This window comes from Enterobacter mori, assembly GCF_025244905.1.
Taxonomy (GTDB): Bacteria; Pseudomonadota; Gammaproteobacteria; order Enterobacterales; family Enterobacteriaceae; genus Enterobacter; species Enterobacter mori_A.
Genome location: NZ_CP104285.1, coordinates 631,633 through 746,975 on the forward strand (window position 1 = coordinate 631,633; position 115,343 = coordinate 746,975).

The window sequence follows — 115,343 nt, forward strand, 5'->3', positions numbered from 1 at the left end:
ACCGTAATTTATGTCATCATTTGACTACATCAAGACCGCAATCCGCCAGAAGGGCTGCACGCTGCAGCAGGTGGCGGACGCCAGCGGCATGACCAAAGGCTACCTGAGCCAGTTGCTGAACGCCAAAATCAAAAGCCCCAGCGCGCAGAAGCTCGAAGCGCTGCACCGCTTTCTGGGGCTGGAATTCCCGCGTATGCAGAAGAACATCGGGGTGGTGTTCGGCAAGTTTTACCCGCTGCATACCGGGCATATCTATCTGATCCAGCGTGCCTGTAGCCAGGTGGATGAGCTGCACATCATCATGGGCTATGACGAAACCCGCGACCGTCAGCTGTTTGAAGACAGCGCCATGTCGCAGCAGCCCACGGTGTCAGACCGTCTGCGCTGGCTGCTTCAGACCTTTAAGTATCAGAAGAACATTCGTATTCATGCCTTTAACGAAGAGGGCATGGAGCCGTATCCGCACGGCTGGGACGTGTGGAGCAACGGTGTAAAAACCTTTATGGAAGACAAGGGGATTGCGCCGAACTGGATCTACACCTCTGAAGAGTCCGATGCGCCTCAGTTCCGCGAGCATCTGGGCATCGAGACGGTGCTGATCGATCCGAAACGCACCTTTATGAACATCAGCGGGGCGCAGATCCGCGAAAACCCGTTCCGCTACTGGGATTACATTCCGACCGAAGTGAAGCCGTTCTTTGTGCGTACGGTGGCGATTCTGGGCGGCGAGTCGAGCGGCAAATCAACGCTGGTGAACAAGCTGGCGAACATCTTCAACACGACCAGCGCGTGGGAATACGGTCGCGATTATGTCTTCTCGCACCTTGGCGGCGACGAGATGGCTCTGCAGTATTCCGACTACGATAAAATCGCGCTCGGACATGCCCAGTACATTGATTTTGCGGTGAAATACGCCAACAAAGTGGCGTTTATCGATACCGATTTTGTCACCACGCAGGCGTTCTGTAAAAAATACGAAGGGCGCGAGCACCCGTTCGTGCAGGCGCTGATTGACGAATACCGCTTTGACCTGGTGATCCTGCTGGAAAACAACACCCCGTGGGTAGCCGACGGCATGCGCAGTCTCGGCAGCTCCGTGGACAGGCGGGAGTTCCAGTCCATGCTGGTGGAGATGCTCAACGAAAATAACGTTGAGTTTGTGCATGTGGAAGAGTCGGACTACGACTCCCGTTTCCTGCGCTGCGTCGAACTGGTGAAGGAGATGATGGGGGAGCAGGGGTAAAAGACTTCCCCCTCACCCTGCCCTCTCCCCATAGGGGAGAGGGTAAAGACAGCGCCGTGCGATCCCCTCGCCCCTATGGGGAGAGGGCTAGGGTGAGGGGAATCAGACCACTCAGAACTCAACTACCACTTTCCCCCGCATATGCCCCTCCAGCACTTTACGGTGCGCCTCGGTAATGCTCTCCACGCTCAGCCCGTGCAGCGTTTCACTCAGCGAACTTTCCACCACGCCGTTATCCACTAGCTTCGCCACCTCATCTAAGATCTCCCCCTGACGCGCCATATCCGCGGTCTGGTACATGCTGCGGGTATACATAAATTCCCAGTGCAGCGCGGCGGATTTGGATTTCAGCTTGTCCTGGTTCAGCGGACGTTCATTCTCGACGATAGAGCAGATATGCCCCTGTGGCGCAATCAGTTCGCTGACTGCTTCCCAGTGCCCGTCGGTGTCGTTGAGGATGAAAATGTAATCCACAAAGGTCAGCCCCTGTTTCGCCAGTTCACCTTTCAGGTCGCGGTAATTTACGACAACGTCAGCCCCGCGATCGCGACACCACTGGGCGGAATCTTCTCGCGAAGCAGTTGCGATGATTTTCACCTTGCTGTTGTGTTTCGCAAAGGGGATCGCCAGCGATCCCACGCCGCCCGCGCCGCCAATGATCAGCAGCGTTTTGTCCGCGCCGGCATCCCGAATGTTCAGCCGCTCGAATAATCCTTCCCAGGCAGTAAGGGCGGTCAGTGGCAACGCAGCAGCCGCGGCCCAGCCGAGGCTGGCAGGTTTGTGCCCGACAATGCGCGCATCGATCAGCTGATGTGTGGTGTTGCTGCCCGAACGGGTGATGTCGCCCGCGTACCACACCTCGTCACCCGGTTTAAATCCGGTGACGCCAGCCCCCACGGCTTTGACGATCCCGCTGGCATCCCACCCGAGAATGCGCGGCTCGTTCAGTCCGTTCTTAGCAATGCCCGCGTGGACTTTGGTATCGACCGGGTTAATGGAGACGGCCTTCACCTCCACCAGGAGATCGTGCTCGCCGGGCTGCGGCATCGGTGGGGTGATTTCAACGAAGTTGGAGGGATTTTCTGGGTTAACGGCAATGGCTTTAACTGACATAGTGTGCTCCTCAATGGCGTTCGTTTTGTTGAGGCTAGTCTATTAAGTGGCCATCTGCGTGATAAGATGGACAATTAAGAACTCAGCGTTCGTACAGGGTGAACAATCATGTTTAAACAGCTGCAGGATATGGCGCTGTTCGCGCTGGTGGCAGAGATGGGCAGCTTTACCGCGGCAGCGCAGAAGGCGGAACTGCCGAAATCCAGCGTGAGCCAGCGGATTAGTCAGCTGGAGCAGCAGGTGGGGATCCGCCTGCTTAACCGCACCACGCGCAGGATCAGCCTCACGTTTGCGGGCGAGCACTATCTGGTGCACTGTCGCGAAATGCTGGCGGCCAGCGAGCGGGCAGAGTATGCCATTCAGCGGCTGCGCGAAAACCCGAGCGGGCGGCTGCGGATCACCTGTCCGGCGGGGATTGGGGCGACGCTGCTGGCGCACATGAATGCCGAGTTCCAGCTTCGCTATCCTGACGTTTCGCTGGATGTGTCGATCTCTGATGACGTGGTGGATCTTGTCGAGTCCGGCTTTGACGTGGCGCTGCGTACCGGCAAGCCGCAGGACTCCTCCCTGATTGGCCGAATGATCGGGCACTGCCCGCGTTATATGCTGGCTTCGCCGGACTATCTGGCGCGTCGGGAGCCGTTGATTCATCCCCGTCAGCTGGTGGATCACCGCTGCATTACGCACCGGGCGTGGTCAGAGTGGCTGCTGCGAAGTGAGAGCGAGGATCACCGCTACCTGCCGGATAACGCACATATGACCGATAATCTGGTATACGCCCGCGAATGTGCGATTGCCGGTGCGGGGATCACGCTGTTACCCGCATTTCTGCTGGAAGATAAGATCGAAAAGGGTGCGCTGGTTCAGGTACTGCCGGAGTGGAATGTTGAAGGTAACGATCTGTGGCTGGCGTATCCAAGCCGCAAGCTGAATTCACCCGCGCTGATGAGCTATATCGAGTTTGCGATGCAGTTTGACGAGGTGAAACGGTACTACGTAGGCAAATAAAAAAGCCGGGTGGCGCTCACGCTTACCCGGCCTACAAACTGCGCAGTACCGTAGGCCGGGTAAGGCGAAGCCGCCACCCGGCACTCAGGTACTTATTTCGCAATACGCTTGTACTTAATACGCTTCGGCTCCAGCGCGTCGGCGCCCAGCGTGCGTTTCTTGTACTCTTCGTATTCGGTGAAGTTACCTTCGAAGAACTCGACTTTACCTTCGTCCTGGTAGTCCAGGATGTGGGTCGCGATACGGTCCAGGAACCAGCGGTCGTGCGAGATAACCATCGCGCAGCCCGGGAACTCCAGCAGGGCGTTTTCCAGCGCGCGCAGGGTTTCGATATCCAGGTCGTTGGTTGGTTCATCGAGCAGCAGTACGTTACCGCCAACCTGCAGCAGCTTCGCGAGGTGCAGACGACCGCGCTCACCGCCGGACAGTTCGCCCACGCGTTTACCCTGGTCGGTGCCTTTGAAGTTGAAGCGGCCAACATAGGCGCGGCTTGGCATCTCGGTGTTGCCGATACGCATGATATCCAGACCGCCGGAGACTTCTTCCCACACGGTTTTGCTGTTGTCCATTGCGTCACGGAACTGGTCAACGGAGGCCAGCTTCACGGTTTCACCCAGGGTGATAGAGCCGCTGTCAGGCTGTTCCTGACCGGACATCATGCGGAACAGGGTGGATTTACCCGCGCCGTTCGGACCGATGATCCCGACGATAGCGCCTTTCGGTACGGAGAAACTCAGGTCGTCAATCAGCAGGCGGTCGCCGTAAGACTTACGCAGGTTGCTGACTTCAACCACTTTATCCCCCAGACGTGCTCCAGGTGGAATAAACAGTTCGTTGGTTTCGTTACGTTTCTGGTATTCGGTGTTGTTCAGCTCTTCGAAGCGTGCCAGACGGGCTTTGCCCTTAGACTGACGGCCCTTCGCGCCCTGACGCACCCATTCCAGCTCTTTCTCGATAGACTTGCGACGCGCCGCTTCCTGAGAAGCTTCCTGCGCCAGACGCTGATCTTTCTGCTCCAGCCAGGAGGAGTAGTTGCCTTCCCATGGAATGCCTTCGCCGCGGTCCAGCTCCAGGATCCAGCCAGCGACGTTGTCGAGGAAGTAACGGTCGTGGGTAATCGCCACAACAGTGCCTTCGAAGTCGTGCAGGAAGCGCTCCAGCCACGCCACGGATTCCGCATCCAGGTGGTTGGTCGGTTCGTCGAGCAGCAGCATGTCTGGTTTTTCCAGCAGCAGGCGGCACAGCGCGACGCGGCGACGTTCACCCCCGGAGAGCTTTTCAACTTTAGCATCCCAGTCCGGCAGACGCAGGGCATCAGCCGCGCGCTCCAGCTGCACGTTCAGGTTGTGACCGTCGTGCGCCTGGATAATCTCTTCATACTTGCCCTGCTGAGCGGCCAGCTTGTCGAAGTCCGCATCCGGCTCGGCGTATTTGGCATACACTTCATCCAGACCTTTCAGCGCGTTAACCACTTCGGACACCGCTTCTTCAACGGATTCGCGAACGGTGTGTTCCGGGTTCAGCTGAGGTTCCTGCGGCAGGTAACCAATCTTGATGCCAGGCTGCGGACGGGCTTCACCTTCGATGTCTGTATCGATGCCCGCCATGATGCGCAGCAGGGTGGACTTACCGGCACCGTTGAGACCCAGAACACCGATTTTTGCGCCCGGGAAGAAGCTCAGCGAGATATTTTTAAGAATATGACGTTTCGGCGGGACAACTTTGCCGACACGATGCATGGTATAAACGAATTGAGCCACGTTGGACTTCGCCTCTTTTATCGTAATGAGAAGGAATTTCAGCCTCGAAGTGTAGCCTTTTTCATGCCCTAATCCCAGTCAGGAACGTCGGGAGTGTTAAAACGCGCAGGAAAGGTAAAAAAGTGTCCATAACGTGGCGCGTTGCAGGATGCCTGGTTAGCATAAGTGAATGCAACATTGACGTGGCAAGACGCTGCAACTAACGAAAAACAATGAGGAAGAGCGTGTGGAAAAAGCCAAACGGGTGGTCTGGCGTCTGCTGGCTGCCAGCGTATGCGTAATGGCGGTAAGCCAGGCGGTGCATGCCGATTCACTGGATGAACAACGTAACCGCTACGCCCAGATTAAACAGGCGTGGGACAACAAGCAGATGGATACCGTGCAGGCGCTGATGCCGACGCTAAAGGATTATCCGCTGTATCCGTATCTGGAGTACCGCCAGATAACCGACGATCTCATGAACCAGCCTACCGTCACCGTGAATAACTTCATTCAGGCGAACCCGACCCTGCCGCCTGCCCGAAATCTCCAGTCTCGTTTTGTGAATGAGCTGGCGCGTCGTGAAGACTGGCGCGGACTGCTGGCGTTTAGCCCGGAAAAACCGGGCACGACGGAAGCGCAGTGTAATTACTACTACGCCAAATGGGCCACAGGACAGCAGGAAGAGGCCTGGGTCGGTGCCAAAGATCTCTGGCTAACGGGCAAAAGCCAGCCCAACGCCTGTGATTCGCTGTTCGGCGCATGGCGTGCTTCAGGCAAGCAGGATCCGCTGTCCTACCTTGAGCGCATCCGTCTGGCGATGAAAGCCGGTAACACGCGTCTGGTCACTGCGCTGGCGGGGCAAATGCCGTCTGACTATCAAACCATTTCGTCTGCCGTCATTGGGCTGGCAAACAATCCGAACAGCGTGCTGACCTTTGCCCGCGGTACGGGTGCGACCGATTTCACGCGACAAATGGCGGCGGTCGCCTTTACCAGCGTGGCGCGTGACGATGTGGAAAATGCGCGACTGATGATCCCGCAGCTGGTGCAGGCGCAGCAGCTTAATGAAGAACAAACGCAGGAATTGCGCGACATCGTGGCGTGGCGACTGATGGGCACCGATGTGACCGACGAACAGGCGCGCTGGCGTGACGACGCGATCATGCGTTCAAACTCCACCTCGCTTGTCGAGCGCCGCGTGCGCATGGCGCTGGGCACGGGCGATCGTCGTGGACTGAATACCTGGCTTGCGCGTCTGCCGATGGATGCCAAAGAAAAAGATGAATGGCGCTACTGGCAGGCCGACCTGCTGCTGGAGCGTGGTCGTGACGATGAGGCCAAAGCGATCCTCCACGCGCTGATGCAACAGCGCGGATTCTACCCGATGGCGGCGGCGCAGCGGTTGGGTGAGGAGTACACGCTCAAGATCGACAAAGCGCCCGCGAACGCAAACCCCGCTTTGACGCAGGGGCCAGAAATGGCGCGCGTTCGCGAGCTGATGTACTGGAATATGGACAACACCGCACGCAGCGAGTGGGCTAATTTGGTCACCAGCCGCACCACCGACGAGAAAGCCCAGCTTGCCCGCTACGCGTTTGATAATCGCTGGTGGGATCTGAGCGTGCAGGCGACGATCGCCGGTAAACTGTGGGATCATCTCAAAGAGCGTTTCCCGCTGGCGTACAAGGATCTGTTCGATCGCTACACCAGCGGCAAAGATATCCCGCAGAGCTATGCGATGGCGATTGCCCGTCAGGAGAGTGCCTGGAACCCGAAAGTGCGATCCCCGGTGGGGGCCAGCGGCCTGATGCAGATCATGCCGGGCACGGCGACGCACACGGTGAAGATGTTTAATATCCCTGGGTACAGCAGCCCGTCGCAGCTTCTCGATCCGGATACCAATATCAACATCGGTACCAGCTATTTGCAGTACGTCTACCAACAGTTCGGCAATAACCGCATCTTCTCGTCGGCGGCGTATAACGCGGGACCGGGTCGCGTGCGTACCTGGCTCGGCAACAGCGCCGGACGCATCGATGCCGTGGCGTTTGTCGAGAGCATCCCGTTCTCGGAAACGCGCGGATACGTGAAGAACGTGCTGGCCTATGACGCCTACTATCGCTACTTCATGGGGCAGAAGGACACCCTGATGAGCGATGCCGAGTGGCAGAGACGTTACTGATCGGCGTGGGTTGTGTTATGCTGTACTCGCTAATGAGTACAAGAGGCAGCATAACATGACCCAGCATTCCCCGTATTCCTCGGCAATGGCCGAACAACGTCATCAGGAGTGGCTTCGTTTTGTGGAGCTGCTTCGCCAGTCTTACGAGCAGGATTTGCACTTACCCCTCATGCAGCTGATGCTCACGCCGGACGAGCGTGAGGCGCTGGGCACGCGCGTGCGCATCATTGAAGAGTTACTGCGCGGCGAGATGAGCCAGCGCGAGCTGAAAAATGAGCTCGGCGCGGGCATCGCAACGATCACCCGCGGATCGAACAGTCTGAAATCGGCCCCGGTTGAGCTGCGCCAGTGGCTGGAAGCGGTGTTGTTGAAAAACGCCTAACGATAGATCGCGTTATGGAACGGGCTTAACGCCAGGATCACCGCCTGGTGATACACGCCTGAACGCGTCAGCGCGCCGGCGGTAAAGACGCCAATCGCCCCTTCTTTACGGCCAATCTCATCAATGCCGGTGTACTGCGACATCACCGGCCCGAGCGCTTCACCCGCACGCACTTTTTCCAGAATGATAGCCGGGAGCGGCAGGGTGGCCGAACGCGCCTCGCCGCGCTGTTCACGGCTTTCAATCACCACCCAGCTAAAGGTGGCGCCTTCGTCGATACCGGCTTCAATCGCTACCCAAAAGTCAGCATTCGGTGCGGCAGCCTTAGCGTTCGCCACGCGATTTCGTGCGCCAGCGCGCGTTTCCTCGCTGCCAAACGGCTGTTCAGGCACGCCACTCTCGACGCCGATGGCCTCAATATGGCAGGATCCTGCGCCGAAGATCTCGTCAAATGCCCTTAGAATTGCCTGAATTTTGGCAGGATTAGTGGTAGCAGAGACAACATGGTGCATAATTAAGCTCGATTCAAAAAAAACTCATCGCAGTATAACGGAAAAAAAGCATGTTACAGGTATACCTTGTTCGCCACGGTGAAACGCAGTGGAACGCCGAGCGACGTATTCAAGGGCAGTCGGACAGTCCTCTCACCGAAAAGGGTGTGCAGCAAGCGTGGCAGGTGGCGGAACGCGCCAGAACGCTGGGCATTACGCACGTTATCACCAGCGATCTCGGTCGCACACAGCAGACGGCGCGCATCATCGCAGATGCCTGCGGCTGTGACGTCATGCTGGAGCCGCGCCTGCGCGAGCTGGATATGGGCGTGCTGGAAAAACGCCATATTGATACGCTGACGGAAACGGAAGAGGGCTGGCGTCGCACGCTGGTGAACGGTACCGAAGATGGCCGTATTCCAGAAGGGGAATCCATGCAGGAGCTGAGCGTGCGTATGCATGCCGCGCTGGCGGAATGCCTGAAGCTTCCTGCGGGAAGCCGTCCGCTGCTGGTGAGTCACGGGATTGCGTTGGGTTGCCTGGTGAGCACCATTCTGGGCTTACCGGCTTACGCCGAGCGCCGTTTGCGTCTGCGCAACTGCTCCATTTCCCGGATTGATTATCAGGAAAGCGCATGGCTGGCGTCGGGCTGGGTAGTGGAGATGGCAGGGGACATTTCGCATCTCGATGCCCCTGCGCTTGACGAACTGCAGCGTTAACGGCGGATAGGAATCAAGAATTCCATACGCAGATTGATTGGGCCTTCTTCCGGTTTGGCATCCTGCGCCGGGTAGTAGCGCTCAATGTCCTGACCTTTACGGCGATTAAGATTCAGCATTGGCATGCAGGTCCCGTAAACGGTCAGGATAAACTCCTGAACTCCCGTTCCCAGCCCTTCATACGAGAACATCACGTACTCGCCGCCTTCCAGCACGACCGGTTTAGAACCCTGAATATAACCATTCGCCATCTCTGGCGTCAGCGCGGTGGTGTAGAACACCTCCTGCTCGTCGTCTTTTTCCTGGCTTGGGTGCGTTTCGTTGAGGCCATACAGGATTGGCGGGATCGCCGGTGCGTGGCTCAGGAAGTCGCGCCAGAACTGAACGCGCATCTGGTGACGGAACTCAGAAATCTGCTCCAGAGAACAGGAGTAGCTCTGGGTTGTGCCGATCAGATGGGTTTCCGGCAGCGCGACAATTTCATATTTCGGCATCGCGAACTCGCCCAGACGCAGCGGCGGACGCATGCCAAACGAGCTCCAGTCAGGCGAGCGACGATAAAGCGCTGGCGTCAACGAGAACTGTTTTTTAAAGGCGCGGGTGAACGTTTGCTGCGAATCAAAACGATACTGCAGGGCAATATCCAGAATCGGCCGCGCGGTCAGGCGCAATGCCACAGCAGATTTAGATAAACGACGTGCGCGAATATAGGCACCGATAGCATGACCGGTGACATCCTTGAACATCCTTTGCAGATGCCACTTGGAATAGCCTGCTTTAGCCGCCACATTATCCAGTGACAAAGGCTGGTCGAGATGACCTTCCAGCCAGGTGAGCAGGTCGCGAATAATTCCAGCCTGATCCATATACTATCCTCATCCTTAAAACAGCAGGTGCCTGATAACAGGTTAGCGGATAATAGCATTTTTTGATGTTTTAGCATTCAGTGTTTTTTTTGCGCATTAATGCCTTTTATGGCTCGTTTTGGGCGAATATATTCTAATCCTGTGATCTTGCTACATTTTTGTCTAACGTGTTGAATAATCGCTCAGTGCAATTTTAAAGAATGGTAACAATATGAAATACAAGACTTTGATCTTCACCGCGTTGCTGCTGATGGTCGGCCGCGCCGCGCAGGCGGAACAGATTGGTTCCGTCGATACCGTGTTCAAAATGTTTGGCCCGGACCACAAAATCGTGGTGGAGGCGTTTGACGATCCGGACGTGAACAACGTCACCTGCTATGTCAGCCGTGCGAAAACGGGCGGTATCAAAGGCGGGCTGGGGCTGGCGGAAGATACTTCCGATGCGGCGATCTCTTGCCAGCAGGTGGGGCCGGTTGAGTTGAGCGATAAAATTAAAAACGGCAAAGCGCAGGGCGATGTGGTGTTCCAGAAACGGACCTCGCTGGTGTTTAAAAAGCTGCAGGTAGTGCGTTTCTATGATGCCAAGCGCAACACCCTGGCTTACCTGGCCTATTCCGACAAAGTGGTGGAAGGCTCGCCGAAAAACGCGATCAGTGCGGTGCCGATTATGCCGTGGCATTAATTCAGGGATAAACCATGCAACAACCTGTGGTCTGGCTGGTTGAAGACGAAACCAGTATCGCCGATACGCTGATCTACATGCTTCAGCAGGAAGGCTTCGCGGTAAAGGCGTTTGAGCGCGGTTTACCGGTGCTGGAGGCGGCGCGGCGGCAGGCTCCGGCGCTCGCCATTCTGGACGTCGGGCTGCCGGACATCAGCGGCTTCGAGCTGTGCCGCCAGCTGCTGGCCCAGCATCCGTCACTGCCGGTGCTGTTTCTGACGGCACGCAGTGATGAAGTGGATAAGCTCCTCGGTCTGGAAATGGGCGCTGACGACTATGTCGCTAAGCCGTTCTCTCCGCGAGAAGTCTGCGCCCGAGTAAGGACGATTTTACGTCGAATGCAAAAATCCGCCGCGCCAGCAGAGACGGTGCGTATCGGGCAGTTTGAACTGAATGAGGCTGCCGCGCGTATAAGCTGGTGCGGTGAAGCATTGCCCCTGACCCGCTATGAATTCTTGCTGCTCAAAACCTTATTACAGGCGCCCGGGCGAGTCTTTTCTCGTCAGCAGCTCATGGACAAGGTATGGGGTGAAGATGGCGACAGTTTCGATCGTACCGTGGACACCCACATCAAAACCCTGCGCGCCAAGCTGCGGGCGGTGAATGAGGAACTGTCACCCATCAGCACCCATCGCGGCATGGGATACAGTCTGGGCCTTTACTGATGCGCATTGGGATGCGGTTATTGCTGGGGTACTTCCTGATCGTGGCCATCGCCGCGTGGTTTGTGCTGTCGATCTTTGTTCAGGAAGTAAAGCCCGGCGTGCGCAGGGCAACCGAGGGCACGTTAATCGATACTGCGACCTTACTCGCCGAAGTCGGGCGTGAGGATCTTCTTTCGGGCCATGCGCAGCAGGGCAAACTGGCGCAGGCCTTTTCTCAGCTTCATCAGCGCCCTTTCCGCGCCAATATCGGCGGGATCCATAAAGTCCGTAACGAGTATCACGTCTACATGACCGATGCGCAGGGCCGCGTCGTGTTTGATTCCGCCGGTCTGGCCGTGGGGCAAGATTACTCGCGCTGGAACGATGTCTGGCTGACGCTTCGCGGTGAATACGGCGCGCGCAGTACCCAGAGCCATCCCGACGATCCAGAGAGCACGGTGATGTATGTTGCCGCGCCGGTTGTGGAGCAGGGTAAGATTATCGGCGTGCTGTCGGTCGGGAAACCTAACAGCGCGATGGCACCGGTTATCCATCGCAGCGAGCGAAGGATCCTGTGGGCAGGCGGAGCGCTGCTCGGCATTGCCCTGCTGATCGGTGTTCTCGTCGCCTGGTGGATCAATCGTTCTATCAGTACGTTATCGCGCTATGCCGACTCGGTGACCACGGATACGCCTCTCCCGCTACCTAATCCAGGCAGCAGCGAACTGCACAAGCTGGCACAGGCGCTGGAGAATATGCGCATTCGCCTGGAAGGGAAAAACTACATTGAACACTATGTCCATGCGCTGACCCACGAGCTGAAAAGCCCCATCGCCGCCATACGCGGCGCGGCGGAAATTCTCGCCGAGCAGCCGCCGCCGCAGGTGGCCGCGCGGTTTATCGATAATATTCTGGTGCAAAACGCGCGCATGCAGTCGCTGGTCGAAAAGCTGCTTACGCAGGCGCGGCTGGAAAATCGGGTCGAGATCGTGCCGGTCAGTGTCGATGTCGACACGCTATTTACCCGCCTGGCCGACGCGCGTTCGGCGGTTCTGACGGCGAAAAATATCACGCTGACGAGCCAAAGCACCTCTCTGTGCGTTGCGGGCGATCCCGAACTGCTCGAACAGGCCCTGGGGAATTTGCTGGATAACGCCATCGACTTCACGCCGCCCGGCGGGGAGATTGCGCTGGCCGCGTATGAAGCGCAAACGCAGATCCTGCTCACGGTGACCGATAGCGGAAGCGGTATCCCGGATTATGCGCTGGAGCGTATTTTTGAGCGCTTTTACTCCCTTCCGCGTAGCAACGGTTTGAAGAGCAGCGGACTTGGGCTGGCCTTTGTTCAGGAGGTTGCCCGTTTGCACCAGGGGGGCATTACGTTGCGGAATCGTGATGAAGGGGGCGCAACCGCCACGCTGGCACTTCACCGTCACTTCACATAGCTTCAAACTGACCCCGCATAGCCTCGTTACGCTCTCCTCATCACAAAGGAGACGTAATGATGAAATCCCCCCTGTTCTGGAAAGTGAGCACCCTGCTGGGGTGCATTCTGCTGCTGTTAGTTCCGTTGTTTATGGTCAGTAATCTCATTTCGGAACGCGAGAGCTACCGTAATGACGTTGAAAACACGCTTCGTCAAAGCACCAGCGGACCGCAAAAGCTGGTCGGCCCGCTGATTGCCATTCCGATGACGGAGATCTTTTACAAGATAGAGGACGAGAAGAAGGTCGAATACAAGAAAAGGTATATGCATTTCATTCTGCCGGAATCTCTGGTTGTGGAAGGGAACCAGCGCGTGGAGTCCCGAAATATTGGCATCTACGACGGGCAAATCTGGAACACTGACCTGAAGATAAAAGCGCAGTTTAATACCGAAGAGCTTAAGCAGTTGAAAGGGGAAACGATCGCGACAGGGCAGCCGTTTATCGTGACGGGCGTTGGAGACGCACGGGGTATTGGCACGGTCAGTATCTCTAAAATCAATGGTGAGGCGCTAAGCGTGGAACCCGGTTCAGGTGTCTACGGGGCGCTTGCTGGGATCCACATCCCGCTGACCGACAAAGCGCTGGAAGCCAAAACGTTTGCACTTGAGATGTCACTCAATCTGGCGGGAACCGGCAGTTTTGCGGTGGTACCGGTAGGGCGTAATAGCGAAATGACGCTCAACAGCAACTGGCCGCATCCGGGCTTTATGGGCAACTATCTGCCGGTTAAGCACAAAATTGGCGAGTCTGGTTTCCAGGCGAACTGGAAGAGCAGCTGGTTTGCGAACAACCTTGAGAGCTGGTTCAGCGGGAGTGAATCGCCGTCGTGGGAGTCGATCCCCGCCTTTAGCGTCACGATAGCCACGCCCGCCGATCAGTATCAGTTGACTGACCGGGCGATCAAGTACGCTATTTTGCTGATTGCGCTGACGTTTATGGCCTTCTTTGTCTTCGAAACCTTAACCGGGCTGCGCCTTCACCCGATGCAGTATCTGCTGGTGGGGCTGTCGCTGGTCCTGTTCTACCTGGTGTTGCTGGCGTTGTCTGAACACGTCGGGTTTACGCCTGCCTGGGTTGTTGCAAGCCTGGTGGGCGCAGCGATGAACGGAATGTACCTGCAGGCCGTGCTGAAAAGCTGGAAACGCAGCGGGCTGTTTGTGCTGGCACTACTCGGGTTGGACGTGGTGATGTGGTTCCTGCTGCGCTCGGAGGATAGTGCGCTGCTATTGGGGTCAGCGGTTCTCGCGCTGGCGCTGTTCGCCGTCATGTACCTGACCCGTCATTTCGACTGGTACTCGCTCTCTCAGCCGAAGCTACCTGAGCCACCCGCTGAGCCGGACAACGCCAGGATGCGGATCTGGAAATAAAAAAAACGGCGCAAATGCGCCGTTTTTTAATGCGTTAACTGCGGGATTACTCCTGCAGATCACCACAGAAACGGTACCCTTCGCCGTGGATCGTGGCGATGATTTCCGGCGTATCTGGCGTAGATTCGAAATGCTTACGAATACGACGGATGGTCACGTCTACGGTACGGTCATGCGGCTTCAGCTCGCGACCGGTCATTTTCTTCAGCAGTTCTGCACGGGACTGAATTTTGCCCGGGTTTTCGCAGAAGTGCAGCATCGCGCGGAATTCACTGCGCGGCAGTTTATACTGCTCGCCGTTCGGGCTAATCAGCGAACGGCTATTGATATCAAGTTCCCAGCCGTTGAATTTGTAGCTGTCTACGCTACGACGCTCTTCGCTGACCGTTCCCAGGTTCATGGTGCGGGACAGCAGGTTGCGTGCACGAATGGTTAACTCGCGAGGATTGAACGGCTTGGTGATGTAGTCATCCGCACCGATTTCCAGGCCAAGAATTTTATCAACTTCGTTATCACGGCCCGTCAGGAACATTAACGCGACGTTCGCCTGCTCGCGCAGTTCGCGCGCCAGAAGAAGGCCGTTTTTGCCTGGCAGGTTAATGTCCATAATGACCAGGTTGATATCATTTTCAGAAAGGATCTGATGCATCTCTGCGCCATCGGTCGCTTCAAAGACATCGTAGCCTTCTGCTTCGAAAATGCTCTTTAACGTGTTGCGTGTTACCAACTCGTCTTCAACGATAAGAATGTGCGGGGTCTGCATGTTTGCTACCTAAATTGCCAACTAAATCGAAACAGGAAGTACAAAAGTCCCTGACCTGCCTGATGCATGTCGCAAATTAACATGATCGGCTTAACGTGACTAAAGTACGTAATTGCGTTCTTGATGCACTTTCCATCAACGTCAACAACATCATTAGCTTGGTCTTGGGTACTTTCCCTTTGGACCCGACAGTGTCAAAAACGGCTGTCATCCTAACCATTTTAACAGCAACATAACAGGCTAAGTGACACCGGACACCCAATAAAACTACGCTTCGTTGACATATATCAAGTTCAATTGTAGCACGTTAACAGTTTGATGAAATCATCGTATCTGAATGCTAGCCTTTGTCACAAATTTTCAATAAACCAACTAGTTGCGGACATTGATTGATAAACAATACGAATCCAATTAAGAATAGGCATTCACACAGTCATTATCATTATAAAACATATGGATAATACCTGTCTGTTAACATTCTAACTGATTGTTCATCCACAAAATAGTTTAGCGTTTTTAATTTGTTATGAAACGCTATTTCGGTGATTTGTGTTGCAATTTTGTAAATTCGTGCTGCGTAATATGTTGAGGCGCATCACATTTTTACCCGCTAACTGCTTAAAAAGAGAGCATAAATGCATCTGTCGATTGTGCTGGTAGCTCCAGCAAGACCCGAAAACATAGGCGCTGCCGCGCGTGCCATGAAGACCATGGGTTTTACCGATTTACGTATCGTGGACAGCACGGCCCACCTGGAGCCTGCGGCACGTTGGGTGGCACATGGTTCAGGCGATATTCTCGATAATATAACCACTTACGCGACGCTTGCTGATGCGCTGCACGACATTTCATTTACCGTTGCAACCACCGCGCGCAGCCGGGCGAAGTTCCATTATTACGCCACACCCGCGGAGCTGGTGCCCATGTTGAGTGAGAAAAGCCAGTGGCTGGAGAAAGCCGCGCTGGTGTTTGGGCGTGAAGATTCCGGGCTGACCAATGAAGAGCTGGAACTGGCGGATGTGCTGACAGGCGCGCCGATGATTGCCGATTATCCTTCTCTCAATTTAGGCCAGGCGGTGATGGTCTATTGCTATCAATTAGCATCCTTAATACAAATTCCGCAGCCGCCTGTTACAGGTACCGATGAAAATCAGCTGGCTGCACTTCGCGCGCGCGTGGAAAACCTGCTCATGCAGCTGGGTGTGGCTGACGATCAAAAAATGGTCGACTGGCTACAGCAGCGTTTGGGCCGTCTTGAGCAACGCGACACGGCAATGCTGCACCGTTTGCTGCACGATATTGAAAAAAAATTGGCCGAGTAAAGTGCTGTCATGCATTTTTATTATGGTGTAATCATCTGATGCTAAGGGTTGCTTTTGGGGTATTCGGATGAAAATAAATCCGACGGCAGCGGGACGTGAGAGTCATCCGAATTGTGATCAAATTAAAAATTCGTTGACTTAAGATGCCCGATCCTTTAACCCTAAAAGAATACAGCACAGACAGATAATAATGACAGAGTACACAACATCCATGAAACGCATCAGCATCAACACCATTACCACAACCATCATCATTACCACAGGTAACGATGCGGGCTGACGCGTACAGGAAAAACAAAAAAAAGCCCGCACCTGAACAGTGCGGGCTTTTTTTTCGGCTAAAGGAAACGAGGTAGAACCATGCGAGTGTTGAAGTTCGGCGGTACATCAGTGGCAAATGCAGAACGTTTTCTGCGTGTTGCCGATATCCTGGAAAGCAACGCCAGGCAGGGGCAGGTTGCGACCGTGCTCTCTGCCCCGGCAAAAATCACAAACCATCTGGTGGCGATGATTGAAAAAACCATCGGTGGCCAGGATGCACTCCCGAACATCAGCGACGCCGAGCGCATCTTCGCTGACCTGCTGCAAGGGCTGGCAGAGGCGCTGCCTGGCTTCCCGCACGCTCAGCTGAAGTCCTTCGTTGAGCAGGAATTCGCGCAAATCAAACACGTCCTGCACGGCATCAGCCTCCTCGGTCAGTGCCCGGACAGCATCAACGCGGCGCTGATCTGCCGGGGCGAAAAACTCTCAATCGCCATCATGGCGGGCGTGCTGGAAGCGCGCGGCCATAACGTGACCGTGATCGACCCGGTAGAAAAACTGCTGGCGGTGGGCCACTACCTCGAATCCACCGTTGATATTGCCGAATCAACCCGCCGTATCGCCGCGAGCAAAATCCCGTCTGACCACATGATCCTGATGGCAGGCTTCACCGCCGGTAACGAGAAGGGCGAGCTGGTGGTGCTGGGCCGTAACGGCTCCGACTACTCCGCCGCCGTGCTGGCCGCCTGTTTACGCGCAGACTGTTGTGAGATCTGGACCGATGTTGATGGCGTTTATACCTGCGACCCGCGCCAGGTTCCGGACGCCAGGCTGCTCAAGTCGATGTCGTACCAGGAAGCGATGGAGCTTTCCTACTTCGGCGCTAAAGTGCTTCACCCGCGTACCATCTCCCCGATTGCCCAGTTCCAGATCCCTTGCCTGATTAAAAACACCGGTAACCCGCAGGCGCCGGGTACGTTGATTGGGGCGAGTACTGATGAAGACGGTCTGCCGGTGAAAGGCATCTCCAACCTCAACAATATGGCGATGTTCAGCGTCTCCGGCCCGGGGATGAAAGGGATGGTCGGCATGGCGGCGCGCGTTTTTGCAGCCATGTCCCGCAACGGTATCTCGGTGGTGCTGATCACCCAGTCCTCTTCTGAATACAGCATCAGCTTCTGCGTGCCGCAGGCTGACTGCCTGCGCGCCCGTCGCGCGCTGGAGGAGGAGTTTTATCTGGAGCTGAAAGAAGAGCTCCTGGAGCCGCTCTCCATTCAGGAGCGTCTGGCGATCATCTCTGTGGTCGGCGACGGTATGCGCACGCTGCGCGGTATCTCCGCCAAGTTCTTTGCCGCGCTGGCGCGCGCCAATATCAATATCGTGGCGATTGCCCAGGGCTCGTCAGAGCGTTCAATTTCTGTTGTCGTGGACAACGATGACGCTACCACCGGCGTACGCGTGGTTCACCAGATGCTGTTCAACACCGATCAGGTCATCGAGCTGTTCCTGATTGGCGTGGGGGGCGTGGGCGGCGCGCTGCTGGAGCAGGTGAAGCGTCAGCAGGAGTGGCTGAAGAAGAAACATATCGATCTGCGCGTCTGCGGGATTGCCAACTCCAGAGCGTTGCTGACCAACGTGCATGGCCTTAACCTGGAAAACTGGCAGGCCGAGATGAACGAGGCGAAAGATCCGTTCAACCTGGGCCGCCTGATCCGTCTGGTGAAAGAGTACCATCTGCTTAACCCGGTGATTGTCGACTGTACCTCGAACCAGGCGGTTGCCGATCAGTACGCCGACTTCCTGCGCGAAGGTTTCCACGTGGTAACGCCGAACAAAAAGGCCAACACCTCGTCGATGGATTACTATCACCAGCTGCGTCTGGCGGCGAGCAAGTCGCGCCGCAAGTTCCTGTACGACACCAACGTGGGCGCGGGGCTGCCGGTTATCGAGAACCTGCAAAACCTGCTGAACGCGGGCGATGAACTGCAGCGTTTCTCCGGTATTCTCTCCGGCTCGCTGTCGTTTATCTTCGGCAAGCTGGATGAAGGGATGAGCCTGTCGGAAGCCACCCGCGCCGCGCGTGAACTGGGCTATACCGAGCCGGATCCGCGTGACGACCTTTCCGGCATGGACGTGGCGCGCAAGCTGCTGATCCTCGCGCGTGAAACGGGCCGCGAGCTCGAGCTTTCGGATATCGTGATTGAACCTGTGCTACCAGCAGAGTTTGATGACGGCGGTGACGTCAGCGCCTTTATGGCGAATTTGCCGCAGCTTGACGATGCTTTTGCTGCCCGTGTGGCGAAAGCCCGTGATGAAGGTAAGGTATTGCGCTATGTTGGCAACATTGAAGAAGATGGCGTGTGCCGGGTGAAGATTGCCGAAGTGGATGGCAACGACCCGCTGTACAAAGTCAAAAACGGCGAAAACGCCCTCGCGTTTTACAGCCACTATTATCAGCCATTGCCGCTGGTGCTTCGCGGCTATGGCGCAGGGAACGATGTTACAGCGGCGGGTGTGTTTGCCGATCTGCTGCGTACCCTGTCATGGAAGTTAGGAGTTTAACATGGTCAAAGTTTATGCCCCGGCTTCCAGCGCCAATATGAGCGTCGGATTTGACGTGCTGGGCGCGGCGGTCACGCCGGTGGATGGTTCGCTGCTGGGCGATACGGTAACGGTGGAGGCGGCAGACAGCTTCAGCCTGAATAACGTGGGCCGCTTCGCCTGCAAGCTGCCGTCCGAGCCGCGCGAAAATATCGTTTATCAGTGCTGGGAACGCTTCTGTCAGGAGATCGGCAAAAACGTGCCGGTCGCCATGACGCTGGAAAAAAGCATGCCGATCGGCTCGGGCCTGGGCTCCAGCGCCTGCTCCGTGGTCGCCGCGCTGGTGGCGATGAACGAGCACTGCGGCAAGCCGCTGAACAACAGCCGTCTGCTGGGGCTGATGGGCGAGCTGGAAGGGCGCATCTCCGGCAGCATTCATTATGACAACGTGGCGCCGTGCTTCCTGGGGGGCATGCAGCTGATGATCGAAGAAAATGGCATCATCAGCCAGCAGGTGCCAGGGTTTGATGAGTGGCAGTGGGTGCTGGCCTATCCGGGCATTAAGGTCTCTACCGCGGAAGCGCGTGCGATCCTGCCCGCGCAGTATCGTCGTCAGGACTGTATCGCCCACGGGCGTCATCTGGCGGGCTTCATTCACGCCTGCTATACCCGACAGCCGCAGCTGGCGGCGAAGCTGATGAAAGACGTCATTGCCGAGCCGTACCGCACGAAGCTGCTGCCCGGTTTTAACGAGGCGCGACAGGCCTCGATGGATATCGGCGCGCAGGCGTGCGGCATCTCCGGCTCCGGCCCGACGCTGTTCGCCCTGTGCGACAAGCCAGACACCGCGCAGCGCGTGGCGGACTGGCTCTCTAAACACTACCTGCAAAATCAGGAAGGCTTTGTTCATATTTGCCGTCTGGACACGGCTGGCGCACGAGTACTGGGATAATCAATGAAACTCTATAACCTTAAAGATCATAACGAGCAGGTCAGCTTCGCGCAGGCGGTAACTCAGGGACTGGGCAAAAATCAGGGGCTATTTTTCCCCCATGACCTGCCGGAATTTCAGCTGACCGACATTGACGAGCTGCTGAAGCAGGACTTTGTCACCCGCAGCACCAAAATTCTCTCGGCGTTTATTGGCGACGAAATCCCGCAGGAGCTGCTGGAAGAGCGCGTGCGTGCGGCGTTTGCTTTCCCGGCGCCGGTGAAGCAGGTTGAGCCTGACGTTGGCTGCCTGGAACTGTTCCACGGCCCGACGCTGGCGTTCAAAGACTTCGGCGGTCGCTTTATGGCGCAGATGCTGACCCACATCAGCGGCGATAAGCCGGTGACCATCCTGACCGCGACCTCCGGCGACACCGGCGCGGCGGTGGCTCACGCGTTCTACGGCCTGAAAAACGTCCGCGTAGTGATCCTCTACCCGAAAGGCAAAATCAGCCCGCTGCAGGAAAAACTGTTCTGTACGCTCGGCGGCAACATTGAAACCGTGGCGATCGACGGCGATTTCGATGCCTGTCAGGCGCTGGTCAAGCAGGCCTTCGACGACGAAGAGCTGAAGGTGGCCCTGGGTCTGAACTCTGCCAACTCCATCAACATCAGCCGTCTGCTGGCGCAGATCTGCTACTACTTCGAGGCGGTGGCGCAGCTGCCGCAGGAAGCGCGCAACCAGCTGGTGATCTCCGTGCCGAGCGGTAACTTCGGTGACCTGACGGCGGGCCTGCTGGCGAAATCCCTGGGTCTGCCGGTGAAACGCTTTATCGCCGCCACCAACGCCAACGACACCGTGCCGCGCTTCCTGAAAGACGGGAAGTGGGCGCCGAACGCCACGCAGGCAACGCTCTCTAATGCGATGGATGTGTCACAGCCGAACAACTGGCCGCGCGTGGAAGAGCTGTTCCGCCGTAAGATCTGGCGTCTGGGTGACCTGGGCTACGCCGCGGTGACGGATGAAACCACCAAAGCGACCATGCGCGAGCTGAAAGCGGTGGGGTACACCTCTGAACCGCACGCGGCGATTGCTTACCGCGCGCTGCGCGACCAGCTTAACCCGGGTGAATACGGCCTGTTCCTGGGCACCGCGCATCCGGCGAAGTTCAAAGAGAGCGTGGAAGCGATTCTGGGCGAAACGCTGCCGCTGCCAAAAGAGCTGGCCGAGCGTGCCGATCTGCCGCTGCTCTCCCACGAGCTGCCGGCGGACTTTGCCGCGCTGCGTAAGCTGATGATGACCCGAGCATAATTTTTGTCGGGTGCGGCTACGCCTTACCCGACCTACACCGGCTCAGAACGTAGGCCGGGCAAGCGCAGCGCCACCCGGCAACAGCAGCACCGAGCCGTAGGCCGGGTAAGGCGAAGCCGCCACCCGGCTTTTTTGTGAAGAAATTAAGGAGAAATAACGCAGGAAAAAAGTAGAAATTCCCAATAAATGCGGTCACTTAGCGTTTAGGATTGCAGAGAATAACATCCCCCGTTCCCCTCGCGTAATCTCCTTACATCGGCCCACGTTGGGCAAGACGAATAAGGAGTCACCTATGTCTAAACTGAAACCTGCACTCATCGCGCTTTCACTGATGCTGGTCGCTCCCATGGCGGTACAGGCTTCCGAAATTACCCTCGTCCCTGCGGTAAAACTGCAGATTGGCGACCGGGATAACAATGGGCACTACTGGGACGGTGGCCGCTGGCGCGACCACGACTGGTGGAAGGCGCACTATGACTGGCGCGATAACCACTGGCGTCCGCATGATGAAAAGCGTAAACATGACAACCGCCATGATGACCATCACCACGATGACCACCGTGACGATCGCGGCCCGGACTGGAAACACCATTAATGCAAAACCCCGCCAACTGGCGGGGTTTGTTTTTACTGCTCGTGGCGCTTAAACACCAGTTCGCCTTTCCCTGACGCTTCTTCGTCAAAGAAATAACCTTCGCTGTTAAATCCGGTCAGCTGCTCCGGATTTGTCAGGCGGTTCTGGATGATGTAGCGGCTCATCAACCCGCGCGCTTTCTTGGCGTAGAAGCTGATCACTTTGAACTTACCGTTCTTCTCGTCGAGGAACACCGGTTTGATAATCTCCGCATCCAGATTTTTCGGTTTCACCGATTTGTAGTACTCATCGGATGCCAGGTTAATCACTACGTTATCGCCCTGAGCGCGCAGCGCCGCGTTCAGTTTGTCGGTAATGATATCGCCCCAGAAATGGTACAGATCTTTGCCTTTGGCATTCTCCAGGCGGATACCCATCTCCAGACGATAGGGCTGCATCAGGTCCAGCGGGCGCAGAACGCCGTACAGGCCTGACAGCATACGCAGATGCTGCTGGGCAAAATCGAAATCGGATTCGCTAAAATCTTCCGCCTGCAGGCCGGTATAGACATCGCCTTTAAAGGCCAGAATCGCCTGGCGTGCATTAGCCGGGGTGAAATCCGGGTGCCACTCGTGAAAGCGGGTGGCGTTCAGGTCTGCCAGCTTGTCGCTGATGCTCATCAGCGAGGCGATTTGGGGCGCAGAGAGCTTACGCGCTTCGCGGATCAGCTGTTGCGAGTAGTCCAGCAGTTCAGGCTGGGTATAGCGCTCGGTGGCGAGCGGGCTCTGGTAATCGAGCGTTTTTGCAGGTGAAATCAGAATCAGCATATCCAGTCCTTGCAGGAAATTTAGAGCGACTTTAGCAAAAAATCGCTCTGAATTGATCGATAGCTGTTATTGCCGCGGCAAATCATCCCAGGAGCCGGGGGCAAGCTGCGCTTCTATTTCGGGATAGCGGGTGGGATCAAACACGGGTTTAAGGCCCAGCTTGCGCTGACGCAGATAGTCCTGAGCAATGAGCGTCACCACCGGAGAAAGCAGCAAAATTGCCGTCAGGTTGGTGATCGCCATCAGCGCCATAATCACGTCCGCCAGTTGCCAGACCACCGGCATGCTGAGCAGGGCACCCGTCATTATCATGGCGATGACACCCGCGCGAAGCACGTTGCGCGAATGCCGCGAATCAAGCTTCAGGAAGATCAGGTTGTTCTCCGCGTAGAGATAGTTCACCGTGATCGAACTAAACGCAAAAAGACCCACGATCAATGAGACGAAACCGGCTCCCCAGCCACCCACAAGATTGACCAGCGCCTGCTGAACAAGCTGTATCCCGACGGTACCAGAGGGATGGGGAAGGGGCCCCGACAGCAGAATGATCATTGCGCTGGCGGAGCAGATAATAATGGTGTCCGTGAACACACCAATCATCTGCACAATGCCCTGCGCTGCAGGATGGGGAGGCCAGGACGCCGCCGCTGCGGCTGCGTTGGGCGTTGAACCCATACCGGCTTCGTTCGAGAACATGCCCCGCTGAAATCCTGCCGTGAGTGCCTGACTGACGGTATAACCCAGCGCGCCTGAGGCCGCTTCGCGCCAGCCGAACGCGCTTTCAAAGATAGCGGCGATGACGTCCGGCAACTGATCGATGTGCAGTACGGTAACGAACAGACTGGCGGCGACCCACAGGAGGGCCATAACCGGAACCAACCATTGCATCAGGCGGGCCACGCCTTTGAGACCGGCATATATCGTCAGCAGGGTGAGAAGCGCTAAAACGGCACCGGTTACCCATTCCGGGCAGGCAAAGGCATATCGCATGGCATGCGCCACGGAGTTTGCCTGGACGGTGTTAAAAATCAGGCCATAGGCGATGAGTAAGAAGAGCGAAAACAGGACGCCCATCCAGCGCATCCCCAGTCCACGGGCCATATACCAGGCCGGACCGCCGCGAAACTGATCGTTTTTGTCTTTCTCTTTATAGAGTTGAGCGAGCGAGCATTCAGCGAACGAGGTCGCCATGCCGATAATCGCCGTGACCCACATCCAGAATACGGCACCGGGACCACCCGCACTGATGGCCAGCGCAACGCCAGCCAGATTACCGCTGCCGACCCGCGCGGCGAGACTGGTGCAGAGTGCCTGAAATGAGGTTAATCCACCCGGCTGTGGGGTGATGCTATTTTTCAGACTTCTGCCAAACTTGCGAATATAACGAAACTGGATAAAACCACTGCGCAGCGTGAACCAAATACCTGCTCCCAGGAGCAGATATATCATTATCGAACCCCAGAGGATTTCGTTAATAAAGAACAGAAAATCAGGCATTAACGTCCCTCTTGTTGATGCCAAAGTGAATATGTAAGCGCTACCACTGATTGGACATGCTGTTGATTAGCAGCCTGTTAATATTCTCAGTTTATCATACTCTGCCTAAGCGCACTGTCTGCGGTTGCGCTGCCTCTCACTCGTGTTATCATCAGGGCAGACCGGTTACATCCCCCTAACAAGTAAACCTGTCATTTTTCCGCTGCAGGCATGCTGTCGGTAGCGTGAATTATCCAGGGCACGTTAAAAGAGAAACACTATCATGACGGATAAATTGACCTCCCTTCGTCAGTTCACCACTGTCGTAGCTGACACCGGAGATATCGCGGCAATGAAGCTGTACCAGCCGCAGGATGCCACAACCAACCCTTCTCTGATCCTTAACGCCGCACAGATCCCTGAGTATCGCAAACTGATTGACGACGCTGTGACCTGGGCGAAAGCACAGAGCAACGACCGCGCGCAGCAGGTTGTGGACGCTACCGACAAGCTGGCAGTGAACATCGGTCTGGAAATCCTGAAACTGGTTCCTGGCCGTATCTCTACCGAAGTGGATGCACGTCTCTCCTACGACACCGAAGCCTCTATCGCGAAAGCGAAACGTCTGATCAAACTGTACAACGATGCTGGCATCAGCAACGACCGTATCCTGATCAAACTGGCTTCCACCTGGCAGGGCATCCGCGCTGCAGAGCAGCTGGAAAAAGACGGTATCAACTGTAACCTGACCCTGCTGTTCTCCTTCGCGCAGGCGCGTGCATGTGCAGAAGCAGGCGTATACCTGATTTCTCCGTTCGTGGGCCGTATTCTGGACTGGTACAAAGCCAACACCGATAAGAAAGAGTACGCACCGGCTGAAGATCCAGGCGTGGTTTCTGTTACTGAAATCTACGAATACTACAAACAGCACGGCTATGAGACCGTGGTTATGGGCGCGAGCTTCCGTAACGTCGGTGAAATTATCGAGCTGGCTGGCTGTGACCGCCTGACCATCGCCCCTGCGCTGCTGAAAGAGCTGGCAGAGAGCGAAGGCGTGCTTGAGCGTAAACTGTCCTACACCGGTGAAGTGAAAGCACGCCCAGAGCGCATCACTGAATCCGAGTTCCTGTGGCAGCACAACCAGGATCCAATGGCAGTAGACAAACTGGCGGACGGTATCCGTAAGTTTGCTGTTGACCAGGGCAAACTGGAAAAAATGATCGGCGATCTGCTGTAATCATTCCGCGTGACCGGGCTCCCGGTCACGCGACTTCTTTCGTACCCTGTCTGAATCCCTTCTCTGCGTGTATCATTCCCTTTAATCAGTACTTTTTGAATGGAATGGATATGAATACCTTACGCATCGGCCTCGTGTCGATTTCTGACCGCGCCTCCAGCGGTGTTTATCAGGATAAAGGCATCCCCGCTCTGGAAGAGTGGCTTGGCAGCGCGCTGACTACCCCCTTTGATATTCAGACCCGCCTGATCCCCGACGAACAGCCGATCATTGAGCAGACGCTTTGCGAGCTGGTGGACGAGATGAGCTGCCACCTTGTTCTGACGACGGGCGGAACCGGCCCCGCGCGCCGCGACGTGACGCCGGACGCGACGCTGGCGGTTGCCGATCGCGAAATGCCGGGCTTCGGTGAACAGATGCGACAGATCAGTCTACACTTTGTTCCGACGGCCATTCTTTCCCGTCAGGTAGGGGTGATCCGCAAGCAGGCGTTGATCCTTAACCTGCCAGGCCAGCCGAAGTCGATCAAAGAGACGCTGGAAGGGCTGAAAGCAGAAGATGGCAGCGTCATCGTGCACGGTATCTTTGCAAGTGTACCGTATTGTATACAACTGCTTGACGGTCCGTATGTGGAAACCGATGAGAAAGTGGTAGCAGCTTTTCGTCCTAAAAGCGCTCGCCGCGAAACAATCTCCTGAAAATAACGAGAATGTGACATTAGCGTCAACCGCAGTAGCGTGTAAACGGATTTACGATATAGTAATTTTTTCTTTACGATAACTGTAAAAATAAATCCACAACGCACGCATAATGGTTCGCTATGTCACATAACACCCGACCTCTGAATCGACAGGACTACAAAACCCTCACGCTCGCGGCCTTAGGTGGCGCGCTGGAGTTTTACGACTTTATCATCTTCGTCTTCTTCGCCGCCGTGGTGGGGGAGCTCTTCTTCCCGGCGGATATCCCGGAATGGCTGCGTCAGGTGCAAACCTTCGGCATTTTTGCCGCCGGGTATCTGGCGCGTCCGCTGGGGGGCATTGTAATGGCGCACTTTGGCGATCTGGTCGGGCGTAAGAAGATGTTCACCCTCAGTATCCTGCTGATGGCCGTGCCGACGCTGGCTATTGGTCTGCTGCCCACCTATGCCTCGATGGGGATCCTTGCGCCGTTGCTGCTGTTGCTGATGCGTATTCTCCAGGGGGCGGCCATCGGTGGTGAAGTTCCAGGTGCATGGGTATTTGTGTCTGAGCATGTGCCTGCCCGCCGCATTGGGATCGCCTGTGGAACCTTAACCGCGGGGCTCACCGTCGGGATCTTACTGGGGTCGGTAGTGGCGACGATTGTGAATACCAGCATGACGCAGCAGGCCGTGCACGACTGGGGCTGGCGTATTCCGTTCCTGCTGGGCGGGGCGTTTGGCCTGGTGGCGATGTACCTTCGCCGCTGGCTGCAGGAGACGCCGATATTCCTGGAAATGCAGCAGCGCAAAGCGCTGGCGGATGAGCTGCCGGTGAAGGCGGTTGTGGTACGCCATAAAAAAGCGGTGGTGGTGTCGATGCTGCTCACCTGGCTGCTCTCGGCGGGCATTGTAGTGGTGATATTGATGTCCCCGGTGTGGCTGCAAAAGCAGTACGGTTTCGCCCCTGCCGTGACGCTACAGGCGAACAGTATCGCGACAATTATGCTCTGCTTTGGCTGTCTGGCCGCCGGGCTGGCGGCAGATCGTTTCGGTGCCAGCGTGACCTTTATCGTCGGAAGCCTGCTGCTGGCCGCATCAAGCTGGGCGTTTTATCATCTGGCGGGCAGCCATCCTGAACAACTGTTCCTGCTGTACGGCGTGGTAGGGCTGTGTGTGGGCGTCGTGGGTGCAGTGCCTTACGTGATGGTGCGAGCCTTCCCGCCGGAAGTACGTTTCAGCGGTATCTCTTTCTCTTACAACGTGTCGTATGCCATTTTCGGTGGCCTGACCCCGATTGCGGTGACGGTGTTGATGGGCGTTTCGCCCATGGCTCCGGCCTGGTATGTGCTGGCGCTCTCGCTGATGGGGCTGGGATTAGGAATTTGGCTGAGGCAGACGCGGGAATGTCGTGCCCGCGAGGCGGGCACGACAGAGGGATCAGTGTTTTTCACCAATCGGTAGAATGGTGCGGCCGAACTGCTCGTTTAGCACTTCGCCCATTGCCAGGTAGATAGCGCTTGCGCCGCACACCAGGCCAATCCAGCCCGCAACGTGTACGATGCCTTCGTTATCCACCAGGTGGCCGATGGCCAGCAGGGCGAACAGCACGGTCAGGCTCAGGAAGACGAACTGCAGTGCGCGGTTACCTTTCAGGGTGCCGAAGAACATGAACAGGGTAAACACGCCCCACAGACCCAGGTAAACGCCCAGGAAATGCGCGTTTGCCGCGTCTGCCAGGCCCATTTTAGGCAGCAGCAGAATGGCAACCAGCGTCAGCCAGAAAGAGCCGTAGGAGGTAAAGGCGGTTAAGCCGAAGGTGTTGCCTTTCTTATATTCCAGCAGGCCCGCGAAGATTTGCGCGATACCGCCGTAAAAAATGCCCATCGCCAGAATAATGCCATCCATCGGGAACATCCCGATGTTATGCAGGTTCAGCAGGATAGTGGTCATGCCAAAACCCATCAGGCCCAGCGGAGCCGGATTAGCCAACTTAGTGTTGCCCATAAGTCCTCAAAAAAATCATCATTTATATGGTGAAATGGTTAAACCCGCGTCAATACTCCCTGACGGGGCGCGGCATAATAAGGGGCGCAATCGATGCCGTCTATGATCTCATCAGGGGGAAATTAAAATTTTTTTTATACGTCCCCCTTGATGGATGCGGTTGCGACCCCATCTTGTAAGCAACCGCAGTGTGTGGACCTGAAAAAAATCAAATCTGGGCAGTTGAAAAAGCACGTTCTGCCCTTATTACAGGTACACAACCACATGTTGACTGAATTTTTAGTGGAGACGTTTAGATGGGTAAAATTATTGGTATCGACCTGGGTACTACCAACTCTTGTGTAGCGATTATGGATGGCACTACTGCACGTGTGCTGGAGAACGCCGAGGGCGATCGCACCACGCCTTCTATCATTGCTTATACCCAGGATGGTGAAACTCTGGTTGGTCAGCCGGCTAAACGTCAGGCAGTGACAAACCCGCAAAACACCCTGTTTGCGATCAAACGCCTGATTGGCCGCCGCTTCCAGGACGAAGAAGTTCAGCGTGACGTTTCTATCATGCCTTACAAAATCATCGCGGCAGATAACGGCGATGCATGGCTTGATGTGAAAGGCACCAAAACGGCACCACCGCAGATCTCTGCTGAAGTGCTGAAGAAAATGAAGAAAACCGCTGAAGATTACCTGGGTGAGCCGGTAACTGAAGCTGTTATCACCGTACCTGCATACTTCAACGATGCTCAGCGTCAGGCAACCAAAGATGCTGGCCGTATCGCAGGTCTGGAAGTAAAACGTATCATCAACGAACCAACCGCGGCTGCACTGGCTTACGGTCTGGATAAAGAAGTTGGCAACCGTACTATCGCGGTTTACGACCTGGGTGGTGGTACTTTCGATATCTCTATTATCGAAATCGACGAAGTTGACGGCGAAAAAACCTTCGAAGTTCTGGCAACCAACGGTGATACCCACCTGGGTGGTGAAGACTTCGATACCCGTCTGATCAACTACCTCGTTGACGAGTTCAAGAAAGATCAGGGCATTGACCTGCGTAACGATCCGTTGGCCATGCAGCGCCTGAAAGAAGCCGCTGAGAAAGCGAAGATCGAGCTGTCTTCCGCTCAGCAGACCGACGTGAACCTGCCGTACATCACTGCAGACGCGACCGGTCCTAAACACATGAACATCAAAGTGACCCGTGCGAAACTGGAAAGCCTGGTAGAAGACCTGGTGAACCGTTCTATCGAGCCGCTGAAAGTTGCACTGCAGGACGCTGGCCTGTCCGTATCCGATATCCAGGACGTTATCCTGGTGGGTGGTCAGACCCGTATGCCAATGGTTCAGAAGAAAGTCGCTGAATTCTTTGGTAAAGAGCCACGTAAAGACGTTAACCCGGACGAAGCGGTAGCAATCGGTGCTGCGGTTCAGGGTGGCGTACTGACCGGTGAAGTGAAAGACGTACTGCTGCTGGACGTTACCCCGCTGTCTCTGGGTATCGAAACCATGGGCGGTGTGATGACTGCGCTCATCAACAAAAACACCACCATCCCGACGAAACACAGCCAGGTGTTCTCTACCGCTGAAGACAACCAGTCTGCGGTAACCATCCATGTGATTCAGGGTGAGCGTAAGCGTGCGGCGGATAACAAATCTCTGGGTCAGTTCAACCTGGACGGTATCAACCCGGCACCGCGCGGCATGCCGCAGATCGAAGTCACCTTCGACATCGATGCTGACGGTATCCTGCACGTGTCTGCGAAAGACAAAAACAGCGGTAAAGAGCAGAAGATCACCATCAAGGCATCTTCTGGCCTGAACGAAGCGGAAATCGAAAAAATGGTTCGTGATGCTGAAGCTAACGCGGAATCCGACCGTAAATTCGAAGAGCTGGTTCAGACCCGCAACCAGGGTGACCATCTCCTGCACAGCACCCGTAAGCAGGTTGAAGAAGCTGGCGATAAACTGCCAGCGGAAGACAAGACTGCTATCGAAGCTGCACTGACTGCGCTGGAATCCTCACTGAAAGGTGAAGATAAAGCGGATATCGAAGCGAAGATGCAGGAGCTGGCGCAGGCTTCCCAGAAGCTGGTGGAAATCGCTCAGCAGCAGCACGCTCAACAGCAGGCGGGCGCTGATGCATCTGCGAACAACGCGAAAGACGACGACGTTGTCGACGCTGAGTTCGAAGAAGTGAAAGACAAAAAATAATCGCCCTTTGAACGGGTAATTACTGGCACGGGCGAAGAGGTTTCCTCTCCGCCCGTGCACGCATGTTAGGGGCAGATAAAAAAGATGGCTAAGCAAGACTATTACGAGATTTTAGGCGTTTCCAAAACAGCGGAAGAGCGTGAAATCAAAAAGGCGTATAAGCGCCTGGCCATGAAATTCCACCCGGACCGTAACCAGGGTGATAAAGAGGCTGAAGCCAAATTTAAAGAGATCAAAGAAGCCTACGAAGTTCTGACCGATGCACAAAAACGTGCGGCCTATGACCAGTATGGTCACGCAGCCTTTGAGCAGGGCGGCATGGGTGGCGGTGGATTCGGTGGCGGCGGCTTTGGCGGTGGCGCTGATTTCAGCGATATCTTTGGCGATGTATTCGGCGACATCTTCGGCGGTGGGCGTGGTCGTCAGCGTGCAGCGCGCGGTGCAGACCTGCGCTATAACATGGACCTGACGCTGGAAGAGGCCGTTCGCGGTGTCACCAAAGAGATCCGCATCCCGACGCTGGAAGAGTGTGACGTTTGCCATGGCAGCGGCGCGAAAGCGGGTACGCAGCCACAGACCTGTCCAACCTGTCACGGTTCCGGTCAGGTGCAGATGCGCCAGGGCTTCTTCGCGGTGCAGCAGGCCTGTCCGCATTGTCACGGTCGCGGTACGCTGATTAAAGATCCGTGCACCAAATGCCACGGCCACGGTCGCGTTGAGAAAACGAAAACCCTGTCCGTTAAAATCCCGGCTGGCGTTGATACGGGCGACCGCATCCGTCTGGCAGGTGAAGGCGAAGCGGGCGAGCATGGCGCGCCAGCAGGCGATCTGTACGTTCAGGTTCAGGTGAAGCAGCACGCGATTTTTGAGCGTGAAGGCAACAACCTGTACTGCGAAGTGCCTATCAACTTCGCGATGGCGGCGCTGGGCGGTGAAATCGAAGTGCCAACGCTGGATGGTCGCGTGAACCTGAAAGTGCCAGGCGAAACCCAGACCGGTAAGCTGTTCCGCATGCGCGGGAAAGGCGTTAAATCCGTTCGCGGTGGTGCGCAGGGTGACCTGCTGTGCCGCGTCGTTGTGGAAACGCCGGTTGGCCTGAACGACAAGCAGAAACAGCTGTTGAAAGAGCTGCAGGAAAGCTTTGGCGGCCCGACGGGTGAGAAAAACAGCCCGCGCTCCAAAAGCTTCTTCGATGGCGTCAAAAAATTCTTCGATGATTTAACGCGCTAATCCGTTAGCTGTTAAGTGTCCTTAAAAAGCCCGGAAGCGATTCCGGGCTTTTTCTATTTGGAGATATAGTTCGGTAAAACTGAATCTATACTCAACATTAATCTGTTTTTGCCGAGTTGTTTGGCTTGGTATTATGGTTTTATCGAGGTATTGTTGTAAAAGAGAGAACTTAAATGAAATTACTACACCGTTTCTTTAGCAGTGAAGCGTCCGGTGGCGTGATCCTGATTATTGCTGCTGCTGCCGCGATGGTGTTGGCGAACTTAGGATTAACGCGCGATCTCTACCATGCATTTCTGGAAACGCCCGTTGAGCTGAAGGTCGGGGCGCTGGAAATCAACAAGAACATGCTGCTGTGGATCAACGATGCGCTGATGGCGGTGTTTTTCCTGCTCGTCGGGCTTGAGGTCAAGCGTGAACTGGTATCGGGCTCGCTTGCCAGCCGCCAGCGTGCCGCATTCCCGGTGATTGCCGCGCTCGGTGGGATGGTCGTTCCGGCGCTGCTCTTCCTGGCCTTCACCTGGCAGGATCCGATGGCGCGCCACGGCTGGGCTATTCCGGCCGCGACGGATATCGCCTTTGCGCTCGGGGTATTAGCCCTGCTGGGTAGCCGCGTGCCGGTGGCGCTAAAAATCTTCCTGATGGCGCTGGCGATCATCGATGACCTTGGCGCCATCGTCATTATCGCGCTGTTCTATACCAGCGATCTGTCAATCCTGTCGCTGAGCGTGGCCGCTGGGGCGATTGCGGTGCTGGCGCTACTGAACATCTTCAATGTTCGCCGCATTGGCATTTATATCCTGGTAGGAATGGTGCTCTGGACGGCGGTGTTGAAATCGGGTGTGCATGCCACGCTGGCGGGCGTTATTGTAGGCTTCCTTGTGCCGCTTAAGCCGCAGGATGGCAAATCTCCTGCAAAACAGCTGGAGCATGTGCTGCATCCGTGGGTGGCCTTTATGATCCTGCCGCTGTTTGCGTTTGCCAACGCGGGCGTTTCCCTCAGCGGCGTGACGCTGGACGGGCTGACGTCCGTGCTGCCGCTGGGCATCATTGCTGGCCTGTTTATCGGTAAGCCATTGGGGATCAGCCTCTTTTGCTGGCTGGCGATTAAACTGAAGCTGGCGTCTTTGCCTTATGGCACCACGTTTAAGCAGATTATGGCCGTGGGGGTGCTCTGCGGAATCGGGTTTACCATGTCGATCTTTATCTCGACGCTGGCATTTGGCGCGCATGCGCCTGAGCTTATCGTCTGGGCGAAACTCGGCATTCTCATCGGGTCATTACTGGCCGCCGTAATGGGTTATACCTTGTTGAAGGTGAAATTGTCCGGACAGGCCGTTCAGGCATAACGGAATACCGGGAGGAGGCGATCCTTCTCCCGAAACACACTCAAGGAGCGAAGACGCGATGTCTCATTTGAATTACAACCATCTTTACTACTTCTGGCACGTCTATAGACAGGGCTCGGTGGTGGGTGCTGCAGAGGCGCTCTACCTGACGCCGCAAACCATCACCGGGCAAATCAAGGCGCTGGAAGAACGTCTGCAGGGCAAGCTGTTCAAGCGCAAAGGGCGCGGCATTGAACCCAGCGAACTGGGCGAGCTGGTGTTTCGCTATGCGGACAAGATGTTCACCCTGAGTCAGGAGATGCTGGACATCGTTAACTACCGCAAAGAGTCGAATCTGCTCTTTGACGTGGGCGTGGCGGATGCGCTGTCGAAACGGCTGGTGAGCGGCGTGCTTGATGCGGCGGTAGTCGAAGACGAGCAAATCCACCTGCGCTGCTTTGAATCCACTCACGAGATGCTGCTGGAACAGCTGAGCCAGCATAAGCTGGACATGATTATCTCGGACTGCCCGATCGACTCCACCCAGCAGGAAGGGCTGTTCTCAGTAAAAATTGGCGAATGCGGCGTCAGCTTCTGGTGCATTAATCCGCCACCGGAGAAACCGTTCCCCGCGTGCCTGGAAGAGCGTCGCCTGCTGGTGCCGGGAAGGCGTTCCATGCTCGGACGCAAGCTGTTGAACTGGTTTAACTCGCAGGGGCTGAACGTGGAGATACTCGGTGAGTTCGACGATGCGGCGCTAATGAAAGCCTTTGGCGAAGCGCATAACGCGATCTTCGTTGCGCCAACGCTGTACGCGCACGATCTCTACTCAGACGACAAGATTACGGAGATTGGCAGGGTAGATAACGTGATGGAGGAGTACCACGCGATATTCGCCGAAAGAATGATTCAGCACCCGGCGGTGCAGCGTATCTGCAACCGTGATTACTCGGCACTGTTTACGCCACCGGCAATCTGAAGGCATAAAAAAACCCGCGTTAAGCGGGTTCTTTAAACAAGCAACAACAAGTAGCGATTAAGCCAGTTTGTTGATCTGCGCGGTCAGGTTTGCTTTATGACGCGCTGCTTTGTTTTTGTGGATCAGACCTTTAGCAGCCTGACGATCCACGATTGGTTGCATTTCGTTAAATGCGTTCTGCGCTGCAGCTTTGTCGCCAGCTTCGATTGCTGCGTATACTTTCTTGATGAAAGTACGCATCATAGAGCGACGGCTTGCGTTGTGCTTACGAGCCTTTTCAGACTGAACGGCACGTTTCTTAGCTGATTTGATATTAGCCAAGTCCAACTCCCAAATATGTTCTATGTGGACAATTCAAAGGCCGAGGAATATGCCCTCTTTGCCTTCTTTTGTCAATGGATTTGTGCAAATAAGCGCCGTTAATTAGCGACGCTACGTTACGTAGTGATGGCGCAGGATTCTACCAGCTTGTCTTCCGTGAATACAGCCTTTCGGCATAAAAATCGCAGTTCCCGGACAGATTTTTTCGCTGTGAAAGGTCAGCCTGATGAAATCATTACGGCTTTCTGTTTTGCGTGAACAATCGCCGGTTAACCTTAACCGCTGTACAAGGTATACTTTGGCGATTTTCACTGTTTTGAGCCAGACATGAAGCTGATACGCGGCATACATAATCTCAGCAAAGCCCCGCATGGGTGCGTGCTGACCATTGGTAATTTCGACGGCGTGCATCGTGGTCATCAGGCGCTGTTGCAGGGATTGCGTAAAGAAGGGGAGGCCCGGGGCCTGCCCGTTGTGGTGATGATTTTTGAGCCGCAGCCGCTTGAGCTGTTTGCGGGCGAAAAGTCTCCCGCCCGCCTGACTCGCCTGCGCGAGAAATTGCGCTATCTGGCAGAGTCCGGCGTGGACTACGTATTGTGCGTGCGTTTCGATCGCCGCTTTGCCGCGCTGACAGCACAAACGTTTGTCAGCGACCTGCTGGTGAAGCGTCTTGGTGTGCAGTTTCTTGCTGTGGGTGATGATTTCCGCTTTGGCGCTGGTCGTCAGGGCGATTTCTTGCTATTACAGAAGGCTGGTCTGGAGTACGGTTTTGACGTCACCAGCGCGATGACCTTCTGTGAAGGCGGCGTGCGCGTCAGCAGCACGGCGGTACGCCAGGCACTGGCCAATGATGAACTGGATACCGCAGAAAACTTGCTGGGTCATCCGTTCACCATCTCTGGTCGCGTGGTGCATGGCGATGCGCTGGGCCGCACGATAGGTTTCCCGACGGCGAATATACCGCTGCGTCGTCAGGTTTCCCCGGTTAAAGGGGTCTATGCGGTGGAAGTGGCAGGTCTGGGCGATAAGCCGTTTTACGGCGTCGCCAACATTGGCACCCGTCCTACCGTTGCCGGTGTGCGTCAACAGTTAGAAGTGCACCTGCTGGACGTTGTAATGGACCTTTATGGTCGCCATATAGATGTAATACTGCGTAAAAAGATACGCAACGAGCAGCGATTTGGTTCGCTGGATGAACTCAAAGCGCAAATTGCGCGAGATGAATTGACGGCCCGCGAGTTTTTTGGGCTTTAGAACCGGCTTAACTGCCTACGTGATAAATACGGAACCGAGAATCTGATGAGTGACTATAAATCAACCCTGAATTTGCCGGAAACAGGGTTCCCGATGCGCGGCGATCTCGCCAAGCGTGAACCGGGAATGCTGGCGCGTTGGACCGATGATGACCTGTACGGCATCATTCGTGCAGCCAAAAAAGGCAAAAAAACCTTCATTCTGCATGATGGCCCTCCATATGCGAATGGCAGCATTCATATTGGTCACTCGGTTAACAAGATTCTGAAAGACATTATCGTGAAGTCCAAAGGACTCGCGGGATATGACTCGCCTTACGTTCCGGGCTGGGACTGCCACGGTCTGCCCATCGAGCTGAAAGTGGAGCAAGAGTTTGGCAAGCCGGGTGAGAAGTTCACCGCCGCCGAGTTCCGTGCGAAGTGCCGCGAATACGCCGCTACGCAGGTTGACGGTCAGCGCGCTGACTTCATCCGTCTGGGCGTGCTGGGCGACTGGTCGCACCCGTACCTGACCATGGACTTCAAAACCGAAGCCAACATTATCCGTGCGCTGGGTAAAATCATCGGTAACGGACACCTGCACAAAGGCGCGAAGCCGGTGCACTGGTGCGTGGACTGCCGCTCTGCGCTGGCAGAAGCGGAAGTGGAGTATTACGACAAAACGTCTCCCTCTATCGACGTGGCGTTCCATGCCGTCGATCAGGATGCGGTGAAGGCTAAATTTGGCGTCTCTGCCGTTAACGGCCCGATCTCTCTGGTGATCTGGACCACCACCCCGTGGACCCTTCCTGCGAACCGCGCGATCTCCCTGTCCGGTGAGTTCGAATACGCGCTGGTGCAGATTGACGGTCAGGCGGTTATCCTGGCGAAAGATCTGGTTGAAAGCGTGCTTAAACGCGCGCACATCGCTGACTACACCGTGCTGGGCACCGTGAAAGGCGACGCGCTGGAACTGATGCGCTTCAAGCACCCGTTCCTGGACTTCGACGTTCCGGCGATCCTGGGCGACCACGTGACGCTGGAAGCGGGTACCGGTGCGGTACATACCGCCGGTGGCCACGGTCCTGACGACTACAACATCAGCCTGAAATACGGTCTGGAAATCGCTAACCCGGTTGGCCCGGACGGCTCTTACCTGCCGGGCACCTACCCGGCGCTGGACGGTATCAACGTCTTCAAAGCGAACGACATTATCGTCGACATGCTGCGCACCAGCGGCGCGCTGCTGCACGTTGAAAAAATGCAGCACAGCTATCCGTGCTGCTGGCGCCACAAGTCGCCGATCATCTTCCGTGCGACCCCGCAGTGGTTCGTCAGCATGGATCAGAAAGGCCTGCGCGAGCAGTCTCTGAAAGAGATCAAAGGCGTGCAGTGGATCCCGGACTGGGGCCAGGCGCGTATCGAATCCATGGTGGCTAACCGTCCTGACTGGTGTATCTCCCGTCAGCGTACCTGGGGCGTGCCGATGTCTCTGTTCGTGCATAAAGAGACGCAGGAGCTGCACCCGAACACGCTGGAACTGATGGAAGAAGTGGCGAAGCGCGTCGAAGTTGACGGCATTCAGGCGTGGTGGGATCTCGACTCCCGCGACATCCTGGGCGCTGACGCAGACAACTACGAAAAAGTGCCGGATACCCTGGACGTGTGGTTCGACTCCGGGTCTACCCACTCCTCCGTGGTTGATGTGCGTCCTGAGTTTGCCGGTCACGCTGCCGATATGTATCTGGAAGGTTCTGACCAACACCGCGGCTGGTTCATGTCATCTCTGATGATCTCTACCGCCATGAAGGGTAAAGCACCTTACCGTCAGGTACTGACTCACGGCTTCACCGTGGATGGCCAGGGCCGTAAGATGTCCAAATCTATCGGTAACACCGTTTCTCCACAGGATGTGATGAACAAGCTGGGCGCAGATATTCTGCGTCTGTGGGTGGCGTCGACCGACTACACCGGCGAAATGGCGGTGTCTGACGAGATCCTGAAACGCGCTGCCGACAGCTATCGTCGTATCCGTAACACCGCGCGCTTCCTGCTGGCGAACCTGAACGGGTTCGATCCGGCAAAAGACATGGTGAAACCGGAAGAGATGGTCGTGCTGGACCGCTGGGCGGTAGGCTGTGCGAAAGCGGCGCAGGACGATATCCTGAAAGCCTATGAGTCTTACGACTTCCACGAAGTGGTGCAGCGCCTGATGCGCTTCTGCTCCATTGAGATGGGCTCGTTCTACCTCGACATCATCAAAGACCGCCAGTACACCGCGAAAGCGGAAAGCCGGGCGCGTCGTAGCTGCCAGACCGCGCTGTTCCACATCGCAGAAGCGCTGGTGCGCTGGATGGCACCGATCATGTCCTTCACCGCAGATGAAATCTGGGGCTACCTGCCGGGCGACCGTGAGAAGTATGTCTTCACGGGCGAGTGGTACGAAGGTCTGTTCGACCTCTCCAGCACCGAAGCAATGAACGATGCCTTCTGGGACGAGCTGCTGAAAGTGCGCGGCGAAGTGAACAAGGTTATCGAGCAGGCGCGTGCTGACAAGAAAGTCGGCGGCTCTCTGGAAGCGGCAGTCACGCTGTACGCGGAACCTGAGCTGGCGGCTAAACTGACCGCGCTGGGCGATGAATTACGATTTGTCCTGTTGACCTCCGGTGCGAAAGTTGCGGATTATGCCGAGGCTTCTGCTGATGCTCAGCAGAGCGAACTGCTCAAAGGACTGAAGGTCGCGCTGAGCAAAGCCGACGGTGAGAAATGCCCGCGCTGCTGGCATTACACTACCGATGTCGGCCAGGTGGCGGAACACGCAGACATCTGCGGACGCTGTGTAAGCAACGTCGCCGGTGACGGCGAAAAACGTAAGTTTGCCTGATGAGTAAAACTCTCTGTTCAACAGGACTGCGCTGGCTGTGGCTGGTGGTAGTGGTGCTGATTATCGATCTGGGCAGCAAGTTCCTGATCCTCCAGAATTTCGCTCTGGGGGATACGGTCCCGCTGTTCCCGTCGCTTAACCTGCACTATGCCCGCAACTACGGCGCGGCGTTCAGTTTCCTTGCCGACAGCGGTGGCTGGCAGCGCTGGTTCTTCGCGGGTATCGCTATCGGTATCTGCGTCGTGCTGGCGGTGCTGATGTACCGCTCGAAGGCCACGCAAAAGCTGAATAATATCGCCTACGCGCTGATCATTGGCGGCGCGCTGGGCAACCTGTTTGACCGCCTGTGGCACGGCTTTGTGGTCGATATGATCGATTTCTATGTCGGCGACTGGCACTTCGCGACCTTTAACCTCGCCGATAGCGCAATATGCGTTGGTGCGGCGTTAATCGTGCTGGAAGGCTTCTTGCCTAAACCGGCCGCGAAAGAACAGGCGTAAGCATCAATGCCGGGTGGCGCTACGCTTACCCGGCCTACAGAACTTGTGGCCTCCCGTAGGCCCGGTAAGCGTAGCGCCACCGGGCAACAGGTGACCCAAAACAAGCGAGCAATTTGCATGTCTAAATCCGTACAGAGCAACAGCGCGGTTCTCGTTCATTTCACGCTGAAGCTGGATGACGGCTCCACGGCCGAATCCACCCGCAACAATGGCAAACCGGCACTGTTTCGTCTGGGCGATACCTCACTTTCTGAAGGTCTTGAGCAACAGCTTCTGGGTCTGAAAGAGGGCGAGAAAAAGGCCTTTTCGCTGGAGCCGGATGCGGCATTTGGCGTGCCCAGCCCGGACCTGATCCAGTATTTCTCGCGCCGTGAGTTCATGGACGCGGGTGAACCGGAAATCGGGGCGATTATGCTCTTTACTGCTATGGACGGCAGCGAAATGCCTGGCGTGATCCGCGAAATCAACGGCGATTCTATCACCGTCGATTTCAACCATCCGCTTGCCGGGCGTACCGTTCATTTTGATGTCGAAGTGCTGGAGATCGATCCGGCACTGGAGGAGTAAAATGCAGATCCTGTTGGCTAACCCGCGCGGCTTCTGCGCCGGTGTAGACCGCGCTATCAGCATTGTTGAAAACGCGCTGGAGATTTACGGCGCGCCAATTTATGTGCGTCACGAAGTGGTGCATAACCGCTACGTGGTCGACAGCCTGCGCGAGCGCGGCGCAATCTTTATTGAGCAGATCAGCGAAGTGCCGGATGGTGCGATCCTGATCTTCTCCGCGCACGGCGTCTCACAGGCGGTACGCAACGAGGCGAAAAGCCGCGATCTGACCGTATTCGATGCCACCTGTCCGCTGGTGACAAAAGTGCATATGGAAGTGGCGCGCGCCAGCCGTCGCGGTGAAGAGTCGATTCTGATTGGCCATGCGGGTCACCCGGAAGTCGAAGGCACCATGGGCCAGTACAGCAACCCGGAAGGGGGGATGTATCTGGTCGAGTCGCCGGAAGATGTCTTTACGCTGAACGTGAAAAACGAAGCGCGGCTGTCGTTTATGACCCAGACCACGCTCTCCGTAGACGATACCTCTGACGTGATTGACGCCCTGCGTCAGCGCTTCCCGAAAATCGTCGGGCCGCGTAAGGATGATATCTGCTACGCCACTACTAACCGTCAGGAAGCGGTGCGTGCGCTGGCTGAACAGGCGGACGTGGTGCTGGTGGTTGGCTCCAAAAACTCCTCTAACTCCAACCGTCTGGCTGAACTGGCGCAGCGGATGGGGAAAGCGGCGTTCCTGATTGACGACGCGACGGATATTCAGGAAGCGTGGGTGAAAAATGCGGCCTGCGTTGGCGTTACCGCAGGCGCTTCCGCGCCGGATATTCTGGTGCAAAACGTCATTGCCCGCCTGCAAGAGCTGGGCGGCGGCGACGCGGTTCCGCTGGAAGGCCGCGAAGAGAATATTGTCTTTGAGGTCCCGAAAGAGCTGCGCATCGACGCTCGTGAAGTTGAGTAAGATTCAAAAAATGCCAGTCACGTAATGACTGGCATTTTTTCATTCAGGTAGTTGATCATTGCCCGCATTCTGGCTGGCATATGTTTGTTGCGCGTCCACAACAGCCAGAGCTCGCCCGTATAGCTGCTGATAAATTCCCACTCCGGCAGAACCTGCACAATCTCCCCCTTTTCCAGCGCCTCGCGCGCCGTAAACAGCGGTAAACTTCCTATGCCAACATGACGTTTTACCGCATCCAGCCGCACGCCCGTGTGGTTAGCCGCGTAGCGGCCGTGCGTCTGTACCATTTCCGTTTTACCCTCCCGCGTAAATTTCCAGCGTGAGTCGGCCGGCGTCTCACCGAGCGAAATACAGCTGTGCGCCCGAAGGTCCTGTGGATGCTGTGGCGTGCCCGCGCGACGAAGGTATTCTGGCGTGGCGCAAATGACGTGGGTTACCGGCATCAGCCTTTTTCCGTACAGGCCCGGAGAGGGGGTGTTGGTGATCCGTAATGCCAGATCGACTCCGTCGTCGATCAGATCCATGTAACGATCTTCCAGACGCAGGCAGACGTCAATTTGCGGGTAGCGCTCCAGGAACGCCGGCATCAGCGGATGGATCACAAACCGCCCCACGGCTTTCGGCACGCTCACCGTAAGCTTCCCCTGCGCCACGGTTTGCAGGCTGCTACCGGAATCCATGGCCTGCTGCGCTGCTTCCAGCATATCCAGCGCATGCTCATAAACCGATTTTCCGGTTTCGGTCAGTGCCAGCTTGCGCGTGGTGCGGTGCAATAACTTCGTTCCCATCTCCTGCTCAAGGCGTGAAACACAGCGACTGATCGCTGAAGGCGTTGCTCCCGTAATACGGGCTGCAGTTGAAAAATTACCGTGTTCAACGATGGTCACGAAGGTGGCGAGATCGGGAAGCAGTGCAGGTTTCATTTGTGCATACCAGGCAAGAGTGCATTGTTTGAAAGGCGGATTATCGATACTTAAGTGATGAATATACTGTCAGGACACAGAGGAGGACAACCATGACAGAGCGACTTTATTACACAAGTGAAGCGACAGAAGGACGTGCGAAGGTAATTTGCTGCACGGAAGAGGCTGATGGCCGCTACGCCGTTGAACTGGATCGGACACTTTTCCATCCGCAGGGTGGCGGACAGCCCGCGGATCGGGGCTGGATCGCGGGCATTGCGGTGGAGGGCGTAAGCCTGCGCGGGGAACAGGTTATACACATGCTGGCCCGACCGCTCGCGCCCGGCGAGGTGGAAATGCAGGTCGATCAACCAGCGCGTATACGCCATTCCCGCTGGCACAGCGCTGGCCATTTGATAGGTTATGCCGGTGAACGATTTGGTTGGGAGCCGGTTAAGGCTCATCACTGGCCTGGCGAAGGGCGCATTACCTTTACTGCAGGTGAGCTGCTGGCATCAATTCCCGATGCCAGCGCGATGATGGTCATTATTAACGGCTGGAAAACCGACAATCTGCTTCGCCATACTGAAATTGAAGCGGGCAGACGCAAGGTCCGCTTTGGCGATCTCCCGGCCTACTCGTGCGGTGGAACGCATGTTAAACAGCTGGCGGAAATAGGGGGGATGCAGATCCTCGGGCTGAAAATGAAAAAAGGACAGCTGGTGATCGCCTATGCTCTCGACGAGCTGGATCAGCGTGAGTGTGATTAACCCGACAGTGTGGGCATTATGACAGGAGGTTAATCGTTTAATCTGATAGGCTTTTCATGTTGTTCTCCTCGGGCCGGAGATAAACATGAATTCTGACATTATCCTGCCACCTCAGGTGGCGTGGGCCAGCGGAATATTCGCTAACGGTCCGCTTATCACTAAGACGACTCGCCTCGCCGATCTGCCGGGCGTTTTCATTGCTAAAGACGCCTGGCGTGGCTGCGAACCGCAGCAGCGCGTCTATGACGTTGAAATGCTCGACTCCCCGTCAAACGATGGGGCGCTGTACGTCGGCGTAACCCATCTCTGTGCCGGCAGAATCGGGGAAGAGTTCTTTATGACGCGGGGTCACTTTCACCAGCGGCGCGAACAGGGCGAGGTCTATTTTGGCCTGCGCGGATGCGGCTTGCTGCTGCTCCAGACGGCGTCCGGCGTGGCGCGCCTTGAGCGCGTTATGCCCGGTTCCGTGCACATCATTCCCTCCTTCACCGCACACCGTCTGATAAACACGGGCGAAGAGACGCTTTCTGCGCTGGCGGTCTGGCCCAGCGTGGCGGGACATGACTATGCGGCATTGGCCGAGGGTTTTGCGCTTCGCGTATTTGCATCTGAAAAACACCCGCAGGGATGGGAGGTCCTCAATGGTTAGCTTTGGGCTTGATATGACCATTACCCATGAGCCGCTCGGTTTTAGCTACGGAGATGACGTTACCGGACCGATGCCGGAGATCCGAACCCTGGATCAGATCCGTCCGTCGCTACGCAATCCGGACTGCGAAGGGCCCGACCAGGTGTATGCCATCGCGATGGACGTGGCGCGACTGGCAGACAGGCCGGAGCTCGAAAAACGTATGTTGCTTTTTGGCGTTGTCACTTACGCAGCAGGTACGCTTGGCGATGAGCCGGTCCGCAGCCAGGGACATGTGCACCGTATTAGCCAGCACAGCGGATGGTCACCGCCTGAGCTGTATGAAATCTGGCAGGGTAAAGCGATTATCTACATGCAGGAGTATGTGGACGACGATCCGGGACGTTGTTTTGCGGTGCTCGCGGGGCCGGGTGAAAAGGTACTGGTCCCTCCCGGATGGGGTCATGCGACGATTTCGGCCTCGCCCAATGAGCCGCTGACGTTCGGCGCGTGGTGCGATCGGGAATATGGCTTTGAGTATGATGCCATTCGGGCGCGAAAAGGGATGGCGTGGTATCCCATGGTGCAGGGAGATCATATCGTCTGGCAGCAGAATAAACACTACCGACCGGGGCGACTACAGATGATTACGCCGCGCAGTTATTCGGAATTTGGTATTACGGATGCGCCTGTTTATCAGCAGTTTATCGACGATCCGGAGCGGTTTCAGTTTATCTCGCGTCCAGATAAAGCGGCAGGACGATGGGCTCACTTCCATCCATAAAGAAACCGGGGCAATGCCCCGGTTTTCTTATCCTGCAAACAAACCGGACGCCACGCCAAGCGCTGCCAGTATAAGCAGCAAGACCATGGCTTTTACCGGCGACACGCCGCGTTTTGCCATCAGATACCAGATCCCCAGCACCACCGCCAGCGGAAGCAGCTGCGGGAAAATGCCGTCCAGCATTTGCTGAACGTGAATGTTAACCCCATCCCGGGTGATGAACTCCAGCCCGGTGCCGAGCTTCACGTAGCTGGCCGCCACGCCGCCCATGACGAATACACCCAGTAGCGATAGCGCTTCCCGTAGCCGGGTAGATTTGCTGCTGACCAACATCTCCACGGAGCCTGAACCCATCTGGTAGCCCTTCAGAAACAGGAACCAGGATCCCGGGATAATAATCGCCAGCCAGGCGACGGTATAGAACAGCGGGCCGAGGATATTTCCGCCTGCCGCCAGCGCCATTCCAATGCTGAGGAGGATCGGAATGAGCATTCCGGGGATCATTGAATCACCGATCCCGGCGATTGGCCCCATCAGGCCTACCTTCAGGGTGTTTATGGTTTCACCGTCAATCGGCTCGCCGTTGGCTTTTTTCTCCTCCAGCCCCAGCGCCATACCGTTAACGATCGCGCCAATCTGTGGCTCCGTATTGTAGAACGACGCGTGACGGCGCAGCATCTCGGTACGCTGAGCCGCGTCGGGATAGAGCTTTTTTGCTACCGGCAGCATGCTCAGGCAAAAGCCGAAGGATTCCAGGCGTTCAAAGCTCATTGAGGAGAGGTTATGCATCATCCACGCCCGCCAGCAGCGGCGCAGATCCTTACGGGTGAGTTTACGTTCTTCCATCAGAATTCATCCTCGTCGTCAGGGACAGGTGCTGAAGCCACGGCCTGCGGCGCCTCGGGTTTATAGTTGTAATGAATCAGTGCCAGCAGGGCGCCCACGATCACCAGCGCAACCATATTGAGTTTCAGAAACACGATGCAGACGAAACCCACCAGGAAGTAGATGAGCATGCTATAGCTTTTGATGATCTGCTTAAGCAGGATGGCAATACCGACGGCGGGCAAAATGCCGCCCAGCACGTTCATGGTGGAGAGGACGATGTGCGGCAGGCTGTCCATAAAACTGCTAATGTACTGCGCGCCGAAAAAGACGGCGATAAAGGTAGGTACAAAGCGCAGCAAAAAATTCATTGCCTGCGGCCAGATGGCGCTGTTCAGGTAGATCCCGCGCTCGTCGCCGTTCTCCAGCGCGACATCCGCACGATGGTTCCAGAAGGAGTTCAGCACCATCATCGCATTGAAGAGAATGGTTCCGGCGATCCCAATAGTCGCCGCCAGCGCGACGGCGACCTCAGGCCCTTTGCCGGAAAGTATCCCTAGCGCAATGGCCGGATAAGCCACAAAGTTCAAATCTGCTGGCATTGAGCCGCCGGGCGTTACCATTGCGATATACACCGCCTGCACCGCTACGCCAATCATGATCCCGGTTTTGATATCGCCCAGGATCAGGCCAACCAGCATCCCGGAAATGAGCGGTCGGGAGATGAGATACCAGCCGCCCGTTAGCCCTAAAAGCCACGGGCTACTGAGTGCGCCCAGATAACACAGCAGGCCAATTAAAGCCGCTTCGATAATCATGATCTGCTCCTTATTTCAGCTTTTGTCTGGCATCCTGCCAGGTATAAAAACTGGCATCGGGCACCAGACGGAATTCAATCGCGTGTCCCTGCCCGGTCAGCCACTCGAACGCCGCAGCTTCATCGTGGGTTACCGATTGATTCGGGCCGATGGTTGTCGTGTTAGCCCGGGCGCTCATTGGCCCCACGTTAATTTTCCCGTTGCTGTTTTTCAGGCTAATGCCCGCCTGCTCAATGCGCTGCAGCGTGATCGGCGATTTGCCAATCACGAAATAGCGCTTCTCGCTGGCAATCACTTTTGGCAGTTTTTCGATCGCGGTTGTCGTATCGAACAGCCACACTTTGGTATCTGATACGGCCCCTTTCATGACCGACGATAGCAGCGGATCGGCCGCAACGGCATCGTCAATGGCAACGATGCCGTCGCAGGGCAGCTCCCTGGCCCAGCGTGTAATGAGCTGCCCGTGGATCACGCGGTCGTCAATGCGTACAAAAGAAATACTCATATGCGGCTCCTCAAAAATCGTCTGTCTGTGCAGTATCTGCCGGTTTCGCCTGTACCAGCGTCGGCAGAGTAAGTTCGATAATGTGTGCGGCAGCCTGATGAACATCTCGTGCCATCATCACCTCGTCGGTTTGCAGCAGCATCGGGAAGTTGACTCCAGCCACCACGGCAATCGGCGGCTGCGTATGTGGGTTAAACGCGGCCTCACAGGCCACGTTCCACGGCGTGCCGCTTTGCATATCGCACAGCACCAGCACGCCGTCAGCGTTGACGCTTGCTGCATCCAGCGTGGCGCTAAAATCCTGTCGGAAGCCTTCTATTCCCGCCTGTTCGGTCAGGCAAACGGCGTGTACGTCAGGGAGGTCGCCGTACACCATCCGGCCGCTCTCCAGCAGTGCGGCGGCTAATGGACCGTGAGTCGCGACAATAAAATGAATCATCGTTAGCTCCTTACCCAGGCTTTGATCGTCGCCAGAGGGCAGCCGGAAGCGCTGGCTGACGGTGAAATGCGATATTCACCTACGCTGGCCGGAATGATGAACGTTTCGGCGTAATGGACGGTAAACGGCTCAAATGCACCAGTTGGGCTGTCGACAATTGCTTCGTCGCCCTCAACCAGATTCAGCACATTCACGCCGCCAGCGGTGTGGTGTATAACGGGCTCGCTAAACCAGTGGCGGCGGGTTTCGATAAATTCACGCTCGTGCAGCCCAGTGCGCTCTTCGCGCCAGCCGTTTCCCTCCGCGACAGGTTCAAACTGATTCACCAGATGCTGATGTACCCACTGGGTGTCGCGCTGCCAGTCGATCACCTTTTCACCGTGCGCCAGATGTACCGGGCGCGGCAGGCCGTCCAGCCCCAGGCGGCCCCAGTCCCACAGTTTGAAGGTGAAGATATACGGCGTAGCGCTGATCTCCAGCACCATGGTTCCCGCGCCGGAGCAGTGCACCGTCCCGGCAGGGATCAGAAAATGGTCGTGCTTTTTCGCCGGGATCTGATTAACGAAGCGTTCGTCATCAAACGGTTTTTCACCGCGACCCGCGCGCCTGAGATCGTCCATCATGGCATCAGGGTCGATGCCGGTTTTGGTTCCCAGATAGACCACGGCACCCGGCTCGGCTTCCAGGATGTAATAGCTCTCATCCTGGGTATAGTGCATGCCAAACTGCTGCTGGATGTACTCGGTAATGGGGTGGACCTGGAAGCTCAGATTCTGGCCGCCCATGGTGTCGAGGAAGTCAAAGCGGATCGGGAACTCCGCGCCGAAACGCGCGTGAACTTTCTCGCCCAGCAGAGCACGAGGCTCAAGCAGGACCAGATCCTGAGAGGGGATCTCGATCCGCACTGCGCCAAAACGCAGTAACAGGCTGTTCTCCTCGGGCACGCAGTCAAAACACCATGCGTAATTGGGGGCAGAGGGATCGAGATCGAATTGCTGTTTCATCCACTGGCCGCCCCAGACGCCGGGATCGAAAAAGGGCGTCACGCGGAAAGGCCGGGTGGTCGTCTTCTTCAGCCCGGCCCGCAGGGCTTCGCCGCTGACCATCGCGGGCTGGTTCGTCTGGGTTGTATCCAGTAAAAAATCGGTGCGCCTGAGCAGCGGCGTTTTGTGACGATCGAAGACGCGCCATTCAACAAAAAAGGCGCGCTTGTAGCGACGAAGCATATCTTCCTGCTGATTCTCTGCGCCCCAGTTCCCCATCTCACCGCTGCGCATCCGCTGCTGGATCTCCCAGCGCGGCAGATCGGCATACACCAGCACATCACCCGGATGAACAAGCGTCGCTCCGGGTCCGTAGATCACAACCAGCCCTCCGGAACACTGGTTCACCCGATCCTGCAGCGCCTTCAGACGCGCGGAATCGAAAAACTCCCCAAGCTGGTGGCAGGAGAGTACGCCAAAGACGCGATCGTCGGTGAGGTTGCGTGCCAGCATCTCATGGATGGCACGCTCATCCCGTCGCGCCTGTTCGGCATTGATCGCCAGCGTCGGGCGTAGCCGCGGCAGTACGTTCTCTTCAAGCTCGGCCATGCGCACGCCCGGATAGCAATCAATCACCAGCACCGTGCGGCTGCGCTGTCGGGTTTTTGCCTCAAGAATGCGGGTAATCGCCTCCCAGCCTTGCCAGGCGCTGTCGTCATAACCCTGTATCGCCACCGTGGGGAATTTGTCGTAGGTTGTCATTGTATCCTCCGTAATCATTTTTTAAGGTTATTCGATTAACCGAATTTGAGAAGAGTGGTTAACGCGATTAACCCGCCATAAATGCGAATGTAATCCGGATGGGCAGCGGTAATGTGAAGAATCTCACAGGGAAAAATGCAGAAAATGGGTTATTCGATTAACCTGTGGTGATGATGAAGGAGACAACATGACGGGAATTACACTGGCCGATGTTGCGAAACGCGCTGGCGTGTCAACGGCGACGGTCTCTATGGTGCTCTGCAACAAAGGCCGCATTTCGCAAAGCACGCGCGAACGCGTACTTAAGGCGCTGGATGAGTCCGGCTATGTCTATAACCAGACGGCGGCCAATTTACGGAACCGCAGCAGTAACCAGGTCGGGTTGCTCTTGCACGATATTACCAACCCTTTTTACGGGGAGATGACGGCAGGGCTAAGTCATGAAATGGAGCGCCATGAGCTAATGCTTTTTCTGGCGAATAGCGAGGAATCGGCAGAGCGGCAGCAAAAATTTGTTGATTCACTGATGCGTAATAACGTCGGCGGTATGGTGCTGTGTGCGGCTCGCGAAACGCCACAGGCCTTTTTTGAGGGCCTGAAGCGGCGCAGTATTCCGGCTATCATGGTTGTGCGGCCGCTGAACGATCCGGATTTTGATTTTGTCGGAACGGATAACTTCTTAGGCACGCAGATGGCGACGGAGCATCTGCTCAGAATGGGCCATCGCCAGATTGCGTTCATCGGGGGGAGCCAGAATTCGGGATCCCGGGCTCAGCGTATCGGGGGCTTTACCAGCAAGCTTCTGGAGTACGGCGTGACGCCGAATCCTGCCTGGATCAGAACCTCTCACGCCAGCCAAAGCGACGGCGCGCGCGTGGCGGAGGCGTTACTTCTCGAGCATCCACGCATCAGCGCTGCGATTTGCTATCAGGATATTGTGGCGCTGGGGATGATGCAAAGCCTGCGCAAGATGGGCCGTGAGCCGGGGCGTGATTTTGCGCTGGTCGGTTTCGATGATATTACCGAAGCGGCTCTGGTACAGCCCGCATTGACCACCGTATCGGTGGCGGCGAAAGAGATTGGTCGTAAGGCGGGGGAGTTACTTTACAGCCGCATACAGGGCAACGACGAACCCGCTAAACGGATCATCCTGCCGCCTGCGCTGGTGATTCGGGAATCATGCGGTTTTCGCTGACGATCATGTCTTTCACTGATATCTCTGCCTGTTTATCATTAAATTCTAATTATCGGCGTTTTCTGTGGCAGCCTCTGCAAAGGCTGGTTAATCTGAAAACGATTTACATCATTTTAACGTAAGAGAATAACTATGCATGATGCACAGATCCGCGTCGCCATTGCGGGCGCGGGTGGACGTATGGGCCGTCAGCTGATTCAGGCGGCACTTCAGATGGATGGCGTAGCGCTTGGTGCGGCCCTGGAGCGTGAAGGTTCTTCACTTCTGGGGACCGATGCCGGTGAGCTGGCGGGTGCAGGCCACACGGGCGTTACCGTGCAGAGCAGTCTGGATGCGGTAAAAGATGACTTTGATGTGTTCATCGATTTTACCCGCCCGGAAGGGACGCTCACGCATCTGGCGTTTTGTCGCCAGCACGGCAAGGGGATGGTGATTGGGACCACCGGTTTTGACGACGCGGGTAAACAAGCCATTCAGGAGGCATCTAACGAGATTGCGATCGTCTTTGCTGCCAACTTTAGCGTAGGCGTTAACGTGATGCTGAAGCTGCTGGAAAAGGCGGCGAAAGTGATGGGCGACTATACCGACATTGAAATTGTTGAAGCGCATCACCGCTATAAAGTCGACGCGCCATCAGGCACAGCGCTGGCAATGGGCGAAGCGATTGCTTATGCAATGGATAAAGACTTAAAAGACATCGCGGTATATTCTCGCGAAGGTCATACGGGCGAACGCGTTCCGGGAACCATTGGCTTCGCAACTGTGCGAGCAGGCGATATCGTCGGTGAACATACCGCGATGTTCGCCGATATTGGCGAACGCGTAGAGATCACGCATAAGGCATCTAGCCGAATGACATTTGCAAATGGCGCAGTGCGCTCCGCGTTGTGGTTGAAAGACAAGCGTAATGGTCTTTTTGATATGCGAGATGTGCTCGATCTCAACAATTTGTAAGCATTATTACCCATCGTGATGTGGTTATTGCAGTCGTAATGCATTGATTGCATAGGGCAATGATTTATTGCCCTTTTATTTTATCTTCTTGGTGAGTGTTATGCTGTTAAAGCTTTAAAACAATATCTCTTCTTCCTGTTTTACGTTGCGTAATTGTAAATTTTGACCATGTGGTCCACTTTTAATTGCCTCGCGCACGAAATTACCATTAAACTTAGCGCGCAAGCGTTTTCCAGAATGATTTACCTGCGCTTTTTGCCCGTTAAATCGTATTTCAGCCGCCAGGCTCGTAAAAGAATAAATAAAATATCCGTTTTGAGTTGACTTTTACCCACCAAATCCCCAGAATGCCGCCGTTTGCCAAAAATCCGCTGGCAACACATTTGCATTGATTTATGACATGGTTGTGAATTAATATGCAAATAAAGTGAGTGAATATTCTCTGGAGGGTGTTTTGATTAAGTCAGCGCTATTGGTTCTGGAAGACGGAACCCAGTTTATCGGTCGGGCCATAGGGGCAACGGGTTCGGCGGTTGGGGAAGTCGTTTTCAATACTTCAATGACCGGTTATCAAGAAATCCTCACTGATCCTTCCTATTCTCGCCAAATCGTTACTCTTACTTATCCTCATATCGGCAATGTCGGCACCAATGCGGCTGACGAAGAATCCTCTCAGGTACATGCGCAAGGCCTGGTCATTCGCGACCTGCCGTTGATTGCCAGCAACTTCCGCAATACCGAAGACCTCTCTTCTTACCTGAAGCGCCATAACATCGTGGCGATTGCCGATATCGATACCCGTAAGTTAACGCGCCTGCTGCGCGAGAAGGGTGCACAAAACGGCTGCATCATCGCGGGTGATAACCTCGATGCGACGCTGGCGCTGGAAAAAGCAAAAGCCTTCCCGGGCCTAAACGGCATGGACCTGGCGAAAGAAGTGACTACCGCTGAAGCCTACAGCTGGACGCAGGGTAGCTGGACGCTCGAAGGCGACCTGCCGGAAGCGAAAAAAGAGAGCGAGCTGCCGTTGCACGTGGTGGCCTACGATTTCGGCGCCAAGCGCAACATCCTGCGCATGCTGGTTGACCGCGGCTGCCGCCTGACGGTGGTTCCGGCGAAAACGTCTGCCGAAGACGTGCTGAAGATGAATCCGGACGGTATTTTCCTGTCCAACGGTCCTGGCGACCCGGCGCCGTGCGATTACGCCATCGCCGCCATTAAGTCCTTCCTGGAAACCGACATCCCGGTATTCGGCATCTGCCTCGGCCATCAGCTGCTGGCGCTGGCGAGCGGAGCGAACACCGTTAAGATGAAGTTCGGCCACCACGGTGGTAACCACCCGGTGAAAGATATCGATAACAACACGGTGATGATCACCGCGCAGAACCACGGCTTTGCCGTCGATGAAGCCTCAATGCCGGCTAACCTGCGCGTGACCCATAAGTCGCTGTTCGATGGCACCCTGCAGGGGATTCACCGCACCGATAAGCCAGCATTCAGCTTCCAGGGTCACCCTGAAGCCAGCCCGGGCCCACATGACGCCGCGCCGCTGTTCGATCACTTCATCGAACTTATCGAGCAATACCGTAAGACCGCTAAATAATCAGGAGCCGAGAAGACCATGCCAAAACGTACAGACATAAAAAGCATCCTGATCCTTGGCGCTGGCCCGATCGTGATCGGCCAGGCCTGCGAATTCGACTACTCCGGCGCTCAGGCATGTAAAGCCCTGCGCGAAGAGGGTTACCGCGTCATCCTGGTGAACTCTAACCCGGCCACCATCATGACCGACCCGGAAATGGCCGATGCGACCTACATCGAGCCGATTCACTGGGAAGTGGTGCGTAAAATTATCGAGAAAGAGCGTCCGGACGCGGTGCTGCCAACGATGGGCGGCCAGACGGCGCTGAACTGTGCGCTGGAGCTGGAGCGTCAGGGCGTGCTGGCGGAGTTCGGCGTGACCATGATTGGCGCGACCGCCGACGCGATTGATAAAGCAGAAGACCGTCGCCGCTTCGACGTGGCGATGAAGAAAATCGGCCTCGACACCGCGCGTTCCGGTATCGCACACAATATGGAAGAAGCGCTGGCCGTCGCGGCCGACGTGGGCTATCCGTGCATCATCCGTCCATCCTTTACCATGGGCGGCACCGGCGGCGGTATCGCCTACAACCGCGAAGAGTTCGAAGAGATTTGCGAGCGCGGTCTGGATCTCTCCCCAACCAAAGAGCTGCTGATTGATGAATCGCTTATTGGCTGGAAAGAGTACGAGATGGAAGTGGTGCGTGATAAAAACGACAACTGCATCATCGTCTGCTCCATCGAAAACTTCGATGCGATGGGTATCCACACCGGTGACTCCATCACCGTTGCGCCAGCCCAGACGCTGACCGACAAAGAGTATCAAATCATGCGTAACGCCTCGATGGCGGTACTGCGTGAAATCGGCGTGGAAACCGGCGGTTCTAACGTGCAGTTCTCCGTGAACCCGAAAACCGGCCGTCTGATTGTTATCGAAATGAACCCGCGCGTGTCCCGTTCCTCCGCGCTGGCCTCTAAAGCGACCGGCTTCCCGATTGCCAAAGTGGCGGCGAAGCTGGCGGTGGGTTACACCCTCGACGAACTGATGAACGACATCACCGGCGGCCGCACGCCAGCGTCCTTCGAGCCGTCTATCGACTACGTTGTCACCAAAATTCCTCGCTTCAACTTCGAGAAATTTGCAGGCGCGAACGACCGTCTGACCACCCAGATGAAATCAGTGGGTGAAGTGATGGCGATTGGCCGCACGCAGCAGGAATCCCTGCAGAAAGCGCTGCGTGGCCTCGAAGTGGGCGCGACCGGCTTTGACCCGAAAGTGAGCCTCGACGACCCGGAAGCGCTGACCAAAATCCGCCGCGAGCTGAAAGACGCGGGCGCTGAGCGTATCTGGTACATCGCCGATGCCTTCCGTGCGGGCCTGTCTGTCGACGGCGTGTTCAACCTGACCAACATCGACCGCTGGTTCCTGGTGCAGATTGAAGAGCTGGTGCGTCTGGAAGAGCAGGTCGCTGAGCTGGGCATCACCGGCCTGGACGCTGACTTCCTGCGCGTGCTGAAGCGTAAAGGCTTCGCCGATGCGCGTCTGGCTAAGCTGGCGGGCGTGCGTGAAGCGGAAATCCGCAAGCTGCGCGACCAGTACGACCTGCACCCGGTCTACAAGCGCGTGGACACCTGTGCCGCGGAGTTCTCGACCGATACCGCGTACATGTACTCCACCTATGAAGACGAGTGCGAAGCGAACCCATCCGTTGACCGCGACAAGATTATGGTGCTGGGCGGTGGTCCAAACCGTATCGGCCAGGGCATCGAGTTCGACTACTGCTGCGTACACGCCTCGCTGGCGCTGCGCGAAGACGGTTACGAGACTATTATGGTCAACTGTAACCCGGAAACCGTTTCTACCGACTACGACACTTCCGACCGTCTCTACTTCGAGCCGGTTACCCTGGAAGACGTGCTGGAAATCGTGCGCATCGAAAAGCCGAAGGGCGTTATCGTGCAATACGGCGGCCAGACCCCGCTGAAGCTGGCGCGCGCGCTGGAAGCGGCAGGCGTGCCGGTTATCGGCACCAGCCCGGATGCGATTGACCGTGCGGAAGACCGCGAGCGTTTCCAGCAGGCGGTTGACCGTCTGAAGCTCAAACAGCCTGCGAACGCCACCGTGACTGCCATTGAGATGGCCGTTGAGAAGGCGAAGGAGATTGGCTACCCGCTGGTGGTGCGTCCTTCCTACGTACTGGGCGGCCGCGCGATGGAAATCGTCTACGACGAAGCCGACCTGCGCCGCTACTTCCAGACTGCGGTGAGCGTGTCCAACGATGCGCCAGTGCTGCTCGACCGTTTCCTCGACGACGCGGTGGAAGTGGACGTTGACGCCATCTGCGACGGCGAAATGGTGCTGATTGGCGGCATTATGGAGCACATCGAGCAGGCGGGCGTACACTCCGGCGACTCAGCCTGTTCTCTGCCAGCGTACACTCTGAGTCAGGAGATTCAGGACGTGATGCGCCAGCAGGTGCAGAAGCTGGCCTTCGAGCTGCAGGTTCGCGGTCTGATGAACGTCCAGTTCGCGGTGAAAGACAACGAAGTCTACCTGATTGAAGTGAACCCGCGTGCGGCACGTACCGTCCCGTTCGTCTCCAAAGCCACCGGTGTTCCGCTGGCGAAAGTGGCGGCGCGCGTGATGGCGGGCCAGACGCTGGCACAGCAGGGCGTGACCAAAGAGATCATTCCACCGTACTACTCGGTGAAAGAAGTGGTGCTCCCGTTCAACAAATTCCCAGGCGTTGACCCGCTGTTAGGGCCAGAAATGCGCTCTACCGGGGAAGTGATGGGCGTGGGCCGCACCTTCGCAGAAGCGTTCGCGAAAGCGCAGCTGGGCAGCAGCTCCACCATGAGAAAATCAGGCCGTGCGCTGCTCTCCGTTCGCGAAGGCGACAAAGAGCGCGTGGTTGACCTTGCCGCCAAGCTGCTGAAACAGGGCTTCGAGCTGGACGCCACTCACGGTACGGCGATTGTGCTGGGCGAAGCGGGTATCAACCCGCGTCTGGTGAACAAGGTGCATGAAGGTCGTCCGCACATTCAGGACCGTATCAAGAATGGCGAATATACCTACATCATCAACACCACCGCAGGACGCCAGGCGATTGAAGACTCCAAGCTCATTCGCCGCAGCGCGCTGCAGTACAAAGTGCACTACGATACCACCCTGAACGGCGGTTTCGCGACGGCCATGGCGCTGAACGCGGATGCCACCGAGAAGGTGATTTCGGTTCAGGAAATGCACGCCCAGATGAGTAAATAATCTGCGTAGGCCCGGCAAGCGGTAGCGCCGCCGGGCAAATGGCGGGTGGCGCTTCGCTTACCCGCCCTACGGTTATCTTTATCCATCTTCAGAACCTTCTGGTTTTTCATCCGCTTTCAGTCAGTTAGCCTAAAATGGTTAAGTCGATAATAAAATTCAACTGAGCGCAGGGGAAAACACCATGCAAAATAAACTACTGATCGCTTCCGTTCTGGCCGCCACTACAATGTTTACCGTTGTGGGCTGTTCGTCTAATCAGGCCGTTAAAACCACCGATGGCCGCACCATTGTCACTGACGGCAAACCGCAGGTGGATGATGATACCGGTCTGGTGTCGTATAAAAACGCCGAAACAGGCCAGACTGAACAGATCAACCGCGACCAGGTGAAATCGATGGGCGAGTTGGATAATTAAAAAAAAAGCAGTGGCGATTGCCACTGCTGTTTGCTTCATGCTACGTGATTACCAGCGGTGGTTTAACAAAATATGCCCACCGTAGGCGGCATAGCTGTTCTCACCCCATTCGCCGCTGGCGCGCAGCGAAATTGTGGTGGTGTCGTTCAGGTTACCGGTCACGCCCAGCTCCAGCTGACCGCGATCTTCTGGCGTATCGTTACTGACCGTCTCGTCGTTGAAAGCCAGATCGTTTTGACCGGCACCCTTCAACCAGTTGACTGCCACGTACGGCTGCCAGGCTTTCACGTCTTGCTGCTGGAAGTAACTGGATTTCACACCCAGGCGACCAAATACGCTATCGTTGTCCAGAGTGGTTACCCGCACGCCATCGCGATCCGTGTGATTTTCCTGATCGAGGTAGCTGTAGATCACCTGAGCTTGAGGCTCAATTTTCCAGGTACGTTCGTTTTCTGACTGAATAACCCACGCATGACCAACTTCTAAAGATGCGGCGAAGCCTTCGCTATCGTAATCTTCGTCATTACGGTTGCTGGTCACCTTGTTGTTGTACCAGCTGTAGGCCGCCCAGGTATCCACGTAGCTGCCGAGACGTAAGTTCTCATCTTCCTGCCAGGTTGCATACAGGCCGATGTTAAAGCCGTCGACTTTACCCTGTGCATCACGCACGTTGTGCTTCGCGTCAGAGTGAGTTTTCGCCTGACCTGCACCGAACATGCCACCGGCACGCAGAATACCGTTGTCCATCGGCTTGCTCATGAAATCACTACCGATTTGCATAACGGTAGTCGTGGTGTCGTAGCTGACTTTGTCCCCGCCTGCATCGTTTTCGTGATAGCGTCCTTTAACGTACATCCAGGTATTAAGTTCGTCTTTATTACGGAAGGTGATCTGGTCGCGGTCATCACGCTTATGCAGGAACATTCCCTGTGCGGCAAGGTAGTTGCCTAAGTAAGCACCGACTTCGGGTGCCATGACTTCTGGAGTATTACTGCCACCGTTGTCAGTGTTGCCACCGTTGTCAGTGTTGCCGCCGTCGTCCGTGTTGCCGCCGTTGTCAGTGTTGCCACCGTCGTCAGTGTTGCCTCCATCGTCAGTGTTGCCACCGTCGTCGGTATTGCCGCCATCATCAGTGTTACCGCCGCCGTCGGTATTGCCGCCATCATCAGGCTTATCACCATCGTCGGTATCATCAGCAGGATCGTCGGAAGGCGTAGCTTTAGACTCCAGATACCAGTTGCCGTCAGCATGCTGATAAAGATTGTATTCGTACGCACCTGCTACCACCGGTTTCGCCAGCATGAACTGTGCTTCAGAGCTGCCGCCAACGCTGACGATTTCCATGCCGTTAACGGTTTGAGCACCAAGCCCGCCCATGTTGTTGATGGTGACGTCTGACTGTCCGAAGCTGCTGCCCGTAATCGAAAGATGATCGGTCGGGGCATTATCGGCACCGACTTCGCTGTTCATCACAATCTGGCTACCAGCGGAACCGGTGTAGTCGCCAACAATGTTGAAGTTATTGCCGACGCTGTTATTGGCAGCGCTCAGCAGCAGCGTGCCGCCATTGGTCACGTTGCCATTAATGGTATCTACGCCAGATACACTCAGCGTCGAATTCCCCTGCACCGCATTCCACGCGGCCAGCGTGCCACCGTTGAGAATAGCGATATTTTCGTTAACCTCGCCCGCAGAGGCGAACGTTGCGCCATTATCGATGGTAACGGTCGCATTGCTCCCCTTGACACCGAGTTTGGCACCCGCAGCCACGAGCGTCGTGCCGCCGCGAAGCACGGTATCACCGGTGTAGCTATTATTTCCAGACAGCGTCAGGGTATTCGCATCATGCTTCTCAACGTTTCCGCTGCCGGTCATGTTGGTGGCAAACGTAAAATCGCTGCCCTGGTTAAAGACCACGGTACCGTTGTTTGTAAGACCGCCACTGAGCGTCGCTGTCTCCAGTCCATTGCCGAGCTCAAGCGTGGCGCTTTCCGCAACCAGCGTGTTTCCATTATTCTTCACGTCACCGGAGAGGATCAGATCACCGCTTTTTACCTGCAGGGTGTCGCCGGTGCCGATGATGTCAATGTCACCTGACAGTGCCCAGCTATCGCCATTCATGGTAACGGAAGCAAATCCATCTCCTTCATTTAGGCCGATGAAATTGCTGTCTTCGGTGCCTGTTCCTTCCAGACTCAGGGTGTTTCCGGTGGAAAGGGTCGAGATGACATCGCCGGTCAGGGAAGAGCCAGTATCCAGTACCAGCGTATTGTTTTTGCTACTTGCAAACATAATGGCAGAGTCATCACCGCCCAGAACACCGCTGTTGTTAATATCGATTTTTGCGTCGCCGGTGACGTTGATCCCGCTATGGCTTCCATGAATAGAGCCCGTGTTAGTAAATTTTGTATTACCGCCGTTTATCGCAACACCATCACCATCTGTACCAATAATAGTTCCTGCGTTATTGGCCGCTATACCCACTTCCGAGCTTAAACCTGTTTTACCTGTGATAAAGCCGGTAGACGTGTTTTTGATATTAACGGAAGAAGAAGCCTCACCAATGAGAATCCCTTTTTCGAAACCAGTAATATTTCCTTCGTTAATTATATCGCCTTGCATTGAGACGACATTAACGGAAATTCCCGTAGTGGAGGAGATGGTCGCACCAGATTTATTATCCACAACCAGGCGTTGGGCACCCGTATCAATATCTAAACCGTTTCCTTTTCCCGATATATTACCCAGGTTCGTTATCGAGTTGACATGAATCCCCGTGGCGTTAACTGCCGCAGAAGGCCCCGCAGAGGAAATAGTAACATCTTTATTAATAATATATTCAGCGTCAGTAGAGAAATCTTGCGGAACAGAGGTGGATTGGTCAATTGTGCCAGCAGAGGTCATCATGGGGGTAAATATCAGTAAGGCCGGAAATATTTTTCCAAGGCTTATCGTGGTGCTATTTAAAGCGAATATCTTATTACTCATATACACATCCATTTGAAAGGTAAGGCGATAGACAAAAAAGTAAAAATTGTCTTTTGTCTTCGTGCAAATGCGTTGGCTCATCAGAAGCAAACGTAAAATTATTATTTTTTCAATGTGTTGTGTATATTTCGTTTTATTTCAAGTGGTATTTAAAATTTCTTAATATGTTGATGTGAATGATCAATGGAGGGATAGCAATTCATGACTTCAATGTGTTTATGGGGGGACAACCCTGTGCCCCGCAGGCGTGGGGCGGTGGGTAGCAATACTTGCTTTTTTCATCCGTGCAGTCCCGGAGTGCTTTCGGCTGACAGCGTAACTGTCTACACTCTCAGATACATGATAAGAAGACGTGAAAAACAGGTTAATTGATGATCTTAATTATTTATGCGCACCCGTATCCGCAGCACTCGCATGCGAATAGGCGGATGCTGGAGCAGGTAAGGACGCTTGATAACGTAGAGATACGTTCCCTCTATCAACTCTATCCTGATTTTAATATCGATATCGCCGCCGAACAGGAGGCGCTTTCCCGTGCCGATCTGATTATCTGGCAGCATCCCATGCAGTGGTACAGCACGCCTCCGCTGTTGAAGCTGTGGATCGATAAAGTCTTCTCTCACGGTTGGGCGTATGGCCATAACGGTCATGCGCTGAAGGGGAAAAGCCTGATGTGGGCCGTGACTACCGGCGGCGGTGAAAGCCACTTTGATATTGGCTCATTCCCCGGATTTGAGGTGCTGGCGCAGCCGCTACAGGCGACCGCGCTCTATTGTGGTCTGAACTGGCTGCCTCCTTTTGCGATGCACTGTACCTTTATTTGCGACGATGAAACCTTGCAGGCACAGGCTCGCCACTACAAACAACGCTTACTTGAGTGGCAGGAGACGCACAATGGATAGCCATACGCTGATACAGGCACTGATTTATCTCGGCGCGGCGGCACTGATTGTCCCTGTGGCGGTTCGACTGGGGCTGGGGTCAGTGCTCGGCTATCTGATTGCCGGGTGCGTGATTGGACCGTGGGGCCTTCGTCTGGTCACTGATGCCGAAGCGATACTGCATTTCGCTGAAATTGGCGTTGTGCTGATGCTGTTTGTTATTGGTCTGGAGCTGGATCCGCAGCGCTTATGGAAATTGCGTGCTTCCGTGTTTGGCGGCGGCGCGCTACAGATGGTGGCGTGTGGCCTGCTGCTGGGCGGTTTCTGCATCCTGCTGGGCATGGACTGGAAAGTAGCAGAGCTTATTGGCATGACGCTGGCGCTCTCCTCGACGGCCATTGCCATGCAGGCCATGAACGAGCGCAATCTGACGGTCTCCCAAATGGGGCGCAGCGCGTTCTCGGTACTGCTGTTTCAGGATATTGCCGCTATTCCGCTGGTGGCGATGATCCCACTGCTGGCGGCCAGCGGTTCCTCCACGACGCTGGGTGCGTTCGCGCTGTCGGCATTAAAAGTCGTGGGGGCGCTGGCGCTGGTGGTGGTGCTTGGTCGCTACGTCACCCGTCCACTGCTGCGCTTTGTTGCGCGCTCGGGCCTGCGCGAAGTGTTCAGCGCCGTGGCGTTATTCCTGGTGTTTGGCTTCGGTCTGCTGCTGGAGGAAGCCGGGCTGTCGATGGCGATGGGGGCCTTCCTGGCAGGCGTACTGCTGGCGAGCTCTGAATACCGCCACGCGCTGGAAAGCGATATCGAGCCGTTTAAAGGCTTGCTGCTGGGGCTGTTTTTCATCGGCGTCGGGATGTCCGTCGACTTCGGCACGTTGGCCACGCATCCGCTGCGGATTGTTATCCTGCTGGTGGGTTTCCTGGTCATTAAAATGGCGGTACTGTGGCTGGTTGCCCGTCCGCTGAAGGTGCCGGGTAAACAGCGTCGCTGGTTTGCCGTGCTGCTGGGGCAGGGGAGTGAATTTGCATTTGTGGTGTTTGGTGCCGCGCAGATGGCGAAAGTGCTCGATCCCGAGTGGGCCAAAGCGCTAACGCTTGCTGTTGCATTATCGATGGCGGCAACGCCGATCCTGCTGGTGCTGCTGACGCGCCTGGAAAAATCGGACAGCGAACAGGGGCGTGAAGCCGATGAGATTGACGAAGAACAGCCTCGGGTGATCGTCGCCGGGTTCGGGCGCTTCGGGCAGATCGTCGGCCGTTTGCTGCTCTCCAGCGGCGTTAAAATGGTCATTCTCGATCACGATCCTGACCACGTAGAAACTCTCCGTAAATTCGATATGAAAGTGTTCTATGGTGATGCTACCCGCGTTGATTTGCTGGAATCCGCCGGGGCTGCGAAAGCCGAGGTGCTGATCAACGCCATTGACGATCCGCAAACCAGTCTGCAGCTGGTTGAGCTGGTCAAAGAGCATTTCCCTGACCTGACGATTATCTCCCGCGCGCGCGATGTGGATCACTACATCCAGCTGCGACAGGCTGGCGTCGTAGCGCCGGAGCGTGAAACCTTCGAAGGTGCGCTTAAATCTGGTCGAATGGCGCTGGAAAGCCTGGGGCTGGGGGCGTATGAGGCGCGTGAGCGTGCCGATCTGTTCCGCCGCTTTAACACCGGGATGGTAGAGGAGATGGTGGAGATGGCGAGCAGCACGGCTTCAGACCGTGCAGCCGTGTTTAAACGCACCAGCGCGATGCTGACGGAAATTATTAACGAGGACCGCAATCACCTGTCGCTTACCCAGCGTCATGGCTGGCAGGGAACGGAAGAAGGCAAGCACACCGGGGATCCTCAGGATGAACCGGAAAGTAAACCGTCCGCGTGAAGTGGAGTTGCCAGCAATATTAAAAAATTTCTGTTTCTTTACCCTGCCGCCAGTCGACGAAAGATTAAGCTTTCCGTATAGTGGCGGCAATTTTTTGCATCCGGGAAATTTTCAATGATCAGTCTGATTGCAGCGCTGGCGGTAGACCGCGTTATCGGCATGGAAAATGCCATGCCGTGGAACCTGCCTGCCGATCTCGCATGGTTTAAACGTACGACGTTAAACAAGCCGGTAGTGATGGGCCGCCTGACCTGGGAGTCGATTGGTCGTCCATTACCGGGCCGTAAGAATATTGTGATCAGTAGCCAGCCAGGCACCGACGTTCGCGTGCAGTGGGTGAAATCTGTTGATGAAGCGATTGCCGCGTGTGGTGATGCTGAAGAGATCATGGTGATCGGCGGCGGACGCGTGTACGAGCAGTTCCTGCCGAAAGCGCAGAAATTGTATCTGACCCACATTGATGCGGAAGTGGAAGGAGATACCCATTTCCCGGATTACGATCCGGACGAGTGGGAATCGGTATTCAGCGAATTCCACGACGCGGATGCACAGAACTCACATAGCTACTGCTTCGAGATTCTGGAACGTCGTTAAGTGATGTCCCCCTCACCCTAACCCTCTCCCCAAAGGGGAGAGGGGACTGTTCAGTGCGGTCTTTTCCCCCTCGCCCCCTTGGGGAGAGGGCCGGGGTGAGGGGCAATTATCAGGAGGCGACAGCCTCACCTTCCCCTAAGTCCATCTGTCGGTTCGACGGCTGTACGAAGTACGTTTTATCTTCCCAGCGTAAGCAGGTTAACTCCCCACCCCAGCAGCATCCGGTATCAAGACCGTAGATCCCCTCCGGCGTCCCTTTACCTTCCAGCGCCGCCCAGTGACCAAACACGACGCTGTACTCGTTTGTTACCGGTCCCGGAATGGCAAACCAGGGTTTGAGCGGTGCAGGCGCGCTTTCCGGCGTCTCTTTGGAGTACATGTCCAGCTGTCCGTTCGGGAAGCAGAAACGCATGCGTGTGAAGGCGTTGGTGATAAAGCGCAGACGAGCCAGACCGCTGAGATCCTCGCTCCAGTGGTTCGGCATATCGCCGTACATGGCATCAAGGAAGAAAGGATACGAGTCGCTGGCCAGCACCGCCTCAACATCGCGCGCGCAGGTTTTTGCCGTCTCGAGATCCCATTGTGGCGTGATCCCGGCATGGGCCATGACCAGCTTTTTCTCTTCATCGACCTGCAGCAGCGGCTGGCGACGCAGCCAGTTAATCAGTTCGTCCGCGTCCGGTGCTTCAAGCAGAGGGGTAATACGATCTTTCGGTTTATTGCGGCTGATCCCAGCGAATACCGCCAGCAGATGCAGATCGTGATTGCCCAGAACCATGCGTACGCTATCGCCCAGTGATTTAACGAAACGTAAAACCTCAAGGGAGCCCGGGCCACGCGCCACTAAATCGCCCGTCAGCCACAGTATGTCCTTTCCTGGCGTAAAGTCGACCTGCTTTAATAATGCGATCAGTTCATCGTAGCAACCGTGAACGTCGCCAATCAGATATGTAGACATGAGATTAATGAATGAATGTTGTAACGGCGAGACGGAATACGGGAATAGCAACGCGGAAGCCATTGCCATCGACATCGACCATTTCATAATGGCCTTGCATGGTACCCATTGGCGTTTCGATCACCGCGCCGCTGGTGTACTGATACTCTTCGCCAGGGGCGATATGCGGTTGTTCACCCACCACGCCTTCGCCCTGGACTTCAATTTCACGACCATTGCCGTTAGTGATAAGCCAGTAGCGCCCGCGCAGCTGCACGGGCATCCGCCCCAGATTGCGGATGGTCACGGTGTAAGCAAAGACAAAACGTTCTTCATCCGGTGAGGACTGCGATTCAACATAGACGCTTTGTACATGGACACATACGCGGGGCGAATCAATCATGGCTTAACTCTCCTTCGGCGGTGCATTTTCGCTGATGTAATTAGCCAGCTTGCAGTACTGCTCTACGGAAATGTTCTCCGCTCGCATTGCCGGGTCGATCCCAAGCTCAGCTAACACCTCAACGGTAAATGAGTTGCTCAGGCTGTTACGAATCGTTTTACGGCGCTGGTTAAAGGCCTCTGTGGTGACGCGGCTCAGCACGCGCAGATCTTTTACCGGGTACGGTTTCGTTTTGTGCGGCACAAGGCGCACAACCGCAGAGTCTACTTTCGGTGGCGGTGTGAACGCTGACGGCGGTACTTCGAGTACCGGGATCACGTTGCAGTAATATTGTGCCATCACGCTTAAACGACCATACGCTTTACTGTTCGGGCCTGCAACCAGACGGTTAACAACCTCTTTTTGCAACATGAAGTGCATGTCGGCAATGGCATCAGTATAGCTAAACAGGTGGAACATCAGCGGGGTGGAAATGTTGTACGGCAGGTTGCCGAAGACGCGCAGCGGCTGACCCATTTTCTCTGACAGTTCGCCAAAGTTCATGGTCATGGCATCCTGTTGATAAATAGTCAACTTCGGCCCGAGGAACGGATGCGTTTGCAGGCGTGCGGCCAGATCGCGGTCCAGCTCGATAACCGTGAGTTCGTCAAGGCGTTCGCCTACTGGCTCGGTCAGTGCGGCAAGGCCCGGGCCGATTTCGACCATCGCCTGACCTTTTTGCGGATTAATAGCCGAGACAATGCTTTCGATCACGAACTGATCGTTAAGGAAGTTTTGCCCGAAACGTTTACGGGCTAAGTGGCCCTGATGGACTCGATTAGTCATTGAGTATTAACAATCATTTTGATGGCGAGATTAAGCGCCGTAATAAAACTGCCGACATCCGCTTTCCCCTGGCCTGCCAAATCCAGCGCAGTACCATGGTCAACGGACGTTCGAATAAAGGGTAAACCGAGGGTGATATTCACGCCACGGCCAAAGCCCTGGTATTTTAGCACGGGGAGGCCCTGATCGTGGTACATCGCGAGCACGGCGTCGGCATTATCCAGGTATTTGGGCTGAAAAAGGGTGTCCGCAGGCAGTGGCCCGCTGAGGTTCATCCCTTTTTCCCGCATTTCGTTGAGCACCGGAATGATAGTGTCGATCTCTTCGGTGCCCATGTGTCCGCCTTCGCCCGCATGCGGATTCAGGCCACAAACCAGCACGTGCGGCTGCGGGATCCCAAATTTCGTCTGCAGATCGTGGTGCAAAATCCCGATGATCTCACGCAGGAGTTCAGGGGTGATGGCATCAGGAATGGCTTTGATGGGCAGGTGCGTTGTCACCAGCGCGACGCGCATCTCTTCCGTCGCCAGCATCATCACCACTTTCGGGCTGTGCGAACGTTCTTCAAAGAACTCGGTGTGTCCGGTAAAGGGGATCCCTGCGTCGTTGATAACGCCTTTATGCACCGGACCGGTGATCAGCGCCGTGAACTCGCCGTTCAGGCAGCCGTCGCAGGCGCGCGCCAGCGTCTCGACAACGTAGTGCCCATTTTCAGTGCTGAGTTGACCGGGGACGGCAGGGGTGCGCAGAGGAACCGACAGAAGCGTGAGGGTGCCCGCTTGCTGTGGAACGGGCTGCTGGCCTTCAACATAAGGGAGGAGCGTTAAAGGCAGACCGAGCAATGTTGCCCGGTCTTGTAACAGTGTTGCATCTGCGCAGACAACCAGTTCCACCGGCCAGCTGCGCTGGGCGAGCTGGACGACGAGGTCAGGTCCTATCCCGGCGGGCTCGCCGGGCGTGATCACAACACGATGTTGTTTCATCAGTTGCTCAGCACTTTCACGTAAGCGCTGGCGCGTTGTTCCTGCATCCAGGTTGCCGCTTCTTCAGAGAATTTGCGGTTGAACAGCATACGGTAGGCTCTGTCCTTCTGGGCCGCATCGGTTTTATCGACGTTGCGGGTATCCATCAGTTCAATAAGATGCCAGCCGAAGGAAGAGTGCACCGGTGCGCTCAACTGACCTTTGCTCATTCTCGTCAACGCGTCGCGGAAAGCCGGATCGTAGATATCGGCCGCAGCCCAGCCCAGATCGCCGCCCTGGTTAGCAGAGCCTGGATCCTGAGAGAACTCTTTTGCCGCATTCGCAAAGGAGGTTTTGCCGCTCTTGATGTCAGCTGCAATCTGTTCCAGCTTCGCACGCGCCTGATCGTCAGTCATGATCGGAGACGGTTTCAGCAAAATGTGTCGAGCGTGAACTTCTGTGACGGAAATGCTCTGGCTCTGACCGCGCAGATCGTTCACTTTCAGAATGTGGAAGCCTACACCTGAACGGATAGGACCGACGATATCACCTTTCTTCGCCGTGCTCAGTGCCTGGGCAAAGAGGGATGGCAGTTCCTGAATACGACCCCAGCCCATCTGACCGCCTTTCAGCGCCTGCTGGTCAGCGGAATAGGTGATGGCCAGCTTGCCAAAGTCACCGCCGTTACGCGCCTGCTCAACGATAGAACGCGCCTGGCTTTCCGCTTCAGCCGCCTGATCGGAGGTTGGGTTTTCCGGAAGCGGAATCAGAATGTGGCTCAGGTTCAGTTCGGTGCTGGCATCGTTCTGGTTACCCACCTGCTTAGCCAGCGCATCCACTTCCTGAGGCAGGATAGTGACGCGGCGACGAACTTCGTTGTTACGCACTTCTGAAATCAGCATCTCTTTGCGGATCTGATTACGGTAGGTGGCGTAGCTGATGCCATCGTAGGCCAGACGGCTGCGCATCTGGTCTGGTGACATGTTGTTCTGCTTTGCAATGTTAGCGATCGCCTGATCGAGCTGCTCGTCAGTGACCTTCACCCCCATTTTCTGACCCATCTGCAGAACGATCTGATCCATGATCAGGCGTTCCAGGATCTGGTGGCGCAGCGTGGCGTCATCCGGAAGCTGCTGACCTGCCTGGCTCGAATTGAGCTTTACAGACTGCATTAAACCGTCGACGTCACTTTCAAGCACGACGCCGTTGTTAACCACAGCGGCGACTTTATCAACAACCTGGGGTGCCGCGAAGCTAGTATTCGCAACCATGGCGACACCGAGCAGCAGCGTTTTCCAGTTCTTCATACTTTTTCCATTTCAATTAACCGCAAAGCGGATTATGTTGCAAATCAAGCACATTACAAGGAACTGCGGTAAGGCAGAATGTTCGAGCGCAGCATCTGCTGCGTGCCCAGGCCGTAGTTGGAACTCAGGCCGCGCAGCTCGACATTAAAGCCAATCACGTTATCGTATTTGCCCTGACTGTTTTGAGTATCCCAGCCGTTAAGTTTGCGTTCGTAGCCGACACGCAGCGCGTAACAGCAGGAGTTATATTGCAGACCTAACATCTGGTCAGCGGGTTTTTGGGCATTCGTGTCATAGTAGTAGGCTCCAACGATTGACCAACGATCGGCGATTGGCCAGCTCGCTGCGCCACCCACCTGCGAAATACCATCTTTGTACTGGTCAGCATTGGCGTAGTTCGGCAATGTCGCCTGAATATATTCCGGGCTGGCATAACGGTACGTCAACTGCACCATACGGTCTTCATCACGACGGTATTCAATGGCAGCACTGCCCGTCGCGATGTTATCCAGTCGCGTATCGTACTGAACGCCACCGCGCAGACCCCAACGATCGGTCATGCGCCAGTAGGTATCACCTGCCCACACCAGTGAACCCGTTTTGTTGTCTTTCTCCCAGTTAATGTCGTCATCACCGGTACGAGACTCGGTGAAATAGTAGATTTGACCAACAGAAACGTTAAAACGTTCAACGGCAGATTCATCATAAACGCGCGTTGTGACGCCGGTAGTCAACTGGTTAGCGGACGCAATACGGTCGAGACCGCCATAGGTACGGTCGCGGAACAGGCCGCTGTAGTCAGACTGCAGGAACGAGGAGTCGTAGTTTTGAATTTTGCTCTGATCGCGATAAGGCACGTACAGATACTGCATACGCGGTTCAAGCGTCTGGGTATACCCATCAGACAGCAGGCCCATATCACGTTCGAAGATCAGCTTCCCGTCCATCTTAAACTGAGGAAGCGTACGGTTTACCGAATCTTCAAGATCGGTGCCATAGCGATTGTTGTACCAGTCGACATTTTTCTGCTGGTAATGCGTCGCCATCAGCTTGGCTTCGGTGTTCAGGCTTGCCCAGTCGTTCGACAAAGGTAAGTTAATGGTTGGTTCGAGATGAAGACGCGTGGCCTCTGGCATATCCGAGTTGGTGTTGACGAAGTGCACCGCCTGGGCGTAGACGCGGGTGTCGAAAGGACCGACATCGTTCTGATACCAGTTGACGTCCAGCTGCGGTTCAGCACCATAGGTACTGGCCGTTTGGGTGTTAAAGACCTGGAACTGCTTGGTCGACACCGTGGCGTTAAAGTTCTCAATGGCGTAGCCCACGCTGAATTTCTGCGTGGCGTAGCCGTCCGTACTGGAACCGTATTTAGAGTCAAAGTCGTTGAAATAATACGGATCGCTGACTTTGGTATAGTCGACGTTGAAGCGCCAGACCTGATCCATCACCCCGGCATGCTGCCAGTAATACATCCAACGGTGTTTATCACCTTCGGTCGGGTGCTCGTCCTGGAAGACTTTGTCCGATGGCAGATAATCAAACTCCATCAAACCGGCACCCGCTTTGGTCAGATAGCGGAACTCGTTTTCCCACATGATGTTACCGCGCTTATGGATATAGTGCGGCGTGATCGTCGCATCCATGTTTGGCGCGATGTTCCAGTAATACGGCAGGTAGAACTCAAAGTAGTTCGAGGTGCTGTATTTGGCATTCGGGATCAGGAAACCGGAACGTCGTTTGTCGCCCACGGGAAGCTGCAGGTAAGGGCTGTAGAAAACAGGGACCGGGCCGAGCTTAAAGCGGGCGTTCCAGATCTCCGCGACCTGTTCTTCACGATCGTGAATAACTTCACTGCCCACCACGCTCCAGGTATTCGAGCCCGGCAGACAGGAGGTGAACGATCCGTTTTCCAGAATCGTATAGCGGTTTTCACCGCGCTGTTTCATCAGGTCGGCTTTACCGCGCCCCTGACGACCCACCATCTGGTAATCACCTTCCCAGACGTTGGTATCTTTTGTATTCAGATTTGACCAGGCTTTCGGACCTTTCAGGATGACCTGGTTGTCGTCATAGTGCACATTACCCAGCGCATCCACCGTACGTACTGGCGCAGCCGCACCTTCTGGTTGCTTCTGATGCAATTGCACTTCATCTGCCTGCAGACGGCTGTTGCCCTGGTTAATATCGACATTGCCCGTAAAGGTGGCATTGTCGGGATAATTACCTTTTGCATTGTCAGCATTGATGGTAACCGGCAAGTCATTCGTATCGCCCTCAACCAGTGGACGATCGAAACTTGGGACGCCAAGCATACATTGCGAGGCGAGATCGGCTGCCAGCCCCTGTTGGCTGTACAGAGCGGCGCCAATCATTGTGGCCAGGAGGGTGGGGATACGTTTTTTCATACGTTGTATTTTATTGTTCCGTCATCAGTGGCTACGGCTTACAAACGCTCAGAGACTATCTTACTCATCAGCGCAGTACCAGCGTTAATCCTGCCCGTTTGCGTGCCAGAGTGTTAGGCTCGCTATCGAATGACGAGTATGATAATGCAAATTATAGGCGATGTCCCTCAATTGACCGTGGCGCGACCACTGTAATGATGGCGTTGCGTCGAACCAGGAACATGACTATTCGGGGAGTATATGCAGTATTGGGGTAAAATCATCGGCGTTGCGTTCGCATTAATCATGGGCGCTGGCTTTTGGGGCGTGGTACTGGGGCTCATTATCGGCCATATGTTTGATAAGGCACGCAGCCGCAAAATGGCCTGGTTCGCCAACCAGCGCGAGCGTCAGTCGCTCTTTTTCTCCACCACTTTTGAGGTGATGGGGCATTTAACCAAATCAAAAGGGCGCGTCACCGAAGCCGATATTCAGATTGCCAGCGTATTCATGGATCGCATGAATCTGCACGGTGAATCTCGTGTGGCAGCGCAAAATGCGTTTCGTATCGGTAAAGCGGATAACTATCCGCTGCGTGAAAAAATGCGTCAGTTCCGCAGCATCTGCTTCGGACGTTTTGATTTAATTCGGATGTTTCTGGAGATCCAAATTCAGGCGGCCTTCGCCGATGGCTCCCTTCATCCCAATGAGCGGGACGTTTTATACGTCATCGCTGAAGAGCTGGGGATCTCCCGCATGCAGTTCGACCAGTTCCTGCGCATGATGCAGGGCGGCGCGCAGTTTGGCGGGGGTTACCAGCAGCAATCCTCCGGCGGCGGCTGGCAGCAGACGCAGCGTGGCCCGACGCTTGAAGATGCCTGCAACGTGCTTGGCGTAAAGCCTTCTGACGATCAGACCACGATCAAACGTGCCTATCGTAAGCTCATGAGCGAGCATCATCCTGACAAGCTGGTCGCGAAAGGTTTACCGCCAGAGATGATGGAGATGGCGAAGCAGAAAGCGCAGGAAATTCAGAAAGCCTACGAGCTGATAAAAGAGCAAAAAGGTTTTAAATAAAAAATGGCCCGAGGATATCGGGCCATTTTTTTTAGAAATCCACGGGCGCCTTAAAGGTCATCGCATTGCCAAAAACCGGATGGGTAATGGTGAGGGTCTGCGCATGCAACTGCAGGCGCGGCGCTAACGCCAGCGCTTCTGGCGGCGCGTAAAACCGGTCTCCCAGAATCGGGTGGCCCAGGGCGAGCATATGCACGCGCAGTTGGTGAGAACGCCCGGTAATCGGCTTAAGCAGAACGCGCGCGGTATTATCCGGCGCGTACTCCAGCACTTCATACTCGGTTTGCGCCGCCTTGCCGGTTTCATAGCACACCTTCTGCTTTGGCCGGTTCGGCCAGTCGCAGATCAGCGGTAAATCGACCAGACCCTCTTCGCTTGCCGGATGGCCCCAGACGCGCGCGACGTACTGCTTTTTCGGTTCGCGCTCGCGGAACTGGCGTTTCAGCTCGCGTTCCGCTTCTTTATGCAGAGCCACTACAATCACGCCGCTGGTGGCCATGTCGAGGCGATGGACGGACTCCGCCTGCGGATAATCGCGCTGAATACGCGTCATCACGCTGTCTTTGTGCTCGTCAAGACGCCCCGGCACGGACAACAGGCCGCTGGGCTTGTTGACCACCATAATGTGCTCATCCTGATACAGGATGACCAGCCAGGGATCCTGAGGGGGATTGTAGGGCTCCATCACCATCTTGCGCTCCGTTTACTGATGCGTCACAACGATGAGACGCAGTGCGTCCAGACGCCAGCTTGCCTGATCCAGGCTCTCCAGAACCTGCTGACGATTGCTTTCAATCGCCGCCAGTTCATCGTCACGAATGTTCGGGTTAACCGCTTTTAACGCTTCCAGACGAGAAAGTTCTGCTGAGAGCTTCTCGTCGGCTTCGCTGCGTGCCGCATCAATCAATGCACGCGCCGCTTTTTCAACCTGAGTTTCACCCAGTTGCAGAATAGCATGCACGTCCTGCTGGACGGCGTTGACCAGCTTGCTGCCAGTGTGACGGTTAACCGCGCTCAGCTGACGGTTGAAGCTTTCGAACTCGACCTGCGCGGCCAGGTTAGTACCGTTTTTATCCAGCAGCAGACGCACCGGTGTTGGTGGCAGGAAGCGAGTGAGCTGCAGCTGTTTTGGTGCCTGCGCTTCCACAACGTAGATCAGTTCAACCAGCAGGGTGCCCACCGGCAGCGCCTTGTTTTTCAACAGGGAGATGGTGCTGCTGCCGGTATCGCCGGAGAGGATCAGATCCAGACCGTTGCGGATCAGCGGGTGCTCCCAGGTAATGAACTGGGCGTCTTCGCGGGAAAGCGCTACATCACGTTCGAAGGTGATAGTGCAGCCATCTTCCGGCAGGCCCGGGAAATCCGGAACCAGCATATGATCGGACGGCGTCAGGACGATCATGTTCTCGCCGCGATCGTCCTGGTTGATCCCGACGATGTCGAACAGGTTCATGGAGAAGCTGATCAAACTGGTGTCATCATCCTGCTCTTCGATGCTTTCCGCCAGCGCCTGTGCTTTTTCACCCCCGTTGGAGTGGATCTCCAGCAGGCGGTCGCGGCCCTGCTCCAGCTGCGCTTTCAGCGCGTCGTGCTTCTCACGGCAGGACTTGATCAGCTCATCAAACCCTTCCGCGTTTTCCGGCGCGGCCAGGTAGCCGATCAGATCGCTATGCACCTGATCGTAAATGGTGCGGCCCGTCGGGCAGGTATGTTCAAACGCATCCAGACCTTCGTGGAACCAGCGTACCAGCACGGACTGCGCGGTTTTTTCCAGGTACGGCACGTGGATCTGAATATCATGCGCCTGACCGATACGGTCCAGACGGCCGATACGCTGCTCCAGCAGATCCGGGTTAAACGGCAGATCGAACATCACCAGATTGCTGGCGAACTGGAAGTTACGGCCTTCAGAGCCGATTTCTGAGCACAGCAGCACCTGCGCGCCGCTGTCCTCTTCCCCAAACCACGCCGCGGCGCGGTCGCGTTCGACGATGGACATGCCTTCGTGGAACACGGCAGCGCGAATACCTTCTCGCTCGCGCAGAACCTGCTCAAGCTGCAGCGCGGTGGCCGCTTTGGCACATATCACCAGCACTTTCTGCGAGCGGTGGGCGGTCAGATAGCCCATCAGCCACTCAACGCGTGGGTCAAAGTTCCACCAGGTGCCGGTATCACCTTCAAATTCCTGGTAGATTTGTTCCGGATAAAGCATGTCGCGGGCGCGCTCTTCCTGGGTTTTGCGGGCGCCCATAATTCCGGAGACTTTAATTGCCGTCTGATACTGCGTCGGCAGCGGCAGTTTAATCGTATGCAGCTCGCGTTTCGGGAAACCTTTGACGCCGTTACGGGTGTTGCGGAACAGCACGCGGCTGGTACCGTGGCGATCCATCAGCATGTCGATCAGCTCTTTGCGCGCGGATCCCGCGTTGTCGCTGTCGCTGTTGGCAGCCTGCAGAAGCGGCTCAATATCCTGCTCGCCAATCAGATCGCTCAGGATGTTCAGCTCATCGTTAGAGAGACGGTTGCCCGCCAGCAGCAGGGCGACGGCATCGGCAACCGGGCGGTAGTTTTTCTGCTCTTCGACAAACTGCCCGAAATCGTGAAAACGGTTTGGATCGAGCAGGCGCAGACGGGCGAAGTGACTCTCAAGACCCAGCTGCTCCGGCGTTGCGGTCAGCAGCAGAACGCCAGGCACGCGCTCGGCAAGCTGCTCGATAGCCATATATTCGCGGCTCGGCGCATCTTCGCTCCAGACCAGGTGGTGCGCTTCGTCAACCACCATAATGTCCCACTCGGCATCGCACAGATGCTCAAGACGCTGCTTGCTGCGGCGCACGAAGTCCAGCGAACAGATGACCAGCTGTTCGGTTTCAAACGGGTTGTCGGCGTCGTGCTGCGCTTCGGCATAGCGTTCGTCGTCGAACAGGGAGAAGCGCAGGTTGAAGCGGCGCAGCATCTCAACCAGCCACTGGTGCTGCAGGGTTTCTGGAACAACAATCAGCACGCGCTCGGCAGCGCCAGAAAGCAGCTGCTGGTGCAGGATCATGCCCGCTTCAATGGTTTTACCCAGGCCCACTTCGTCAGCCAGCAGTACGCGAGGCGCGTGGCGGCGGCCCACGTCATGGGCGATGTTCAGCTGGTGAGGGATCAGGCTGGTACGCTGGCCGCGCAGGCCGCTCCACGGCATGCGGTACTGTTCGCTCTGAAACTTACGCGCGCGGTAGCGCAGCGAGAAGCGATCCATACGGTCGATTTGCCCGGCAAACAGGCGGTCCTGCGGCTTACTGAACACCAGTTTGCTGTCGAGCAGCACTTCACGCAGGATGACATTGGCTTCATCCGTATCAAGACGAGTACCAATGTAGACGAGCAGTCCATTCTCTTCTTTTACGTCTTCAATCTTGAGCTGCCAGCCGTCATGGCTGGTCACGGTGTCGCCCGGATTGAACATCACGCGGGTAACAGGGGAGTCATTGCGAGCGTACAGACGGTTTTCACCGGTGGCAGGGAAGAGGAGGGTAACCATGCGCGCATCGACGGCAACGACGGTTCCCAATCCAAGTTCGCTTTCTGTATCGCTGATCCAGCGTTGACCAAGTGTAAAAGGCATAGTTGTTCGGCTCTAATCTTTAATTGCAGGCAATAGTTCAACCACCGTCAAAAAAGACGGTCATCGAAAAATGGGTCCGGGAATGGAAAGGGCGCTATGGTACTGGATGGCAGCCATTTCGTCACGCGTCAAAATAGGCCAAGTTGCCCTGTCACTAGTGTAGCAAAATCATCGTTGATGAAGGGCAAAATTCCCTCCGCGACCGGCTGAAGCTGGCGCGTCAGATAATGATCGTAATCGAGCGGTGATTGCTGGTAATCAACCGGTTCCGGGCCGCTGGTGGTCCAGACGTATTTGATGGTGCCACGGTTTTGATACTGCGGCGCGCGGCCCCGCCGCACGTTCTCTTCGTCCGCCAGTCGCGCGGCGCGCACATGGGGCGGCACATTACGCTGGTACTCCGCCAGCGGGCGGCGCAGGCGCTTGCGATACACCAGCTGCGCGTCAAGTTCGCCCGCCATCAGGCTGGCGATGGTTTCGCGGATGTAGTCCTGATACGGCTCATTGCGGAACACCCGCAGGTAGAGCGTCTGCTGGAACTGCTGCGCCAGCGGCGTCCAGTCGGTGCGCACCGTCTCCAGCCCTTTAAAGACCATCCGCTGGGTGTCGCCTTCCTGAATCAGCCCGGCGTAGCGCTTCTTGCTGCCCTGATCGGTGCCGCGAATGGTGGGCATTAAAAAGCGGGCAAAATGGGTTTCAAACTCCAGCTCCAGCGCGCTGGTTAACCGCTCTTCTTGCAAATGTTTGCCCCACCAGTCGTTCACAAAGGCCACAAGCTCTTTGCCGATGCGGGCGGCGTCGCCTTCTGAGTGCGCGCCTTTCAGCCACACAAAGGTGGAGTCCGTGTCGCCGTAAATAACGTCATAGCCCCGGGATTCAATCAGCGCCTTGGTCTGGCGCATAATCTCATGCCCGCGCATGGTAATAGAGGAAGCCAAACGTGGGTCAAAGAAGCGGCAGGCGCTGGTACCCAGCACGCCGTAAAATGCGTTCATGATGATTTTCAGCGCCTGTGATAGCGGCTTGTTGCCGTGGCGCTTGGCCTCATCGCGGCCGTGCCAGATGTTTCCCACAATTTCAGGCAGACAGTGTTTTCCCCGCGAGAAGCGTGCGCCGAGGAAGCCTTCGGTGCTGTGTTCATCGTCCGGTTGCGCCATGCCCTCAACCAGCCCGACGGGATCGATCAGAAAGGTGCGGATAATCGACGGGTAGAGGCTTTTGTAATCCAGCACCAGCACCGAGTCATACAATCCTGGCCGGGAGTCCATCACGTACCCGCCGGGGCTGGCCTGCGGCGGCACGTCCCCGAGGTTGGGGGCGACGTATCCTGCCCGGTGCATTCGCGGAAAATAGAGGTGGCTAAAGGCCGCCACGGAGCCGCCGTGCCTGTCAGCCGCAAGGCCGTTCACCGTCGCGCGCTCCAGCAGGAACGGCATGATCTCGGTTTTGTGGTAAATCTGCGTTACCAGCTCGCAGTCTTTCAGGTTATAGGTGGCGAGCGCCGGTTTGTCTTCGTTAAAGCGCCGGTCGATCTCGTCCATTCTGTCCCAGGGGTTGTCGATGGATTTGCCTTCGCCAAGCAGCTCCTGCGCGACGGCTTCAAGGGAGAATGAAGAGAAGTTCCAGAAGGCGGATTTAAGCGCCTCGATGCCGTCAATAATCAGGCGACCGTTAGCCTGTGCAAAGAAAACGCCATTCTTAAAACCGTGTTCGCGCCATTCCAGCTCGCTGTTTCCGCGCCCCAGCATCAGCGGGATGCGGTAACGCTCGGCGTGTTTTTGCAGCACGCGCAGGTCGAACTGCACCACGTTCCAGCCGATCAGGACATCGGGATCGTAGTCGGCAAACCACTGGTTAAGCTTCTCCAGCAGCTGCGGGCGGCTATTGACGTACTCAAGCCGGAAATCCAGCGCGGAGGCATCACCATTCGGTGGCCCGAGCATATAGACAACACGATCGCCGCAGCCTTCCAGCCCAATGCAGTACAGTTCGCCGTGGCGGGTGGTTTCGATATCCAGCGAGACCCACTTCAGCGGCGGGCGATAATGTGGATTAGGCTTCAGGCGAGCATTCGCGATGCTGCCGTTTTGTTCGATGCCATCAACCCAGACGGGGGCGGTAATGAACCGCTCCATCAGAAAGCGTTCCGGTGGGCGAATATCCGCTTCGTAAAGCGTCACGCCCGCCTCACGGAGCAGTTTTTCATAGCGCATTAGCTGACGATGGGCGCGACAGTACAGGCCGTAAACCGGCTGGCGGTGGAAATCTTTCAGTTCAAGCGGGGTGATACGCCAGCCGTTTTCGCCGCGCAGCAGCTGCTTCACCTTCTCGGCGTGGGCTTCAGGAATAAAGGCCACGGATTCCTGCGGGGGCAGCGTAACGTGCAGCGGGCCGTTGTCCGTCGCCAGCCAGAACGCGACCTCGGTGCCCTGAGGGGTATCCCGCCAGTGTCGGGTCAGTAAAAAGCCTTCTTGCGCCTGCGCCACGCCGTTATCCCAGAAAACAAAACCAGGCCTGATTATAGCCTGGTTAAGGTGGGTTTGCTGGGGTTTTATACAGTGCCTGTTCAGCCGGATGGCGCTGCGCTTATCCGGCCTACAGGTTCCGTAGGCCCGGTAAGCGCAGCGTCACCGGGCAAGGGTTTACTGCCCGTAGTAGGCCTTTGCACCGTGCTTGCGCAGGTAATGCTTATCCAGCAGGGTCTGCTGCATATCCGGCAGCTGCGGCGCCAGCTGGCGACAGAAAATCCCCATATAGGCGACCTCTTCGAGCACGATGGCGTTATGCACCGCGTCTTCGGCGTTTTTACCCCAGGCAAACGGGCCGTGGGAGTGCACCAGCACGCCGGGCATTTGCGCCGCGTCGATACCCTGTTTTTCGAAGGTTTCGACAATCACGTTCCCCGTTTCCCACTCGTACTCACCGTTGATCTCCGCATCGGTCATCAGACGCGTGCAGGGAATGGTTCCGTAAAAGTAGTCGGCGTGGGTGGTGCCGGTCGCCGGGATGGACTGACCCGCCTGCGCCCAGATGGTCGCGTGGCGCGAATGGGTATGCACAATCCCCCCGATGGTCGGGAAAGCCTGATACAGCAGGCGGTGGGTGGGCGTATCGGACGACGGTTTTTTGTTGCCTTCAACCACTTCACCCGTTTCGATGCTGACCACCACCATGTCTTCTGCGGTCATCAACGTGTAATCCACGCCGGAAGGCTTAATCACGAACACGCCTTTTTCGCGGTCAACGGCGCTGACGTTGCCCCAGGTGAGTGTGACGAGGTTGTGTTTCGGCAGGGCCAGATTGGCGTCAAGCACCTGCTGCTTCAAAACTTCGAGCATTACGTTCTCCTTGCCGGATGGCGCTTCGCTTATCCGGCCTACGGTTTTGTAGGCCCGGTAAACGCAGTGCCACCGGGCATTTCGTACTTTAGCGTTTTGAACCGTAATAGACTTCGTTCCAGCGCAGCGCGTCTTTGAAGGCGGGCAGGCGGGTATCGTTATCAATCACCGTCAGCTCGATATCGTGCAGCTCGGCGAACTGGCGCATATCGTTCAGATCCAGCGCGTGGCTGAACACCGTGTGGTGAGCGCCACCGGCCAGGATCCAGGCTTCTGAGGCGGTTGGCAGGTCAGGCTGCGCTTTCCACAGGGCGTTGGCGACCGGCAGTTTCGGCAGGGAGTGCGGCGTTTCAACCGCATCGACGCAGTTCACCAGCAGGCGGAAACGATCGCCCAGATCGATCAGGCTGGCGTTGATGGCCGGGCCCGTACGGGTGTTGAAGATCAGACGCGCCGGATCGGCTTTTCCGCCGATGCCGAGATACTGCACGTCAAGGATCGGTTTTTCTTCGACGGCAATAGAAGGGCACACTTCCAGCATGTGCGAGCCGAGCACCAGGTCGTTGCCGTTTTCGAAGTGGTAGGTGTAGTCCTCCATAAAGGAGGTGCCGCCCTGCAGACCGGTCGACATCACCTTCATGATGCGAAGCAGAGCGGCAGTTTTCCAGTCGCCTTCGCCCGCAAAGCCATAGCCCTGCTGCATCAGACGTTGTACCGCCAGGCCCGGCAGCTGTTTCAGGCCGTGGAGGTCTTCAAAGGTGGTAGTAAAGGCGTGGAAGCCGCCCTGCTCCAGGAAGCGCTTCATGCCCAGCTCGATGCGCGCCGCATCCAGCACGTTCTGGCGCTTGTCGCCGTTAATTTGTGCCGCAGGCGTCAGGCGGTAGCTGCTTTCATACTCGTCCACCAGCGCGCTTACGTCGCCGTCGCTGATTTCATTCACCACCTGCACCAGGTCGCCCACGGCCCAGGTATTCACGGAGAAGCCGAACTTGATTTGCGCCGCGACTTTATCGCCGTCGGTCACCGCCACTTCACGCATGTTGTCACCGAAACGCACCACTTTCAGGTGGCGGGTATCCTGCTTAGAGACCGCCTGACGCATCCAGGATCCGATACGCTGTTGCGCCTTGCCATCCTGCCAGTGGCCGGTCACCACTGCGTGCTGCTGGCGCATACGCGCGCCGATGAAGCCGAACTCGCGGCCGCCGTGCGCGGTCTGGTTCAGGTTCATAAAGTCCATGTCGATGCTGTCCCACGGCAGGGAGGCGTTGAATTGGGTATGGAACTGCAGCAGCGGTTTGTTGAGAATAGACAGGCCGTTGATCCACATTTTTGCTGGTGAGAAGGTGTGCAGCCACACCACCAGACCTGCGCATTTCTCGTCGTAGTTGGCGTCGCGGCAGATGTGAGTAATTTCGTCCGGCGTTGTGCCCAGCGGTTTCAGCACCAGTTTGCACGGCAGTTTAGCTTCCGCGTTCAGCGCGTTAACGACGTGCTCCGCGTGTTTCGTTACCTGCTGCAGCGCTTCCGGTCCGTACAGATGCTGGCTGCCAATCACAAACCACACTTCATAGTTATTAAAAATGGTCATCATCGTGTCCTTAATGGGTCAGGGTTGCCGTGGTGTCCGCGGTGCTTTTGGCCGGGGCGGCGACAGGGAGATAGTGAAGTTCGGCGCTTTTTGCCCATTGCTGGTAGCGCTGATAAAGCTGTTCGAAGCGTTGCGCCTGCTGGGTACGCGGCTGAAGGGTGTTTTCGACGGCGCTCGCCATATGCTGCTGCGCGGTCGGGATGTCAGCATGAACGCCTGCGGCCACGGCCGCGAAAATCGCCGCGCCCAGCGCACAGCATTGATCGGAGGCCACAATCTGCAGCGGACGGTTCAGTACGTCGCAGCAGGCCTGCATGATCACCGGGTTTTTGCGGGCGATACCGCCCAGCGCCATGACGTTATTCACGTCGATGCCCTGCTCGGTGAAGCACTCCATAATGGCGCGGGCACCGAAGGCCGTTGCGGCAATCAGACCGCCAAACAGCGCAGGCGCGTCAGTTGCCAGGTTGAGATCGGTAATCACCCCTTTCAGACGCTGGTTGGCGAACGGCGTGCGACGACCGTTAAACCAGTCCAGCACCACCGGGAGGTGATCGAGTGACGGGTTTTTTGCCCAGGCTTCGGTGAGCTGCGGTAAAAGCTGCTTTTTGCTCCCGGCTATCTGGGTTTTCAGTTCAGGATGCGCCGCCGCCAGCTGGTCCAGCGGCCAGCCCAGCACGCGGCCAAACCAGGCGTAGATATCGCCAAACGCGGACTGACCGGCTTCGAGGCCAATAAAGTCCGGCACCACGCTGCCGTCCACCTGGCCGCAGATGCCTTTTACCGCACGGTCGCCGACGCTGGCTTTATCCGCCGTCAGGATGTCGCAGGTGGAGGTGCCGATGACTTTCACCAGGGTGTTTGGCTGCGCACCCGCGCCCACTGCGCCCATATGGCAGTCAAACGCACCGCCGGAGATCGCCACGTTCTGCGGCAGGCCCAGGCGTTTCGCCCACTCTTCGCAGAGGGTGCCGACCGGAATATCGGCGGTGAAGGTGTCGGTAAACAGCGGGTAAGTCAGGTTCTTGTTGATAATTGGGTCGAGTTCATCGAAGAACGCAGCCGGAGGCAGGCCGCCCCAGCTTTCATGCCACAGGGATTTATGCCCGGCGCTGCAGCGGCCGCGGCGGATATCCTGCGGGCGAGTGGTGCCGGAGAGCAGGGCAGGCACCCAGTCGCACAGCTCAATCCACGATGCGGCGGCCTGAGCCACCGAGGCGTCTGAACGGGTAACGTGCAGGATCTTGGCCCAGAACCACTCGCTGGAGTAGATCCCGCCGATGTAGCGCGAGTAGTCAGCTTTGCCCGGCTGATGGCACAGGCGGGTAATGGCTTCGGCCTCCTCCACGGCGGTATGATCTTTCCACAGCACGAACATGGCGTTCGGGTTGTCGGCGAACTCCGGGCGCAGCGCCAGCACGCGGCCTTCGGCATCCACCGGGGCAGGCGTGGAGCCAGTGCTGTCGACGCCAATCCCCACTATCTCCGCCCGCTGGGCGTCGGTCAGTTCCGCCAGGACGGTTTTGATCGCCGCTTCCATCGACTCGATGTAGTCACGCGGGTGGTGGCGGAACTGGTTGTTCGGCGCATCGCAGTAGCGCCCCTCTTGCCAGCGCGGGTACCACTCAACGCTGGTTGCTATCTCCTGGCCGGACGTACAGTCCACTGCCAGCGCGCGAACCGAATCGCTGCCAAAATCGAGGCCAATCGCAATTGCCATGGTGTTGCTCCATCAAAAAACAGGTATGGAAGAACATTAGAGACTGAGGGCGAAAATCGTCAGGCAGGATCCGCTAATCTTATGGACTAAATTGCTGTTACGATTGAAAGTGTGACGCCGTGCAAATATTCAATGTGGACATTTCTGCCGCACTTATAGACACTTTTGTTACTGCTTATCTACCAGCGATGGCGGAGAAATCAGGGGAGAAGGCTGAAACATGGCGGACGTAAAAGAGGCGTGATGTTTTTTAGAACGTTTCGCAGGCCATTTTTATACTGCTTTTAACGATATGGACAAATGGTTTCCTTCGGGAGCGCCGGGAGAACTGAATCTATGGCCGAAACGCAAAACGATCCCCTCCTGCCGGGCTATTCGTTTAACGCCCATCTGGTAGCGGGCCTGACCCCCATTGAGGCTGAGGGCTATCTCGATTTCTATGTCGACCGGCCGCTCGGAATGAAAGGGTATATTTTGAACCTTACCGTGCGTGGAGAAGGGGTCATAAAAAACGGCGATCAGCAGTTCATTTGCCGCCCCGGCGATATGCTGCTGTTCCCGCCGGGGGAGATCCACCACTACGGACGCCACCCGGATGCCAAAGAGTGGTATCACCAGTGGGTTTACTTCCGCCCGCGCGCCTACTGGCAGGAGTGGCTTTCGTGGCCCGCCATTTTTGCGCATACCGGCTTTTATCGCCCGGATGAGATGCATCTGGCGCAGTTTCGCGAGCTGTTTGCCCAGATTATTGAGGCGGGACAGGCGGGCGGGCGCTACGCCGAACTGCTGGCGATTAACCTGCTTGAGCAGGTGCTGCTGCGCCGCATGGAAGCGATCAATGAATCGCTTAACCCGCCGCTGGATAACCGCGTCCGCGACGCCTGCCAGTACATCAGCGACCACCTCGCCGACAGCCAGTTTGATATTGCCAGCGTCGCCCAGCACGTTTGCCTGTCGCCTTCACGTCTGTCGCATCTGTTCCGCCAGCAGCTTGGCGTGAGCGTGCTGAGCTGGCGCGAGGATCAGCGCATCAGCCAGGCGAAGCTGCTGCTCAGCACCACCCGAATGCCTATTGCCACCGTGGGGCGTAACGTGGGCTTCGAAGATCAGCTCTATTTCTCTCGCGTATTTAAAAAATGCACCGGGGCCAGCCCGAGCGAATTCCGTGCGGGATGTGAATAAACGGTAAACATTCAGGTGAACTTCAGGAGCATCTTGTAAACTATTCAGACAATTGATGCCTTGACGCGGTGCGGGGCGCTAAGCAGAATCGCTGATTCGTTTTCTGACCGGAATAGTTATGCAGGCATTGCTGGAACACTTTATTACCCAGTCCGTCATGTACTCGCTCATCGCCGTAGCGCTGGTGGCGTTTCTGGAATCGCTGGCGCTGGTTGGGCTGATCCTGCCCGGCACCGTGATGATGGCAGGGCTTGGCGCACTTATCGGCAGCGGTGAGGTTAATTTCTGGCAGGCGTGGATGGCCGGGATTATCGGCTGTTTACTCGGGGACTGGATCTCCTTCTGGCTCGGCTGGCGCTTTAAGAAGCCGCTGCACCGCTGGTCGTTCATGAAAAAGAACAAGGCCCTGCTGGATAAGACCGAGCATGCGCTGCACCAGCACAGTATGTTTACCATCCTCGTCGGCCGCTTTGTCGGGCCAACGCGTCCGCTGGTGCCGATGGTGGCGGGGATGCTGGATCTGCCCGTTGCGAAATTCGTGGTGCCGAACATTATCGGCTGCGTCTTCTGGCCGCCGTTTTACTTCCTGCCCGGCATCCTGGCCGGAGCGGCAATTGATATTCCTGACGGAATGCAAAGCGGCGAATTTAAGTGGCTGCTGCTAGGCACGGCGGTACTGCTATGGCTGGCGGTCTGGCTCTGCTGGCGGCTATGGCGCAGTGCGAAGGCAAATGTCGATCGCCTGACGCGCTATCTTCCGCGTACGCGCCTGCTCTGGCTGGCTCCGTTAACGCTGGGTGTGGCTGTCGTGGCGCTGGTGGCGCTGATTCGCCATCCGCTGATGCCGGTGTACGGTGAGATTTTATTAAAAGTGGTGAGCCGTTAAGGTGTTCTCCCTCTCCTGTGGGAGAGGGCATCAGACCTCACGAATACCTAAAAGTGAAGACGCCCCCGCCCTACCACTCAGCAGTTCTTCTGTTTTTCCATCCCACAAAATACGCCCTTCGGCAATCACCACCGATCTCGGCGCAATCCGCGCGGCATCCTCAATACTGTGCGACACCATCAGCATCGTCAGCTGCTGGCGCTTGCAGACGTCCTGCACCAGGGCGAGCATCTCCTGACGTAGCGCGGGATCGAGCGCAGAAAAGGGTTCATCCAGCAACAGCACCGGCTGCGCGCGCACCAGACAGCGTGCCAGCGCCACGCGCTGACGCTGACCGCCGGAAAGCTCACCCGGCAGCCTGTCGATGAACTCGGTGATCCCCATTTGCGCGGCAATACTCTCCAGCTTTTGGCGCTGGGCGTCGTTCAGCTTGAGTCCCGGATGCATTCCCAGCGCGATGTTTTGTCGCACCGTCAGATGGTTAAAGAGGTTGTTTTCCTGAAACAGCATCGAGACCGGACGCTTTGCCGGCGGAGTTCGGGTATGGTCCTGGTTTTCAATCACGATCGATCCGCTCGCCGGTTGCAGAAAACCGGCAATCAAATTAAGCAGCGTACTTTTCCCCGCGCCGCTTGGGCCAAGCACGGCAATCATCTCCCCCTGACGCACGGAGAGCGTGAAGCGCATCGGCAAATGCTGGTAAAGCCAGGTTACATCAGTCAGTTCTAACATCACGCCCCGGAAGTTTTTCGATAACGGTGAATAACGCAAAGCACAGCAGCAGCAGTAAGAGTGCAGTGACGGCACCATCCTGGCTGCGGTAGGAGCCAATTTGCTGGTAAAGCCAGAACGGCAGGGTGCGGAAGTCTTCATTACCGAAGAGTGCCACCACGCCAAAATCGCCAATCGACAACACGCAGGCAAAGGCCAGCGCCTGGGCGAGCGGACGTTTCAGGGCGCGGAGTTCCACCACTTTCAGCCGCTGCCAGCCCTGCATACCCAGCGACTGACACAGCAAACTGTAGCGGCTGTTCACGTCGCGCATCGGATTTTCCAGCACCTTGAGCGCGTAAGGGATAGCCATCAGTGCGTTGGTGAAAATCACAATGCCGTCGGCGCTTTCCGGCAGACCGATGGTGCTGTTGAACAATAAAAAGAAGCCCGTCGCCAGCACGATGCCCGGCATCGCCAGAATCAACATGCCCGTCAGCTCCAGCATTTGCCCGGCTTTTTCCGCCTGGCGAGCGTAGAGTTCACGGCTGCTCCACAGCAGCATCATGGTCAGGAGGACGCACAGTAAACCTGCCCCCAGCGCGATACGCAGCGAGGTCCAGGTAGCTTGCCAGAGGACGGGCTGTTGCAGGACGGACATGAGATTAAGGTTAAGCCCGTCAACGATAACGGCCATCAGCGGCGGCAGCAGTAGCAGAAGCGCCAGCGCGATAAGGATGACATCGGCGACGCGGCTGTGCAGGCTGTCCTGCGGATCGCGCCAGCCGGCTATCTGATTACTGCCGGGAGGAAGGGCTTTACTCAGCCGCTGGCTCAACAGCACCAGTACCAGACAGCACGTCATCTGGACTATCGCCAGCAGCGCGGCGCGACCGGGATCGTAGTCGTAACTCAGCGCCTGGTAAATCGCCAGCTCGATGGTGGTGGCCTGCGGCCCGCCGCCGAGTGACAGCACGGTGGCAAAGCTGGCGAAGCAGAGCATGAAGATTAATGCCGCCACGGGTGGGATCTGGCGGCGCAGCCACGGCCATTCGACAAAGCGGAAGAATGACCAGCCGCGCATGCCAAGCTGAGCGGCAATCTGGCGTTGTTCGCCGGGAATGTTTTCCAGCGCCTGCAAAAAGAGGCGCGTTGCCATCGGCATATTGAAAAACACGTGCGCCAGCAGAATGCCCTGCAGGCCGTAAGGAGAGAAGGTCCATTCCAGACCAAGCTGGGCGAACAGCGACGCCAGCCAGCCCTGGCGACCGTAAACGCTCAGAATACCAAATACCGCCACCAGCACGGGCAGGATCAGCGTCATGGCGCACAGGCGCAGCAGCGCCTGCCTGCCGGGAAAACGCCGCCGATACAGTGCTCGCGCCAGAAAAATGGCCGGGATCGCCGAGAGCAGGGCAGAGAGAAACGCCTGCCAGAAGGAGAACCGGATCACGTGCCAGAGGTAGCTGTCGTGCCAGAGGGCAAACAGGTCACTCTCCGGCGCGTTAAACCACAGTGCAAGGAATGCCCCCAGGCTGACCGCCACCATCAGCAGGGCGGCGAGCAGACCGGGGATTAACCAGCCGGGAATCAACGGCTGACGGCGCGTTGCCATTCACTTACCCATGCAGCACGCTGCGCGGCGACCTGCTGCGGTGTAAACTCCAGCGAGGTTGTTGGTTTGGTCAACTGCTCGAAACCTGCTGGCAGCGCAACGTTAGTGACCGGATACATCCAGTTGCCCGCTGGAATGGCGTTCTGAAACGCCGGTGAAACCATAAATTTCAGGAACTTCTCGGCTAGTTCCGGCTGTTTGCTGGCGGCGGTACGCGCTGCCACTTCCACCTGCAGGTAGTGACCTTCAGCAAAATTCGCCGCAGCGTAGTTGTCTTTCTTCTCGGCGATGATGTGGTAGGCCGGAGAGGTGGTGTAGCTCAGCACCAGGTCGCTTTCACCTTTCAGGAACAGGCCATAGGCTTCGCTCCAGCCTTTGGTCACGGTGACGGTTTTGGCGGCCAGTTTTTGCCACGCTTCCGGTGCTTTATCCCCATAGACCTTTTGCATCCACAGCAGCAGGCCCAGCCCCGGCGTACTGGTACGCGGGTCTTCATAAATCACGCGCCACTTCTGGTCACTTTCGACCAGCTCTTTCAGGCTCTTCGGCGGGTTTTTCAGCTTGTTCTTGTCATAGACGAAAGCAAAGTAGCCGTAGTCGAACGGCACAAAGGTGTCGTTTTTCCAGCCGCCCGGCAAGTTAACGGCATCTGCCGCCACGCCGCTTTTGGCAAACAGTTTGGTTTGCGAGGCGGCTTCCAGCAGGTTGTTATCCAGCCCGAGCACTACATCAGCCTTGCTGTTTTTCCCTTCCATGCGCAGGCGGTTGAGCAGCGACACGCCATCTTCCAGCGCGACGAACTTCAGCTCGCAGTCACAGTCAGCTTCAAAGGCTTTTTTGACTACCGGGCCAGGGCCCCAGTCGGCAGAGAAGGAGTCATAGGTGTAGACCGTCAGGACGGGTTTGGCAAAAGCAGGCAGCGCAAACAGCGCCAGCAGAGGAAGAACGTTTTTTAACACTTTGCACCTCAAAGTTGAGTGGCAAAGGATTTTGAGCGACAGCCTCAAATCCCTTCGCCGGCGTTATCCGGATCAGGTTCGACGGGTATTATCTCAGCGCACATCTGTGATGCAGCACCCCGTTGAGAACGGCGCTATTGTAATGATTTGGTGAATATTACGAAAGCGTTATGGCTCCGGCGGCGCAAACCAAGCGGATTTAAAATCAAACCAGCCCAGAGTGTTCATCCGCAGGCCGCGCATACTGCGCTGGCCCTGGATCATCAGCCAGTGGTGAATCAACGGTACGATCGCCTGTTCGGCCAGCAGCTGCTGGCACCACGCAGCAAGATTCATTTCTCCCGCACGCCATTGGGCGGCATCCGCCTGCCAGTCACGGTCGATGCAGTGCTGGATCAGCGGGACTTCATACAGGTGCGAGAAGAGAGAGAAATCGAGCGGCAGGGTAAAGTTGGCGCTGTTAAGCCAGATATCACTGGCGATCTCCCCCTGATGCCATTCGTCATAGTCCACTTCCCTGACGTCTAACGTGACCCCCTCGGCTGCCAGCAGCCGGGTCATGATTCTGGCAATAAAACGATGCTCAACGTGTTCGCGGTAGTAGGTCAGGGTGATGGACTCCAGCCCTGCGGGTTTGTCGCAGTGCACCGGGCGGGCGTGGTGCCAGCGCGGAAGCAGGCCGTACGCCGGAAACCAGTATGTCTGGTACTGCTCTTCCGCATGGTAGATCAGATTGGAAGGGGACAAAACGTGGCTGATCCACTCGCGGACGGCCTGGTTTGCCCCACGGTGGGTGCGGCGGTCAAAGAGGAGATAGTAACAGCCCTCCTCAAGGCGACTCTCCACGGCTTTTTCTCCCGTGGTGGGGCCTTCAAGCGTCAGCCCGCAGCTGAGATCTTCATTGAGATCCGGTAATACCCACACGTTCACTTCGTCAATCAGCGCCCGATAGCCAAAGTAGTCATCGAACGCGCGGATTTTCAGCTGGTTGCTGTTATTGCGGGATACGGAGTAGGGCCCTGTGCCAATCGGCAGGCTGGCAAAATTGTTCATCGATTCCCACTCGCCGGGCAAAATCATCGACGGCACATAGCCCAGCAGCCAGGGAAGCCATTTGTCCTGCTGCGATAGCTCAATATCCAGCGTCCATGCCGTTGGGGAATGGATGCGGGAAATGTGCGAATAAAGCGGTAGTCTGCAGGCGCGTTCCAGAGAGGCGATGACGTCGTGCATTTCCAGCTCGCGACCGTGGTGAAAGTGGATGCCGGGGCGTAAAAAGAAGCGCCAGTGGAGTGAAGAGAGTTGCTGCCAGTGGTGCGCGATATCCGCCTCCAGTTCCCCATTTTCCTCATTTATGCGCGTCAGCCCGCTGAAGATTTGTCGGGCCATGTGGGTTTCAGACCGCCGTAACGCCGTACCGGGCAACAGATTTTTCATCGGACGGTAGTAAAGCACTCGCAGAATATGGCGGCCCTGACGAAAACTGCGTCCGAGATGGGAAACCAGCATCTGGCGCACGGCGGCCTTGTTGCCCACCAGCTGTACCAGCTGATCGATGCGGTCCTGCTCAAGAAGATCTTCCGCCCGCTGCTGCTGCAACGCCAGCCCGGTATAGAGAAAGGTCAGACGCGAGCGTTTGCCGCGCCCCGCCTCCGCTTCCCAGCTTAACCAGCCCTGTTGCTGCATGGTGTTGAGCAGCGTGCGCATATGGCGGCGGGAACAGCTAAGCAGGTCAGCCAGCTCGTTAAGCGTGGTCTCCTGCGATTGCCCCTCGCAGCACTGCCAGAGGCGGATAAATTGTTGTTGCAGACGACCGGAAGGCATAAAAGGGGAACTCCTGACAAAAAACCAGCAATTTATTTATCCCTATATTAGGCCAATAATACTTCCCGATGAAGCGAGGAGGTAAATTATGAAGAGGTCTACCGCACGTCAGTTTTATCAGCAGTACTTTTCAGCGACAAAAGGATCGTCCTGGCTGACCCGCCAGTGTGCAGAGCAACGGCTGAAAATGTTAGAAGAACTGATGCAGTGGGACGTTACGAAACCGACCTCTTCCCGCTAACTCGCCTCGATCATGTGTGACTGAGTATTGGTGCTAATCACCCGCCAGCAAAATGTTTTTGCTGGCTTTTTTCGTTTACTATTTCACCCAATTTCGATTCGCTTTCACAAGGACTTGCGCATGCTGTGGTTGATGACGATGGGGCGACGCCTGAACGGCGTGTATGCCGCTTTTATGCTGGTCGTCTTTATGATGGGCGTGGCGGGGGCGCTTCAGGCACCGACGCTGAGCCTGTTTCTCAGCCGCGAGGTGGGGGCGCAGCCGTTCTGGGTGGGGCTGTTTTATACCGTCAACGCGATTGCCGGGATCCTGGTCAGCCTGTGGCTGGCAAAACGATCCGACAGTCAGGGTGACAGGCGCAGGCTGATCCTCTTTTGCTGTGCGATGGCCGTAGGCAATGCGCTGCTGTTTGCCTTTAACCGTCATTATTTGACCCTCATTACCTGTGGCGTGCTGCTGGCCTCTCTCGCGAATACCGCCATGCCGCAGCTGTTCGCGCTGGCTCGCGAATACGCCGATAGCTCGGCGCGGGAAGTGGTGATGTTTAGCTCCGTGATGCGCGCACAGCTCTCGCTGGCGTGGGTCATTGGACCGCCGCTGGCCTTCATGCTGGCATTGAACTACGGCTTCACCACTATGTTCTCCATCGCCGCCGGGATTTTTGTCATCAGTCTGGCATTGATTGCCTTAGCGCTGCCGTCTGTGGCGCGTGTCGAACAGACAACGGATAAACCTGTCACCCAGGTGAGCGGCTGGCAGGATAAAAACGTCCGCATGCTGTTTATTGCCTCCACGCTGATGTGGACCTGCAACACCATGTATATCATCGATATGCCTCTGTGGATCAGCAGCGATCTGGGTCTGCCGGACAAGCTTGCGGGGATCTTAATGGGAACTGCCGCCGGGCTGGAAATTCCGGCAATGATTCTGGCGGGATACTACGTTAAGCGCTTCGGAAAACGCAGGATGATGATCGTCGCCATGGCGGCCGGGGTACTGTTCTACGCGGGGCTGATCCTCTTCCATTCGCGTGAAGCCTTGCTGGCGCTGCAGCTGTTTAACGCCGTGTTTATCGGGATTGTTGCCGGGATCGGCATGCTCTGGTTCCAGGATTTAATGCCGGGACGCGCTGGCTCTGCGACCACGCTGTTCACCAACAGCATTTCAACGGGCGTTATTCTGGCAGGGGTGATTCAGGGCGCGCTGGCGCAAAGTTACGGGCATGGCTCAGTTTACTGGATGATTGCCGCGATTTCGGTGGTTACGCTTGGGCTGACCTGCCGGGTTAAGGACGTCTGATTCTGGAAGGCAGCTTCACGAAATGAAACGACTTTCTGACAGGTACCCGGAAGGGGAATAGAGTGCGTGGCGGGTGCTTGAGGCTGTTTGCCTCAGGCTTTCGCAAGAGGCAAACAGTGGAGAGTCCCACATCAAAAAACTGATGGGGAGACCAACTTCACAACCAACATTGCGAGGTTAGTCTCTTCATTGCCGAAAAGCAATAAGGAGGCTGGAATGCCAAAACGTACTCTGCTGTTAGGTTTGTTTCTGATCTGTACGACGCTGTTGATCTTCACCTGGATGGTGCGCGACTCGCTGTGTGAGCTGCATTTCAGACAGGAGAAAACAGAGCTGGCGGCAGTGTTGGCTTACGAAGTAAAACGTTAGCGGTATTGGCGGGGGATGTTTCCCCGCCACTCCAGAGTGGTTGAGCCTCAACGCACCCTTATGAATGGCCCGCTTTCTGCGGGCCATTGCCGTTAGCCCATAAACGCAGGCTGTTTTTTCTCGTACGCTGAGATGGCGTCTTCGTGCTGCAGCGTCAGGCCAATGCTGTCCAGGCCGTTCAGCATGCAGTGACGGCGGAACGCATCAATGCTGAAGCTGTAGGTCTTATCACCGGCTTTCACCACTTCCGCTTCCAGATCCACTTCAAACGACATGCCTGGATTTGCCTTAACCAGCGCAAACAGCTCATCGACCTGTTCATCGCTCAGCGTGACCGGCAGCAGCTGGTTGTTAAAGCTGTTGCCGTAAAAGATATCCGCGAAGCTCGGGGCAATAACCACCTTAAACCCGTAGTCGGTGAGCGCCCACGGCGCGTGTTCACGGGATGAGCCGCAGCCAAAGTTTTCCCGCGCCAGCAGGATGGAGGCACCTTTGTATTCCGGAAAATTCAGTACGAATTCCGGATTAGGTACTTCGCCCTTATCGTCGAGGAAACGCCAGTCGTTAAACAGATGTGCTCCAAAACCGGTACGCGTCACCTTCTGCAAAAACTGTTTCGGAATAATAGCGTCAGTATCGACGTTAGCGGCGTCCAGCGGGACAACCCGGCCCGTATGTTGGGTAAATTTCTCTGCCATGATTGTCTCCTTATTTCAGGCTGCGAATATCGGCGAAATGGCCGGTGACTGCCGCAGCGGCGGCCATTGCCGGGCTAACCAGATGGGTACGCCCACCGCGGCCCTGACGGCCTTCAAAGTTACGGTTGCTGGTGGAGGCACAGCGCTCGCCCGGATTCAGGCGGTCGTTGTTCATCGCCAGACACATGGAGCAGCCGGGCAGACGCCATTCGAAGCCTGCTTCAATGAAGATCTTATCCAGGCCTTCTGCTTCAGCCTGCGCTTTAACCGGACCGGAGCCTGGCACCACCAGCGCCTGTACGCCCGGTGCCACTTTGCGGCCTTTGGCAATCTCGGCGGCGGCACGCAAATCTTCAATACGGGAGTTGGTGCAGGAACCGATAAAGACTTTATCAATGGTTACGTCGGTCAACGGAACGCCGGGCTTCAGCCCCATATAGGCCAATGCTTTTTCCGCGCTGGCGCGCTCGACCGGATCGGCGAAGGAGGCCGGATCGGGGATGCTGTCGTTAACGGAAATCACCTGGCCCGGGTTGGTGCCCCAGGTCACCTGAGGCGCAATCTCTTCTGCCTGCAGCGTGACAACGGTATCGAACGTTGCCCCATCGTCCGTTTTCAGGGTTTTCCAGTAGGCAACCGCGTCGTCAAAATTCTGACCTTTCGGCGCGTGCAGACGGCCCTTCACATAGTTGAAAGTGGTATCGTCCGGCGCGACCAGACCGGCTTTTGCGCCCATCTCAATGGCCATATTGCACAGGGTCATACGACCTTCCATGCTCAGCGCCTGGATGGCTTCACCGCAGAACTCAACAACATGACCGGTGCCGCCTGCGCTGCCGGTTTTGCCGATGATGGCCAGCACGATGTCTTTCGCGGTAATGCCCGGCGCGGCTTTACCCTTCACTTCAATCTTCATGGTTTTGGCGCGGCCCTGTTTCAGGGTCTGCGTTGCCAGCACATGTTCCACTTCGGAAGTGCCAATCCCGAACGCCAGGGCACCAAACGCGCCGTGTGTGGCGGTATGGGAGTCGCCGCAAACGATCGTCATGCCCGGCAGGGTGATACCCTGTTCTGGCCCCATCACGTGGACGATGCCCTGATACGGGTGGTTCAGATCGTACAGCTCAACGCCAAACTCGTTGCAGTTCTTAATCAGCTCCTGCATCTGGATACGCGCCATCTCACCCGAAGCATTAATGTCTTTGGTCTGGGTGGAAACGTTGTGATCCATCGTCGCGAAGGTTTTACCCGGCTGACGTACCGGGCGCTTGTGCGCACGCAGGCCGTCAAATGCCTGAGGTGAGGTCACTTCGTGTACCAGGTGGCGGTCAATGTACAGCAGCGGGGTTTCGTTTGGCGCCTCGTAGACAACGTGCGCGTCAAACAACTTTTCGTATAACGTCTTAGCCATGATTACACCCCTTCAGCGACATAGCGGGCAATGATGTCGCCCATTTCATCGGTACTGACTGCTGCCGTGCCGCGTGCCAAATCACCGGTACGGACGCCTTCTTCTAACGCCCGGTTAATGGCGTTTTCAATTGCGGTTGCTGCATCGCCTGCATCCAGGCTGTAGCGCAACAGCAGGGCCAGGGAGAGGATCTGCGCAATCGGGTTGGCAATGTTTTTGCCTGCGATATCCGGCGCGGAGCCGCCCGCAGGCTCGTACAGGCCAAAGCCTTCTTCATTCAGGCTTGCGGATGGCAGCATCCCCATGGAGCCGGTGATCATTGCGCATTCGTCAGAGAGGATATCGCCGAACAGGTTAGAGCACAGCAGCACGTCAAACTGGGACGGATCCTTAATCAGCTGCATGGTCGCGTTGTCGATGTACATGTGCGACAGCGCGACGTCCGGGTACTGCTTAGCGACTTCGCTGACGATCTCGCGCCACAAAATGGAGGACTGCAGCACGTTGGCCTTATCAATGGAGGTCACTTTATGGCGGCGTTTGCGCGCCGACTCAAACGCGATATGGGCAATACGTTCGATTTCGAAACGGTGATACACCTCGGTGTCGAACGCTTTCTCGTGTTGTCCGCTGCCTTCACGTCCTTTCGGCTGACCGAAATAGATCCCGCCGGTCAGTTCACGCACACACAGAATGTCGAAACCGTTGGCGGCGATATCCGCGCGCAGCGGGCAGAACTCTTCCAGACCCTGATACAGCTTCGCCGGACGCAGGTTGCTGAACAGCTTGAAATGTTTACGCAGCGGCAGCAGCGCGCCGCGCTCTGGCTGCTCTGCTGGCGGCAGGTGTTCCCATTTCGGGCCACCGACGGAACCAAACAGCACGGCATCGGCATTTTCGCAGCCTTCCACGGTCGCTTTCGGCAGTGGCGTACCGTGGTTATCAATCGCAATACCGCCCACGTCGTAGTGGCTGGTGGTAATTTTCATCGCAAAACGCGCGCGAACGGCTTCCAGTACTTTCAGCGCCTGTGCCATCACTTCCGGACCAATACCGTCGCCCGGTAACACAGCAATATGGTAATTCTTCGACATTACACGGTTTCCTTGTTGTTCTCTTTATTCTGAGCTTTGCGTTGCAACTCTTTTTCGACTTCGGCGGCGCGCCAGATGTTGTTCAGAACATGCACCATCGCTTTTGCGGAGGATTCAACGATATCGGTCGCCAGGCCCACGCCGTGGAAGCGCCGACCGTTGTAATTCACCACGATATCCACCTGACCCAGCGCGTCTTTACCGTGCCCTTTAGCCGTCAGGTCATATTTCACCAGCTCAACGTCGTACTCGGTGACGCGGTTAATCGCCTGGTAGATGGCATCGACGGGGCCGTTACCGTTAGCGGCCTCTGCTTTAATTTCATCACCGCAGGCCAGTTTGACCGAGGCGGTGGCGATGTCGCTGGAGCCGGACTGCACGTTGAAGTAATCCAGACGGAAGTGCTCAGGCTCTTCCTGCTGCTTGTTAATAAAGGCCAGCGCTTCCAGGTCATAGTCGAACACCTGACCTTTTTTGTCGGCCAGCTTCAGGAACGCGTCGTACAGCTGATCCATATTGTAATCGCTGTCCTTATAACCCATCTCTTCCATACGGTGTTTCACCGCCGCGCGGCCGGAACGGGAGGTCAGGTTCAGCTGCACCTGGTTCAGACCGATGGATTCCGGAGTCATGATTTCGTAGTTTTCACGGTTCTTCAGCACGCCATCCTGGTGAATACCGGAGGAGTGAGCGAACGCGCCAGTCCCAACAATCGCCTTGTTCGCCGGGATCGGCATATTGCAGATCTGGCTGACGGTCTGGCTGGTGCGCCAGATTTCGTTGTGATTAATGCGCGTATTCACGTTCATAATGTCTTTGCGCACTTTGATCGCCATGATCACTTCTTCCAGCGAACAGTTACCTGCACGTTCACCGATACCGTTCATCGCGCCTTCTACCTGACGCGCACCGGCGTGAACGGCCGCGATGGCATTCCCCACGGCCAGGCCCAAATCATCATGGGTGTGAACGGAGATAATCGCTTTATCAATATTTGGCACGCGGTCATACAGGCCGGTGATGATGTTGGAGAACTCAAACGGCATGGTGTAGCCGACGGTGTCCGGGATGTTGATGGTTTTTGCGCCCGCGTTGATGGCGGCTTCGACGACGCGCGCCAGGTCTTCAATTGGCGTACGGCCAGCATCTTCACAGGAGAACTCAACGTCATCGGTATAGTTGCGTGCGCGCTTCACCATGTAGACCGCGCGTTCGATTACCTCATCCAGCGTGCTGCGCAACTTGGTCGCGATGTGCATAGGCGAGGTCGCAATAAAGGTATGGATACGGAAGGCTTCAGCCACTTTCAGCGACTCGGCTGCCACATCGATATCTTTCTCTACGCAGCGTGCCAGGCCACATACGCGGCTGTTTTTAATGGTGCGCGCAATGGTCTGAACGGATTCGAAATCACCCGGAGACGAGACCGGGAAACCGACCTCCATCACGTCGACACCCATACGTTCGAGAGCCAGCGCAATCTGCAGTTTCTCTTTCACACTCAGGCTCGCCTGTAATGCCTGTTCACCGTCACGTAAAGTAGTATCGAAAATAATGACTTGCTGGCTCATGGGTTAGGTCCTTGTCAGTCTTAGGGCGCCTTGCTACGAGCATAAAAAAACCCGCGCAGTGGCGCGGGTTTTTAGTCTTACTGGTGACGATTCAACGCTGAATTTCGCCCGCCAGTCTACCGCGCACAGTGGATGCGTTTAGTAGTAGTAGACCGGTGAAACGAATGGTGCGTGTCATGAACCGTGCTCCGTTAAATTCAATATGCTTTTAGTGGTACTGGATACGGCTGTTCATGTCAACCCTCGGTGGCAAATTTACACCTGCTGGCACGATCTCGCTGATTATTAGATTTAGCTAATTGTGCTGGCTTTCTCGTTTGTGACCTCTTTAATTGTCTATTTTTGGACTTGAAATTTATCACCGGAATGATTTCAATATATTTAGTATCAATTGAACATACTTTGTTTGCCATCGCGCCGGGGATTGAAATATGTGTTATTTCATTAATTTATGCGCGTGGTGAATGATTCAGAAACGAACGCGTTGGGCGTATTGATAAAACTTTGTTAACTAACTCAGCGGTGTTAGTGTTAATAGTTTAATGAAACTTAAGTTATTATTAACCTGAGGGGTGATTGTTTATTCATCTGAACTATGGTTTCATGCCAATCCTAATGTTACCGATATCAATTTACGTTGATTTTTTTCCCTGAGTCAACGAGATGCATCTGCCCTCTATTGATGAGTGGGTCTTTATATTTTCCGAATTTTAAATAATTCTCTTTCGCTGGTCGTATATGCATGGTAAATCATATTTTTCGAACTTATTACAATGCTCTGGCAGAGGGAGTTTAGCGTGACAGTGGAGTCAGAAATGCCATTAAATAATATTAATCAACCTCAGGTTTATGACGGGGTTAAACCTCAGTTACGCACTGTGGATCTCAATCTGTTAACCGTTTTTGACGCGGTAATGCAGGAGCAGAATATCACGCGAGCAGCTCAATCCCTTGGCATGTCTCAACCCGCGGTAAGTAATGCGGTGGCCAGGCTTAAGTTGATGTTTAACGACGAATTATTTGTTCGTTACGGGAGGGGGATTCAGCCCACTGCTCGCGCATTCCAACTGTTTGGCTCTATTCGTCAGGCGCTGCAACTGGTACAAAATGAACTGCCTGGTTCAGGCTTTGAACCCTTAAGCAGCGAGCGAGTTTTCCATTTATGCGTTTGCAGTCCACTCGACAATTATTTGACCTCTATTATATATAATAAAGTTGAAACGATTGCGCCAAATATTCATCTGGTTTTTAAGTCTTCATTAAATCAGAACACTGAGCACCAGCTTCGTTATCAGGAAACGGAGTTTGTCTTAGGTTACGAAGAGTTTCGTCGCCCGGAGTTTTCCTGCGTACCGCTATTTAAAGATGAAATGGTCCTGGTCGCCAGTAAAAAACACCCGAGAATGAATGCTCCGCTGCGTGAAAACGATGTTTATAATGAGCAACATGCCGTTGTCGCCCTCGACAGGTATGCTTCATTTAGTCTGCCGTGGTATGACACCGCGGATAAACAAGCGAGCGTTGCTTACCAGGGGATGGCAATGGTCAGCGTATTAAATGTCGTTTCCCAGACACACCTGGTTGCTATTGCCCCGCGTTGGCTGGCGGAAGAGTTCTCTGCACAGCTTAATCTGCAAATTTTGCCATTACCCCTCAAGCTTAATAGCCGTACTTGTTATCTCTCATGGCATGAGGCAGCTGGTCGGGATAAAGGGCATCAGTGGATGGAAGAGTTGCTTATCAGCGTCTGTCGTCGATAAGCGCGTCAGGATAAATCGCATTAATACATGCGGTTTATCCTGGTATTTTTAACGTAAATGGTATTTTGTTCTGAATGATTTTTTTCTTACGGTTGTCATACCGTCAAAAATAGATGATTTCCTGAATCATCTCACTTTTAAGCGATGATTCATTATCTCGACCTCTAACAACAGATGAATTCACCATAACCTTCCTGACTGGCTCTCTTTTCTGCTTCGGAGGGCATTTCCCCCGCCTTGTTTGCCAATTGCCTGCCTTATAACGAGCGGTTAAGGTAACGATCACTCTGCATTATATAAGATGGGTTAATCCCTATCGTAAGACGGGGCGGAAATGAATTCTGCTTTCTGTCTATAACAAAAAGCCTGGAGGCAAAGCATGGAGATGTTGTCTGGCGCGGAAATGGTCGTTCGATCGCTGATCGATCAGGGCGTGAAGCAAGTGTTCGGCTACCCGGGAGGCGCAGTCCTCGATATTTATGATGCGCTTCATACGGTAGGCGGCATTGACCATGTTCTGGTTCGTCATGAGCAGGCGGCGGTACACATGGCTGACGGGCTGGCCCGTGCGACGGGTGAAGTAGGCGTGGTATTAGTCACGTCGGGTCCTGGTGCGACGAATGCCATTACCGGTATCGCGACAGCGTATATGGATTCCATACCACTGGTCATTCTTTCCGGTCAGGTTGCAACCTCCTTGATTGGCTACGATGCTTTTCAGGAATGCGACATGGTGGGGATTTCACGCCCCGTGGTGAAGCACAGCTTCCTGGTGAAGCAAACCGAAGACATTCCCGGCGTGCTGAAAAAAGCCTTCTGGCTGGCAGCAAGCGGGCGTCCAGGCCCGGTAGTGGTCGATCTGCCAAAAGATATTCTGAACCCGGCGAATAAGCTGCCTTACGTCTGGCCGGAATCGGTGAGCATGCGCTCCTACAATCCAACGACGCAAGGCCACAAAGGCCAAATTAAGCGCGCGCTGCAGACGCTTGTGGCAGCGAAAAAACCGGTGGTCTATGTGGGTGGTGGTGCCGTTAACTCCGCCTGTGGAACGCAGCTGCGTGAGCTGATCGAAAAGTTGAATCTTCCTGTCGCATCGTCGCTGATGGGGCTGGGGGCATTCCCGGCAACGCATCGTCAGGCGCTGGGGATGCTGGGTATGCACGGCACCTATGAAGCCAACATGACGATGCATAACTCGGATGTGATCTTTGCTGTTGGCGTACGGTTTGACGATCGCACCACCAATAACCTGGCGAAATACTGCCCGAATGCGACCGTGTTGCACATTGATATCGATCCCACCTCTATTTCGAAAACAGTCCCGGCAGATGTGCCGATCGTCGGGGATGCGCGTCAGGTCCTTGAGCAAATGCTGGATCTGCTGGCGCAGGAAACGGTCTCTCAGCCGCTGGATGAGATCCGCGACTGGTGGCAGCAGATCGAACAATGGCGTGGGCGTCAGTGCCTGAAGTACGACACGCAAAGTGAGCAAATTAAGCCGCAGGCGGTGATCGAAACGATCTGGCGTCTGACCCACGGCGAGGCGTATGTGACGTCTGACGTCGGCCAGCATCAGATGTTTGCTGCCCTCTATTATCCGTTTGATAAGCCGCGCCACTGGATCAATTCAGGGGGCTTAGGCACGATGGGCTTCGGTTTGCCAGCCGCGCTGGGGGTGAAGCTGGCGCTGCCAAATGAAACCGTGGTCTGTGTGACCGGGGATGGCAGTATTCAGATGAATATTCAGGAGCTGTCTACTGCGCTGCAATATGAGTTGCCGGTTCTGGTGCTGAACCTGAACAACGGTTATCTCGGCATGGTGAAGCAGTGGCAGGATATGATCTACTCCGGACGCCATTCTCAATCCTATATGAAATCTCTTCCGGACTTTGTCCGTCTGGCTGAAGCCTATGGTCATATTGGTATGCGGGTGACCGATCCGGCAGAGCTGGAAACGAAGCTTGGTGAAGCGCTTGAGCACGTGAAAAACAACCGCCTCGTGTTCATGGATGTCATCGTGGATGGCACCGAACACGTTTATCCGATGCATATTCGCGGTGGTGGTATGGACGAAATGTGGTTAAGTAAAACGGAGAGAACCTGATATGCGCCGGATATTATCTGTACTACTGGAAAACGAATCTGGCGCACTGTCACGCGTCATCGGGTTATTCGCTCAACGTGGTTATAACATCGAAAGTTTGACCGTTGCGCCGACCGACGATCCCACGCTGTCGCGCATGACGATCCAGACCGTCGGCGACGCCAAGGTGCTTGAGCAGATCGAGAAACAGCTGCACAAGCTGGTTGATGTGCTGCGCGTGAGTGAGCTGGGGCAGGGCGCTTATGTTGAGCGTGAAGTGATGCTGGTAAAAATTCAGGCCAGCGGCTACGGACGTGAAGAGGTCAAACGTAACACGGATATTTTCCGTGGGCAGATTATTGACGTCACGCCATCTATTTATACGGTTCAACTGGCGGGGACGAGTGATAAGCTGGATGCCTTTCTGGCCTCCGTGCGGGATGTGGCAAAAATTGTAGAAGTCGCGCGCTCTGGCGTGGTTGGCCTTTCGCGCGGCGATAAAATCATGCGTTAGTTGTCAAAAAGGTTCGCCTCTTTCTGCCCGGTCACCAAAGCCGGGCTTTTTTTTTGTGTAATCAGCCGACAACGCAGATAAAAGCGGTTGCCGCGAAGGCTTTTCTGCGTTTAGATGTTAAAAGATTTAACCATAACCTTGACAGGGCCATGGACTCTTTTCTTTTTTTAAGGGGCAATTGTGAAACTGGATGAAATCGCCCGGTTAGCCGGCGTGTCACGAACTACGGCCAGCTATGTGATTAACGGTAAGGCAAAGCAGTATCGTGTCAGCGATAAGACCGTTGAAAAAGTCATGGCGGTGGTTCGTGAGCATAACTACCATCCGAATGCTGTCGCAGCCGGTCTCCGCGCTGGACGCACCCGCTCGATTGGTCTGGTGATCCCAGACCTGGAAAACACCAGCTATACCCGTATCGCCAACTATCTCGAACGTCAGGCACGCCAGCGTGGCTATCAATTACTGATTGCTTGTTCTGAAGACCAGCCCGATAACGAGATGCGTTGTATTGAGCACCTGCTCCAGCGCCAGGTGGATGCCATCATCGTGTCAACCTCATTACCCCCAGAGCATCCTTTTTATCAGCGCTGGGCAAACGATCCATTCCCGATTGTTGCACTCGACCGTGCCCTTGACCGGGAGCATTTCACCAGCGTCGTCGGTGCCGATCAGGATGATGCGGAAATGCTGGCGGCCGAGCTAAGAACCTTCCCGGCCGAAACTGTACTCTATCTTGGCGCACTGCCAGAGCTTTCGGTGAGCTTCCTGCGTGAGCAAGGTTTCAGAACCGCCTGGAAAGAGGACCCGCGTGAGGTTCACTATCTCTATGCAAACAGCTATGAACGCGAAGCCGCCGCACAATTGTTCGAAAAATGGCTCGAAACGCATCCAATGCCTCAGGCGCTGTTCACGACCTCATTTGCGTTGCTGCAGGGGGTAATGGATGTGACGCTGCGTCGTGACGGGAAGTTGCCATCGGATCTGGCCATCGCAACGTTTGGTGATAACGAACTGCTTGATTTCCTGCAGTGCCCGGTTCTGGCCGTGGCTCAGCGGCACCGCGACGTGGCCGAACGCGTGCTGGAGATTGTCCTGGCGAGCCTGGATGAACCCCGCAAACCGAAGCCAGGCCTCACCCGCATCAAACGTAATCTTTATCGTCGTGGCATTTTAAGCCGTCATTAATCAATTCCTGGGGCCGTGAAAACAGCCCCCATTTTACAGAATTAATGGTTATCTTAATTCCCGCAGTAAAATTAGGATAATTCCTTAGGAATCATAGTCTGCTATATTTCTTAATTCGTCGGAGCGTTTAAATTGCCTTTAAAAGAATACTGATACGTTTTTAAAAGGCTAATTTTGTATTGTTTTGTTACAAACCTGCTTCGGGTGATGAATATTCAAACGTTTTTTCTCTCTCCCTTCTGGCTAGCCTGCCCGCCGTTGAACGCTCAGGATGCCGCGATGAATCTGGCGCTGTTATCCCCTGGCAATATGTCTTAAAATGCTGCCCGCGTCGCAAACTGACACTTTATATTTTCTTGCGATGATATTGAGTGAGCCTTAACGCTAGTGTGCATATTCGGTTTTTTTCTTACAAATATTCATAACGTTAATTTTGCCTCGCCAGTTGTGCAGTTATTAACCAGGTCTGTTTATCTCTGTAAATAGAGGGCTTTCGGGTCCGTATAGAGAGAGTCCTGGCTTGACAAGCTTTTCCATCGCTCCGTAAACTCCTTTAGGTGGGAATTTGTGGGTTAAAGTGGTGAGGAGGGGTGAGGCTGGCATGTTCCGTGGAGCAACGTTAGTCAATCTCGACAGCAAAGGGCGCTTATCGGTACCAACCCGATACCGCGACCAGCTGATTGAGAACGCTTCAGGTCAAATGGTTTGCACCATTGACATCAACTCCCCCTGCCTGCTGCTTTACCCTTTACCCGAATGGGAAATTATTGAGCAAAAGCTGTCGCGACTGTCGAGCATGAATCCGCAAGAGCGCCGCGTACAGCGGTTGTTATTGGGGCATGCCAGTGAGTGTCAGATGGACAACGCAGGACGATTACTGATTGCGCCTGTGTTGCGGCAACATGCGGGTCTGACAAAAGAAGTGATGCTGGTCGGGCAGTTCAACAAGTTTGAGCTGTGGGACGAAACGACCTGGTATCAACAGGTCAAGGAAGATATCGACGCTGAGCAGTCCGATTCCGCAACATTATCGGAACGGCTGCAGGACTTGTCTCTATAAATATGATGGAAAATTATAAACATACAACGGTGTTGCTGGATGAGGCCGTTAACGGTCTGAATATTCGTCCAGACGGCATCTACATTGATGGCACTTTTGGTCGCGGTGGCCACTCGCGTCTGATCCTCTCTCAGCTAGGAGCGGAAGGACGTCTGCTGGCAATCGATCGCGATCCGCAGGCGATTGCCGTTGCGCAAACCATCGATGACCCACGCTTTTCCATCGTGCATGGACCTTTTTCTGCGCTGGCGGATTACGTAGCTGAGCGCGGCCTGACGGGCAAGATCGACGGAATTCTTCTCGATCTTGGCGTCTCTTCACCTCAGCTTGATGATGCAGAGCGCGGATTCTCCTTCATGCGCGATGGTCCACTGGACATGCGCATGGATCCGACGCGCGGCCAGTCTGCTGCAGAGTGGTTACAAACAGCTGACGAAGCGGATATCGCCTGGGTCATCAAAACCTTCGGCGAAGAGCGTTTTGGTAAACGTATCGCGCGCGCCATCGTTGAACGAAACCGCATTGAGCCGATGACGCGTACCAAAGAGTTGGCCGAGGTGATTGCAGCCGCAACACCGGTGAAGGATAAGCACAAACATCCCGCGACCCGTACCTTCCAGGCGGTTCGTATCTGGGTAAACAGTGAACTGGAGGAAATAGAGCTGGCGCTAAAAAACTCGCTCGACGTGCTGGCCCCGGGTGGGCGGTTATCCATCATCAGCTTCCATTCGCTGGAAGACCGCATTGTGAAGCGCTTTATGCGTGAACAGAGCCGCGGTCCTCAGGTTCCAGCGGGGCTGCCGATGACGGAAGAACAACTCAGGAAGCTGGGTGGCCGTCAGTTGCGAGCATTAGGCAAGTTGATGCCGGGCGAAGAAGAGGTGGCAGAGAATCCACGTGCCCGTAGTTCAGTGCTGCGAGTTGCAGAGAGGACGAACGCATGATCGGCAGAGTGACAGAGACCCTAAGCAAAGTTAAGGGATCGTTAGGAAGCAACGAGCGCCATGCTTTGCCTGGCGTGATCGGCGACGATCTTTTGCGGTTTGGGAAGCTGCCACTCTGCTTGTTCATTTGCATCATTGTGACGGCAGTAACGGTGGTGACAACAGCCCACCATACACGTTTATTGACTGCGCAACGCGAGCAGTTGGTCCTGGAACGCGATGCGCTGGATATTGAATGGCGAAATCTGATCCTTGAAGAAAACGCGCTCGGCGATCACAGCCGGGTTGAACGGATCGCAACGGAAAAGCTGCAGCTGCAGCATGTTGATCCATCGCAGGAAAATATCGTAGTACAAAAATAAGGGAAAACGCGACGCATGAAAGCAGCGGCAAAAACGCTAAAACCAAAACGTCAGGAAGAACAGGCCAACTTTGTCAGTTGGCGTTTTGCGTTGCTTTGCGGCTGCATTTTACTGGCGCTGGGTTTCCTGCTGGGACGCGTGGCGTGGTTGCAAATCATTGCCCCTGACATGCTGGTGCGTCAGGGTGATATGCGCTCCCTTCGCGTGCAGGAAGTGTCTACGTCTCGCGGGATGATTACCGATCGCTCCGGTCGTCCGCTGGCGGTAAGCGTGCCGGTGAAGGCAATCTGGGCCGACCCGAAAGAGCTGCATGATGCTGGCGGGATCACGCTTGATAACCGCTGGAAGGCCCTTGCGGACGCGCTGAAAATGCCGCTGGACCAGTTAGCTTCACGTGTGAATACGAACCCGAGAGGGCGTTTTATCTATCTGGCGCGTCAGGTGAACCCTGACATGGCGGATTACATCAAAAAATTGAAGCTGCCGGGGATCCATCTGCGTGAAGAATCCCGCCGGTACTATCCATCCGGCGAAGTGACTGCTCACCTCATTGGCTTTACTAACGTTGATAGCCAGGGGATTGAAGGCGTTGAAAAAAGCTTTGATAAATGGCTAACCGGCCAGCCCGGCGAGCGCATTGTGCGCAAAGACCGCTACGGTCGCGTGATCGAGGATATCTCCTCAACGGACAGTCAGGCCGCACACAACCTTGCACTGAGTATCGATGAGCGGCTACAGGCGCTGGTTTACCGCGAGCTGAACAATGCCGTGGCCTTTAACAAAGCGGAATCGGGCAGTGCCGTGTTAGTTGATGTCAGCACGGGTGAAGTGCTGGCGATGGCCAATAGCCCGTCCTACAACCCTAACAATCTTACCGGTACGCAGAAGGATGTTATGCGTAACCGTACCATCACCGACGTGTTCGAACCGGGTTCGACCGTTAAGCCGATGGTGGTCATGACTGCACTTCAGCGCGGCATCGTCAATGAAAACACCGTACTGAATACCATTCCTTATCGAATTAACGGTCACGAAATCAAAGACGTGGCGCGCTACAGCGAATTGACCCTGACCGGGGTGTTACAGAAGTCGAGTAACGTCGGTGTTTCAAAGCTGGCGTTAGCGATGCCGTCCTCAGCGTTAGTAGAGACTTACTCACGTTTTGGGCTTGGAAAGGCGACCAATTTGGGGTTGGTCGGAGAACGCAGTGGCTTATATCCTCAAAAACAACGGTGGTCTGACATAGAGAGGGCCACCTTCTCTTTCGGCTACGGGCTAATGGTGACACCGTTACAGTTAGCGCGAGTCTATGCAACGATCGGCAGCTACGGCGTTTATCGTCCGCTGTCGATTACCAAAGTGGATCCACCGGTTCCCGGTGAGCGTATCTTCCCGGAATCGACCGTCCGTACTGTTGTTCATATGATGGAAAGCGTGGCGCTGCCCGGCGGCGGTGGCGTGAAGGCGGCGATTAAAGGCTATCGCATCGCCATTAAAACCGGGACAGCGAAAAAAGTGGGGCCCGACGGCCGCTACATCAACAAATACATTGCCTATACCGCAGGCGTTGCGCCTGCAAGCAATCCGCGTTTTGCGCTAGTGGTCGTCATTAACGACCCACAGGCGGGTAAATACTACGGCGGTGCCGTCTCCGCGCCTGTGTTCGGGGCCATCATGGGCGGCGTATTGCGCACCATGAACATTGAACCGGATGCGCTGGCGACGGGCGACAAAAGTGAATTTGTAATTAATCAAGGCGAGGGTACAGGTGGCAGATCGTAATTTGCGCGACCTTCTCGCTCCATGGGTGCCAAATGCACCGGAGCGAGCACTGCGAGAGATGGTACTGGACAGCCGCGTGGCTGCTTCTGGCGATCTTTTTGTGGCGGTGGTCGGTCATCAGGCGGACGGGCGTCGTTATATCCCGCAGGCGATTGCGCAAGGTGTGGCTGCCATTATTGCTGAGGCCAAAGATGAGGCAACCGACGGTGAAATCCGTGAAATGCACGGTGTGCCGGTTATCTATCTCAGCCAGTTAAATGAGCGTCTCTCTGCGCTTGCAGGGCGTTTCTATCACGAACCTTCCGAGCAGTTACGTCTGGTTGGCGTGACGGGCACGAACGGAAAAACCACCACCACGCAGCTGATGGCGCAGTGGGCGCAGCTGCTGGGTGAAACCGGTGCCGTCATGGGGACCGTGGGTAATGGTCTGCTGGGTAAAGTGAGCCCGACGGAAAATACCACCGGCTCGGCGGTTGACGTACAGCATGTTCTTGCCGGTCTGGCAGGGCAGGGGGCGACCTTTGCTGCGATGGAAGTCTCTTCACACGGGCTGGTACAACACCGAGTGGCCGCGCTGAAATTTGCGGCTTCGGTGTTTACCAACCTGAGCCGCGATCATCTTGATTATCACGGTGATATGGAGCACTACGAAGCGGCGAAATGGCTACTCTATTCCACTCACCATCACGGTCAGGCCATCATCAATGCCGACGATGAAGTCGGTCGCCGCTGGCTGGCAAAGCTGCCGGATGCGGTTGCGGTGTCGATGGAAGACCATATCAATCCGAACTGCCACGGCCGATGGCTGAAGGCGGTTGAGGTGAATTACCACGACAGCGGGGCGACAATCCGCTTTGCCTCTTCCTGGGGTGAAGGCGAAATTGAAAGCCGCCTGATGGGCGCGTTTAACGTCAGCAACCTGCTGCTGGCGCTGGCCACACTGCTGGCGCTGGGCTATCCAATGGCCGACCTGCTGAAAACCGCTGAGCGACTGCAGCCTGTTTGCGGCCGTATGGAAGTGTTCAGCGCGCCGGGTAAACCGACGGTTGTGGTCGACTACGCCCACACGCCGGATGCGTTGGAAAAAGCGCTGGAAGCGGCTCGCCTGCACTGTGCCGGTAAGCTCTGGTGCGTGTTTGGCTGCGGTGGCGATCGCGACAAGGGCAAACGCCCGCTGATGGGGGCTATTGCCGAGCAGTTTGCGGATATTCCGGTAGTGACCGATGACAACCCGCGTACCGAAGAGCCGCGCGCCATCATTAACGACATTCTGGCGGGCATGCTGGATGCGGGGCGTGCTCGCGTGGTGGAAGGCCGCGCGGAAGCGGTGACCAACGCTATCATGCAGGCCAGGGAAAACGATGTGGTTCTGCTGGCCGGTAAAGGCCATGAAGATTATCAGATTGTCGGCAATCGTCGTCTGGACTATTCAGACCGCGTGACGGCAGCGCGTCTGCTGGGAGTGGTGGCATGATTAGCCTTACGCTAGGCCAGGCCGCTGCCATCCTGCAGGGCGCACTGCATGGTCAGGATCTGACGATTGACGCCGTAACGACGGATACCCGCAAGGTGACAGCGGGTTGTCTGTTTGTGGCGCTGAAAGGCGAGCGTTTTGACGCGCATGATTTTGCCGAGCAGGCCAAAGAAAACGGCGCGGGCGCGCTGCTGGTCAGCCGCAGGCTGGATATCGATCTGCCACAGATTGTGGTGAACGATACCCGTCTGGCATTTGGTGAACTGGCGGCATGGGTCCGTCAGCAGGTTCCGGCTCGCGTTGTCGCGCTGACGGGGTCGTCCGGAAAAACGTCGGTAAAAGAGATGACGGCGGCGATACTCGGCCAGTGCGGAAACACACTTTATACCGCGGGCAACCTAAATAACGACATCGGCGTGCCGATGACATTACTCCGCCTGACCAAAGAACATGAATTTGCGGTGATCGAGTTAGGGGCAAACCACCAGGGCGAAATCGCCTGGACCGTGAGCCTGACTCGCCCGGAGGCGGCGCTGGTGAATAACCTCGCGGCTGCGCATCTGGAAGGCTTTGGCTCGCTGGAAGGCGTCGCGAAAGCCAAAGGTGAGATTTACACCGGACTGCCGGATGACGGTATCGCCATCCTAAACGCCGATAACAACGACTGGCTGAACTGGCAGAGCATCATTGGTTCGCGTAAAACCTGGCGCTTCTCGCCGAATGCGGCCAACAGTGATTTTACCGCGACCAATATCCATGTGACGTCCCACGGCACGGAGTTCACCCTCACCACTCCAACGGGTGGCGTGGATGTGCTGCTGCCGCTGCCGGGTCGTCATAACATTGCCAATGCGCTTGCGGCGGCGGCGTTGTCCATGGCGGTTGGCGCGTCGCATGATGCGATCAAAGCTGGGCTGGCGAATCTGAAAGCCGTGCCGGGGCGTCTGTTCCCGATTCAGCTTTCGGAAAACAAACTGCTGCTGGATGACTCCTACAACGCGAACGTTGGCTCGATGACGGCAGCGGTGCAGGTGTTGTCGGAAATGCCGGGCTACCGCGTGATGGTGGTCGGCGATATGGCCGAGCTGGGCGATGAAAGCGAAGCCTGTCATATCCAGGTCGGCGACGCGGCGAAAGCGGCGGGCATTGATTGTGTGCTGAGCGCAGGAAAACTGAGCCAGGCGATTAGTCAGGCCAGCGGCGTTGGCGAGCATTTTGCCGATAAAGCCGCGTTGATTGAGCGCCTTAAGGCATTAATTACAGAAAAACAAATTGTGACAGTGTTAGTGAAAGGTTCACGTAGTGCCGCCATGGAAGAGGTTGTGCACGCATTACAGGAGAACGGGACATGTTAGTTTGGCTGGCCGAACATTTGGTCAAATATTACTCAGGCTTTAACGTCTTTTCCTATCTGACGTTTCGCGCCATTGTCAGCCTGCTGACTGCGCTGTTCATCTCTTTGTGGATGGGCCCGCGCATGATTGCCCGTCTGCAAAAGCTCTCTTTCGGCCAGGTTGTGCGTAACGACGGCCCGGAATCTCACTTCAGCAAGCGCGGTACCCCAACGATGGGCGGGATCATGATCCTGACCGCGATCGTTGTTTCCGTGCTGCTGTGGGCGTATCCGTCCAACCCGTACGTCTGGTGTGTACTGACGGTCTTAGTGGGTTACGGGATCATTGGTTTTGTCGATGACTATCGCAAAGTGGTACGTAAAGACACCAAGGGCCTGATCGCCCGCTGGAAATATTTCTGGATGTCGGTGATTGCGCTGGGCGTGGCCTTCGCGCTGTATCTGGCAGGAAAAGACACGCCAGCCACCGAGCTGGTCGTGCCGTTCTTTAAAGACGTGATGCCGCAGTTGGGGCTGTTCTACATCCTGCTGGCCTACTTTGTGATTGTCGGCACCGGGAACGCGGTGAACCTGACAGATGGTCTGGATGGCCTGGCCATTATGCCTACCGTCTTTGTGGCGGGTGGTTTTGCGCTGGTGGCCTGGGCGACCGGTAACATGAACTTCGCGAACTATCTGCACATCCCTTACCTGCGCCACGCGGGTGAGCTGGTCATTGTCTGTACAGCGATTGTCGGCGCGGGGCTGGGCTTTTTATGGTTCAACACCTATCCGGCGCAGGTCTTTATGGGCGACGTCGGTTCACTGGCGCTGGGCGGGGCGTTGGGCATTATCGCCGTGCTGCTGCGTCAGGAGTTCCTGCTGGTGATCATGGGCGGCGTGTTTGTGGTTGAAACCCTGTCGGTCATTCTGCAGGTCGGTTCCTTCAAGCTGCGCGGCCAGCGCATCTTCCGTATGGCGCCGATTCACCACCACTATGAACTGAAAGGCTGGCCGGAACCGCGCGTGATTGTGCGCTTCTGGATTATTTCGCTGATGCTGGTGCTGATTGGCCTGGCAACGCTGAAGGTACGTTAATCATGGCAGATTACCAGGGTAAAAAAGTCGTTATCATCGGGTTAGGCCTCACGGGCCTTTCCTGCGTGGACTTTTTCCTTGCGCGCGGCGTCACGCCACGCGTGATGGATACGCGTGTCTCTCCGCCGGGTCTGGACAAACTGCCGGAACAGGTTGAACGCCACCTTGGTGGTCTGAATGATGACTGGCTGCTGGACGCCGATCTGATTGTTGCCAGCCCGGGTATGGCGCTGGCGCACCCTTCACTCAGCGCCGCATCTGATACGGGCGTCGAGATTGTCGGGGACATCGAACTGTTCTGCCGCGAAGCGCAGGCTCCGATTATCGCCATTACCGGTTCAAATGGTAAAAGTACGGTCACTACGCTTGTCGGCGAGATGGCAAAAGCGGCGGGTAAGAACGTCGGTGTTGGCGGCAATATTGGCCTGCCAGCCCTGATGCTGCTGGATAAAGGCTGTGAGCTGTACGTGCTGGAACTTTCCAGCTTCCAGCTTGAAACCACCTCCAGCCTGCACGCGGCTGCCGCGACGATCCTCAACGTGACTGAAGATCATATGGACCGGTATCCCTTTGGTCTGCAACAATACCGCGCGGCCAAGCTGCGCGTTTATGAAAATGCCAAAGTCTGCGTGGTTAACGCCGATGATGCACTGACCATGCCGGTGCGCGGCGCAGATGATCGCTGCATCAGCTTTGGGATCACCATGGGTGATTACCACCTGAACCGTCAGCAGGGTGAAACCTGGCTGCGCGTGAAGGGTGAAAAAGTGCTGAACGTGAAGGAGATGACGCTTTGCGGTCAGCATAACTACACCAACGCGCTGGCAGCACTGGCGCTGGCGGATGCCGTTGGCCTGCCGCGCTCATCCAGCCTGAAAGCGCTGACCACATTTACCGGTCTGGCGCACCGCTTCCAGTTAGCGCTGGAACATAACGGCGTGCGCTGGATTAATGACTCCAAAGCCACCAACGTGGGAAGCACGGAGGCCGCGCTGAACGGCCTTCACGTTGAGGGGACGCTGCATTTGCTGCTGGGTGGTGATGGAAAATCTGCAGATTTCTCCTCGCTGAAACAGTATCTATCCGGAGATAACATCCGCCTTTACTGCTTTGGGCGTGACGGCAGCGAGCTGGCTGAACTGCGCCCGGAGATCGCCGAGCAAACGGAGACGATGGAACAGGCGCTGCGCCTGATCGCGCCGCGCGTGAAGCCTGGCGACATGGTGTTGCTCTCTCCGGCTTGCGCCAGCCTCGATCAATTCAAGAATTTCGAACAGCGTGGTGATGTCTTTACCCGCCTGGCGAAGGAGTTAGGCTGATGCGTTTATCTCTCCCTCGCCTGAAAATGCCGCGCCTGCCAGGATTTGGAATTCTGGTGTGGCTGTTTGCGGCACTGAAAGGCTGGGTGATGGCTTCCCGGGATAAAGATTCCGATAGCCTGATCATGTACGACCGCATGCTCTTCTGGCTTACGCTGGGGCTGGCGGCGATCGGCTTTATCATGGTGACCTCGGCCTCCATGCCGGTCGGGCAGCGTCTGGCGAACGATCCCTTCCTGTTCGCCAAGCGTGATGGGCTGTACATCATTCTGGCCTTCTGCCTGGCGCTGGTGACCTTACGTCTGCCGATGACGTTCTGGCAGCGGCACAGTACGGCCATGTTGATTGCGTCCATTATCATGCTGCTGATCGTTCTGGTTGTCGGGAGCTCCGTTAACGGGGCATCGCGCTGGATCGCTTTTGGTCCACTGCGTATTCAGCCTGCGGAATTTACCAAGCTGTCCCTGTTCTGCTACCTGGCGAACTACCTGGTGCGTAAGGTTGATGAAGTTCGTAATAACCTTCGCGGCTTCTTAAAGCCGATGGGCGTGATTCTGGTGCTCGCGATCCTGCTGCTGGCGCAGCCTGACCTTGGTACCGTGGTGGTACTGTTTGTCACCACGCTGGCGATGCTGTTCCTGGCGGGTGCAAAGCTGTGGCAGTTCATCGCCATCATCGGGATGGGTATTTCAGCAGTAGTGCTGCTGATCCTCGCCGAGCCGTACCGTATCCGCCGCGTGACCTCGTTCTGGAACCCGTGGGAAGACCCGTTCGGCAGTGGTTATCAGCTGACGCAGTCGCTGATGGCGTTTGGCCGCGGTGAAGTCTGGGGGCAAGGCCTGGGCAACTCGGTGCAAAAACTGGAGTATTTACCGGAGGCGCACACCGATTTCATCTTCTCCATTATTGGGGAAGAACTGGGTTATATCGGTGTGGTATTGGCGCTATTAATGGTATTCTTCGTCGCTTTCCGCGCCATGTCGATTGGCCGAAAAGCGCTGGAGATCGATCACCGCTTCTCAGGTTTCTTAGCCTGTTCAATTGGTATCTGGTTTAGCTTCCAGGCACTGGTTAACGTCGGGGCGGCAGCAGGTATGCTGCCGACCAAGGGCCTGACGTTGCCGCTGATCAGTTATGGTGGTTCGAGTCTGTTGATCATGTCGACGGCCATCATGTTTTTGTTGCGTATAGATTATGAGACGCGTCTGGAGAAAGCCCAGGCGTTTACACGAGGTTCACGATGAATCAACCGAAGCGGTTAATGGTGATGGCAGGCGGTACCGGCGGACACGTGTTCCCGGGGCTGGCGGTTGCGCACCATTTAATGGATCAGGGCTGGCAGGTACGCTGGCTGGGAACCGCAGACCGCATGGAGGCCGATCTGGTGCCGAAACACGGTATTGAGATCGACTTTATTCGTATTTCTGGCCTGCGAGGCAAAGGCCTCAAGGCAATGCTGCTGGCACCGGTGCGTATTTTTAACGCCTGGCGTCAGGCCCGCACCATCATGAAGCAGTTTAAGCCTGATGTGGTGCTGGGAATGGGCGGGTATGTGTCTGGCCCGGGTGGGCTGGCTGCGTGGTCCCTGGGCATCCCTGTTGTGCTGCATGAGCAGAACGGTATCGCCGGGCTAACTAACAAATGGCTGGCGAAAATTGCCACCAAAGTGATGCAGGCATTCCCTGGCGCGTTCCCGAAAGCTGACGTCGTTGGAAACCCGGTGCGCGTCGATGTGCTGGCGCTGCCGCTGCCTGATGCTCGCCTGAATGGTCGTGAAGGTCCGGTACGCGTGCTGGTCGTCGGCGGTTCTCAGGGGGCACGCATCCTGAACCAGACGATGCCGCAGGTGGCCGCAAAGCTGGGCGATGCCGTAACCATTTGGCATCAGAGCGGCAAAGGTGCTCAACAGACCGTTGAGCAGGCTTACGCCGAAGCGGGGCAACCGCAGCATAAAGTGACGGAATTTATTGACGATATGGCCGCAGCGTATGCCTGGGCCGATGTCGTGGTCTGTCGTTCTGGCGCATTAACGGTGAGCGAAATTGCCGCCGCGGGTCTGCCAGCGCTGTTTGTGCCGTTCCAGCATAAAGACCGACAGCAGTACTGGAATGCGCTGCCGCTTGAGAAAGCCGGTGCCGCGAAGATTTTTGAGCAGCCACAATTTACCGCCGATGCGGTCGCCACCACTCTGGCGGGCTGGAACAGAGAGACATTGCTGGAGATGGCACAGCGCGCGCGCGCGGCGGCTATCCCGGATGCAACGGAACGAGTGGCAAAAGAAGTGAGCCTGGCAGCCCAGGCTTAACCCTCGCAGCGCGTGTTGCGCTGCACGAATTTTTAAGTAGTCGATGGCGTTTAGAGAATGAATACACAACAACTGGCAAAACTGCGTTCTATCGTGCCCGAGATGCGTCGCGTCCGGCACATTCACTTTGTTGGCATCGGTGGTGCTGGCATGGGTGGTATTGCCGAAGTGTTAGCTAACGAAGGTTATCAGATCAGCGGGTCTGACCTGGCGCCAAACCCTGTAACGCAGCAGCTGGCGTCGCTTGGGGCGACTATCTATTTTAACCATCGCCCGGAAAACGTGCGCGATGCGAGCGTGGTGGTGGTGTCGAGCGCCATCTCCTCTGACAACCCGGAAATCGTTGCCGCACATGAAGCGCGTATTCCGGTGATCCGCCGCGCTGAGATGCTGGCGGAACTGATGCGTTTCCGTCACGGCATCGCCGTTGCGGGCACGCACGGTAAGACCACAACTACGGCGATGGTATCCAGCATTTATGCGGAAGCGGGTCTGGACCCGACGTTCGTTAACGGTGGCCTGGTGAAAGCTGCTGGCGTGCACGCGCGTCTGGGCCACAGCCGTTATCTGATTGCGGAAGCGGATGAGAGCGATGCGTCGTTCCTGCATCTGCAGCCGATGGTGGCGATTGTCACCAATATCGAAGCTGACCATATGGATACTTACCAGGGCGACTTCGAAAACTTAAAGCAGACGTTTATTAACTTCCTGCACAACCTGCCGTTCTATGGCCGTGCGGTAATGTGCGTTGACGATCCGGTGATCCGCGAGCTGCTGCCGCGCGTCGGGCGTCAAATCACCACTTATGGCTTCAGTGAAGATGCTGATGTTCGTGTGGAAGAGTACAAACAGATTGGTGCGCAGGGGCATTTCACCCTGGCGCGTCAGGACAAAGAATTGCTGCACGTGACGTTGAATGCGCCTGGTCGCCACAACGCCCTGAATGCGGCGGCGGCGGTTGCGGTAGCGACGGAAGAAGGCATTGATGATGATGCGATCCTGCGCGCGCTGGAAAGCTTCCAGGGTACAGGCCGTCGCTTCGACTTCCTTGGTGAATTCCCGCTGGACGCAGTGAACGGTAAATCGGGTACCGCGATGCTGGTAGATGATTACGGCCATCACCCAACGGAAGTGGACGCCACGATCAAAGCTGCTCGTGCGGGTTGGCCGGACAAAAATCTGGTGATGATCTTCCAGCCGCACCGTTACACCCGTACCCGCGATCTGTACGACGATTTCGCCAACGTGCTGTCGCAGGTCGATACGCTGCTGATGCTGGATGTTTATTCAGCGGGCGAAACTCCGATTCCGGGCGCAGACAGTCGTTCTTTATGTCGCACTATCCGTGGACGCGGTAAAGTGGACCCTATTTTGGTTTCTGACCCTGCACAGGCAGCAGAAATTCTGGCACCAGTGCTGACAGGTAACGATTTGATTCTGATTCAGGGTGCGGGAAATATCGGCAAAATCGCCCGTACCTTAGCCGAAATCAAACTGAAGCCGCAAACTCCGGAGGATGAGCATCATGGCTGATAAGATTGCTGTCCTGTTTGGCGGCACCTCCGCCGAGCGTGAAGTGTCCCTGAATTCAGGCGCTGCCGTTCTGGCGGGCCTGCGTGAAGGTGGCGTTGATGCGCATCCGATCGATCCGAAAGAGCTTGATGTGACCCAGCTGAAAGCGATGGGCTTCGATAAAGTTTTCATTGCGCTGCACGGCCGTGGCGGTGAAGACGGTACATTGCAAGGGCTGCTGGAGTTAATCGGCCTCCCGTATACCGGCAGCGGCGTGATGGCGTCCGCCATCTCCATGGATAAACTGCGCAGCAAACTGCTTTGGCAGGGCGCGGGTCTCCCCGTTGCGCCATGGGTGGCCCTGACGCGTACTGAATTTGAATTGGGCCTGTCGGACAGCGTTAATACACGCATTGCTGCGCTGGGCTTACCGGTTATTGTTAAGCCGAGCCGTGAAGGGTCGAGCGTTGGGATGTCTAAAGTTGATAAAGCTGAGGATTTATCTGCCGCTTTAACATTGGCATTTCAACATGATGAAGAAGTTCTGATTGAAAAATGGCTCAGCGGGCCGGAATTTACAGTTGCGATGCTTGGCGAAGAAATTTTACCGTCAATTCGCATCCAACCCGCTGGAGTCTTCTATGATTATGAGGCGAAGTATCTCTCTGATGAGACGCAATATTTCTGTCCAAGTGGTCTTGAAGCAGAACGTGAAGCCGATTTACAGTCTCTGGTGCTCAAAGCCTGGAATGTTTTAGGCTGCCGCGGCTGGGGACGCATTGATGTCATGCTCGACGGTGACGGGCAATTTTACCTGCTTGAAGCCAACACCTCTCCAGGTATGACGAGCCATAGCCTTGTGCCGATGGCAGCGCGTCAGGCGGGGATGAGCTTCTCGCAGTTAGTCGTACGTATTCTGGACCAGGCGGGCTGATATGTCTCAGGCTGCATTGAACACGCGCAACCGCGATGAAGAGGAAGAATATACGTCTTCACGCCGGAGTAATGGAACGCGTCTTGCAGGAATTATCTTCCTGCTCGGGGTGCTGTGCACCGTGTTTATCAGCGGCTGGATGGTGCTGGGCTGGATGGAAGATGCGCAGCGTTTACCGCTCTCTAAGCTGGTAGTGACCGGCGAGCGTCACTACACGCGTAACGATGATATTCGCCAGTCTATTCTGGCCCTGGGCTCACCTGGCACCTTTATGACCCAGGACGTCAATATTATCCAGAGCCAGATTGAACGACTGCCGTGGATAAAACAGGCGAGTGTAAGAAAGCAATGGCCTGATGAATTGAAGATTCATCTGGTTGAATATGTGCCCATTGCGCGTTGGAATGATCAGCACATGGTAGACGTAGACGGAAACTCCTTCAGCGTCCCAAGCGATCGCGTCAACAAGCAAAATTTACCGATGTTGTATGGCCCTGAAGGCAGCGAAAACGAAGTGTTACAAGGTTTCCGCGAGATGGGGCAGGTGCTGGCTAAGGACCGCTTTACGTTAAAAGATGCCGCAATGACGGCGCGCCGCTCCTGGCAACTGACGTTAACGAACGGTATCAAGCTCAACCTTGGCCGCGGCGACACAATGAAACGTCTGGCGCGATTTGTAGAACTTTACCCGGTTTTACAGCAGCAGGCGCAGACGGACGGCAAACGGATAAGCTACGTTGATTTGCGCTATGACTCAGGCGCAGCAGTCGGTTGGGAGCCGGCTCCGGTCGAGGAACCTAATCAGCAACAGAATCAGGCACAGGTACAGGCAGAACAACAATGATCAAGGCGACGGACAGAAAACTGGTAGTTGGACTGGAGATTGGCACCGCAAAGGTTGCCGCTTTAGTAGGGGAAGTTCTGCCCGACGGTATGGTCAATATCATTGGCGTGGGGAGTTGCCCATCCCGTGGTATGGATAAAGGTGGGGTAAACGACCTTGAGTCGGTGGTGAAATGCGTTCAGCGCGCCATCGATCAGGCTGAATTAATGGCAGATTGCCAGATTTCTTCTGTCTATCTGGCCCTTTCTGGCAAGCACATCAGCTGCCAGAATGAAATCGGTATGGTGCCGATTTCAGAAGAAGAAGTGACGCAGGAAGACGTAGAGAATGTTGTGCATACGGCGAAGTCCGTGCGCGTCCGCGATGAGCATCGCGTACTGCACGTGATCCCGCAGGAATATGCTATCGACTACCAGGAAGGAATTAAGAATCCGGTGGGTCTTTCCGGCGTACGTATGCAGGCAAAAGTGCACCTGATCACATGTCACAACGATATGGCGAAGAACATTGTTAAAGCCGTTGAACGTTGTGGCCTGAAAGTTGACCAACTTATTTTCGCCGGTCTGGCCGCGAGTTATTCCGTGCTGACCGAAGACGAACGTGAACTGGGCGTCTGTGTGGTCGATATTGGTGGTGGTACAATGGACATGGCTGTCTATACCGGCGGTGCGTTGCGCCACACCAAAGTGATCCCTTACGCAGGGAACGTTGTGACCAGCGATATTGCCTACGCCTTTGGTACGCCACCGAGCGATGCAGAGGCCATTAAAGTCCGCCACGGCTGCGCCCTGGGTTCTATCGTAGGCAAAGATGAGAGCGTTGAAGTGCCGAGCGTAGGTGGTCGTCCACCGCGCAGCCTGCAGCGCCAGACGCTGGCAGAGGTGATTGAGCCGCGCTATACCGAGCTGCTCAACCTGGTCAACGAAGAAATTTTGCAGTTACAGGAACAGCTTCGTCAGCAGGGTGTTAAGCATCATCTTGCGGCGGGGATTGTATTAACCGGCGGGGCAGCGCAAATTGAAGGTCTTGCGGCCTGCGCTCAGCGCGTGTTCCATACGCAGGTGCGTATTGGTGCGCCGCTGAATATCACCGGTTTAACGGATTACGCTCAGGAGCCGTATTATTCAACGGCTGTGGGCCTGCTGCACTACGGGAAAGAATCTCATTTGAGTGGTGAAGCAGAAGTGGAAAAACGCGTCTCAGTGGGGTCGTGGGTCAAACGACTGAACAACTGGTTGCGAAAAGAGTTTTAATTTTTTTAAGAGACCGGAGAGAATTAGCGGTCTCGGGCGACAGGCACAACGGAGAGAGAAATTATGTTTGAACCTATGGAACTGACCAACGACGCGGTGATTAAAGTCATCGGCGTCGGTGGCGGCGGCGGTAACGCCGTAGAGCATATGGTGCGTGAACGCATTGAAGGTGTTGAATTCTTTGCAGTTAACACCGATGCGCAGGCACTGCGTAAGACGGCAGTTGGCCAGACTATCCAGATCGGCGGTGGTATCACCAAAGGGCTGGGCGCTGGGGCTAACCCGGAAGTCGGTCGCAACGC

At 55.9% G+C, this 115,343-nt stretch carries 101 protein-coding genes, 1 pseudogene, 1 riboswitch and 1 other annotated feature (1 of these 104 running past the window's edge); of the genes and pseudogenes, 65 read left to right on the forward strand and 37 right to left on the reverse strand.

Going from position 1 to position 115,343, the window contains the following annotated elements; translation table 11 throughout:
- The first annotated feature begins 10 nt into the window (after window positions 1-10).
- The gene (nadR, locus tag N2K86_RS03045) at window positions 11-1,243 is read left to right on the forward strand and encodes a multifunctional transcriptional regulator/nicotinamide-nucleotide adenylyltransferase/ribosylnicotinamide kinase NadR (RefSeq protein ID WP_010427112.1); all 1,233 of its coding nucleotides are present in this window, start codon (window positions 11-13) and stop codon (window positions 1,241-1,243) included.
- A 111-nt stretch (window positions 1,244-1,354) separates the two neighbouring features.
- Here the strand turns inward: nadR and N2K86_RS03050 are convergent, their stop codons facing one another.
- Entirely contained in the window at window positions 1,355-2,356 is a 1,002-nt protein-coding gene (locus N2K86_RS03050; RefSeq protein WP_260660423.1) for a zinc-binding alcohol dehydrogenase family protein, read from the reverse strand.
- A gap of 108 nt (window positions 2,357-2,464) precedes the next feature.
- Between N2K86_RS03050 and N2K86_RS03055 the strand changes: the two genes are divergently transcribed.
- On the forward strand, window positions 2,465-3,364 hold the full coding sequence (locus tag N2K86_RS03055) for a LysR family transcriptional regulator (RefSeq protein WP_260660424.1): 900 nt from the start codon (window positions 2,465-2,467) through the stop codon (window positions 3,362-3,364).
- A gap of 92 nt (window positions 3,365-3,456) precedes the next feature.
- On the opposite strand, the gene ettA is transcribed toward N2K86_RS03055, so the two are convergent.
- The gene (gene ettA / locus N2K86_RS03060; RefSeq protein ID WP_101738274.1) at window positions 3,457-5,124 is read right to left on the reverse strand and encodes an energy-dependent translational throttle protein EttA; all 1,668 of its coding nucleotides are present in this window, start codon (window positions 5,122-5,124) and stop codon (window positions 3,457-3,459) included.
- A 226-nt stretch (window positions 5,125-5,350) separates the two neighbouring features.
- Between ettA and sltY the strand changes: the two genes are divergently transcribed.
- On the forward strand, window positions 5,351-7,288 hold the full coding sequence (gene sltY / locus N2K86_RS03065) for a murein transglycosylase (RefSeq protein ID WP_260660425.1): 1,938 nt from the start codon (window positions 5,351-5,353) through the stop codon (window positions 7,286-7,288).
- Window positions 7,289-7,343: 55 nt separating this feature from the next.
- The gene (trpR, locus tag N2K86_RS03070) at window positions 7,344-7,670 is read left to right on the forward strand and encodes a trp operon repressor (protein WP_021240574.1); all 327 of its coding nucleotides are present in this window, start codon (window positions 7,344-7,346) and stop codon (window positions 7,668-7,670) included.
- Here trpR and yjjX read toward each other — a convergent pair.
- Window positions 7,667-8,182 carry an inosine/xanthosine triphosphatase gene (gene yjjX, locus N2K86_RS03075; protein ID WP_260660426.1) on the reverse strand — a complete coding sequence of 172 codons (516 nt, stop codon included), beginning with the start codon at window positions 8,180-8,182 and terminating at the stop codon, window positions 7,667-7,669. The genes trpR and yjjX overlap by 4 nt on opposite strands.
- A gap of 50 nt (window positions 8,183-8,232) precedes the next feature.
- Here yjjX and gpmB point away from each other — a divergent pair, with 50 nt between their 5' ends.
- Entirely contained in the window at window positions 8,233-8,880 is a 648-nt protein-coding gene (gpmB, locus tag N2K86_RS03080) for a 2,3-diphosphoglycerate-dependent phosphoglycerate mutase GpmB (RefSeq protein WP_008502057.1), read from the forward strand.
- On the opposite strand, the gene robA is transcribed toward gpmB, so the two are convergent.
- Complete coding sequence (gene robA / locus N2K86_RS03085; protein WP_014882475.1) at window positions 8,877-9,746, reverse strand: MDR efflux pump AcrAB transcriptional activator RobA; 870 nt, start codon at window positions 9,744-9,746, stop codon at window positions 8,877-8,879. The two genes, gpmB and robA, sit on opposite strands and share 4 nt — an antisense overlap.
- A gap of 211 nt (window positions 9,747-9,957) precedes the next feature.
- Here robA and creA point away from each other — a divergent pair, with 211 nt between their 5' ends.
- Genes creA through creD form a run of 4 tightly spaced genes read left to right on the forward strand, consistent with a single transcriptional unit; the run spans window position 9,958 to window position 13,965 of the window.
- Window positions 9,958-10,428: a protein CreA gene (creA, locus tag N2K86_RS03090; protein WP_260660427.1), complete on the forward strand. Its 471-nt coding sequence runs from the start codon at window positions 9,958-9,960 to the stop codon at window positions 10,426-10,428.
- 14 nt (window positions 10,429-10,442) lie between these two features.
- Complete coding sequence (gene creB, locus N2K86_RS03095) at window positions 10,443-11,132, forward strand: two-component system response regulator CreB (RefSeq protein ID WP_260660428.1); 690 nt, start codon at window positions 10,443-10,445, stop codon at window positions 11,130-11,132.
- Complete coding sequence (creC, locus tag N2K86_RS03100) at window positions 11,132-12,556, forward strand: two-component system sensor histidine kinase CreC (protein WP_260660429.1); 1,425 nt, start codon at window positions 11,132-11,134, stop codon at window positions 12,554-12,556. Before creB ends, creC begins: the two co-directional genes overlap by 1 nt.
- 56 nt (window positions 12,557-12,612) lie before the next feature.
- Window positions 12,613-13,965: a cell envelope integrity protein CreD gene (gene creD, locus N2K86_RS03105; RefSeq protein ID WP_260660430.1), complete on the forward strand. Its 1,353-nt coding sequence runs from the start codon at window positions 12,613-12,615 to the stop codon at window positions 13,963-13,965.
- A 46-nt stretch (window positions 13,966-14,011) separates the two neighbouring features.
- On the opposite strand, the gene arcA is transcribed toward creD, so the two are convergent.
- The gene (gene arcA / locus N2K86_RS03110) at window positions 14,012-14,728 is read right to left on the reverse strand and encodes a two-component system response regulator ArcA (protein ID WP_003856501.1); all 717 of its coding nucleotides are present in this window, start codon (window positions 14,726-14,728) and stop codon (window positions 14,012-14,014) included.
- A 95-nt stretch (window positions 14,729-14,823) separates the two neighbouring features.
- Between arcA and yjjY the strand changes: the two genes are divergently transcribed.
- From yjjY to N2K86_RS03145, 7 genes are all read left to right on the forward strand, one after another.
- A complete protein-coding gene (gene yjjY, locus N2K86_RS03115; RefSeq protein WP_085928893.1) occupies window positions 14,824-14,964 on the forward strand; it encodes a protein YjjY in 141 nt (46 codons plus the stop codon).
- A 399-nt stretch (window positions 14,965-15,363) separates the two neighbouring features.
- Window positions 15,364-16,050, forward strand: coding sequence for a tRNA/rRNA methyltransferase (locus N2K86_RS03120; protein WP_260660431.1), 687 nt, complete (start codon window positions 15,364-15,366; stop codon window positions 16,048-16,050).
- Between the two features lie 211 nt (window positions 16,051-16,261).
- On the forward strand, window positions 16,262-16,330 hold the full coding sequence (gene thrL, locus N2K86_RS03125) for a thr operon leader peptide (RefSeq protein ID WP_260661623.1): 69 nt from the start codon (window positions 16,262-16,264) through the stop codon (window positions 16,328-16,330).
- Window positions 16,269-16,386, forward strand: a sequence feature (Thr leader region). (Overlaps the previous gene by 62 nt.)
- A 24-nt stretch (window positions 16,387-16,410) precedes the next feature.
- Complete coding sequence (gene thrA, locus N2K86_RS03130; RefSeq protein WP_260660432.1) at window positions 16,411-18,873, forward strand: bifunctional aspartate kinase/homoserine dehydrogenase I; 2,463 nt, start codon at window positions 16,411-16,413, stop codon at window positions 18,871-18,873.
- Between the two features lies 1 nt (window position 18,874).
- Window positions 18,875-19,804 (forward strand): homoserine kinase, encoded by a 930-nt coding sequence (gene thrB, locus N2K86_RS03135; protein ID WP_260660433.1) that lies wholly within the window; start codon window positions 18,875-18,877, stop codon window positions 19,802-19,804.
- A 3-nt stretch (window positions 19,805-19,807) separates the two neighbouring features.
- A complete protein-coding gene (gene thrC, locus N2K86_RS03140; protein ID WP_260660434.1) occupies window positions 19,808-21,094 on the forward strand; it encodes a threonine synthase in 1,287 nt (428 codons plus the stop codon).
- A 292-nt stretch (window positions 21,095-21,386) separates the two neighbouring features.
- Window positions 21,387-21,689: a DUF2502 domain-containing protein gene (locus N2K86_RS03145; RefSeq protein ID WP_260660435.1), complete on the forward strand. Its 303-nt coding sequence runs from the start codon at window positions 21,387-21,389 to the stop codon at window positions 21,687-21,689.
- 32 nt (window positions 21,690-21,721) lie between these two features.
- Here N2K86_RS03145 and yaaA read toward each other — a convergent pair whose 3' ends face one another.
- The gene (yaaA, locus tag N2K86_RS03150; protein ID WP_260660436.1) at window positions 21,722-22,495 is read right to left on the reverse strand and encodes a peroxide stress protein YaaA; all 774 of its coding nucleotides are present in this window, start codon (window positions 22,493-22,495) and stop codon (window positions 21,722-21,724) included.
- Between the two features lie 66 nt (window positions 22,496-22,561).
- Window positions 22,562-23,992: an alanine/glycine:cation symporter family protein gene (locus N2K86_RS03155; protein WP_260660437.1), complete on the reverse strand. Its 1,431-nt coding sequence runs from the start codon at window positions 23,990-23,992 to the stop codon at window positions 22,562-22,564.
- Window positions 23,993-24,254: 262 nt separating this feature from the next.
- On the opposite strand from N2K86_RS03155, the gene tal reads away from it, so the two are divergent.
- The 3 genes from tal (at window position 24,255) to N2K86_RS03170 (ending at window position 27,351) form a co-directional block, all read left to right on the forward strand.
- Complete coding sequence (gene tal, locus N2K86_RS03160; RefSeq protein ID WP_260660438.1) at window positions 24,255-25,208, forward strand: transaldolase; 954 nt, start codon at window positions 24,255-24,257, stop codon at window positions 25,206-25,208.
- 110 nt (window positions 25,209-25,318) lie between these two features.
- Window positions 25,319-25,906, forward strand: a complete 588-nt coding sequence (gene mog, locus N2K86_RS03165) for a molybdopterin adenylyltransferase (RefSeq protein WP_260660439.1) — start codon at window positions 25,319-25,321, stop codon at window positions 25,904-25,906.
- Window positions 25,907-26,028: 122 nt separating this feature from the next.
- Window positions 26,029-27,351: an MFS transporter gene (locus N2K86_RS03170; RefSeq protein ID WP_260660440.1), complete on the forward strand. Its 1,323-nt coding sequence runs from the start codon at window positions 26,029-26,031 to the stop codon at window positions 27,349-27,351.
- Here N2K86_RS03170 and satP read toward each other — a convergent pair.
- Window positions 27,328-27,894, reverse strand: coding sequence for an acetate uptake transporter (gene satP / locus N2K86_RS03175; RefSeq protein ID WP_010427072.1), 567 nt, complete (start codon window positions 27,892-27,894; stop codon window positions 27,328-27,330). The two genes, N2K86_RS03170 and satP, sit on opposite strands and share 24 nt — an antisense overlap.
- 296 nt (window positions 27,895-28,190) lie before the next feature.
- On the opposite strand from satP, the gene dnaK reads away from it, so the two are divergent.
- From dnaK to nhaR, 4 genes are all read left to right on the forward strand, one after another.
- Entirely contained in the window at window positions 28,191-30,104 is a 1,914-nt protein-coding gene (gene dnaK, locus N2K86_RS03180; protein ID WP_260660441.1) for a molecular chaperone DnaK, read from the forward strand.
- Window positions 30,105-30,188: 84 nt separating this feature from the next.
- Window positions 30,189-31,334 (forward strand): molecular chaperone DnaJ, encoded by a 1,146-nt coding sequence (dnaJ, locus tag N2K86_RS03185; protein WP_010427068.1) that lies wholly within the window; start codon window positions 30,189-30,191, stop codon window positions 31,332-31,334.
- A gap of 173 nt (window positions 31,335-31,507) precedes the next feature.
- Window positions 31,508-32,683 (forward strand): Na+/H+ antiporter NhaA, encoded by a 1,176-nt coding sequence (gene nhaA / locus N2K86_RS03190; RefSeq protein ID WP_260660442.1) that lies wholly within the window; start codon window positions 31,508-31,510, stop codon window positions 32,681-32,683.
- Window positions 32,684-32,741: 58 nt separating this feature from the next.
- A complete protein-coding gene (gene nhaR, locus N2K86_RS03195; RefSeq protein ID WP_008502038.1) occupies window positions 32,742-33,641 on the forward strand; it encodes a transcriptional activator NhaR in 900 nt (299 codons plus the stop codon).
- 57 nt (window positions 33,642-33,698) lie between these two features.
- On the opposite strand, the gene rpsT is transcribed toward nhaR, so the two are convergent.
- Window positions 33,699-33,962 carry a 30S ribosomal protein S20 gene (gene rpsT, locus N2K86_RS03200; protein WP_003856458.1) on the reverse strand — a complete coding sequence of 88 codons (264 nt, stop codon included), beginning with the start codon at window positions 33,960-33,962 and terminating at the stop codon, window positions 33,699-33,701.
- A 101-nt stretch (window positions 33,963-34,063) separates the two neighbouring features.
- Here rpsT and N2K86_RS03205 point away from each other — a divergent pair.
- The 6 genes and pseudogenes from N2K86_RS03205 to ispH all read left to right on the forward strand — a co-directional run bounded on the left by N2K86_RS03205 (window position 34,064) and on the right by ispH (window position 40,097).
- Window positions 34,064-34,282 (forward strand): annotated as a pseudogene (locus N2K86_RS03205) (DUF2575 domain-containing protein).
- 7 nt (window positions 34,283-34,289) lie between these two features.
- Window positions 34,290-35,216, forward strand: a complete 927-nt coding sequence (gene ribF, locus N2K86_RS03210; RefSeq protein WP_010427064.1) for a bifunctional riboflavin kinase/FAD synthetase — start codon at window positions 34,290-34,292, stop codon at window positions 35,214-35,216.
- Between the two features lie 45 nt (window positions 35,217-35,261).
- The gene (gene ileS / locus N2K86_RS03215) at window positions 35,262-38,078 is read left to right on the forward strand and encodes an isoleucine--tRNA ligase (protein ID WP_260660443.1); all 2,817 of its coding nucleotides are present in this window, start codon (window positions 35,262-35,264) and stop codon (window positions 38,076-38,078) included.
- A complete protein-coding gene (gene lspA, locus N2K86_RS03220) occupies window positions 38,078-38,578 on the forward strand; it encodes a signal peptidase II (RefSeq protein WP_003856452.1) in 501 nt (166 codons plus the stop codon). The genes ileS and lspA overlap by 1 nt, the downstream gene beginning before the upstream one ends.
- 117 nt (window positions 38,579-38,695) lie before the next feature.
- Window positions 38,696-39,145, forward strand: a complete 450-nt coding sequence (gene fkpB, locus N2K86_RS03225) for an FKBP-type peptidyl-prolyl cis-trans isomerase (RefSeq protein ID WP_015572634.1) — start codon at window positions 38,696-38,698, stop codon at window positions 39,143-39,145.
- A 1-nt stretch (window position 39,146) separates the two neighbouring features.
- Window positions 39,147-40,097 (forward strand): 4-hydroxy-3-methylbut-2-enyl diphosphate reductase, encoded by a 951-nt coding sequence (ispH, locus tag N2K86_RS03230; protein ID WP_148386055.1) that lies wholly within the window; start codon window positions 39,147-39,149, stop codon window positions 40,095-40,097.
- Window positions 40,098-40,114: 17 nt separating this feature from the next.
- Here the strand turns inward: ispH and N2K86_RS03235 are convergent, their stop codons facing one another.
- Window positions 40,115-41,020, reverse strand: a complete 906-nt coding sequence (locus N2K86_RS03235; RefSeq protein WP_260660444.1) for a LysR family transcriptional regulator — start codon at window positions 41,018-41,020, stop codon at window positions 40,115-40,117.
- A 92-nt stretch (window positions 41,021-41,112) separates the two neighbouring features.
- Here N2K86_RS03235 and N2K86_RS03240 point away from each other — a divergent pair, with 92 nt between their 5' ends.
- From N2K86_RS03240 to N2K86_RS03250, 3 genes are all read left to right on the forward strand, one after another.
- Window positions 41,113-41,769, forward strand: a complete 657-nt coding sequence (locus N2K86_RS03240; protein WP_260660445.1) for an alanyl-tRNA editing protein — start codon at window positions 41,113-41,115, stop codon at window positions 41,767-41,769.
- Window positions 41,770-41,854: 85 nt separating this feature from the next.
- A complete protein-coding gene (locus N2K86_RS03245) occupies window positions 41,855-42,418 on the forward strand; it encodes a glucose-6-phosphate isomerase family protein (RefSeq protein WP_260660446.1) in 564 nt (187 codons plus the stop codon).
- Window positions 42,411-43,181: a glucose-6-phosphate isomerase family protein gene (locus N2K86_RS03250; RefSeq protein WP_260660447.1), complete on the forward strand. Its 771-nt coding sequence runs from the start codon at window positions 42,411-42,413 to the stop codon at window positions 43,179-43,181. Before N2K86_RS03245 ends, N2K86_RS03250 begins: the two co-directional genes overlap by 8 nt.
- Before the next feature lie 27 nt (window positions 43,182-43,208).
- Here N2K86_RS03250 and N2K86_RS03255 read toward each other — a convergent pair whose 3' ends face one another.
- The 5 genes from N2K86_RS03255 to N2K86_RS03275 are packed head-to-tail and all read right to left on the reverse strand — an operon-like array spanning window position 43,209 to window position 47,513.
- Entirely contained in the window at window positions 43,209-44,027 is an 819-nt protein-coding gene (locus tag N2K86_RS03255; protein WP_260660448.1) for a PTS system mannose/fructose/sorbose family transporter subunit IID, read from the reverse strand.
- The gene (locus N2K86_RS03260; protein ID WP_260660449.1) at window positions 44,027-44,824 is read right to left on the reverse strand and encodes a PTS mannose/fructose/sorbose/N-acetylgalactosamine transporter subunit IIC; all 798 of its coding nucleotides are present in this window, start codon (window positions 44,822-44,824) and stop codon (window positions 44,027-44,029) included. The genes N2K86_RS03255 and N2K86_RS03260 overlap by 1 nt, the downstream gene beginning before the upstream one ends.
- A gap of 10 nt (window positions 44,825-44,834) precedes the next feature.
- Window positions 44,835-45,329: a PTS system mannose/fructose/N-acetylgalactosamine-transporter subunit IIB gene (locus tag N2K86_RS03265; RefSeq protein ID WP_260660450.1), complete on the reverse strand. Its 495-nt coding sequence runs from the start codon at window positions 45,327-45,329 to the stop codon at window positions 44,835-44,837.
- Window positions 45,330-45,339: 10 nt separating this feature from the next.
- Window positions 45,340-45,768, reverse strand: coding sequence for a PTS sugar transporter subunit IIA (locus N2K86_RS03270; RefSeq protein ID WP_260660451.1), 429 nt, complete (start codon window positions 45,766-45,768; stop codon window positions 45,340-45,342).
- Between the two features lie 2 nt (window positions 45,769-45,770).
- Window positions 45,771-47,513: a class I mannose-6-phosphate isomerase gene (locus N2K86_RS03275; protein WP_260660452.1), complete on the reverse strand. Its 1,743-nt coding sequence runs from the start codon at window positions 47,511-47,513 to the stop codon at window positions 45,771-45,773.
- Between the two features lie 187 nt (window positions 47,514-47,700).
- On the opposite strand from N2K86_RS03275, the gene N2K86_RS03280 reads away from it, so the two are divergent.
- The 5 genes from N2K86_RS03280 to N2K86_RS03300 all read left to right on the forward strand — a co-directional run bounded on the left by N2K86_RS03280 (window position 47,701) and on the right by N2K86_RS03300 (window position 54,923).
- On the forward strand, window positions 47,701-48,708 hold the full coding sequence (locus N2K86_RS03280) for a LacI family DNA-binding transcriptional regulator (protein WP_260660453.1): 1,008 nt from the start codon (window positions 47,701-47,703) through the stop codon (window positions 48,706-48,708).
- Between the two features lie 132 nt (window positions 48,709-48,840).
- The gene (gene dapB / locus N2K86_RS03285) at window positions 48,841-49,662 is read left to right on the forward strand and encodes a 4-hydroxy-tetrahydrodipicolinate reductase (protein ID WP_260660454.1); all 822 of its coding nucleotides are present in this window, start codon (window positions 48,841-48,843) and stop codon (window positions 49,660-49,662) included.
- Between the two features lie 454 nt (window positions 49,663-50,116).
- Window positions 50,117-51,265: a glutamine-hydrolyzing carbamoyl-phosphate synthase small subunit gene (gene carA, locus N2K86_RS03290; protein ID WP_260660455.1), complete on the forward strand. Its 1,149-nt coding sequence runs from the start codon at window positions 50,117-50,119 to the stop codon at window positions 51,263-51,265.
- A gap of 18 nt (window positions 51,266-51,283) precedes the next feature.
- A complete protein-coding gene (gene carB, locus N2K86_RS03295) occupies window positions 51,284-54,508 on the forward strand; it encodes a carbamoyl-phosphate synthase large subunit (RefSeq protein WP_260660456.1) in 3,225 nt (1,074 codons plus the stop codon).
- Window positions 54,509-54,689: 181 nt separating this feature from the next.
- On the forward strand, window positions 54,690-54,923 hold the full coding sequence (locus N2K86_RS03300; protein ID WP_260660457.1) for a YgdI/YgdR family lipoprotein: 234 nt from the start codon (window positions 54,690-54,692) through the stop codon (window positions 54,921-54,923).
- A gap of 48 nt (window positions 54,924-54,971) precedes the next feature.
- Here N2K86_RS03300 and N2K86_RS03305 read toward each other — a convergent pair whose 3' ends face one another.
- Window positions 54,972-57,911, reverse strand: a complete 2,940-nt coding sequence (locus tag N2K86_RS03305; protein ID WP_260660458.1) for an autotransporter family protein — start codon at window positions 57,909-57,911, stop codon at window positions 54,972-54,974.
- Window positions 57,912-58,282: 371 nt separating this feature from the next.
- On the opposite strand from N2K86_RS03305, the gene kefF reads away from it, so the two are divergent.
- The 3 genes from kefF to folA all read left to right on the forward strand — a co-directional run bounded on the left by kefF (window position 58,283) and on the right by folA (window position 61,265).
- Window positions 58,283-58,813 carry a glutathione-regulated potassium-efflux system oxidoreductase KefF gene (kefF, locus tag N2K86_RS03310; protein WP_260660459.1) on the forward strand — a complete coding sequence of 177 codons (531 nt, stop codon included), beginning with the start codon at window positions 58,283-58,285 and terminating at the stop codon, window positions 58,811-58,813.
- On the forward strand, window positions 58,806-60,671 hold the full coding sequence (kefC, locus tag N2K86_RS03315; protein ID WP_260660460.1) for a glutathione-regulated potassium-efflux system protein KefC: 1,866 nt from the start codon (window positions 58,806-58,808) through the stop codon (window positions 60,669-60,671). The genes kefF and kefC overlap by 8 nt, the downstream gene beginning before the upstream one ends.
- A gap of 114 nt (window positions 60,672-60,785) precedes the next feature.
- Window positions 60,786-61,265 (forward strand): type 3 dihydrofolate reductase, encoded by a 480-nt coding sequence (gene folA, locus N2K86_RS03320; RefSeq protein ID WP_260660461.1) that lies wholly within the window; start codon window positions 60,786-60,788, stop codon window positions 61,263-61,265.
- Between the two features lie 109 nt (window positions 61,266-61,374).
- Here the strand turns inward: folA and apaH are convergent, their stop codons facing one another.
- The 6 genes from apaH to lptD are packed head-to-tail and all read right to left on the reverse strand — an operon-like array spanning window position 61,375 to window position 68,104.
- A complete protein-coding gene (gene apaH / locus N2K86_RS03325) occupies window positions 61,375-62,223 on the reverse strand; it encodes a bis(5'-nucleosyl)-tetraphosphatase (symmetrical) ApaH (RefSeq protein ID WP_260660462.1) in 849 nt (282 codons plus the stop codon).
- 4 nt (window positions 62,224-62,227) lie between these two features.
- A complete protein-coding gene (apaG, locus tag N2K86_RS03330; protein WP_089599206.1) occupies window positions 62,228-62,605 on the reverse strand; it encodes a Co2+/Mg2+ efflux protein ApaG in 378 nt (125 codons plus the stop codon).
- A gap of 3 nt (window positions 62,606-62,608) precedes the next feature.
- On the reverse strand, window positions 62,609-63,430 hold the full coding sequence (gene rsmA, locus N2K86_RS03335) for a 16S rRNA (adenine(1518)-N(6)/adenine(1519)-N(6))-dimethyltransferase RsmA (protein ID WP_010427042.1): 822 nt from the start codon (window positions 63,428-63,430) through the stop codon (window positions 62,609-62,611).
- Window positions 63,427-64,413 carry a 4-hydroxythreonine-4-phosphate dehydrogenase PdxA gene (gene pdxA, locus N2K86_RS03340; RefSeq protein WP_407065265.1) on the reverse strand — a complete coding sequence of 329 codons (987 nt, stop codon included), beginning with the start codon at window positions 64,411-64,413 and terminating at the stop codon, window positions 63,427-63,429. Before pdxA ends, rsmA begins: the two co-directional genes overlap by 4 nt.
- Window positions 64,413-65,699 carry a peptidylprolyl isomerase SurA gene (gene surA / locus N2K86_RS03345; protein WP_260660463.1) on the reverse strand — a complete coding sequence of 429 codons (1,287 nt, stop codon included), beginning with the start codon at window positions 65,697-65,699 and terminating at the stop codon, window positions 64,413-64,415. The genes pdxA and surA overlap by 1 nt, the downstream gene beginning before the upstream one ends.
- Window positions 65,700-65,752: 53 nt before the next feature.
- Entirely contained in the window at window positions 65,753-68,104 is a 2,352-nt protein-coding gene (gene lptD, locus N2K86_RS03350; protein ID WP_260660464.1) for an LPS assembly protein LptD, read from the reverse strand.
- A gap of 240 nt (window positions 68,105-68,344) precedes the next feature.
- Here lptD and djlA point away from each other — a divergent pair, with 240 nt between their 5' ends.
- Entirely contained in the window at window positions 68,345-69,160 is an 816-nt protein-coding gene (gene djlA / locus N2K86_RS03355) for a co-chaperone DjlA (protein WP_100165493.1), read from the forward strand.
- A 31-nt stretch (window positions 69,161-69,191) separates the two neighbouring features.
- Here djlA and rluA read toward each other — a convergent pair whose 3' ends face one another.
- From rluA to araB, 6 genes are all read right to left on the reverse strand, one after another.
- A complete protein-coding gene (gene rluA, locus N2K86_RS03360; RefSeq protein WP_220120389.1) occupies window positions 69,192-69,851 on the reverse strand; it encodes a bifunctional tRNA pseudouridine(32) synthase/23S rRNA pseudouridine(746) synthase RluA in 660 nt (219 codons plus the stop codon).
- Window positions 69,852-69,863: 12 nt separating this feature from the next.
- Window positions 69,864-72,770 (reverse strand): RNA polymerase-associated protein RapA, encoded by a 2,907-nt coding sequence (rapA, locus tag N2K86_RS03365; protein WP_260660465.1) that lies wholly within the window; start codon window positions 72,768-72,770, stop codon window positions 69,864-69,866.
- 128 nt (window positions 72,771-72,898) lie between these two features.
- A complete protein-coding gene (polB, locus tag N2K86_RS03370) occupies window positions 72,899-75,256 on the reverse strand; it encodes a DNA polymerase II (protein ID WP_260660466.1) in 2,358 nt (785 codons plus the stop codon).
- Window positions 75,257-75,412: 156 nt separating this feature from the next.
- The gene (gene araD / locus N2K86_RS03375) at window positions 75,413-76,108 is read right to left on the reverse strand and encodes an L-ribulose-5-phosphate 4-epimerase (RefSeq protein WP_260660467.1); all 696 of its coding nucleotides are present in this window, start codon (window positions 76,106-76,108) and stop codon (window positions 75,413-75,415) included.
- A gap of 88 nt (window positions 76,109-76,196) precedes the next feature.
- Entirely contained in the window at window positions 76,197-77,699 is a 1,503-nt protein-coding gene (gene araA, locus N2K86_RS03380; RefSeq protein WP_260661625.1) for an L-arabinose isomerase, read from the reverse strand.
- Window positions 77,700-77,709: 10 nt separating this feature from the next.
- On the reverse strand, window positions 77,710-79,419 hold the full coding sequence (gene araB, locus N2K86_RS03385) for a ribulokinase (protein ID WP_260660468.1): 1,710 nt from the start codon (window positions 79,417-79,419) through the stop codon (window positions 77,710-77,712).
- Between the two features lie 336 nt (window positions 79,420-79,755).
- Here araB and araC point away from each other — a divergent pair, with 336 nt between their 5' ends.
- Window positions 79,756-80,601: an arabinose operon transcriptional regulator AraC gene (gene araC, locus N2K86_RS03390; RefSeq protein ID WP_260660469.1), complete on the forward strand. Its 846-nt coding sequence runs from the start codon at window positions 79,756-79,758 to the stop codon at window positions 80,599-80,601.
- A gap of 118 nt (window positions 80,602-80,719) precedes the next feature.
- The gene (locus tag N2K86_RS03395; protein WP_260660470.1) at window positions 80,720-81,487 is read left to right on the forward strand and encodes a DedA family protein; all 768 of its coding nucleotides are present in this window, start codon (window positions 80,720-80,722) and stop codon (window positions 81,485-81,487) included.
- A gap of 30 nt (window positions 81,488-81,517) precedes the next feature.
- On the opposite strand, the gene thiQ is transcribed toward N2K86_RS03395, so the two are convergent.
- The 4 genes from thiQ to sgrR form a co-directional block, all read right to left on the reverse strand.
- A complete protein-coding gene (thiQ, locus tag N2K86_RS03400) occupies window positions 81,518-82,219 on the reverse strand; it encodes a thiamine ABC transporter ATP-binding protein ThiQ (protein WP_260660471.1) in 702 nt (233 codons plus the stop codon).
- Entirely contained in the window at window positions 82,203-83,813 is a 1,611-nt protein-coding gene (gene thiP, locus N2K86_RS03405; RefSeq protein ID WP_260660472.1) for a thiamine/thiamine pyrophosphate ABC transporter permease ThiP, read from the reverse strand. Before thiP ends, thiQ begins: the two co-directional genes overlap by 17 nt.
- Window positions 83,789-84,772, reverse strand: a complete 984-nt coding sequence (gene thiB, locus N2K86_RS03410) for a thiamine ABC transporter substrate binding subunit (protein ID WP_260660473.1) — start codon at window positions 84,770-84,772, stop codon at window positions 83,789-83,791. Before thiB ends, thiP begins: the two co-directional genes overlap by 25 nt.
- 31 nt (window positions 84,773-84,803) lie before the next feature.
- Window positions 84,804-84,904: riboswitch (TPP riboswitch) on the reverse strand.
- A 36-nt stretch (window positions 84,905-84,940) separates the two neighbouring features.
- A complete protein-coding gene (gene sgrR / locus N2K86_RS03415; protein ID WP_260660474.1) occupies window positions 84,941-86,596 on the reverse strand; it encodes an HTH-type transcriptional regulator SgrR in 1,656 nt (551 codons plus the stop codon).
- An 88-nt stretch (window positions 86,597-86,684) separates the two neighbouring features.
- Between sgrR and sgrT the strand changes: the two genes are divergently transcribed.
- The 3 genes from sgrT to N2K86_RS03430 all read left to right on the forward strand — a co-directional run bounded on the left by sgrT (window position 86,685) and on the right by N2K86_RS03430 (window position 88,505).
- Window positions 86,685-86,837, forward strand: a complete 153-nt coding sequence (gene sgrT, locus N2K86_RS03420) for a glucose uptake inhibitor SgrT (protein ID WP_260660475.1) — start codon at window positions 86,685-86,687, stop codon at window positions 86,835-86,837.
- A 120-nt stretch (window positions 86,838-86,957) separates the two neighbouring features.
- On the forward strand, window positions 86,958-88,136 hold the full coding sequence (locus N2K86_RS03425; RefSeq protein ID WP_260660476.1) for a sugar efflux transporter: 1,179 nt from the start codon (window positions 86,958-86,960) through the stop codon (window positions 88,134-88,136).
- A 216-nt stretch (window positions 88,137-88,352) separates the two neighbouring features.
- The gene (locus N2K86_RS03430) at window positions 88,353-88,505 is read left to right on the forward strand and encodes a Hok/Gef family protein (protein ID WP_260660477.1); all 153 of its coding nucleotides are present in this window, start codon (window positions 88,353-88,355) and stop codon (window positions 88,503-88,505) included.
- A 92-nt stretch (window positions 88,506-88,597) separates the two neighbouring features.
- Here N2K86_RS03430 and leuD read toward each other — a convergent pair whose 3' ends face one another.
- From leuD to leuL, 5 genes are all read right to left on the reverse strand, one after another.
- Complete coding sequence (gene leuD / locus N2K86_RS03435) at window positions 88,598-89,203, reverse strand: 3-isopropylmalate dehydratase small subunit (RefSeq protein WP_023616037.1); 606 nt, start codon at window positions 89,201-89,203, stop codon at window positions 88,598-88,600.
- 10 nt (window positions 89,204-89,213) lie between these two features.
- The gene (leuC, locus tag N2K86_RS03440; RefSeq protein ID WP_260660478.1) at window positions 89,214-90,614 is read right to left on the reverse strand and encodes a 3-isopropylmalate dehydratase large subunit; all 1,401 of its coding nucleotides are present in this window, start codon (window positions 90,612-90,614) and stop codon (window positions 89,214-89,216) included.
- 2 nt (window positions 90,615-90,616) lie between these two features.
- Window positions 90,617-91,708, reverse strand: coding sequence for a 3-isopropylmalate dehydrogenase (gene leuB, locus N2K86_RS03445; protein ID WP_023310385.1), 1,092 nt, complete (start codon window positions 91,706-91,708; stop codon window positions 90,617-90,619).
- A complete protein-coding gene (leuA, locus tag N2K86_RS03450) occupies window positions 91,708-93,279 on the reverse strand; it encodes a 2-isopropylmalate synthase (RefSeq protein WP_260660479.1) in 1,572 nt (523 codons plus the stop codon). Before leuA ends, leuB begins: the two co-directional genes overlap by 1 nt.
- 91 nt (window positions 93,280-93,370) lie before the next feature.
- Window positions 93,371-93,457, reverse strand: a complete 87-nt coding sequence (gene leuL / locus N2K86_RS22620; RefSeq protein ID WP_071786497.1) for a leu operon leader peptide — start codon at window positions 93,455-93,457, stop codon at window positions 93,371-93,373.
- Between the two features lie 637 nt (window positions 93,458-94,094).
- Here leuL and leuO point away from each other — a divergent pair.
- The 19 genes from leuO to ftsZ all read left to right on the forward strand — a co-directional run.
- Complete coding sequence (leuO, locus tag N2K86_RS03455) at window positions 94,095-95,039, forward strand: transcriptional regulator LeuO (protein WP_260660480.1); 945 nt, start codon at window positions 94,095-94,097, stop codon at window positions 95,037-95,039.
- Between the two features lie 379 nt (window positions 95,040-95,418).
- Window positions 95,419-97,143 (forward strand): acetolactate synthase 3 large subunit, encoded by a 1,725-nt coding sequence (gene ilvI / locus N2K86_RS03460; RefSeq protein WP_260660481.1) that lies wholly within the window; start codon window positions 95,419-95,421, stop codon window positions 97,141-97,143.
- A gap of 1 nt (window position 97,144) precedes the next feature.
- Window positions 97,145-97,636, forward strand: coding sequence for an acetolactate synthase small subunit (ilvN, locus tag N2K86_RS03465; protein ID WP_003856371.1), 492 nt, complete (start codon window positions 97,145-97,147; stop codon window positions 97,634-97,636).
- A gap of 180 nt (window positions 97,637-97,816) precedes the next feature.
- Window positions 97,817-98,821, forward strand: coding sequence for a catabolite repressor/activator (cra, locus tag N2K86_RS03470; RefSeq protein ID WP_010426996.1), 1,005 nt, complete (start codon window positions 97,817-97,819; stop codon window positions 98,819-98,821).
- A gap of 601 nt (window positions 98,822-99,422) precedes the next feature.
- Window positions 99,423-99,881 (forward strand): division/cell wall cluster transcriptional repressor MraZ, encoded by a 459-nt coding sequence (gene mraZ / locus N2K86_RS03475; RefSeq protein WP_010426995.1) that lies wholly within the window; start codon window positions 99,423-99,425, stop codon window positions 99,879-99,881.
- Between the two features lie 2 nt (window positions 99,882-99,883).
- Entirely contained in the window at window positions 99,884-100,825 is a 942-nt protein-coding gene (rsmH, locus tag N2K86_RS03480) for a 16S rRNA (cytosine(1402)-N(4))-methyltransferase RsmH (protein WP_010426994.1), read from the forward strand.
- A complete protein-coding gene (gene ftsL / locus N2K86_RS03485) occupies window positions 100,822-101,187 on the forward strand; it encodes a cell division protein FtsL (protein WP_006173860.1) in 366 nt (121 codons plus the stop codon). The genes rsmH and ftsL overlap by 4 nt, the downstream gene beginning before the upstream one ends.
- A gap of 15 nt (window positions 101,188-101,202) precedes the next feature.
- Window positions 101,203-102,969 carry a peptidoglycan glycosyltransferase FtsI gene (locus N2K86_RS03490; RefSeq protein WP_010426990.1) on the forward strand — a complete coding sequence of 589 codons (1,767 nt, stop codon included), beginning with the start codon at window positions 101,203-101,205 and terminating at the stop codon, window positions 102,967-102,969.
- A complete protein-coding gene (murE, locus tag N2K86_RS03495; protein ID WP_260660483.1) occupies window positions 102,956-104,443 on the forward strand; it encodes a UDP-N-acetylmuramoyl-L-alanyl-D-glutamate--2,6-diaminopimelate ligase in 1,488 nt (495 codons plus the stop codon). The genes N2K86_RS03490 and murE overlap by 14 nt, the downstream gene beginning before the upstream one ends.
- Window positions 104,440-105,798 (forward strand): UDP-N-acetylmuramoyl-tripeptide--D-alanyl-D-alanine ligase, encoded by a 1,359-nt coding sequence (murF, locus tag N2K86_RS03500; RefSeq protein ID WP_260660484.1) that lies wholly within the window; start codon window positions 104,440-104,442, stop codon window positions 105,796-105,798. The genes murE and murF overlap by 4 nt, the downstream gene beginning before the upstream one ends.
- A complete protein-coding gene (gene mraY, locus N2K86_RS03505; protein ID WP_003856353.1) occupies window positions 105,792-106,874 on the forward strand; it encodes a phospho-N-acetylmuramoyl-pentapeptide-transferase in 1,083 nt (360 codons plus the stop codon). Before murF ends, mraY begins: the two co-directional genes overlap by 7 nt.
- A 2-nt stretch (window positions 106,875-106,876) precedes the next feature.
- On the forward strand, window positions 106,877-108,193 hold the full coding sequence (murD, locus tag N2K86_RS03510; RefSeq protein ID WP_260660485.1) for a UDP-N-acetylmuramoyl-L-alanine--D-glutamate ligase: 1,317 nt from the start codon (window positions 106,877-106,879) through the stop codon (window positions 108,191-108,193).
- Window positions 108,193-109,437 (forward strand): cell division protein FtsW, encoded by a 1,245-nt coding sequence (gene ftsW / locus N2K86_RS03515; RefSeq protein ID WP_126815983.1) that lies wholly within the window; start codon window positions 108,193-108,195, stop codon window positions 109,435-109,437. Before murD ends, ftsW begins: the two co-directional genes overlap by 1 nt.
- Window positions 109,434-110,498 carry an undecaprenyldiphospho-muramoylpentapeptide beta-N-acetylglucosaminyltransferase gene (murG, locus tag N2K86_RS03520; protein ID WP_260660486.1) on the forward strand — a complete coding sequence of 355 codons (1,065 nt, stop codon included), beginning with the start codon at window positions 109,434-109,436 and terminating at the stop codon, window positions 110,496-110,498. The genes ftsW and murG overlap by 4 nt, the downstream gene beginning before the upstream one ends.
- Window positions 110,499-110,555: 57 nt before the next feature.
- Entirely contained in the window at window positions 110,556-112,031 is a 1,476-nt protein-coding gene (gene murC, locus N2K86_RS03525; RefSeq protein WP_260660487.1) for a UDP-N-acetylmuramate--L-alanine ligase, read from the forward strand.
- Window positions 112,024-112,944, forward strand: coding sequence for a D-alanine--D-alanine ligase (locus tag N2K86_RS03530; RefSeq protein ID WP_059354165.1), 921 nt, complete (start codon window positions 112,024-112,026; stop codon window positions 112,942-112,944). Before murC ends, N2K86_RS03530 begins: the two co-directional genes overlap by 8 nt.
- A gap of 1 nt (window position 112,945) precedes the next feature.
- On the forward strand, window positions 112,946-113,788 hold the full coding sequence (ftsQ, locus tag N2K86_RS03535) for a cell division protein FtsQ (RefSeq protein WP_010426973.1): 843 nt from the start codon (window positions 112,946-112,948) through the stop codon (window positions 113,786-113,788).
- Window positions 113,785-115,041, forward strand: a complete 1,257-nt coding sequence (ftsA, locus tag N2K86_RS03540) for a cell division protein FtsA (protein WP_006173845.1) — start codon at window positions 113,785-113,787, stop codon at window positions 115,039-115,041. Before ftsQ ends, ftsA begins: the two co-directional genes overlap by 4 nt.
- 63 nt (window positions 115,042-115,104) lie before the next feature.
- Window positions 115,105-115,343, forward strand: partial view of a cell division protein FtsZ gene (ftsZ, locus tag N2K86_RS03545; RefSeq protein ID WP_008501978.1) — the 5' portion only. 913 nt of this gene lie beyond the right edge of the window; only the first 239 of its 1,152 coding nucleotides appear in the window; its start codon is at window positions 115,105-115,107; the stop codon falls past the right edge of the window.

Coding starts and splice junctions, on each gene's coding strand:
- nadR (WP_010427112.1), top strand. CDS start 11: ATGTCATCATTTGACTACATCAAGACCGCAATCCGCCAGAAGGGCTGC.
- N2K86_RS03050 (WP_260660423.1), bottom strand. CDS start 2,356: ATGTCAGTTAAAGCCATTGCCGTTAACCCAGAAAATCCCTCCAACTTC.
- N2K86_RS03055 (WP_260660424.1), top strand. CDS start 2,465: ATGTTTAAACAGCTGCAGGATATGGCGCTGTTCGCGCTGGTGGCAGAG.
- trpR (WP_021240574.1), top strand. CDS start 7,344: ATGACCCAGCATTCCCCGTATTCCTCGGCAATGGCCGAACAACGTCAT.
- yjjX (WP_260660426.1), bottom strand. CDS start 8,182: ATGCACCATGTTGTCTCTGCTACCACTAATCCTGCCAAAATTCAGGCA.
- gpmB (WP_008502057.1), top strand. CDS start 8,233: ATGTTACAGGTATACCTTGTTCGCCACGGTGAAACGCAGTGGAACGCC.
- robA (WP_014882475.1), bottom strand. CDS start 9,746: ATGGATCAGGCTGGAATTATTCGCGACCTGCTCACCTGGCTGGAAGGT.
- creA (WP_260660427.1), top strand. CDS start 9,958: ATGAAATACAAGACTTTGATCTTCACCGCGTTGCTGCTGATGGTCGGC.
- creB (WP_260660428.1), top strand. CDS start 10,443: ATGCAACAACCTGTGGTCTGGCTGGTTGAAGACGAAACCAGTATCGCC.
- creC (WP_260660429.1), top strand. CDS start 11,132: ATGCGCATTGGGATGCGGTTATTGCTGGGGTACTTCCTGATCGTGGCC.
- creD (WP_260660430.1), top strand. CDS start 12,613: ATGATGAAATCCCCCCTGTTCTGGAAAGTGAGCACCCTGCTGGGGTGC.
- arcA (WP_003856501.1), bottom strand. CDS start 14,728: ATGCAGACCCCGCACATTCTTATCGTTGAAGACGAGTTGGTAACACGC.
- N2K86_RS03120 (WP_260660431.1), top strand. CDS start 15,364: ATGCATCTGTCGATTGTGCTGGTAGCTCCAGCAAGACCCGAAAACATA.
- thrA (WP_260660432.1), top strand. CDS start 16,411: ATGCGAGTGTTGAAGTTCGGCGGTACATCAGTGGCAAATGCAGAACGT.
- thrB (WP_260660433.1), top strand. CDS start 18,875: ATGGTCAAAGTTTATGCCCCGGCTTCCAGCGCCAATATGAGCGTCGGA.
- thrC (WP_260660434.1), top strand. CDS start 19,808: ATGAAACTCTATAACCTTAAAGATCATAACGAGCAGGTCAGCTTCGCG.
- N2K86_RS03145 (WP_260660435.1), top strand. CDS start 21,387: ATGTCTAAACTGAAACCTGCACTCATCGCGCTTTCACTGATGCTGGTC.
- yaaA (WP_260660436.1), bottom strand. CDS start 22,495: ATGCTGATTCTGATTTCACCTGCAAAAACGCTCGATTACCAGAGCCCG.
- N2K86_RS03155 (WP_260660437.1), bottom strand. CDS start 23,992: ATGCCTGATTTTCTGTTCTTTATTAACGAAATCCTCTGGGGTTCGATA.
- tal (WP_260660438.1), top strand. CDS start 24,255: ATGACGGATAAATTGACCTCCCTTCGTCAGTTCACCACTGTCGTAGCT.
- mog (WP_260660439.1), top strand. CDS start 25,319: ATGAATACCTTACGCATCGGCCTCGTGTCGATTTCTGACCGCGCCTCC.
- N2K86_RS03170 (WP_260660440.1), top strand. CDS start 26,029: ATGTCACATAACACCCGACCTCTGAATCGACAGGACTACAAAACCCTC.
- satP (WP_010427072.1), bottom strand. CDS start 27,894: ATGGGCAACACTAAGTTGGCTAATCCGGCTCCGCTGGGCCTGATGGGT.
- dnaK (WP_260660441.1), top strand. CDS start 28,191: ATGGGTAAAATTATTGGTATCGACCTGGGTACTACCAACTCTTGTGTA.
- dnaJ (WP_010427068.1), top strand. CDS start 30,189: ATGGCTAAGCAAGACTATTACGAGATTTTAGGCGTTTCCAAAACAGCG.
- nhaA (WP_260660442.1), top strand. CDS start 31,508: ATGAAATTACTACACCGTTTCTTTAGCAGTGAAGCGTCCGGTGGCGTG.
- nhaR (WP_008502038.1), top strand. CDS start 32,742: ATGTCTCATTTGAATTACAACCATCTTTACTACTTCTGGCACGTCTAT.
- ribF (WP_010427064.1), top strand. CDS start 34,290: ATGAAGCTGATACGCGGCATACATAATCTCAGCAAAGCCCCGCATGGG.
- ileS (WP_260660443.1), top strand. CDS start 35,262: ATGAGTGACTATAAATCAACCCTGAATTTGCCGGAAACAGGGTTCCCG.
- lspA (WP_003856452.1), top strand. CDS start 38,078: ATGAGTAAAACTCTCTGTTCAACAGGACTGCGCTGGCTGTGGCTGGTG.
- fkpB (WP_015572634.1), top strand. CDS start 38,696: ATGTCTAAATCCGTACAGAGCAACAGCGCGGTTCTCGTTCATTTCACG.
- ispH (WP_148386055.1), top strand. CDS start 39,147: ATGCAGATCCTGTTGGCTAACCCGCGCGGCTTCTGCGCCGGTGTAGAC.
- N2K86_RS03235 (WP_260660444.1), bottom strand. CDS start 41,020: ATGAAACCTGCACTGCTTCCCGATCTCGCCACCTTCGTGACCATCGTT.
- N2K86_RS03240 (WP_260660445.1), top strand. CDS start 41,113: ATGACAGAGCGACTTTATTACACAAGTGAAGCGACAGAAGGACGTGCG.
- N2K86_RS03245 (WP_260660446.1), top strand. CDS start 41,855: ATGAATTCTGACATTATCCTGCCACCTCAGGTGGCGTGGGCCAGCGGA.
- N2K86_RS03250 (WP_260660447.1), top strand. CDS start 42,411: ATGGTTAGCTTTGGGCTTGATATGACCATTACCCATGAGCCGCTCGGT.
- N2K86_RS03255 (WP_260660448.1), bottom strand. CDS start 44,027: ATGGAAGAACGTAAACTCACCCGTAAGGATCTGCGCCGCTGCTGGCGG.
- N2K86_RS03260 (WP_260660449.1), bottom strand. CDS start 44,824: ATGATTATCGAAGCGGCTTTAATTGGCCTGCTGTGTTATCTGGGCGCA.
- N2K86_RS03265 (WP_260660450.1), bottom strand. CDS start 45,329: ATGAGTATTTCTTTTGTACGCATTGACGACCGCGTGATCCACGGGCAG.
- N2K86_RS03270 (WP_260660451.1), bottom strand. CDS start 45,768: ATGATTCATTTTATTGTCGCGACTCACGGTCCATTAGCCGCCGCACTG.
- N2K86_RS03275 (WP_260660452.1), bottom strand. CDS start 47,513: ATGACAACCTACGACAAATTCCCCACGGTGGCGATACAGGGTTATGAC.
- N2K86_RS03280 (WP_260660453.1), top strand. CDS start 47,701: ATGACGGGAATTACACTGGCCGATGTTGCGAAACGCGCTGGCGTGTCA.
- dapB (WP_260660454.1), top strand. CDS start 48,841: ATGCATGATGCACAGATCCGCGTCGCCATTGCGGGCGCGGGTGGACGT.
- carB (WP_260660456.1), top strand. CDS start 51,284: ATGCCAAAACGTACAGACATAAAAAGCATCCTGATCCTTGGCGCTGGC.
- N2K86_RS03300 (WP_260660457.1), top strand. CDS start 54,690: ATGCAAAATAAACTACTGATCGCTTCCGTTCTGGCCGCCACTACAATG.
- N2K86_RS03305 (WP_260660458.1), bottom strand. CDS start 57,911: ATGAGTAATAAGATATTCGCTTTAAATAGCACCACGATAAGCCTTGGA.
- kefF (WP_260660459.1), top strand. CDS start 58,283: ATGATCTTAATTATTTATGCGCACCCGTATCCGCAGCACTCGCATGCG.
- kefC (WP_260660460.1), top strand. CDS start 58,806: ATGGATAGCCATACGCTGATACAGGCACTGATTTATCTCGGCGCGGCG.
- folA (WP_260660461.1), top strand. CDS start 60,786: ATGATCAGTCTGATTGCAGCGCTGGCGGTAGACCGCGTTATCGGCATG.
- apaH (WP_260660462.1), bottom strand. CDS start 62,223: ATGTCTACATATCTGATTGGCGACGTTCACGGTTGCTACGATGAACTG.
- apaG (WP_089599206.1), bottom strand. CDS start 62,605: ATGATTGATTCGCCCCGCGTATGTGTCCATGTACAAAGCGTCTATGTT.
- rsmA (WP_010427042.1), bottom strand. CDS start 63,430: ATGACTAATCGAGTCCATCAGGGCCACTTAGCCCGTAAACGTTTCGGG.
- pdxA (WP_407065265.1), bottom strand. CDS start 64,413: ATGAAACAACATCGTGTTGTGATCACGCCCGGCGAGCCCGCCGGGATA.
- surA (WP_260660463.1), bottom strand. CDS start 65,699: ATGAAGAACTGGAAAACGCTGCTGCTCGGTGTCGCCATGGTTGCGAAT.
- lptD (WP_260660464.1), bottom strand. CDS start 68,104: ATGAAAAAACGTATCCCCACCCTCCTGGCCACAATGATTGGCGCCGCT.
- djlA (WP_100165493.1), top strand. CDS start 68,345: ATGCAGTATTGGGGTAAAATCATCGGCGTTGCGTTCGCATTAATCATG.
- rluA (WP_220120389.1), bottom strand. CDS start 69,851: ATGGTGATGGAGCCCTACAATCCCCCTCAGGATCCCTGGCTGGTCATC.
- rapA (WP_260660465.1), bottom strand. CDS start 72,770: ATGCCTTTTACACTTGGTCAACGCTGGATCAGCGATACAGAAAGCGAA.
- araD (WP_260660467.1), bottom strand. CDS start 76,108: ATGCTCGAAGTTTTGAAGCAGCAGGTGCTTGACGCCAATCTGGCCCTG.
- araA (WP_260661625.1), bottom strand. CDS start 77,699: ATGACCATTTTTAATAACTATGAAGTGTGGTTTGTGATTGGCAGCCAG.
- araB (WP_260660468.1), bottom strand. CDS start 79,419: ATGGCAATTGCGATTGGCCTCGATTTTGGCAGCGATTCGGTTCGCGCG.
- araC (WP_260660469.1), top strand. CDS start 79,756: ATGGCCGAAACGCAAAACGATCCCCTCCTGCCGGGCTATTCGTTTAAC.
- N2K86_RS03395 (WP_260660470.1), top strand. CDS start 80,720: ATGCAGGCATTGCTGGAACACTTTATTACCCAGTCCGTCATGTACTCG.
- thiQ (WP_260660471.1), bottom strand. CDS start 82,219: ATGTTAGAACTGACTGATGTAACCTGGCTTTACCAGCATTTGCCGATG.
- thiP (WP_260660472.1), bottom strand. CDS start 83,813: ATGGCAACGCGCCGTCAGCCGTTGATTCCCGGCTGGTTAATCCCCGGT.
- sgrR (WP_260660474.1), bottom strand. CDS start 86,596: ATGCCTTCCGGTCGTCTGCAACAACAATTTATCCGCCTCTGGCAGTGC.
- sgrT (WP_260660475.1), top strand. CDS start 86,685: ATGAAGAGGTCTACCGCACGTCAGTTTTATCAGCAGTACTTTTCAGCG.
- N2K86_RS03425 (WP_260660476.1), top strand. CDS start 86,958: ATGCTGTGGTTGATGACGATGGGGCGACGCCTGAACGGCGTGTATGCC.
- N2K86_RS03430 (WP_260660477.1), top strand. CDS start 88,353: ATGCCAAAACGTACTCTGCTGTTAGGTTTGTTTCTGATCTGTACGACG.
- leuD (WP_023616037.1), bottom strand. CDS start 89,203: ATGGCAGAGAAATTTACCCAACATACGGGCCGGGTTGTCCCGCTGGAC.
- leuC (WP_260660478.1), bottom strand. CDS start 90,614: ATGGCTAAGACGTTATACGAAAAGTTGTTTGACGCGCACGTTGTCTAC.
- leuB (WP_023310385.1), bottom strand. CDS start 91,708: ATGTCGAAGAATTACCATATTGCTGTGTTACCGGGCGACGGTATTGGT.
- leuA (WP_260660479.1), bottom strand. CDS start 93,279: ATGAGCCAGCAAGTCATTATTTTCGATACTACTTTACGTGACGGTGAA.
- leuL (WP_071786497.1), bottom strand. CDS start 93,457: ATGACACGCACCATTCGTTTCACCGGTCTACTACTACTAAACGCATCC.
- leuO (WP_260660480.1), top strand. CDS start 94,095: ATGCCATTAAATAATATTAATCAACCTCAGGTTTATGACGGGGTTAAA.
- ilvI (WP_260660481.1), top strand. CDS start 95,419: ATGGAGATGTTGTCTGGCGCGGAAATGGTCGTTCGATCGCTGATCGAT.
- ilvN (WP_003856371.1), top strand. CDS start 97,145: ATGCGCCGGATATTATCTGTACTACTGGAAAACGAATCTGGCGCACTG.
- mraZ (WP_010426995.1), top strand. CDS start 99,423: ATGTTCCGTGGAGCAACGTTAGTCAATCTCGACAGCAAAGGGCGCTTA.
- rsmH (WP_010426994.1), top strand. CDS start 99,884: ATGATGGAAAATTATAAACATACAACGGTGTTGCTGGATGAGGCCGTT.
- ftsL (WP_006173860.1), top strand. CDS start 100,822: ATGATCGGCAGAGTGACAGAGACCCTAAGCAAAGTTAAGGGATCGTTA.
- N2K86_RS03490 (WP_010426990.1), top strand. CDS start 101,203: ATGAAAGCAGCGGCAAAAACGCTAAAACCAAAACGTCAGGAAGAACAG.
- murF (WP_260660484.1), top strand. CDS start 104,440: ATGATTAGCCTTACGCTAGGCCAGGCCGCTGCCATCCTGCAGGGCGCA.
- mraY (WP_003856353.1), top strand. CDS start 105,792: ATGTTAGTTTGGCTGGCCGAACATTTGGTCAAATATTACTCAGGCTTT.
- murD (WP_260660485.1), top strand. CDS start 106,877: ATGGCAGATTACCAGGGTAAAAAAGTCGTTATCATCGGGTTAGGCCTC.
- ftsW (WP_126815983.1), top strand. CDS start 108,193: ATGCGTTTATCTCTCCCTCGCCTGAAAATGCCGCGCCTGCCAGGATTT.
- murG (WP_260660486.1), top strand. CDS start 109,434: ATGAATCAACCGAAGCGGTTAATGGTGATGGCAGGCGGTACCGGCGGA.
- murC (WP_260660487.1), top strand. CDS start 110,556: ATGAATACACAACAACTGGCAAAACTGCGTTCTATCGTGCCCGAGATG.
- N2K86_RS03530 (WP_059354165.1), top strand. CDS start 112,024: ATGGCTGATAAGATTGCTGTCCTGTTTGGCGGCACCTCCGCCGAGCGT.
- ftsQ (WP_010426973.1), top strand. CDS start 112,946: ATGTCTCAGGCTGCATTGAACACGCGCAACCGCGATGAAGAGGAAGAA.
- ftsA (WP_006173845.1), top strand. CDS start 113,785: ATGATCAAGGCGACGGACAGAAAACTGGTAGTTGGACTGGAGATTGGC.